This is a genomic window from Apolloniradiicaulis salifontis, assembly GCF_053756655.1.
The window spans coordinates 2,986,199-3,093,324 of the sequence record NZ_CM132387.1 but is presented as its reverse complement, the minus strand read 5'-3'; the positions used below and the strand labels follow the sequence as shown (position 1 = coordinate 3,093,324).

The following is a 107,126-nucleotide window of genomic DNA, read 5'->3' as shown; positions in this document are numbered from 1 at the left end:
AAACCGCTGGCGGCGCAAGCGCCTGCCGGAAGGCCTGCGCGAGGAAGTGACGCCGAAGAACATTCTGATGATCGGCCCCACCGGCGTCGGCAAGACCGAGATCAGCCGCCGGCTGGCGAAGCTCGCCGGCGCGCCTTTCCTGAAAGTGGAGGCCACCAAGTTCACAGAAGTCGGCTATGTGGGCCGCGACGTGGACCAGATCGCCCGCGACCTTGTTGAGGTGGCGCTGGGAATCGTGCGCGAGAAAAAGCGTGAGGACGTGAAGGCCAAGGCCCACGCGGCGGCTGAAAGCCGCGTGCTGGACGCCCTGGTGGGCCCCGGCGCGGGACCGTCCACCCGGGAAAGTTTCCGCAAGAAGCTGCTGAACGGCGAGCTGGACGACAAGGAGATCGAGATCCAGGTCGCCGATGACTCCTCGCCGCTGGGCGGGCTGGATATTCCCGGCATGCCGGGCGGCGTCGGGATGATCAATCTCTCCGATCTTCTGGGCAAGGGGATGGGCGGCAAGACCAAGACGCTGCGCACCAGCGTGAAGGCCGCCTATGAGCCGTTGATCGCCGAGGAGGCCGACAAGCTTCTGGACGAAAGTCAGATCCAGGCCGACGCGGTGACGCTGGCCCAGGAAGAAGGCATCGTCTTCCTTGATGAGATCGACAAGGTGTGCGCGCGCGCCGATGCGCGCGGCGCCGATGTCAGCCGCGAGGGCGTTCAGCGCGATCTGTTGCCGCTCATCGAAGGCGCGGTGGTGGCCACCAAGTACGGCCCGGTGAAGACCGACCATGTGTTGTTCATCGCGTCGGGCGCGTTCCACGTGAACAAGCCCAGCGACCTTCTGCCCGAGCTGCAGGGCCGTCTGCCCATCCGGGTGGAGCTGCAGGCGCTCACCCGCGATGATTTCCGGGCGATCCTGACCGAGCCGGAAGCCAGTCTCGTCACCCAGTACGAAGCGCTGATGAAGACCGAAGGCTTTGATCTGAAGTTTGACGACAGCGCCATCGACGCGGTGGCTGATTTCGCGGCCGAAGTGAACGCCAGCGTGGAGAATATCGGCGCGCGGCGCCTACAGACCATCATGGAGCGCGTGGTGGAGGAGGTGAGCTATACCGCCTCGGATCGCGAGGGCGAGAGCCTCGTGATCGACGCGGCCTATGTGAAGGACAAGGTGGAGAGCCTGGCGAAGAACGCCGATCTGTCGAAATTCATTCTTTAGGCGGGCCAGGTTTCAACAGGACGGGGGCCGCGGCGTGCGCGGCCCCCGTTTCGGTTTCAGCCCCTACCTGAAGGCCTAGAAGGGGCGCCCGATGGAGAACACGATCTGCTCCTCGGAAATGTTGGTGTCTTCGGTGGTGTCGATATAGGCGACGCCGAAATCAAGCCCGATGCTGCTGGCGTAGGTCAGGCCCACCGTCCAGTCCCATTTGTCGTCGCCGTCCCCGTCCAGATCGCCGAAGGCGCCGGTCTCGTATCCGAAGCCGAAGCCGAGGGAGAGACCCTCGACGCCCGTGATGGCGGTTTCACCGGCATAGTAGAGATACAGATTATCGTCGCCGCCGATATTGTCCTGCTCCGGCGCCCAGGCGACGCCAACCGTGTTGGCCACCACACCGAAGGTCTGTGACAGGGAGCCGTAGAGCTCAAGGTAATGGGCGTCGCTCTGGTCGGGATAGGTGTAGACCAGAGCGCCCACGTCATAGCCGAGCCCCGAGGCGGTCTCGCCGCCATAGCCGGCGTAGAGGTCAAGCTCCAGCTCCGACGAGCCCACGGGCTCGATGCTGGAGCCCCACAGACCGACATAGAAGCCGCTCTCCCAGCCCAGATCCAGACCGCCCTGCAGAGCGATGGACTGATCGCTCAGGGACACCCCGCGGAAGCGGTAATCACTGACCACGGCGACATTGCCTTCGACGGTGGGCGTCTGGGCGTGCGCCATGACCGGCGTATAGACGAGAGCCGCGAAATTCGCACAAAGAGCGATTTTGAGCACATTTTTCATGATAGTCTCCATTATGGGTTGTATATCAGGTGAAAACCCTGGCTCGGTGCGGACGCTCTCCCCGCGAAGAGCGTCCGCGCCGGCCGGTGGTCAGCTGGCCGGGGCCGAGCTTTTGCCGCCCCCGGTCTCGGGCACGAATTCGGGATAGGCGGGGTGTCCCAGCTCGCTGAGATCACCGCCCGCGGCTTCGGATTCAGGATCCAGCCGGATGCCCATGACGATCTTGAGCACAAGCCAGACCACGAAGCTCGCCGCGAAGACGAACGCCCCGATGGACAGGACGCCCACCGCCTGGCCGAAGAAGGTGGCGTCCGAATTGGTCAGGGGAACAGCCATGGTGCCCCAGATTCCGGCGAACAAATGGACCGGGATCGCGCCCACCACGTCGTCCAGACGGATCTTCTCCAGCAGCACCGTGCCGAAGGTGGCGATCACGGCGCCGGCCGAGCCGATGAGGATCGCTTCAAAGATCGACGGCGTCAGGGGTTCGGCGGTGATGGAGACCAGCCCGGCCAGGGCGCCGTTCAGGGCCACCACCAGATTGGGCTTGCCCTTGTTGATCACCATGGACAGCAGGTACGCCACGATGACGCCGGCGGCGGCGGCCATATTGGTGTTGGCGAAGATCTGCGACACCGCCACCGCGTCCGCGGCAGAGCCCAGAGCCAGCTGGGAGGCGCCGTTGAAGCCGAACCATCCAAACCACAGGATGAACACGCCCAGCGTGGCCAGCGGCAGGCTGGAGCCGTGCATCACCACCGGCTTGCCGTTCACGAACCGCCCGCTGCGCGCGCCCAGAAGGATGATCCCGGCCAGCGCCGCCCACCCGCCGGTGGAGTGCACCAGCGTCGATCCGGCGAAGTCGGAGAAGCCGAACTGGGAATCAAGCCAGCCCGCGCCCCACTCCCAGCTGCCCTGGATGGGGTAGATCACCGCGGTGAGCACGGCGACGAAGATGAAGAAGGGCCCGATCTTGACCCGCTCGGCCACGGCGCCCGACACGATGGAGGCTGCGGTGGCCACGAACACCATCTGGAAGAACCAGTCAGACGCGGCCGAATATCCGGTCGACAGGTCGATGGTTTCGTCAGAGGCGAGCTCCGACGGCGACCAGGGGACCGGCGTGCCGAACCAGCCGGTGACGTCGACATTCATGTACATGAGGTTATACCCCACAGCGTAGAACATCAGCCCGGCGATGGAGTAGAGCCCGATATTTTTCAGGCAGATGGTTGCGGCGTGCTTGGAGCGGACAAGGCCCGCCTCCAGCATGGAGAAGCCCGCCGCCATGAGCATGACGAGAAACCCGCCGATCAGGAAGAGCAGCGTGTTGAAGACGAAGGCCGTCTCTTCGGCCACCTGGGCGGCGGCCGGCGCCGCGCCAAGGCCGGCCATGGCCGCAGCGGCGATCACTGCGCCAAACGCGCCCCGGACAATATTCGGATTGTGCAAAACTGGTTTCATATCTCTCCCCCTCGTTCGTGCGCGGCGTGTCGCCGACGCTTTCGAACTGTCGATCGTCTTCATCGGGGTCGGCGCCATACGCCGCTCACCGCCGAAGACGGGCTCAATAGCCGGGAGCTGAAACCTTCGCGGACCGCTGTATCGTGGTCTCACACATGAAGGCTGACAAAGTTTCTGCTGCGCCGCAACAAGATTCTTTGATGATCGGCGAGGGTAGAGGATTTCAAGCAACACCTAAAAATTCGGCGGCTCGCAAGCCGCCGAAAAGTTGGGTTTCAGCCGTTAGGCCGTCGACGAGCCTGATTTTTGCTGCGCTCGCTAACAAGCCCTATTGCAATCGCGAGCCCGGATTTCTTGCTCGGTGTACTGAGCAAAATCGGCGCTAAGCCGCGCCATGCGCGTCCGATTTCGGCGCGGGCTGCGACACGCTGTCGCATGGGTCCAAGGCGCTAGATTTTCGCGCTTTTTTGGTAAGAAACCGGCGAGCACTCCGGATCGTCACAGCCGGACCATTACGTAAAACGCGCCGGATCCGCCATGGCGGCGATGGGCCTGCGCATAGCCGGAGACCAGGGGCGCGAAGGCGGGATCGGTCATCCACTGGGTGAAGGAACGCCGCAAGACGCCCGGAAGCGGCGGGGCGTCCGACGCCCAGGGCTCGAATCGTCGCTGATCCTGGGCGCGCGCGCCGGCGCCTTTGCCGGTGATCACCAGAACCTGCCGCATCCCGTTACCTTGGGCGCGCCGCAGAAACCCCAGAAGATCGCTGCGCGCCCGGGCGCTGGTGAGGCCGTGCAGATCGATGCGCGCCTCCACCTCCAGATGGCCGCGGCGGACCTTCTTTTCGGTGGAGCGATCCGCCGGGATCTTCACCCGCTCCGGCTCGCGCCGGGCCAGGCGGTTGATAGGGCCGGTTTTCAGCGGAGAATCAGCGGGTTTCGGACGCGGATCGGAAGACGGCGGCGCGATGTCGTCCAGCCGCTTGGCGCGCGCGGCGTCCAGCGGGTTCACCGCCTTGGCCACGCGCCGCCACAGATCGCGCTCCTCCGGGCTCAGCGGGCGGGAGGGGGACCGCCGGCTCATGGCTCACCGCACGCGGCGCGCCAGGTGGCGAGGCAGAAGCAGGGTCCAGCTTGCGCGGGGATCATTCTGCCGGCCGGCGCGCTCGCCCGCCTCATGGCCCCAGCCGAAGAACAGATCGCCGCGCGCCGGGCCCTGAATGGCGCCGCCGGCGTCCTGGGCGACCACAAGGCCGCGCCAGTCCGGCTCGCCATGGATGGCCGCCTCGACAAAGATCGGCACGCCCCAGGCGTGGTGGGCCGGGTCCACGGCGATCGAGGCCATGGGCGTAAGCGCCGCGCCCTGGCTTCCGATAGGACCCTCATGGGGATTGATGTCGGTGTCCAGCGAGAAGAAGACATAGCGAGGGTTTTCGTCAAACAGGGGCCGCCACGCAAGCGGGCCGCGCGCGCGAAGCCACGCCTCGATGTCTTGCTTGGAAGCGTTGTGGGCCTCCAGCTCGCCTCGGGCGATGAGGATGCGGCCGATGGAGACATAATCCAGCCCGTTATGGGCGGAAAAGCGCGCCCTGGCTTCCGCGCCGCCGGGAAACAGCAAACGCCCGGATCCCTGGATCTGCAGGAAGAAGACGTCGATGGGCCGGCCCCAGGCAAGCGGCACGCCCAGATTCTCACGCTCGATCTCGGCGCGGGGCAGATAGGGCGTGAAGGTCTGATCCTGCGCGCGGCCCACAATGCGCTGACCTTCCAGCCCGGCGATGAATTGTCCGAGATCGGAGGTGAGAAGATCGCCCGGCCTTGCGCGGATCGCCATGGAGAATTCAAGATCGGGCTGGCTGCGCACCTCCACATAGGGCTCGTAATAGCCAGTGAGACGGCCCTGCTCGCGCACCCGGACCGGCGTGAAATTGCGCTCGAAAAAGCTGCGCGCTGAGGCTTCAGTCAGCTGCGGCCCGTCCAGCATCGCCGCCTGCAGGCAGGCGCCGCGCCAGTCGCCGGCCGTGCCGGCATAGGGCGCGCGCGCATTCATGGGCTCGTGGTCGGGACGCGCCTCGATGCGCCGGCAGCTGTTGACGAAAGCGCTGAGCGCCGGGCGCGGATCAATCTGCAGCCAGCCGTCGAGGCTTTCAAAGCGCGACGGCTCGATATGGGGGCGCTGCGCCGCCGGTGACGGCGCCGGCGCGGGCCTTGGCGCGGCGTCGTCCGTGCGGCCCGCCGGCGCCGGGCCGGGACCGGGGGCCCCGGGAGTCCCGGCGCAAGCGGCGAGCAGGAGTGTGAGGCAGGCTGCGAGCCCTGCGAGCGGCTTAAGCCGGTTTGACCGAGGCGAGACGCCAGTTCGGGTTGCCGGAAGTGACATCGCGCTCGAAGCTCCAGATCTCGTCGACCGTTTTCAGCTGGTTCAGATCGCCGGAAACCAGTTCACCGTCACGGTCGCGGGTCTCGCTGGCGATCTCGGCGCTGAAGGCCACGCGCACCTTGGCCCGATTATCGTTAAGAGAAGCTTCAACAATCTCCGCCCGCTTCACCCGCTCGATCTCGGTGGTCACGGTGTGACCGGCTTCCTCGCGCTGGGTGATGGCGCTGTCATAGGCCGCCTTCACCCGTTCAGTGAGGAGCGGCTCCAGCGCATCGCGGTCGCCCTTTGCGTAGGCGGTCACGATCATTTCATAGGCCTGGCGGGCGCCGCCGGCGAAGCCGTCTGGATCAAAGCTGCGGTCGGCGGCTGCGATTTCGGCGAGGCCTTCAGCCGCCGGGCCGGAGAAGGCCGGGCGCGGCTGCGCATCGTCGGAGATCGGGACCGGACCCGGCTGAGACGGAGCGCCCTGAGCGGCGGCGCGCTCGCGCTCTTCGCGCATGTGCTCTTCATGGGTGCGGCCCTGGGGTTTTCCCAGCGCGGAGTAGAGCCGCACGGCCAGAAACACCGCGAGTCCGGCGAAGAAGAGGATCTGCAGAATATCCATGGTGGTCGCGCGGCCCTTCAGGTCTTGCGTCGTGTGGGGTCAGATATAGGCGCTGTACGGCGCGCCGTCACCCATGGGCGCGCTTGCCGCTCAGCCGGTCCCATGCTAACCGCGCCCACCCACATGAAACATCGGCGTTCGGCGCGCACCTTCGCGCCCCGCGTCCCAGTTCAGAGATCACATCATGACCGATGCGCCCGTTCCGCCGCAGGGCGGCGACCAGCCTCAAGTGCCGTCCATCCGCGTGATGGGCCAGTATGTGAAGGATCTGTCCTTCGAAAACCCCAACGCGCCGGACTCCCTGCGCCAGGGCGCCCAGCCGCAGATCGATCTTTCGGTGGACGTGCGCGCGCGCGGTCTCGGCGACGACATGTACGAGGTCGAGCTGTTGATGTCGGCCAAGGCCGGCCGCGACGACAAGGCGATGTTCATCACCGAGCTTAGCTATGCCGGCCTGTTCCAGATCCAGAACCTGGACGATCAGGCCCGCGAGCCCTTCCTGCTGATCGAATGCCCGCGCATCATCTTCCCGTTCGCGCGCCGCATCCTGGCCGACGCCACGCGCGATGGCGGCTTCCCGCCGCTGATGCTGGAGCCGGTGGATTTCGCCGCTCTGTATCGCCGACAGCTGGCCCAGCGCGACGGCGCCGCAGGTGGTGGTGACGGCTCTAACGGCGGCGAAGGCGGGCAGCCGGTGGGTAACGCCTAGGCGGCGCCGGCCCGTCAGGCCTCGCCCGACGCCTTGAGCGTCAAGAGACCCAGAGACGACCAGAGCGGGCCGTCCATTTCGCCGACCAGGGCGGCGTGGGCGGCCCGTTCTTCGTCGGTGACCCGGCTTTTCAGCGCGGCGGGACGGGCGGGCCGCGGCTTGTACACCACGCTCTGGCTGTCGCCGCCGCCGGAGATGAAGCCCAGACCCTGCTCGCGCCCGCCATTGAGCTCGAGATAAACCTCGGCCAGAAGATAGGCGTCGATAAGCGCGCCGTGCTTGGTGCGGCTGTCCAGCGAGATGTCGAAGCGCTTGCACAGCGCGTCCAGGCTCGCCGGAGCGCCGGGAAACTTGCGCCGCGCCATGGCGGCGGTGTCGATGAAGCGCGCGGGCTCGATGGCGGCGCGCTTGCAGCGTTTCAGCTCCATATTGATGAAGCTCATATCAAACCCGGCATTGTGCGCCACCAGCTCGGATTCGCCGACAAACTCCAGGAACTCATCCGCCACTTCGGCGAATTTCGGCTTGTCTTTGAGCGCCTCCCAGGTGTGCCCGGTGAGTTTGGTGACCTCGGCGGGGATGTCGCGCTCAGGGTTGACGAGGATGCGCAGCTCCTTGCCGGTGGGGATGAAGTCGATCACCTCCACGCAGCCGAGCTCGGTGATCCGGTCGTCGATATCGTGATTGAAGCCGGTGGTCTCGGTGTCGAAAATGATCTGGCGACCGCTCATGACGGACCTTTCAGGGCGGCTATGACGTCCCGGACCTGGGCGCGGGCGGTCTCGAGCCCTTTGGAGGTGTCGATGACGTAGTGAGCCTGGGCGCGCTTGTCCGAATCAGGAATTTGCCGGGCCATTATGGCCTCAAGCTTGGCTTCGCTCATCCCCGGCCGCTGCAGGACGCGCTGCTTTTGCACAGATTCCGGGGCGCTGACGACCACCACTGCGTCCACCGTGTCAGCCTGACCCGTTTCAAGCAGAAGCGGGACGTCCAGCACCACGATTCCACGGCCTTCAGCGCGTGCGCCGTCAAAAAACGCCTGGCGCGCGGCGCCCACAAGCGGATGCACCATGGCTTCAAGGCGCGCAAAGCCGGAAGGATCCGCCTGGAGGGCCGCCGACAGCGCGGCGCGGTCAACGCCATGCTCCAGGCTGGCGCATCCGGGAAAGGCCTCTGCGATCAGGGCGCTCGCCTCTCCGCCGGGACCGTAAAGCGCGGCCACCGCCGCGTCGGCGTCAAACACCGCCGCGCCTTCCTCGGCGAACAGGGCCGCGGTGGTGGATTTGCCCATGCCGATGGAGCCGGTGAGGCCAATGACGATCATCGCCGCGCCTCCAGACGGGCTTCAAGCAGGGCGCGCACGCCGCAGCCTTCAGGCGGGGGCGCGCCGAAGAAGGCCTCAAAGCTTGGCCGGGCCTGACCGATCAGCATGGATAGTCCGTCCGCCGTCTTCAGCCCGGCCAGGCGCGCGGCCGCAAGGAACGGCGTCTGAAGCGGCGTATAGACCATGTCGAAGGCCAGCGCATCCGGCGCGCAAGACGTAAAGTCCGGCGCAAGCGCCGGCTTGCCCGCCATGCCCAGAGAGGTGGCGTTGATCACCAGCGCCGCGCCGTTAAGCGCGCGAGGCTCAGGCGTCTCATATACCGACGCCTCAAGCCCGAATTCCGCAGCCAGGCGCGCGGCGGCGGCGCGGGTGCGGTTCACGATGCGGATCTCGCGGCTTTGCCCTGCAAGGTGAAACAGCGCCGCGCGCGCCGCCCCGCCCGCGCCGATCAGCACGGCCGGCCCGGCGCCCGCGTCTTCGCTCAGGGCGGCGGCGACTCCCACAATGTCGGTATTGTCGGCGCGGATGCGCCCATCGCCCTGAAAGGTCAGCAGATTGGCCGCGCCGACACGGCGCGCCGCGTCGCTCACCTCATCGGCCAGGATGAGCGCCGCGGTCTTGTGGGGCAGCGTGACATTGAGCCCGGCCATCCCCATGGCGCGCGCAGCATGGACGGCGCGGGCGAACCGCTCAGGCGGAATCTCCAGAACGCCATAGCGGCCCTCGCGCCCTGAAGCCGACAGCCAGCAGGCCATCATGGCCGGCGAAAGCGAATGGGCGGCGGGCCAACCGGCGACCGCGGCGAACGGCGCCTCACGATCGATGGGTTGGTGGTCCGGCGCCTCGCGGCTCATTTGGCGAGCGCGCCCCGGCGGCGCAGTTCAGCCAGAACCGGCAGAAGATCGAGGCCCAGCACCGCGAAGAAGCCGCCCTCCACATGCTCGAAAAGCTGCGCGCCCAGGCCTTCAAACGCGTAGGCGCCCACGCCCTTGGTGAGGATGTCGCCGGCGCGCGCCATGTAATCATCCAGAAATTCGTCCGTGACCTGGCGCATCACCATGCGGCACGCGCTTTTGTGGCGCCAGACGATCTCGCCGTCTTCAGCAAAGGCGACGGCGCCCTTGAGCCAGTGGGTCCGGCCGCGCAGCATCGCCAGGCGCTTGCGCGCCTCATCGGCGTCCTTCGCCTTGTCAAAAGTCTTGCCGTCGAATTCCAGCACCTGATCGGCCCCGATCACCAGGCCCTGACGTCGCTTCGACACGGCCAGCGCCTTGGCCTCGGCCAGGTGAAGCGCCAGATCACCGGGATCGCCGTCGAACGCGGCTTTCAGGGCGGACTCGTCCACATCGGCCGGATCGACCAGGAAGGACACGCCGGCGTTATTCAAGAGAGCCCGGCGGGACGCCGAGCCGGAGGCGAGCACGATATCAGTCATGGTGAGCGTCTGGTCCGATGTTCGTTCAGCAGGTTGATGATCTTGGCTGCGGTTTCCTCGATGGATCGCCGCGTCACCTCTATACTGGGCCAGCCATGCCGGGCGAACAGCCGCTTGGCGAACACGACCTCCTCACGCACGGCGTCCTCCTCCACATAGCCGGTGTCGCGCTCTTCATTGAGGTTCAAGAGCCGGTTGCGCCGGATCTGGACGATGCGTTCAGGCGTGGCCGTCAGTCCCACGATGAGCGGCTTTTTCAGAGTGAAGATCACTTCCGGGATCACGGCGCCCGGCACGATGGGAATATTCGCCGTGCGAATGCCGCGATGGCCGAGATAAATGCTTGTGGGCGTCTTGGACGTGCGCGAAATCCCCAGAAGGATCACATCGGCGCTGGCGTAATCGTCTCCGGCCCCGTCATCATGGGCCATCGAATAATTCATCGCCTCGATGCGCCGGTAGTAATCTGCGTCCAGGACACGCTGCGCGCCGGCCTTGCCGCGGATCGAGGCGCCGAGATAGCCCGACAACGTCGCCTGGATCGGATCAAGCACCGCGATGGCCGGCATGTTCAGGCGCGCGCAGCAATCTTCCAGCTGGCGGCGCAGCTCCTCGTTGACCAGCGTGTACATGACGATGCCGGGATAATCCTCGATATGCGCCAGCGCCCGCTCCATCTGGCGCGGCGAGCGTACAAGAGCGAACAGGTGCTCGATGGGAACCACCTGCTCGAACTGGGCCACCGAGGCGTGCATCACCTGCATCAGCGTCTCGCCGGTGGAGTCCGAGATCATGTGAACGTGGAAATGAATGGCGGCCGAATGTGTATCGGACATGGGGCGGGTGCGGTCCTTCGGGCCCGGTTCGGGGTCGCTCAGCCTGTGAATAAACGCCCGATTTGTCCACGTCGTCCACGGCGGCGGCGCACTTTGAGGATGATATCGCTCAGCGGCGCCCGGCGGCGCCCGGATGTCCCCGGTTCATTGCTGAACGCGGTGTGCATAACCGAGCGCTGTTCAAAACCGGTCACGTGAATGCGCCTAGTTGCGCTTTCCAGTCCCGGCGATCCCCCGTTAACGCTCGATTAATTATAGTAAATAAAGAGTTAATCATGGACTTTCCACACGCCTGAAACCCGGCGGACAACCGCTTCCAACAGGCTGTGGGAATCCGGCGCCGCTGTGGACGGGGCGTGGTTTTCCCCGCAAACCGGCCCTCTACTCCATACCCCTTCCTTTTTATTGAATGAAAAGACGGCTAAGAGGCTGGAAAGCGGGTGTGCGTAACTCGCCAGGACCAAAGCTCGCCACCGGGCTGAACAAGACATGTCGGAAGGACCATCATGCGTTCCAACAAACCCTTCCTCGCCGCGCTCGCCGGCGAAACCCTGACCCCGCCGCCGGTCTGGCTGATGCGCCAGGCAGGGCGCTATCTGCCCGAATATCGTGAGGTCAGGGCCAAGCAGCCCGATTTCATCAATTTCTGTCTGAACCCGGAAGCGGCCGCCGAAGTGACCCTGCAGCCGATCCGGCGCTACGGGTTCGACGCGGCCATCGTATTCGCCGACATTCTGCTCATTCCCTACGGGCTTGGCCAGAAGACCTGGTTTGAAAAGGGCGAGGGCCCCAAGCTCACCCCGCTGACGCGCGCCATGCAGGATTCGCTCGATGTGGATCGCGCCCGTGAAGTCCTGAAGCCGGTGAGCGAGACCCTCGCCCGGGTAAAGGCGGACCTTCCCGACGAAACCGCGCTGATCGGGTTCTGCGGCTCGCCCTGGACGGTGGCCACCTACATGATCGAGGGGGGCGGTTCGAAGGACCGGTTTGAAACCCGCGCGCTGGCCTGGTCGGACCCTGAGCGTTTTGATGCGCTGATGGACATCCTTGTGGAATCCAGCGCGCTCTATCTCGCCGATCAGGCCGCCGCCGGCGCCGATGCGCTCAAAGTGTTTGATTCCTGGGCTGACGGGCTTCCAGATCCGCTGTTTGACCGGGTGGTGATCGAGCCCACCCGCAAAATCGTAGCGCGCCTGCGTGAGCTGGGCGTAACTGCGCCGGTCATCGGCTTTCCCCGCGGCGCCGGGCCGCAGGCGGTGCGCTATGCGCAGAAGACAGGCGTCACGGCGCTGGCTCTGGATCACGGCGTGGACACAGGCTGGGCCATGGAGGCCTTCCCCAAGGACCTGCCGCTTCAAGGCCAGCTTGACCCGGCGGTGCTGCGCGCGGGCGGGGCGGTGCTTGACGCCGAGGTGGACCGTCTGCTTTCCACATGGGGGGGTCGGCCCTATGTCTTCAATCTGGGTCACGGGATTCATCTCAATACCCCGCCGGAAAACGTGGCGCAGCTTCTGCGCCGGATTCGCGGCGCTTGAGGGAAGGGAAGATCATGGCGCGGCGCGTTGCGGTGGTGCTGTTCAATCTGGGCGGACCGGACAAGCCGGACAGCGTGCGGCCGTTTCTGCGCAACCTGTTCCGCGATCCGGCGATCATCGCCGCCCCGGCGCCGGTGCGTGAATTTCTCGCCTGGCTGATCTCCACCACCCGCGCAAAAGGGGCCACGGAAAACTACGAGAAGATGGGCGGAGGTTCGCCTCTGGTCCCGGAAACGCTCAAACAGGCCGACGCCTTGACCGCGGCGCTCAAAGACGCCTCGCCGGGCGACGAGTTTCGTTGCTTTCTGGCCATGCGCTACTGGCATCCCTTCGTGAAGGAGGCCGTAGCCGAGGTGAAGGCGTGGGCGCCCGACGAGGTGGTGCTGCTGCCGCTCTATCCGCAGTTTTCCACCACGACGACGGCGAGCTCGCTGAAGGCCTGGAAAGACGCCGGCGGACCGGAGGCGCGTAAAATCTGCTGCTATCCCACGCAGCGCGATTTCATCACCGCCCACGCCAAGCTGGTGGAAGAGACCTGGATCAAGGCCGGACGGCCGGAAAACCCTCGCGTGCTGTTTTCCGCCCACGGGCTGCCCGAGATCACCGTGGCCAAGGGCGACAGCTATCAGTGGCAGGTGGAGCAGACCGTGGCCGCGGTGGTGAAGCGCCTGCCCGAGCCGTTGAAAACCCATGAAATCTGCTATCAGTCGCGCGTCGGTCCGCTGAAATGGATCGGCCCGGCCACCGAAGACGCCATCGAGCGCGCCTGTGAGGAAGACAAGCACATCATTCTTTCGCCCATCGCCTTTGTCTCCGAACATATCGAGACGCTGGTGGAGCTGGACGAGGAGTATGGCGAGCTCGCCGAGGAATGGGGCGCGCGCGGCTATGACCGGGTGCCGGCGCTTGGAACGCAGCCTGATTTCATCTCTGGTCTGAAGACGTTGACGCTGGACGCGCTCGCCGGCGACGCCGGGCTCAAACCGCCGAACGGCGCGCTGATCTGTCCGGCCGAGTTTGGCCGTTGCCCCTGCCGTGAGGCCGGGCTTGTCATGGCCGCCGAGGCGAGCGACAAAGCGGCATGATCGAGTTTCTCACTCCCGGTTCCTACGGCTACCTCACCATCAAGGCGCTGCACATCATTGCGGTGATCTTCTGGATGGCGGGCATGCTCTATCTGCCCCGCCTGTTCGTGTATCATCACCAGGCGAGCGCCGGCGGCGAGCTGGAAACCGCGCTTCTGACCCAGGAACGCAATCTTCTTCGCATCATCCTGAACCCGGCGCTGATCGCGGTTTGGGTGTTCGCCATCGTGATGATCGTGGCCAATCCGAGCCTGTTTTCCCAAGGCTGGTTTCACGTGAAACTGCTCCTGGTGCTGGCTTTGTCCGGTATTCACGGCTTTTACGCCGCCAGCGCCAAAAAATTCGCCGGCGGCGGTCGGCCGCGCACGGAAAAGTTCTGGCGCCTGATCAATGAAGCGCCCGCCATCGCGGTTATCGTGATCGTGCTTCTGGCCATCGTGAAGCCGTTCTAGCCTCGCGCGCGACTTGACGCGTGAACCCGGCTGTGTCACGGATTTGGTCAAGTCCTGAACGGATCCCTTCCTTTCACGCCCGGTTTGACCTTCGGCCCCTTTGCGGCCGGACAGGCTGCCGGACGTCCCACACAACCCATAGCCGCCCGTAAAGTCTTCAGACAGCGGCGCGGCCCCGCATGGCCCGGCCGGGCCGGCGCCGTTCATCGGGCGCCGGTCTCTGGTGGGCGAGGCGGCCAGTTAATCGGACACCCACGCGTGGTTGATACCTATATGAACGACGATCAGTACGACTCCGACGACACTCAGGACGACGGTGACGAGGGCCCGCGCACCGGCGCCCGGATCGATCAGCGCATGTCGCTTCAGGAACTCAAAGAGAAAAGCCCTGCCGAGCTGGTTCAGCTCGCGGAGGAGCTGGATATTGAAAACGCGGCCTCTCTGCGAAAGCAGGGCATGATGTTCGCAATCCTGAAAGCGCTTGCCGACGAGGGCGCGGAGATTTATGGCGGCGGAACGCTGGAAGTGCTGCAGGACGGGTTCGGGTTCCTGCGCGCGCCGGAATCCAATTATCTGCCTGGTCCTGACGACATCTATGTCTCGCCCAACCAGATCCGCAAGCTGGGCCTTCGCACCGGCGATACGGTGGAAGGCGAGATCCGGTCCCCCAATGACAGCGAGCGGTATTTCGCGCTTCTCAAGGTCAGCTCGATCAATTTCGAGAGCCCCGATCAGGTGCGCCACAAGGTGCACTTCGACAATCTCACGCCGCTCTATCCTGACGATCGTTTCCATATGGAGCTGCCCGATCCCACCAAGAAGGATCGCTCGGGCCGTGTGATCGACATCGTGGCGCCGCTGGGCAAGGGTCAGCGCGCGCTCATTGTTGCGCCGCCCCGCACCGGCAAGACGGTGCTGATGCAGAATATCGCCCACGCCATCGAGGTGAATCACCCCGACAGCTATCTCATGGTGCTGCTCATCGACGAGCGCCCGGAGGAAGTCACCGACATGCAGCGCACGGTGAAGGGCGAGGTCGTCGCCTCCACCTTCGACGAGCCGGCGACGCGCCACGTTCAGGTGGCTGAAATGGTGATCGAGAAGGCCAAGCGCCTGGTGGAGCACAAGCGCGACGTGGTGATCCTTCTGGACTCCATCACGCGCCTGGGCCGGGCCTACAACACGGTCGTGCCGAGCTCCGGCAAGGTGCTCACCGGGGGTGTGGACGCCAACGCCCTGCAGCGCCCCAAGCGCTTCTTCGGCGCCGCCCGCAATATCGAGGAGGGCGGCTCGCTGACCATCATCGCCACCGCGCTGATCGACACGGGGTCGCGCATGGACGAGGTGATCTTCGAGGAATTCAAGGGCACCGGTAACAGTGAAATCGTGCTGGACCGAAAGGTCGCCGACAAGCGCGTCTTCCCGGCCATCGACATCCTCAAGTCCGGCACCCGCAAAGAAGAACTTCTGGTTCCGCGCGTGGATCTGCAGAAGACCTATGTCCTGCGCCGGATCCTCAATCCCATGGGCACCCAGGACGCGATCGAGTTCCTGCTGGGCAAACTCAAGGAAACCAAGGCCAACTCCGAATTCTTCGACTCCATGAATACGTAGACGGCGCTTTTACGCGCCCATGGAAAAGCCGGCTCCCTAAGGGGGCCGGCTTTTTTGTTTGCGCTCTGTCTCATCCGTCCCGCCCCTGCCGGTTTCAGCCCGGTGCGGCCGCCAGGACGGGCTCGCTCAACTGCGTGATGATGCGGTCGATCTCGCTGCGGAAATACATCGCGATCCTCTGCTGCTCGTCGATCACGGCGGGATCTGTGGCGTAGAAATCGCCGATGATCAGCAGATTCTCGTCGTTCAGCCGGTTGGCCGGGTCGGTGTAATTGAAGCTGCCGGCGATCACGACCGTATCGTCCAGGGTCATCAGCTTGTGGTGCAGCTTGCCCACATGGTTGTTCGGCGGATCGATGTCGCGATTGGCCTTGATCATGAAGGCACGGGGCCGGCGCTCCGGCGGAGCCGCGGCTCCGGCCTCGGCGATGAGCCGTGTCGCCGCCCATTTCTGGTTCCCCTGACCGCGATCGAACACGCCGGTGAGCTTCACCCCGGCGTCGGCGGCGCGGATGAAGGCGTCGTCGACACCCGATGATTGGGCGAAGGTGAAGATGGCGAAGTCGATCCGGTCACGGGCTTTGAGGATCTGCTTCATGATCTCCAGCTCGGGCGTGTGATCGGGCGCGAAGATCGCGCGCACCTGGACCCCGCCCACCGAGCAATTGCGCGGCGACGGATCGTGGCGGTCGCGGGCCGGTCCGAAGGTGCCGTCCCACATCTCCTCAAACTCGGCGAGGAATTCGCGCGCGAGCCAGCCGTCCTCCACGATGACGATATGGTTCAGATTGCCCTTGCGCGCCGGGCCCTCTTCGGTGACGCCCACCCCGGTCCAGGTGAAGTTCGTGGACCCGGTGAGAACGCCGCGGGTCCGCTCGCCGGGATCGCGGACGATGAATTTCTGGTGGAAAATGTGGGGGTTGTAGTCGGCGCGCACATCGATGCCGGCGCGCAGAAGCGCCGCGACGAGCATGCGGTTTTCCTCGTCCTCCACCGCTTCGTTGAGATCGAACGGGTCGGCGGCCGGCTTCCCGGCCCGCAGGTAATCCTGTTCCAGCACCATGCGCACCCGCACGCCGCGGCTCCGGGCCCGGACGATCGCGCGGGCGATGGGCCGCGATTCGAGCTCCTGCACCGCAATGGCCAGGGTGTCGCGGGCGCCGTCGATGAAATCGACAATGGCTTCAAGAAGATCGTCCGGACCGCCGCAGATGGGCGGCCCGCAGAAAATCCGGATGCGTCCGCCTGCGAATGACGCCATGCTCGCCTCCACTGTCCTTGCACGTCAGCTTGAGTGAAACAGGCAGGCGGATGCAAATCAAAATTGAATGACGGAGCCTTCCATGGTCGCTGAACCGCGCTACACCCTCTTCCACGCCCCCATGTCCCGGTCGGTCCGAGTGCGCTGGGCGCTGGAGGAGATGGGGCTGCCCTATACGCTGGAGCGAGTGGAGTTCACCCGCGGGGATGTGGGCGGTGCGGCGTTCAAAGCCGTCAATCCGCTTCAGAAAGTCCCGGCGTTCAGAGATGGCGAGACGGTGATTCTCGAAAGCCTGGCGATCGTCGAATACCTGCTGGCTAAAAATGCGCCGAGCCCGCTGGCGCTGACGCCGGACGAGGCGGAGTTCGGCCGCTATCTGGAATGGATGCATTTTGGCGAGGCGACCATGTCCATGTCGGTCAATCTCACCCTGGCCCACGGCGCGCTGCTGCCGGAGGCGCACCGCAATCCGGGCGTTCTCAAATGGGCGCGCGATGCGGTGGACAAGCAGCTCACCATGCTCGCCGAGCGCGGCCTCGCCGACGGGCGCGACTTTCTCGCCGGCGGCCGGCTCACCGCCGCCGACATGAGCGTCGGCTACATGCTCTATCTTCTAAAGATCGTGAAGCAGTTCGATGGAGCGCCCGAATCCGTGCGAGCCTATTTTGACCGCCTGCGCGAGATCGACAGCTGGAAGCGGGCGAGCGCGGATTAGCCGGAAAAAAGGCGGCGCCATGTGTGGCGCCGCCTTTGATCAGGTCGGTTTTTATCAAACCTGGTGGATCAAGGCCGCGCCGCCTCACACCCGTCCAGCACGCTGCGCGCCGTCTCGCGTGCGTTCAGCGCCGCCGCCGCAGCCGGGACGTCGTCGACGCTGATCACTTCGGCGCCGTTGGAGGCCAGCAGGGCGTAATCGACGCTGCCGTCGCGCTCGCCGCCGAAATCGCCGTAGCTGGTTTCCAGGCCTGCGTCCGCCAAAAGGGCGTCCAGGTCCGGGTTACCGGTTCCCACGCCCAGCCAGGCGGTGAAGCGGGACAGATCTGCGCCCGCTTCGCGCAGAGCGGCGAGATCTGCGAGATCATTGATACCGACACTGATCATCACCGCCGGCAGGCGCTCGTGCAGGGCCAGGGCGTCGTCCATGGAATAGGTGATCACCACCGAGCGATCCACCGCGTCGGCGGCCTCCAGAGCCGCAGCGATCTCCTCGAACTCCGGATTCTTCAGGTCCACCTGTGCGATGCCGCGCCCGTCAAGATAGGCGAGCGCCGCCTCGAAGCTGGGCACGCGCTCGCCGGTGGGGGCGCCGTCAACATCCACCAGCTCCAGGGCGGAAACCTCCGCATACGTCATTTCTGCGATGTTTCCGGTTCCGGTGGTGGTGCGGTCGACGGTGCGGTCATGCATCAGGACCAGCGCGCCGTCGGCGGTGCGGAACACGTCCATCTCGGCGAACACCGCCCCGTCGGCGAGGCTCGCCTCGATGGCGCGCAGCGAGTTCTCCGCCGCGCCCGGTCGGTCGCCGGCCCGGTGGGCCTGAAGGAAGGTCGCCCCGTTCTCGCGGGCGCAGTCGAGATAGGCGGCGAGATCGACGCCGGCGAGCCAGGCGTCCGCCCCGGCTTGCGCGGCGGGCGCAGCGTTCTCGGCGCCGGCAAGGTTCGCAGGCGCGGCCTCGGCCGCTGCATCGGACGCCGACTCAGAGCCCGCCTCGGGCTGACAGGCGGAAAGGGCGAAGACGCTGGCAGCGAGGAAAAGCGGCGTGGCGAAGCGAAGCATGAGGCGGTGTCCTATTTCAGATTTTGCTGCAGGAAGGCGCGGGTGCGGGTGTTGGCGAGATCGGCGTCCTCGGCGTGGAAATGCTCCCCGCCCTGTCGCGCGAAGGCGTGATCCCGCTCCGGATAACGGTGAATCGTGACATGCCCGTTACCGGCCAGCCCGTTCATGATCTGGCTCTGCGCCTCCGTGGGCACGAACCCGTCCTCACCGGCCATGTGCAGCATGAGGGGCTTCTGGATGTCTTTCGCTTCATCCAGGCGCTCCTGGATGTTCACCCCGTAAAAGCCGACGCAGGCGTCCGCGTCGGTGCGGCAGGCGGTGAGATAGGCCAGAAGCCCGCCCAGGCAGTAGCCCACGGCGCCCGCCTTGCCGTTGCCTGCACGCCGCGCGTAGTCGAGGGTCGCGGCGATGTCTTTCACTCCGAGGCCCGGGTCGAACTTGCCGAACAGGTCGAACGCCTTGTCCCATTCCGCCTTGGTCTTGTCGGTGATGTTGACGCCGGGCTCGATGCGCCAGAACAGGTCCGGGCAGATGGCGCGGTACCCCTGATCGGCGTAATCGTCCACCAGATCGCGCATGACCTGGTTCACCCCGAAAATCTCCTGGATGACGATGAGGGCCGGACCGTCGCCGTTTTCATAGGCCATGAAGCCGCCGTCGGGGCCGTTGATCGTGATGTCCTTGCCGGGCATTTGAAACCTCCAGAGAGCTGTGTGCTTTTGCTTGGCGCCTGTGGGGCCTATGGTGAAGCCGGGCGCTCCAGGCGCGCCCAAGGAAGGCGGAGGCCGCTATGAAGGTCAACATCAATATCGAGTGCACGCCGCAGGAGGCCCGCGCCTTTTTCGGCTTGCCCGACGTGACGCCTCTCAATGAGGCGCTGGTGGGCGAGATGCAGAAGCGCATGGGCGAGAACATGGACGCCATGGAGCCCGAAGCGCTGATGCGCTCCTGGATGAGCTATGGCGGTGAATGGCAGAAGCAGTTCATGGGGCTGATGGCTCAGGCCGCCGGCGGGGCGGGCGGTCCCAAGGGCGATAAAGACCGCTAACCCCCTATGCAGGATACCATATTTGCTCTCGCCAGCGCGCCCGGGCGTTCCGGGGTGGCTGTGATCCGCGTGTCCGGTCCCCTGGCCGGGCCGGCGCTGGATGCCGTGGCCGGCGCGCCGCGCCCGGCGCCGCGGGCGGCTGCGTTGCGCCGCTTCATCGCCGCCGACGGGTCCGAGATCGATCGTGGACTGGTGCTGTGGTTTCCCGGGCCGGCGAGCTTCACCGGGGAGGATTGCGCCGAGTTTCAGGGCCATGGCGGCCCGGCGGTGATCTCGGCGCTTGCCGAGGCGCTGACCGCGCTGGGCCTGCGGCCGGCCGGAGCCGGCGAGTTCACGCGCCGGGCGTTCGAAAACGCGAAGATGGATCTCACCGAAGCCGAGGGCTTGGCTGATCTCATCGACGCGGAAACGCAAGGCCAGCGCGAACAGGCGCTCGCACAGATGACCGGCGCCCTGCGCCAGCTCTATGAGGTCTGGCGCGAGGCGCTGATCTCGGTGCTGGCGGCGCTGGAGGGCGAGATCGATTTTCCCGACGAGGACGATGTCCCCGAACATCTCTCCGCCACCGCGGGCGAGCCGCTGGACGATCTCATCGCGGCGCTGACCGCCCATCTTGATGATGACCGGCGGGGGGAGCGGGTGCGTGACGGGTTTGTCGTCGCTCTCATCGGCGCCCCGAACGCCGGCAAGTCCTCACTTCTGAACGCCCTGGCGCGCCGCGACGCGGCCATCGTCACCGATATTCCCGGCACCACGCGTGACATTCTTGAGGTGCGACTTGTCCTGGGCGGCTTCCCGGTGATCCTCGCCGATACGGCCGGCCTGCGCGAAGCCGCCGACAGCATCGAGGCCGAGGGCGTACGTCGCGCGCTGGCCCGGGCGGAGGACGCCGATCTGCGCCTGGGCGTGGTGGATGTTTCACGTGAAACATCGCCTCCGATCCTGTCGCGCCTGAGGCCGGGGGATGCGCTCATCCTGAACAAGACTGATCTCGCCGGGGCGGGTTCGATCCCGACGCCGGACGGCGCGGAGCGGTTTGAGTTGGCGGCGAAGACCGGCGCCGGTGTCGAGGCTCTAGAGGTCTGGCTCAGCGAGACCGTCAGAGCGCGCCTGTCACGCCGTGAATCCCCGGCACTGTCACGGGCGCGCCACCGCCAGGCGGTGGGTCGCGCGCTGGAGCATCTGCAGACGGCTCGTGTGCGCCTTCTGGACGCGCCGGAGCTGGCGTCGGCTGAGGTTCATCTGGGCTTGCGGGCCCTGGAGAGCCTGACAGGCCGCATTGACGTGGAGGACGTGCTGGACCGGGTATTCAGCCAGTTCTGCATCGGAAAATAGGACGGGTTTCGGATCACGCAATCAGGGCGGCGCCTCGACTCCGCCTTCATCCTCGCTTATCTAACCGGCAACTGATCGAGCCGGCGTGCGCCGGACCCTCGGCTGCAGGATCCTTGTCATGATCGACACCCTCAAACAGCCCGGCGCGGCGCGCTGGGACGTCATCGTCATCGGCGGCGGCCATGCCGGCTGCGAAGCCGCCAGCGCCGCCGCGCGCCTTGGCGCCAGAACGCTGCTCATGACCCACCGCGCCGCCACCATCGGCGAGATGAGCTGCAATCCGGCGATCGGCGGCCTCGGCAAGGGCCATCTGGTGCGCGAGGTGGACGCGCTGGATGGTCTCATGGGCCGGATCGCCGATGTTTCGGGCATTCAGTTCCGGCTGCTCAATCGTTCCAAGGGCCCGGCGGTGCGCGGCCCGCGCACCCAGTCTGATCGCCGCCTCTATCGCGAGGCGATGCAGGCCGAGCTTGCCGGGCACGCCAATCTGGAAATTGCGGAAGCGGCTGCTGAAGACCTCATCGTGGTCGGCGGCGCCTGCGCCGGCGTCATCGACGCCCATGGGCGCGAGTGGCCGGCGGGCGCCGTCGTGCTCACCACCGGCACCTTTCTCAAGGGCGTCATCCATCGTGGCGCGGAGCGTATTCCGGCGGGGCGGCATGGCGAGCAGCCGGCGGTGGGGCTCTCGGATCGTCTTTACGGGCTGGGCCTTCAAATGGGCCGTCTGAAAACCGGCACGCCGGCTCGCCTTGACGGCTCCACCATCGACTGGGCCAGCCTGGAGATGCAGCAGGCGGACGCGGAGCCCGTGCCGTTCTCCTTCATGAACGACGCGATCCACGTGAAACAGATCGCGTGCGGGATCACCCGCACCACGGAAGCGACCCATCAGATCATCGCCGATAATCTGGGTCAGTCGGCGGTTTATGGCGGGGCGATTTCGGGCAAGGGCCCGCGCTATTGTCCCTCCATCGAGGACAAGGTGGTCCGTTTCGCCGACCGCACCAGCCACCAGGTTTTCCTGGAGCCGGAGGGGCTGGACGACGACACGGTTTATCCCAACGGGATCTCCACCTCGCTTCCGCCTGATGTCCAGGATGCCTTTCTGAGGACCATGCCCGGCCTCGAGCGCGCGCAGGTGCGCCGCTATGGCTACGCCATCGAGTATGATTATGTGGATCCGCGCGAGCTGTCGGCGACGCTCCAGGTGCGCCGCCTGCCGGGCCTGTATCTGGCCGGGCAGATCAACGGCACCACAGGCTATGAAGAAGCCGCCGCCCAAGGTTTGATGGCGGGCCTGAATGCGGCGCTGGCCGTGGGCGGTTCCGGGCCGTTCGTGCTGGACCGGTCCCAGGCCTATATCGGCGTGCTGGTCGATGACCTGATCACCCGCGGCGTCACCGAGCCCTATCGCATGTTCACCTCGCGGGCCGAATACCGGCTGACCCTGCGCGCCGACAACGCCGATCAGCGCCTGACCGATGTGGGTCTGGCGCTGGGGGCGGTGGGTGTTTCACGTGAAACACGCTGGCGCGCCAAGGCCGAAGCGCTGGCGGCGGCGCGCACTCGCGCCCATGAGCTGACGTTGACACCGGCCGAAGCATCGCGCCACGGCCTCAAGGTCAATCAGGACGGCAAACGCCGGAACCTGCTGGAGCTCCTGTCCTATCCCGCCATCGTCTGGAGTGACATGGCTGCGATCTTCCCGGAGCTGAACGCCCTGTCGAAGGACGTGGCCGAGCAGATCGAGATCGATGCGGTCTATCACGGCTATATCGACCGCCAGCAGGCCGACATCGTCGCCTTCCGCAAGGATGAAGGCGTGCGCATTCCAGTCGGCTTCGATTACGCCTCGGTGGGTGGGCTCTCCAATGAGGTTCGCGAAAAGCTGGAGCGGGCGGAGCCCGCGACGCTGGGGCAGGCGGCCCGCATCGAGGGCGTCACCCCGGGCGCGCTCACTGCGGTGCTGGCCCGGCTGAAACGGCTCGAGCGCGAACGGAAAACGGCGTGAGCGGCGCGCAGAGCGGAACGTGGCGGGGGTCTGCGTCTGAGCATGGCGCAGCGTTCGACGCCGAAGCCTTCGCCGCCGAAACCGGTGTTTCACGTGAAACACTGGCGCGGTTCGAGACCTGGCGACGTCTGCTGGAAGAGACGAATGCGCACACCAATCTGGTGGGCCGTTCAACTACCTCCGAGTTCTGGCATCGCCATGCCCTTGATAGCTGGCAGATCTATGAACGGGGTTGTGAGCTGAGGCCGGGCGCGACGCGCTGGGCGGATCTTGGCTCCGGCGCGGGCTTTCCCGGTTTCGCTGTCGCCTTCGGCCTGTTGCAGGCGGGGGCGGCCGGCGCGCGCGTTCATCTGGTGGAGTCCGTCGCCAAGAAGACGGCCTTTCTGAACGCCGTCGCCCAGGAGACCGGGGCGCCGGTGACTGTGCTCTGCGACCGGGCCGAATCTCTTCATCCTGTCCCTGAAGTGGATATCGTAACCGCCCGCGCCATGGCGCCTCTGGGCAGATTGCTCGGATATGTGCAGCCATTTGTGGATAAGGGGGCGCTGGCCCTCCTTCCCAAAGGCGGGCGGTATAAAGAGGAATTGACCGAGGCCCGCAAAAGCTGGACCTTCGAGGTCGAGGTCATACCGAGCCGGACGAGCCCGGACGCCGCCATTCTCAAAATCGAGGGCCTGACCCGTGTCTGACACCCCCCGGAATGCTCCGCCCAAGGTTATCGCCATCGCCAACCAGAAGGGCGGGGTGGGCAAGACCACCACGGCGATCAATCTCGCCACGGCGCTTGCGGCCATCGGCCAGAAGGTCGTGGTGCTCGATCTTGATCCTCAAGGCAACGCGTCCACCGGGCTGGGCGTCGGGCGCGCCGAGCGCAAGGCCACCAGCTATGATGTTCTGGTCAACGAGCAGCCCATGGAAGAGGCGCTCATCGACACCAGCGTGCCCGGCCTCTCCATCATCCCTTCAGATGTGGATCTGTCGGGCGCCGAGCTGGAGATCTCCAGCGCGCCGCGCCGCTCGTACCGGCTGCGCCACGCCATCGACCGCTTCCGCCGGGCGCTGGCCGCCAAGGGCGAGCAATGCGACTACGTGCTCATCGACTGCCCGCCGTCTTTGAACCTTCTCACCGTCAACGCCATGACGGCGGCGGATTCGGTGATGGTGCCGCTGCAGTGCGAGTTTTTTGCGCTGGAGGGTCTGACCCAGCTCATGCGGACCATTGAGCTGGTGCGGGCGAACCTCAACAAGACGCTTATTATTCAGGGCGTTGTGCTGACAATGTATGACAAGCGCAATAATCTTTCCGCCCAGGTGGCCGCCGATGTGCGCGAGCATTTCGGCGACAAGGTGTATGACACGGTCATACCGCGCAATGTGCGCGTCTCCGAGGCGCCGAGCTTTGGCAAGCCGGTGATCCTGTACGATCTGGCGTGCTCGGGCTCCCAAGCCTATCTGAAACTCGCCAAGGAAGTCGTGCGCCAGGAGCGTAAGGGCGCGCCGGCGTTGACCCCGGCATGAGCGGCGACGACGACAAGCCCCGCAGCCGCGGCCTCGGCCGGGGCCTCTCTGCGCTTCTGGGCGAAGGCGAAGCCGCCGATGCGGTGCGCGACGCCGAGACCGCGTCGGCGCGCGCGGGCGGCGGCGGCGTCAAGATCATCCCCATCGAGCTGCTGGAGCCCAATCCAGATCAGCCGCGCAAGACCTTTGTAGAGGCCGAGCTCGCTGAGCTCGCCGAGAGCATCGCCGACAAGGGCCTGCTGCAGCCGCTGCTGGTGCGGCCCATGCGGGGACCGGATGAGCGCTACCAGATCGTCGCCGGCGAGCGCCGCTGGCGCGCAGCCCAGCGCGCCCACCTGCATGAAGCGCCGTGTATCGTGCGCGAGCTCACCGATCGCGAGACGCTGGAAATCGCGATTGTCGAAAATGTTCAACGCTCTGACCTTAATCCAGTTGATGAAGCGCGGGCCCTGAAACAGCTGGTGGAGACCTTCGGTCATACCCAGGAAGACGTGGCGCGCGCTGTCGGTAAGTCCCGCGCCCATGTGGCCAACATGCTGCGCCTCCTGGCGCTGCCGCGCGGCGTTCTTGAAAAGCTGGAAAGCGGCGCGCTGAGCGCCGGCCATGCCCGCGCCGTCGCCACGGCGCCGGATCCTGACGCGCTGGCGGACCGCATCGTCGCGGAGGGCCTGTCGGTGCGCGCCACGGAGAAGCTGGCGCGGGATGTTTCCAGCCGGCCCGAGCGCAAGCGTGTCCAGGGCGCCCCGGAAACCAAGGACGCCGACACCCGCGCGCTTGAAGCTGACCTCGCCGCGCGCCTCGGCCTCGACGTGGAGATCCACCACACCGGCGAGAAGGGCGAGGTGCGCGTGCGCTTCGCGTCTCTGGAGCAGCTCGATGAAGTTTGCCGCCGACTCTCGCAAGGCGGGCAGTCTGGCGCATACTAACCTGAAACGTGTGCGTCTCAGAGCCGCTGAAATCCGGCGCACCCTACCCCAGTACTACTACAGACGCCCACAGCGCGATCGATGCGAATTCCGCAATGAAATCAATGATGATTGAGGGCGAAATCTAGCGCCGAGGCGCACCCGCCCGCGCCAGCCGCAAGATCAGCTCGCCGACGATCGCCTCGGCCGGGGCGCCGGAGCGCTTCACCGCGCGCTCGGCGTCAAAGGCCAGGCGCCGGGCATGGTCGAGCCGCCGGCCGGAGAAGTTTTTCGCGGCGCGCTTGAAGGCGTCCGCCGGCGGGCCGAATCGCGGCGCCCCGGCGCGCATCAGCGCGCCTGCGTCCCCGCCGCCCGCATGGAACATGTCCAGCTGGTCGATGCGCCGCTGCAGAGCCCTGAGGACCGCCACCGGGCTGGTTCCGGCGCCCACGGCGCGGGCATAGGCCGAATCAGCGCGCGCGGGTTCGCCGCCGAGCGCAGGCTCCAGGATCTGATCCAGCGCCGCTTCGGCGCCCACGGCGCTGATGGCGCCGATGTCGGCGCGCTCTATGCGGGCGGGCTCACCGCCGCGTTGCGATGCGAGGCCCTTATAGAGGATGAGTTTTTCAACCTCGCTGCGGGCCAGCGCCCGGTCGCCCTCCAGATAGGGCGCCAGCACCGCCCTGGCGTCGGGTGCGAGGGTGAGGCCTTCCTCGGCGAGTTGCGCTTCGGCGAGGGCCAGAAGGTCGCGCGTCTCGTCGGCGTAACACGGCACCGCCAGGCACGACGCGCCGTCCTCGGCGGCTTTTCGCAGCTTTGACGTTTTCTTCAGGTCGCCGGCCTCGATGACGAGCCGGGCTTCAATGGGTAGATCACCCGCCTCCACCTCGCTGATGAGCGTACCCAGCGCCGCCATGTCGCCGCCGATGCGCACCCGCACCAGCCGGTCGGCGCCGGTGAGCGACAGGGCCGCCAGAGCGTCCGCGAGCGCAGCTGGATCGGATTTGAGGTCGTCGTCGGTGAGGCGCGTGACGGCGAAGGGATCGTCCGGATCGGGGACCAGCGCTTTTGCGAGGGTTTGGGCGCGCTCGCGCACCAGCCCGCCATCGGGCCCGTAAATCAGATAGATGCGGGTGTCAGGCGAAGGCCGGCTCAGCGCCCGCTCGGCGTCACGGGTCTTGACCTTCACCTTTGGGTCAAGCCGGCCTCGCGCCGGCGCAGCTCCACGGAAATGTCCTGAAGCAGCTCTTCGGCCAGTCTCACCGCCAGCCGCTCTTCCGCTTCGCTCAGGGACGCGATCTGGGCGTACGGGTCGCCGGGCTGATCGTATGAGATGGACACCCGGGTCGTCCCGGATATCGGCATGCCGACACCCTCCACCGAATAGACCGCCTGACCGGTGAGGCCGACGCGCGAGGCGATCCCGCTGGGCGAGATGCCGGCGACGAGCCGCGTGACCCGCGTATTCACACGCATGGTGTAGGGGCTGTCGCCGGGCCCGGCGAAATCGCGCACCGCATTCTGGAGCAGATAGTCGAACCGCTCCTGTCCGGCTTCCACCGAGATCCCGCCGAGGCGCTGATACCCGGCGGTGGAGTAGAGCGGGGAGAAGCCGCACCCGCCAAGCACAAGGCCGATCCCTGCGATGAAGCCGGCGAGGGCGTGGCGATGCATGCGCATGGTCCGGCTCTCCCTTAAGCGCGGTCTAGTCTTCGATCTGGGAAATGCGGAGCTGGCGCGCGCGGGTCAGGATCGCGTTCTCGACCTGGATGCGGGTGGCGGGATCGACCGACGCGTCCACCCAGTCGCCGCCGTCACCACGAACCTGCTTGAAAAGCTGCACCGAAAGGGCGTCGGCGCGAAGGCGGGTGTCCAGAATGAAGACCGTGGACTTGAAGCGCTCGCCGGGCAGCTCGGGATTGGCGTACCAGTCGGTTATGATGACGCCGCCGAAGGGATCCACTTCCGCGAGGGGCATGAAGGAGAGCACGTCGAGGCTGGCGCGCCAGAGAAAGCTGTTCACGCCGATGCCCGCTTCAGGCCGATCGGAGGTCTGCGAGGAGCCGCCTCCAAAGACGCCGCCAAGGAAGCCGCGATCGGACTCCGCGTCGCCGCCGCGCGATGCGCAGCCGGTTAGAAGAGCCGCGGTCGCGGCGAGCATGACCAGGCGGGAGGAAGGGATGAGCATTGAATGCGTCTCCTGAAGACAGGAAGTTTGACGGGCGCGGGGGAAAACCGCTTTACGCCTCTATACCACGCACTGGGCGTGAGGCCAGAGCTTGTGGCGCATACAAAGCCTGAAACGGAACGTGACATTAATGACACGAAGTTCGCCGCACTGGCTCGTGACTCAGGTCGCCCGGCTTGCCATCCGGGGCCAATCCTTTGATGAATACAAAGCGCGTCCGGGGGGACGGGGCGAACCGGCGAGACTGCGGCGCATGAAACACGGCCTTCCCTTTCTGGCGGGGCTTGTTTTGTCCGGCGCCGCGGTCTCACCGGCTTTGTGCCAAACGCCTGCGGCGTCCGAACCGGGGCTGTCCCTCTCTCCTTCATACAGTCAGACCGAAGAGCCCGTCCGGAGCGCCGCTGCGCCGGACGGCGGGTTTCTCTCCGCCTTCGAGTTCGACCAGGAATTTGACGCCGATCTCCTTTGGGCGGCCGGTGATGTCCACGCGCCGCGGGACGGCCCTTACACCGACATGCGTTATCGGCTGGAAGCCGAGGCCGTGGGTGCGCAGGGCCTGCGCTGGGGCGCACGCCTGACCCTGGGCGCGGTGAGCCCGGATGGCGGGCGCGGCGTCGGCGGCCCGGTGGCCTGCGCCGCCGCCTGTCCCGATCAGGGCCTGGTGACGGGGCTGTACGCCGAGCCCGGCTTTGACGCCGCGCAGGCGCGCGCAGGCCTTCACCGGGCCGAGCTGTTTGTTCGCCATCCCTTTGTGGAGGTGCGCGCCGGCGTCACCGAGACCGCCGCCGGGCTGGAGCGTCCGGCCCGGCTGCGCGCGTTCCGTCTGGCGGGCGCCGACGGCGCGCTCGCCGATCCGTCCGGGCGCGGCCTTACGGACACCGGCCTGTCACTGACCCAGCCCGCGCCGGGGATTTCGCTTCAGTCACGCCGCCTTGCGGGCTTGCGCGCCGCCGTGTCCTACACGCCCGACACCGACGTCTGCGGCCTCGATCATTGCCGCCCCGGCGCCGCAGCGGGTGAGATCGGCGAGATCTGGTCGGCCGGCTTGAGCTTTGATCGGCGGGTCCGGTCGTCCGGCGTGCGCTGGGCGGCCTATGCCGGCGCCGAAGCGGGCGCACTGGAGGGCCCTGCCGGGGGTGTAGGCGCCGGGGTCGGGCCGCAAGCCGACTCGCCCTGGACGGCGGGCCTGACCGTGCTGCGCGAGGCTGATTCGCTCACGCTCTCGGCGCGTTGGCTGGCCAGTAATGACGGGCTTTCCGGCGGCGGCTACGAGGCGGTCTCGATCTTGGCTGCGCTGGAGGCGGGAGACTGGCTCTACAGCCTTGAGGCCGGACTGGGGAAGAGCGACGCATTCAGCGTTTCAAGCACCAGTGTCGTCGCCGGAGCGTCGCGCTTTATCGGGCGGAACGCCCTTGTGGGCGCGGGCGTTCAACTGACGCACCACACGCCTGCGGCGGGTCCGGAGACGACCGGGGCCGCGCTGCTGGTGGAGACAGGGTTGCGTTTTTGACACGCTGCGCCGGCGATACGCGAAGGCGCCTTACGCGGGCGTGAAGTCCAGACTATATTGACGGGTCTGAATGGGGATCACAATGGCTATGCTGCCGAAAATTCAAGGCTTTATCTGCGTCAGCGCGCTCGCGCTGGCCGCGGCTGCGGCCATGCCGGCGGTCGCTTCGGCCCAGGCGGGCGACGTTCAGCCGGCCGAGGCGCAATCCAGCGACAGCATGCGTTTGAGCGGCGGCGTCCGCCTGTCGGCGGCCTATGATCCCATTGAAATTGAAGTTCCCGAGCTCATCGCCGCGCCCGGCTTCGGCGAGGGGGCGGACACCGTCTCCGGCCCGGCCGGCGCCTCCTCGGGCTCTGCGGGCGTCACCGCCGCCGCGAACACCGCCGCCAATTCGGGGGACGCCCGCGCACTGCTTTCGCCGGATTCTGAAGGGTCGGCCAGCGCATTGCCCTGGTTCCAGCGCTTCACCGTGGCGCCGACCGAGCCGCAGATCCTGTGGACCAACTCTGAAAATTTCGAAATGCAGGCCGGTGATCGCTGGGGCGTGACCCTGGGCTACAGCCAGGGTGAGCGCAGTGCGCAGACCTTTGAGCTGGAAGATTTCCGCGCCGGCGCCTTCTTTGAGCTCACCGAGCGGGTGCGCCTGGGCGGCCAGCTGCGTTTCACCTCGCCCGAAGAAGAGATCTTCGGTGAAGAGAGCGAGGACCGCGCCCCCGAAGTGCGCTTTGAGTCCGCGTTCAAGTTCTAAAGCCGCGTTTCGCCGGATCGCATCAATCCGCGCCTCGCTGACCGGCGGGTGCGGATTCTTTGTGTTCCGGACCCTGCGCCGTCGCAGCGCCAAGGGGTCTTGGGTCTGTCAGGGCTCCGGCGCCCCGATCGCCGCGCACCCCGCCGCCCCGACCACGGCGACCCCGCTGATCGCCAGACCCCTCAGGCGCCGAATCGTGGCGTCGTTCACCCCGCCCAGCCCGTAGACCGGCGCCGCCGAGCGGCGCGCCCAGGCGGCGAGCCGGAAGGCGCCCATGGGCCGGCCGGCGCTGGGGCTTTGTGAGGGGAACACGGTGGAGACCAGCACGGCGTCGGCGAAAGTCTGGGCGCGGCGCAGGGCGTGGGGATCGTGGGCGCTGGCGGTGACCAGAGCGCCGGGCCACGGCCGGTGCGCCTGCGACAGGCTCCACTGGGGCCAGTGCACGCCGTGCGCGCCGGCGCGCAAGGCCAGCTGCGGATCCGCCGAAATCAGCAGGGCGAAACCGCGCGCGCGCGCGACTTCGGCCAGGGGAAACGCCGCGGCCTCGATGGACGCGCGTCCATAGGTGCGCAGGATCAGTCCGCAGCCTTCAGGGACACGCTCGGCCAGGCTGATCGAATCCCGCGTTCGCGCTGGATCGGTGAGGATGAACAGGGCCGGCGCAGCCGCGCTGTCCGGGCGCAGCGTCTGCGCCCGCCTTGCCAGACGCGCCAACCCGTCATAGGTCCTCACCACCATGGAAACACCCGACACTCCTTTAGACATTTCCGCCGCGCGCGCCGGGATACTGGAACGCCTGAGCGCCGCCGCCAAGCAGGGCGGGCGTTCAGCAGACGCCGTCACCCTGGTGGCGGTGTCGAAAAAGCAGCCCGATGAGCGAATCGACGCGATGCTCGCCACGGGCCAGCGCGTGTTTGGTGAAAACCGCGTGCAGGAGGCCCAAAGCCGCTGGGCTGAGCGCCGCGCGGCGTTTCCTGATCTGGAGCTGCGCCTTGTGGGCCCGCTGCAGACCAACAAGGCTGACGACGCTTGCGCCCTGTTCGACGTCATCGAGACGCTGGACCGGGACAAGCTGGCGCGCGCGCTGGTGAACGCCATGGAGAAGACCGGCCGCCGGCCGCGCCTTTATGTGCAGGTGAACACCGGCGACGAAGCGCAGAAGGCCGGCGTTTCCGCCGCCGAAGCGCCGGACTTTGTAGCGCGCTGCAGAGACGAGCACGGGCTTCAGATCGAGGGACTGATGTGCATACCGCCGGTGGACGAGCCGGCGAGCCTGCATTTTGCACTGCTGGCCAAGCTCGCCGCCAAATGCGGCGTGGAGAAGCTTTCCATGGGCATGAGCGCCGATTTCGAGCTCGCCGCCCGCCTGGGCGCCACGTCGGTGCGCGTGGGCTCGGCCCTGTTCGGGGAACGGCCTGCGCCTCAGGGCTAGCTTCTGGGCCAGGCGCCAACTGTTAAAGCGCGATCTCGATCGCGTCGGCCGGGGTCAATCGGCCCAGCAGATCCACCAGACGCTCGCGCGGCGTCGCCACACAGCCCAGCGTCGGCTTCAAACCCCCGTCATCGCCGGGCAGCGCGCAGTGCAGGAAAATCGCCGAGCCGAGCCCGGCTGCGGGCGGATCGTCGTTATGGCCCAGCGCCACCACGATGTCGTAAAGCCCGTCCTCGCGCCACAGGGTCTCGTGGGAGGCGCCATAGGGGCGCAGGACGGCGCGGTTATAGGCGGGATCGCCGGGGTCGTCGCACCAGCCGTCGGCCTCGCTCAGCGCGTCCATCACCAGGGCTGTAGAGGGCATGGCGAGCCGGTCGGCGCGCCACCAGGCCTTGCGCACGCGCCAGACGCCCAGCGGGCTTTTCGCGTCGCCCTCGCGCTTGTCGGCGGCTGCGATCACGCCGGCCTTGCCCAGCACGCACGGCGCGTCGAAATCGGGGCCGGCGAGGCGGCCGGCGGACAGGCTGGCGCGATAGACGGCGATGGCGGCACTCTCCTGCGGATCAGCTTGTACGGGCCCCTGCCGGTTCCTGCCGGTTCCTGGCGCGTTCGTGGCGGGGTCGGCGCCGGGAGAGCGTGCGGCGTTGGCCGCCGCCTCACCCTTCCGGTCGCCTCCCCCACCACGGCGATGGGCTTCACGGAATAATTGCGTGAAGCTCACGGCTTTGTCAGCAAGCGGCGTGCCGCTTTGGTGTAGGAGGAGCACGCCTTGCCCGCAGGGGAAAGGCTTGCGCCTTGACCCGGTTCGGGCAAGGCTTGCCGGGCGAAATTTCCCCGTCGGCGGGTTTCGGCCTGGCTGTCTGGAAGGGCTGAGCATATGGCGAAGAAGACCCTCTTGCTGGTCGATGACGACGATCTGCTGCGCGATGCGCTGAGCGAACAATTCACCTATGACGGCAAGTTCGAGGTGGTCACCGCCAGCGCCGCACGGCCGGGCATGGAGCGGGCGAGGAACGACGGCGTCGATCTCATCATTTTCGATGTGGGTCTGCCGGACCTGGACGGGCGCGAGGCCTGCCGGCTCCTGCGTGAAGAGGGGGTGACGACGCCGATCATCCTTCTCACCGCCCAGTCCGGCGACGCCGACCATGTGCTGGGTCTGCGCTCGGGCGCGGATGATTTTCTCGCCAAGCCGATCAGCTTCATGGTGCTGCTGGAGCATGTGCAGACCCATCTGCGCCGCCACCAGCAGAGCGAGGACGCGGTGCTGCAAATCGGTCCCTACCGGTTCAAGCCGTCCATGAAGCTCCTTCTCGACGAGGCCGAGAAGAAAATCCGCCTCACTGAAAAAGAGACCAATATCCTCAAATATCTCTACCGCGCAGGCGGCAAGCCGGTGGCGCGCGAGGAATTGCTGGACCAGGTCTGGGGCTATCACGCCGAAGCCAACACCCACACGCTGGAAACCCATATCTACCGGCTGCGCCAGAAGATCGAGGCGCATGGACACGGCAAGATCCTGATCACCGAAAGCGGCGGCTACCGGCTCCAGCTCTGACAAAAAGCCCCCGGACGCTGGGCGTCCGGGGGGCGGGACCTGTCGATCTCAGGCTTGGTTTAGCAGCTGCGGAACTGGCCGTTCTGCCAATAGGTGCAGCCGTCGCCCTGATTGACATAGTAGGATCGCTGCGCCGACCGGTCATAGCGCAGGTCGGAGTGGGCGTTGTTGTTCTGGCTCCACGGACAGACATTGTCCCGTGTGCAGCCGCGCGCGGCGCCGGCCGCCGCGCCGAGTGCGCCGCCGATCAGGGCGCCCCGTCTGGCGTCGCCGTCGCCGACATTATTGCCGATCGCGGCGCCGGCTGCGGCGCCGACCGCGCCGCCGATGGCGGCGTCGCGGGCGGTGCCTTCATAGCCCGCACAGCCGGCGAGAAGCGCCGAGGCGGACAAGGCGGCGAGGGTGAATTTCATGATCATGAGAACCTCCATCTGTATGGCTCTCGTGAGGAACGCCCCCGGAGCCGCGCCGTTCCGCCCCGGGGCTGATTCTTGCGCTCCGCCCCGCTCAGCCGGTTTCAGCCGGCCAGCGCAGGACGGGAATCAGCGCCGGGTGGAACTTGAAGGTCACCGTGTGCCCGCAGGTGCGCGGCTCCCCGTCCAGCATGCAGGAAATCGCGTGACGGGAGTCAAGGCGAACCTCGCTCGCCTCGCGCACCAGCAGCTGGTCATCGGTCCGCAGCTCCGCGTTCAGCGCGCTCAGGGCCAAACCGGGAAGCTCGCCGAGATTATGGACATTGACGGCGGTGAACTCGAAACACTCGGCTCCGTCCTCCACCCACAGCATCAGGCCGCTGGCTTTCGACAACGTCTCGCCCTGTTCCCCGTCCGCGGCGTAGCGAAGCCGGCTGGAGAACATCTGTGAAAATCCGAGCGATGCGCGGCGCAGCGCCGTCTTCAGCCGGTGCTTGCGATCGGGATCGCGGGCGGTCTCGCGGGCGCGGGCGAACGTGGTGGGAAATCCCGCCGCCGCCGCGATCAGGAACACATCCCCGCCGGTGACGCCGCCGGGCAGGGTGTCTGGCGTCAGTTCGCACAGGGCGGAGAGGATGTCGTCGCTGGACCGGGTGGCGTAAAGCCGGCGGGGCAGAAGATTGGCCGTGCCCATGGGCAGGGGGACCAGGCGGGTCTCGCCATCTGCGTCGTGGATCGCCTGGGCGGCGGCCTGGGCGGTGCCGTCCCCGCCCAGCGTGATCAGCGTGTCGGCGCCCTGATCAAGGGCCTCTCGCGCCGCCTTGCAGGGGTCGGGATCGCAAAACACGCCCACGAGGTCCACCGGACATAGCCCGCGCAGGCGCGAGACTTCGTCCTCGCCGTCGCCGCCATGCAGCGCGCGGCTGGAGGGATTCACGATGAACGCCGGTGCAGTCACGGCCAAAGGCGGCCTCCTTCCTTGGGTCTTATTCCTGGGTTTCACGGGCGGCCCGCCAAGGCGCGCATGGGCGGTATAACCAGTCGCCGCAGATTTAGCTCCCACGACAATGCCGATGACGTCGCGCGCGCATCAAATGCTGCGCCGGCCTGGGTGGATGTGGAACCGGGCGAAGCGGGCGGGCGTTCCTTAGCCTGAATTTGATTTTTAACTGCGTCCAGCTCCCGTGTTCGGACCAAGGACGCCTGAAAGGAGTATGTCATGCTTCGTCTGGCCATCGCATTTTTCATTATTGCGCTGCTCGCGGCCCTGTTCGGCTTCGGCGGCATCGCGTCGGCGTCCGCCGGCATCGCACAGATCCTGTTCTTCATTTTCCTGGTTCTGTTCGTCCTGGCCCTGGTCGTCGGCCTGTTCCGTGGCCGCACGCCGCGCATCTGACCGGTCCTGACGCACACGACTAACAACACACGACTGAAGGAGATATCACCATGAGCTTCAGACTTTTGCTGATCCTGTCCGCCGCCGCCGCCCTCGGCGCCTGCGAAGCTGAAGAAGACGAGCCGATGGAAGAGTTCGGCGAGAACATGCAGGAGGCTGGCGAGGATATTCAGGACGCCGCCGACGACGCGGCCGACGATATGGAAGACGCCGCCGACGATGTTCAAGACGAGATGGACGATCCCTCGTAACGCGGCCTGCAACCCGATAGCCGGGCGGCGTCCGCCGCCCGGCTCCCCCTATTGAAGGACATCCACCATGGCCCAGAACTCAACAAATACAGGCGATACGAAGGAAGACCTCGCCGCCCTTCGAAAAGATGTCGACAAGCTGCTGGCCGATATCGGATCGCTGGCCGAACACGGCGCAAGCGACGCCAGGGGCGGCTTCAAAAACGCCGCGCGCAAGGCCCGGTCCAGCGCCGGCAAGGCGATGCACAAGGCTGAAGACGAGCTTCATGAGATCGATGACGAGGTTCGCGACTATATCCGCGAACATCCGCTGGCCGCATGCGGCGCCGCCGTCGGCGTAGGCTTTCTCGGCGCGCTGCTGCTGCGTCGCTAGGCCATGCAGATCCTGCTCATCTTGATCGCCTGCCTGGGCCCCGTGATCGCCGTCATTTTCGGCTGTCACGGGCTCTGGCGCTGGATGGCGGACCTGTACTCCGCCCCCGTGGCCAGCGCCATACTGGCGGGAGTGTGGCTTGGGATCGCATCGCTGGCGGCGATCACGACGCTGATCCTGCGGGCGCGCAGCGAGCGCCGCAAGGCGGCGATCAATGCGGCCGCCGCCGCCCGGGCCCCGACCACGTCCGGTCTTGGCGCAGTTCTGTCGGGCCTGCCGGGAGATCTGGGGGAAGGCCTGCCCCTGGCGCTCGCCACGCTTGAACTCGCCATGAAGAAGAAGCCGATCCAGACGACCGCCATACTGATCGGTTTCGGGGCTATTCTGGGCCGCCAGCCAGGCTCGATCCTGCGCATGGCGCGCATGGCGGCGGCGCAGTAATATTTTTTTGAGAATGGATCCGGGGCTGGAACCGCTCGTCGGGTGGAGCGTTTTTCAGAAGCTTCCGGCCATGTCGGAAGTTCGAGACTTGCGCCGCGCCGCCGCTCTCCGTCAGCCCCGCCCCCGGACGGTGGTGCGGCGCAGTCTCCCCAACCTCTCCAAGCAGAACCAATAAGGCCTTTGAAGCGCCGCTCCGGCAGGGGCGCTATCTTGTCGAATGAGGGGTAAGGCGAGGCCACACGTCATCGCGCGCCAAGCCATTAAAAAACCCCCGTCCGGAAAGACCAGACGGGGGTTCCTGAACTTTGCACTTGAAGACCGCCTAAACCGGCGGCCGGCCCTTGAAGGCGTTGATCACCGCCGCAAGCATGGCAAGCGCCAGGGCGATGAAGAACAGCCATTTGGCGATCATGGCGGCTGCGCCGGCCAGAACGCCGAATCCCAGCACGGCGGCGATGACGGCGATGATGGCGAAAGCGAAAGCCCAACCGAACATGGCTTAACCCGCCGCCGCCGCAGCGGGTTCGTCCTCACAGAAGAACAGCGCCTGGCTGATCGTCGCGGAGACGGTTTCGGGCATGAAGGGCTTGGTGATCAGATAGGTGGGCTCGGGACGTTCGCCGGTGAGCAGACGCTCTGGATAGGCGGTGATGAAGATCACCGGGACCGACTGATCCTTGAGAATATCCTTCACCGCGTCGATGCCCGAGCTGTCGTCGGCGAGCTGGATGTCGGCCAGGATCAGACCCGGCCGGGTCTCTTCGGCCAGCTTCACCGCCTCGTCGCGGGTGCGCGCCACGCCGGTGACCTCATGCTTCATGCCTTCCACGATCGCCTGAATGTCCAGCGCGATGATGGGCTCGTCCTCGATGATCATGACGCGCGTGGTCAGACCGCCTTCAAGGTCCTGCTGCGCCTTGACCAGAAGCGATTGCGCCTCCTGATCGTCAATGCGCAGGATCTTCGCCGCCTCGGGCAGGGAAAATCCCTCCACCGCGGTGAGCAGCATGACCTGGCGGGCTTTGGGCGTGATTCGCGATAGGCGCGCGGCGACATTCCCGGCGTCGCTGGGGGCCTCCTCGCTCATCAGGTCCGGCGTCCATGCCGAATGGAAGAGTTTGTAGATCGCCACGCTGGGCGACAGATCCGTGTCGAAGCTTTCCTCACCGGCGATGACCGCCTCAAGACAGGCGCGCACCCGCGCGTCACCGCTCTCCTGGGAGCCGGTCAAAATTCGCGCATAGCGCCGCAGATAGGGAATATGCGGCCGAATGGCGTCGGAAAAACTCATGAATGCATCCCTCCCGGACATTGATCATATGGGGTGTGAACGCGCATGACCTTGAGCGGGTTCCCGCGCACGCGCACGCGTGCTTACAGTTGGGGAACCTAATTATGGAGCCCGCGTTTAAAACCCCTGAAAGCTGATAGTCCCGTGGGCGGGGCCAGGCGTTCTCTGCGAGCAGACGGGTCAGGTTATGGATGGAATGAACAAGAAGTCGGACAAATCCCAGCCGAAATTACAAGACACAGCGGCGGCGCGCGAGCGCCAGCGACTGATCGGCCGCAGGCTGCAGACCTATTTTGAGGACACGATCCAGGAAGGCGTGCCTGACGAATTCGCCAGGCTTCTCGACCAGCTTGATGAGGCCGAAAAGCGCGGCCCCGAGCCTTCAGGCGGTGACAGCGAGGCGAATTCGGGCAAGCCGGGAGGATCGCGCTAATGGATGGCGGTGCGAACGATCCCGTGGAAGCTCTGCCGACGGCGGAGTTCCGCCAGGAGCTGACGGCGGCGATCCCCTATATGCGCGCCTTTTCGCGAAGCCTGACCGGCAATGAAGCGGCGGCTGACGACCTCACTCAGGATGCACTGGTGAAAGCCTGGCGCGCGCGCGAACGCTTCCGCGCAGGCACGAATTTTCGCGCCTGGATCTTCACCATCGTCAGAAACCAGTTCTACTCCGACCAGCGCCGGTCCTGGCGCCAGGCGCCCTGGGATGAGGAAAAGGCCAAGCGCACCCTGTCAGGGCCCCAGGGCCTTGATTCCATGATCGCGCTGGACGAGCTGCGCCGGGCGCTGATCGCGCTGCCCGAGGATCAGCGCGAGGCCATCGTTCTGGTGGGCGCGGGCGGATTCGCCTATGAGGAGGCGGCCCAGATCTGCGGCTGCGCGGTGGGCACGATCAAGAGCCGGGTTAGCCGCGCGCGCAAGGCGCTTGCGGCCATGCTTGAAGAGGGCGCCGATCCGCTGCCTGACAGCCGGAAGGGCCAGACCGCGTCCAACGCCGCCGACCTTCTCATGGCAGAGGTCGACGCACTGGCCAATGCCGGACGCAAGGGCTAGACCCGATCGCCGCAGCGTGCGTCGGGGGCGCCGATGGAGTTCAAAGCCAAGCGCGGTTTGCGCGTCCAGCTCGTCGGCGTTCTGGCGCTGGCGCTGAGTCCGCTTTTGATCTTGTCAGCCGTTCAGTCCTTCTTCGAGCTGCGCGACGAGCGCCGCCAGGAGACGGTCGCGCTGTATTCCGCCGCGCTCATCGCCTCGAAAGATCTGGACGCGGCGCTGGAACGCGCCGGCGGTGTCGCCACCACCATCTCCTCGCGCAGCTTCGCCTTCCTGATGGATGCGCGCGGCTGCCGCAACGCCGTGCGCCGCATCGCCGACTCCGACGACGTCGTCTCCAACATTGTGCTCATTGATCCGGAAGGCCGCGTCCTGTGTTCGGCGCTGGACCATGACGGTTCGGCCAACGCCGCCGGCGCGCCCTGGTTTGAGCGGCTGAAGGACGGCGAGGACGGGATTTTTTCATCGGTGAATTACGGGGCCATATCGCGCCGGCCGATCATCATCGCGGGGCGCCGCATGGATGGGCGCGAGGGTGAATTCCTGGGCGCGGTGGGGGTGGCGGTGGATTTGCGCGCCGCGTCCCGCCTGCTGCGCGAGGACTTTCTGCCTGAAGGCTCCACGCTGGCCCTGGTGAACCGGGACGGTGTGGTGCGCCTGTCTGAAGACTCGGTGACCATGCCCGAGTTTGACGAGTCTCTGGCCGAAGGCGTGCTGGACATCGCCGAGCCGGGCCAGCCGGTGCGCGTGCCCGGTGAAGCGTTCGCGCCCGGCTACGCGGTGATCGCCTCGGCGCTGGTGGAGGGCGAGCTGGGCGTGCTTGTGGCCGCGCCCATGGACGCGATCAACGCCTGGGGCGGGATCACGGTCCTGAGCACGCTTCTGATTCCCACCATCATGTGGCTGATGGCGCTGGCCAGCGTCTGGATCGCGGTGGACATCTTCGTGCTGCGCTGGCTGACCTATCTGCGGCGCATGGCGCGGCTTTACGGGGGCGGGCGCTTTGACCTGCCGGCCCGGCGCGCCCGGACCGCGCCCTATGAGGTGCGCGAGCTGGCCGACACCATGGAGCGCATGGCCGCCTCGCTGGAGCGGCAGACCAGGGAGCTGGAGGACGTGGTGGAGCAGCGCGGCGCCCTGCTGCGCGAGATCCACCACCGGGTGAAGAATAATCTGCAGATCATCGTGTCGCTGTTGAACCTGCAGGCCGGCCGGCTGGAGGATGAAGGCGCGCGCGCCGCGCTTTACGAGGCGCGCCGGCGCATCAACGCGCTCGCCCTGGTCCATCGCAGCCTCTACGAGGCCGAGGACCTTCGCTATGTGAACATGCGCCCCTTCCTGGAAGAGCTGGTGCGCAATCTCGCCGACGTGTCGCGCGTCGACGACCGGCCGATCACCGCCGAAGTGCGCTGTGAAGAGCTGTCCTTCCCGCCCGACCAGGCCGCGCCGCTGGCGCTGTTCGTCACCGAGGCGATCACCAACGCCTACAAGCACGCCTTTTCAGACCGGGCCTCCGGGCGCATCGAGATCGTCCTGTCTTGCGATGACGATGAGTGCCATGTGGAGGTGATCGACGACGGAGTCGGCGAGATCGAAAATGCGCGCAGCGGAACCGGATCCTCGCTCATGCGCGCCTTCGCCACCCAGCTGGGCGGAAATGTGGAGAGCGGCCCGGGCGAGAACGGCGGTCACAGGGCGGCGCTGATCTTCCCGCGCTAGCGGCGTATCAACCATACGAGGCCCCAGGCCCGCCGAAACGGCGCGTCGCTTTTCAGGCGCGGCGGAACCCTCTGATCCGGCCCGGCGTTTATTGCTCAGTTCACACCGATGGAGGTTCCTATGAAAGTGCTCATTGCAACGATCTTTTCGCTCGTCTTCCTGACCCTCGGCGGCTGCAACACCGTTGACGGATTTGGCCGTGATGTGGAACGCACCGGCGAAGCCATTGAGGACGCGGCCGATTAAGCGCCCTCGAGGGTCCTTAACCGGACCCGAAAGACAGCTACGCGGAGTGTTCCCCAGTGACACATGACACCGAGAAACACGATGTGCTCGAGGAGCGCCGCAAGCCCAAACCGGGCGAGCGCGGCCTCCTCGACGAGCTTGAAGACGGTCAGAGCACGACCCGGCTCGCCATGGTGCTCGCCGCCGCGGGGCTCGGCGCTGCGGCGCTCGTCGCCATCATCACCGGCTGAAAACCGGGCGCGTGGGTCGTGCTACACGCCCGAGGCGGTCAGCATCGCCAGCGCCGTCAAAGCGGTCGCCGCCACCGCCCTCAGCCAGGCCGACCGGGCGAGCGCGGGCAACATCCCCGCGCCGGCGCCTAGCGCGATCAGCGCCGGCGCCGTGCCCAGGCCGAAGCCTGCCATGACAAGAGCGCCCTGCGCCGCAGAGCCCGAAAGCCCGGCGTAGAAAGTGGCCAGATACACCATGGCGCACGGCGTCAGCCCCCAGGCGAGTCCCAGCCCCGCCGCGCCGAAGCGATGCAGATGGTGAACGCGGCGCGTCAGAGGCGCGCTGGCGCGCGCCGTAAGCGCACCCAGACGACCCCCGAAAAGCGGAATCTCCAGCACGGTCAGCGCCGCCGCGACCAGAACCAGTGCGGAGAGATAGCGCGCCAGCGTGCGCAGGGCCGGCCCCGGACCGGCCTCCGACAGCCCCCATCCCAGCGCCCCGGCGACGGCGCCCAGAACGATATAGACAAGGATGCGCGCTGCGCTCGCTTCGCTGATCACGCGTGCGCGCCCGAGCGCCGCACGCCACGGCGAAGCGCCGCGCTTGCCGGTGCGCAGGGCGATCGCCGCGGCGATTCCGCCGCACATGGACAGGCAATGGGCCGAGCTGGCCAGACCCGCGATCAGGCCCGCCAGGAAGTCCAGCTCCATGCGTCCGCCGAACGTCGCAGCGATGTCCAGCCCCGGGTGTGTCAACGTGTCGCCTGATCCCGAATTGAAACGTGCCGGGCGCTGTCAAACGCGCCGAATTCCTTTAAGCCAGGCCATACCATGGAGCCGGCGGGCGGCCTTCCTGGCGGGGTGAAATCCGGCATGAGGCATATTGACCTACTTCCCATGGGAGTATTTACCCGCAAAGAGAGTATGGAATTTCATACGGCACGCTCATGGAGGGGCGAATGACCGCGCTGGCGGCAGACAAGAGAACCGGTTTCGACGCCAGCGCAATGGTGGTGACGGGCCTTTGCGCCGTGGGGGCTCTGTGGGCGCTGATATCCGCCGCCGACGGCGCCGATGCGGCCATGCGCACTCACGCCTGGGTGATCGGGCTGGGCTTTGTCGCCGGCCTGATCGGCATGGTGGGGGTGTATTCCTCCAACGGCGTGCTGAACGACAAGACCCAGTATGCCGAAAACGTCATCAAGTACGGCGTCATCGCCTCCATGTTCTGGGCGATCGCCGGCTTGCTCGTGGGGGTGGTCATCGCGACCCAGCTCGCCTTCCCGGCGCTGATGTCCTGGGACGGGCTGCCGCAGTTCAATTTCGGCCGCCTGCGCCCGGTGCACACCAGCGCGGTGATCTTTGCGTTCGGCGGCAACGTGCTCATCGCCACCAGCTTTTACGTGGTCCAGCGCACCTGCCGCACGCGGCTGGCCGGCGGGATCTGGCCCTGGTTCGTGTTCTGGGGCTATCAGCTCTTCATCGTGGTGGCGGCCACCGGCTATCTTCTGGGCATCACTCAAGGCCGCGAATACGCCGAGCCTGAATGGTACGCCGATCTTTGGCTGACGCTGGTGTGGGTCGCCTATCTGGTGATCTTCCTGGCGACGCTGATGCGGCGCAAGGAACCCCACATCTATGTGGCCAACTGGTTCTATCTCGCCTTCATCGTGACCATCGCGATGCTGCACGTGATCAATAATCTGGCGATGCCGGTCTCGATGTTCGGATCGCGCAGCTTCTCCCTCTTCGCCGGGGTGCAGGACGCCCTGACCCAGTGGTGGTACGGCCACAACGCGGTGGGCTTCTTCCTCACCGCCGGCTTTCTGGGGATCATGTACTACTTCATCCCCAAGCGGGCCGAGCGGCCTGTGTTCTCCTACCGGCTCTCGATCATCCACTTCTGGGCGCTGATCTTCATCTATATCTGGGCGGGGCCCCACCACCTGCACTACACCGCGCTGCCCGAATGGGCGCAGACGCTGGGCATGACCTTCTCGGTGATCCTGTGGATGCCCAGCTGGGGCGGCATGATCAACGGCCTGATGACGCTATCGGGCGCCTGGGACAAGCTGCGCACCGATCCGGTGATCCGCATGCTGGTGGTGTCGGTGGCGTTCTACGGCATGTCCACCTTCGAAGGCCCGGTCATGGCCGTGCGGGCGGTGAACTCGCTCTCCCACTACACCGACTGGACCATCGGCCACGTGCACTCCGGCGCGCTGGGCTGGGTCGGCTTCATCAGCTTCGGCGCGCTCTACTGCCTGGTGCCGTGGCTGTGGAAGCGCAGGGGCATGTATTCGCGCGCCCTGATCGAGTGGCACTTCTGGATCGCGACGCTGGGCATCCTTCTCTACATCACCTCCATGTGGGTTTCCGGCATCATGCAGGGCCTCATGTGGCGGGCCTATAACGAGCTCGGCTTCCTGGAATACTCCTTCGTGGAGACCGTGGAGGCGATGCATCCCTACTATGTGATCCGCGCGCTTGGCGGGCTGATGTATCTGGCCGGAGCCCTGCTCATGGCGTGGAACGTCTACAAGACCATCAAGGGCGATGTGCACGAAACCCAGGACGAGGTTCAGCCCCAGTCCGCCGCCATCTCGCCGGCCGAGTAAGGGGAGAGACACGCATGGCCCATAATCCCGACCCGAAACCCAATCCGAAACCCAATCCGATCTGGGGCTGGCACAAGAAAGTGCTGGAGAAGAACTCCATCATGCTCACCGCCGGCGTCCTCGTGGTCGTCTCCATCGGCGGGCTGGTGGAGATCGCCCCCCTCTTCTATCTCGACGAGACCATCGAGGAGGTGGAGGGCGTGCGCCCCTACGCCCCGCTCGCGCTCATGGGCCGCGACATCTATATCCGCGAGGGCTGCTACACCTGCCACTCGCAGATGATCCGCCCCTTGCGCGACGAGGTGGAGCGCTACGGCCACTACTCGCTGGCGGCCGAGAGCATGTACGACCACCCCTTCCAGTGGGGCTCCAAGCGCACCGGGCCGGATCTGGCGCGGGTCGGCGGCAAGTATTCCGATGAATGGCACCGCGACCACATGCGCGATCCGCGCTCTGTGGTGCCCGAATCCATCATGCCGCCCTACGCCTTCCTGGAGACGACGCCTCTGGAGATCGACACCGTGGAGGGCCGCATGCGCGCGCTTCTGCGGGTGGGGGTGCCCTATGACGAGCAGGACCGGATGGCGCATGCGGTGAGCGACGTCTACGCCCAGCTTGATCCGTTCTCTGCAGACTATGACGCCTTCCTGGCGCGCTATCCCGGCGCGCCGATCCGCGATTTCGACGGCAATCCGGACAGGGTCAGCGAGCTTGATGCGCTCATCGCCTATCTGCAGGTGCTCGGCACCATGGTGGATTTCTCCACCTATGAAGCCGAGGCGGACGAGAATCTGAGATAGCCATGTACGACTCGCTCTCCAATTTCGCCCAGACCTGGGGGATGATGATCTTCATCGTCCTGTTCGCGGCCGCCGCCGTGTACGCCTTCTGGCCGAAAAACCAGGACAAGTTCGACGAGGCCGCGCGCGTCCCGCTGGAGGACGCCGATCGCCCCGCCGCTGCTGAAGAGCGCGCCGCTGAAGCTCGCGCTTCGGGCGGAGACAAGGACCGCAGCCATGACTGATGAAACCGGCAAGACGCCCGGGTCGAACCCCCCTCGGTCCGAAACCCGCGACGTCGATCTGTATTCCGGCGTCGAGACCACCGGCCATGAATGGGACGGGATCAAGGAGCTGGACAATCCGCTGCCGCGCTGGTGGCTGTGGATCTTCTACGCCACCATCGTGTGGGCGGTGATCTACATGATCTTCATGCCCGCCATCCCCGCCCTGCCGGGCTTTGACGGGCACACGCGCGGCCTGCGCAATCACTCCGAACGGGCAAACGTGGTCCAGGCGCTCGGCGATCTGCAGGAGTCGCGCGGACCCATGTTCGAGCGCCTGCAGTCAGCCGCCGACCGGGGCGGGATCGCCGCCATCGAGGCCGATCCGGAGCTTTTGACCTTCGCCCTGGCCGCCGGGGAAAGCGCGTTCGGCGATAATTGCTCCACCTGCCATGGCCGCGGCGCGCAAGGCTTTGTCGGCTATCCCAACCTGAACGACGATGTCTGGCTGTGGGACGGCACGTTCGAAGGCATTCAGGTGACGCTGCAGCACGGCATACGCTGGGAGGCCGATCCCGATACGCGCTTCTCCCAGATGCCCGCCTACGGCCAGGACGGCATTCTGTCGCGCAATGAAATCGCGGCTGTGGCCAATTACGTCATGACCCTGTCTGACATGGTGGAGCCCACTGAAGACGGCCGCACCATCGGCGCGGAGATCTTCAACCAGCAATGCTCCAGCTGCCACGGGCCGGAGGGCCTGGGCGACCGCACCATCGGCGCGCCCAATCTCGCCGACAGGGACTGGCTCTACGGGTCCAGCGAAGAGGCCGTGCGCGCCTCGATCCATCGAGGCCCCTACGGCGTGATGCCGGCCTGGAGCGACCGGCTGGAGCCTGAACAGATCACGGCGCTGGCCGCCTATGTCTATCTTCTGGGCGGCGGAGAGCCCGACGCCTTCACCGAAGCCGCCCTGGACGTGAACGACGTCAACGACATCAACGGCGCCGCCGGCCGGTAGCGCCGGCGCGTGGAGCCGGTCGCCCCGGTGGACGGTCTCCTTCTCCCTCCCCATGGGAGGGGCCGGGGCTGCGCCGCCGATACGCGATCAAACCACCTCCTGGAGAGGTAAGAACGGACCATGGAGCTCATCAGGAACCGGCCGGCCCCGGCGGGCGAATCCGCCCCGGGCGTGGAGCGTCACGACGCCGAGGCGGTGAACTCGCCCAGCCGGCGCGAGCTCTATCAAAAGCGTGAGCCGATCTATCCAAAGCTGGTGACGGGCAAGTTCCGCTCGGCCAAATGGGTCTTCATGATCCTGGCGCTGGGCGCGTATTATCTGATCCCGTTCATCCGCTGGGACCGGGGGCCGGGCGCGCCGGACCAGGCGGTGCTGGTGGATTTCGCCAACACCCGCTTCTATTTCTTCTTCATCGAGCTGTGGCCTCAGGAGGTGTTCTACATCACCGGGCTATTGATCCTGGCCGCACTCATCCTGTTTCTTGTGACCGCCCTGTTCGGCCGGGTGTGGTGCGGCTACGCCTGCCCCCAGACGGTGTGGACCGACCTCTTCATCGCTGTGGAGCGCCTGTTTGAGGGCGACCGCAACAAGCGCATCAAGCTGGATCGCGCGCCGTGGAGCGCCGACAAGGCCTGGCGCAAGATCGGCAAGCACTCGGTCTGGCTCCTCATCGCGGCGGCCACGGGCGGCGCCTGGATTTTGTATTTCCACGACGCGTTTGATCTGCTGCACGATTTCTTCACCTTCCAGGCGCCGCTCACCAGCTACATCTTCTTTGGCGTCCTCACCTTCACCACCTACACGCTGGCGGGGACCATGCGCGAGCAGGTGTGCACCTATATGTGCCCCTGGCCGCGCATTCAGGCCGCCCTCACCGATGAAGAAGCGCTCAACGTCACCTACCGGGTCGATCGCGGCGAGCCGCGCGGGCCGCACAAGAAAAACGAAAGCTGGGAGGGGCGCGGCGACTGCATCGATTGCAAGGCGTGCGTGGCGGCCTGCCCCATGGGTATCGACATCCGCGAGGGCGCGCAGCTGGAATGCATCGGCTGCGCTCTGTGCATCGACGCCTGCGACGAGATCATGGTGAAGGTGGACCGGCCCAAGGGGTTGATCGCCTATGACACCGATCTCAACATCCAGCGCCGGATGAAGGGTGAAAAGCCTCGCTTCAACTTCCTGCGCCCGCGCGTGGTGCTCTACGCCGCATTGATCGTCGGCGTGGCCGGGCTCATGGTGTTCGGACTGGCGAGCCGGGCCGAGCTGGAGCTCAATACAGGCCGGGACCGCAATCCCAATTATGTCACCCTCTCGGACGGCACGGTGCGCAACGGCTACACCATCACGGTCCTCAACAAGGCCGGCGAGCCGCGCACCCTCGAAGTCGCGGCCCAGAGCGATCCGCTGATGACCATGCGCATCATCGGGGCCCGCGAAGAGACGCCGACCCGCGTCACCGTGGGGCCTGACATGACGCAGGATTTCCGCATCTTCCTGTCCCTGCCCGAAGCCGGCGTGGACGGACCCAGCGAGGCGGTGAGGTTCACCGTCACCGATATTGAAACGGGAGAGACCGCCGAGTCCCAGTCGGTCTTCCAGACCGGAGCATCGCGATGAGCCCGAAAGCCTCCAGGGGCGACTGGAACGACGTGTACGAAGGCCCGGCGCGGTTCACCATCAAGGGCTGGCACGTGCTGACCGGCATGATCGCCTTCTTCGCGCTGATCATCGCGGTCAATGTGGTCTTCATCACCCTGGCTTTGCGCAGCTTTCCCGGCGAGGAGACGCGGCGCTCCTATGTGCAGGGGCTGGCCTATAACGACGTCATCGCCGAGCGCGAAGCTCAGGCCGCGCTGGGCTGGACGGCCGGCGCGAACCTGACCCAGACCCAGGTGCTGGTGCGCGTCACCGATGCAGACGGCGCCCCGGTCTCCGCGCTTCGCCTCACCGGCGTCCTGCAGCACCCCGCCGACATGGATCTTGATCGCGCCCTCGCCTTTGAAGAGCTGCGCCCCGGCGTTTACGCCGCCGACGCTCAAGGGGTGGCCGAGGGCCAGTGGCGCCTCACCGCAGAGGCGCAAGGCGATACGCCCTTCGTCCTGGAGCGCGAGCTGTGGCGGCGTTAGAGGGTGATCAGGCGAAGTGGGACCCGGTTCGCCGGTCCGATCACCCGGCCACCGAAGACCAGGGTGATCAGGCGAAGTGGGACCCGGTTCGCCGGTCCGACCACCCGGCCGCGACAGGTGATGCCGGATATTCCGCGCGCGAAGAGGCGGGCGCCCATGTGCGCCTCACCGACGCCGCACGCGATCTCAAATCCCTTGATCTCGCCGTGGAGGGCGCGCGCTGCGCCGCCTGCATCCAGAAGATCGAGGGCGCCTTGACCCGGATGGATGGGGTGAAGCAGGCCCGCCTGAACCTCTCCACCGGACGCCTGGCCGTGCGGTTTTCCGGCGCGGACGAGCGGGCGGGTGATTTCATCGCGGCGCTGGACCGGATCGGCTATCCTGCAAGGCCCTATGCGGCTGAAACCGTGAAGGACGCCCAGTCGCGTGAGGAAAAGCGCCTCCTGCGTGCGCTGGGCGTCGCCGGCTTCGCCATGATGAACGTCATGCTCCTGTCCATCTCGGTATGGGCGGGCGAGGGCGAGATGGATCTCGCCACCAAGACGCTGATGCACTGGATCTCCGGGCTCATCGCCCTTCCGGCCGTGGCCTATTCCGGCGCGCCCTTCTTCAAAAGCGCCTGGAAGAGCTTATCGGCGCGCCAGGTCAATATGGACGTGCCGATCTCGCTGGCGGTGCTGCTGGCGTGCGGCCTTTCGGTCTATGAAACCGCCATGGGCCATGGCGCGGCGTATTTCGACGCCGCGGTCATGCTGCTGTTCTTCCTTCTGATCGGGCGCTGGCTGGATGTGCGCCTGCGCGCCCGCGCCGGACAGGCGGCGCGCGATCTCGCCGCGCTGCAGGCGCGAATCGCCCATCGCATCGGCGCGGACGGCCATGTGAAGGCCGTGCCCGCCGCCGATATCCGCCCCGGCGACCGCCTGCTGGTTCAGCCGGGCGAGCGCTTTGCGGTGGACGGGATCATCGTCTCCGGGCAAGGCCCGGTGGATTCAAGCCTCGTCACCGGCGAAACCGCGCCGCTGGATCTCAAGCCCGGCGGCGAAGCCTGGTCCGGCATGGTCAATCTCTCCCGGCCGCTGACCCTTGAGGCCACCGCCGCCAGCGCGGACTCGCTGCTGGCGGAAATCGCGCGGCTGGTGGAGGCCGGCGAGCAGTCGCGTTCAAAATATGTGCGCTACGCCGATCTGGCCGCGCGCGCCTACGTGCCGGCCGTCTTCGCCATGGCCGGGCTGACGCTTCTCGGCTGGCTGGCGGTGGGCGGCTCGCCCCACGACGCGGTGATGAACGCCATCGCGGTGCTGATCATCACCTGCCCCTGCGCCATGGCGCTGGTGGCGCCGGCGGTGCAGGTGGTGGCGTGCGGGCGCCTGTTTCAGGCGGGCGTGCTGGTGAAATCCGGCGACGCGCTGGAGCGCCTGGCCGACGCCGATTACGCCCTGTTCGACAAGACCGGCACGCTCAGCGAAGGAAAGCCGGTGCTGGTCAACGCCGGCGATGTTTCCACAGCGGATCTCGCCCTCGCCGCGCAGCTCGCCCGCGCCTCGCGCCATCCTCTGTCGAGAGCCGTGGTCGCCGCCGCCGAGCAAGCGTCGGGCCCTGGCGCCGTCGCCGAGGATGTGCGCGAGGAAGCCGGCGGCGGTCTTAGCGCCGTGATTGACGGGCGCCCTGTGCGCTTTGGATCGGCGGACTTCACCGGCGCGGACACCACAACCGAACCCGACGCAGCGCTGGAAGCCTGGCTCGCCGTAGACGGCCGTGCGCCGGTCCGCTTCATCTTCGCCGACCGCCTGCGCCAGGGCGCGGCGGAGGCTGTGGCGGCGCTGCAGGCGCGCGGCCTGCCCGGGGAAATGCTCTCCGGCGACCGGGCTGCGCCTGTGGCCGAAGCCGCCGCGGCGCTGGGTCTTGCGCGGTTCAGCGCCGGGCTGAAACCCCAGGACAAGATCGCCCGCATCGAGGCGCTCAAAGCCCAGGGCTTCAAGCCGCTCATGGTGGGCGACGGGATCAATGACGCGCCGGCCTTGAGCGCCGCCCATGTCTCCATCTCAATGGGGTCGGCGGCGGATATCTCCCGCTCGGCGGCCGATCTGGTGATTCAGGGCGACCGGCTGGAGTCGCTGGTGCGCGCCCGCGACGTCGCCCGGGCGTCCAGATCGCGGATGATGGAGAATTTCGCACTGGCCAATATCTATAACGCCATCGCCGTACCGCTGGCCGTGTTCGGCCTGGTGAACCCGCTGGTGGCGGCGCTGGCCATGTCCAGCTCCTCCATCGTGGTGATGCTCAACGCATTGAGGCTCGCCCGCGCATGACCGCGATGCTCTGGCTCATCCCCGCCGCCCTGGTCCTCGGCGCCCTCGGCCTCGCCGCCTTTCTCTGGTCCACCCGGTCGGGGCAGTATGACGATCTGGAAGGCGCGGCCGAGCGCATCCTCATGGACGATGACGGCCCCATCGTGGATGAGGATGAGGACGAAAACCCCTAGTAAGCCGTGGCGCTGGCGTGAGCGCTGGCCCATGCCCACTGGAAATTATAGCCGCCCAGCCAGCCGGTGACGTCGACGCACTCGCCGATGAAGTAGAGGCCCGGCGCGTGGCGACTCTCCATCGTCCGAGAGCTGAGACCCTCGGTGTTGATCCCGCCGCGCGTCACCTCGGCGGTGCGCCAGCCCTCGGTGCCCGCCGGCGTCAGGACCCAGCGCGACAGCGCCGCCGCGGTCTCCTCCAGCACAGCGTTGGAGGCATCGGCCATGCGCTGCACGACCGGCAGGCGCCCGGTCTCGCCGAGCATTTCCACCAACCGGCGCGGCCAGACGGTTTCAAGAGCGGACGCCAGCGACTTCATCGGGTGACCGGCTTTCAGGCCCTTTAGAAGCCCCGCCCCGTCCTCGCCGGCGAAGAGATCCACGCTCACCGGCGCGCCTTGCGTCCAGTAGCTCGACACCTGAAGCACCGCCGGGCCGGAGAGGCCGCGATGGGTGAACAGCAGAGCCTCGTCGAACACCGCCCCGCCGGCCTCAGCCCGCACCGGGCACGCGACGCCGGAAATACTGGCGAAGCGGTCCTTCGTCTCGCCTTCGAAGATGAACGGAACCAGCGCTGCAGCGGGCGTTTCCACGACATGGCCGAAGCGCCGGGCGAGGTCGTAGGCGAACCCGGTGGCGCCCATTTTCGGGATCGAAAGCCCCCCGGTCGCCACGATCACCCGCTCGCAGCTCACCGGCCCCGCCGATGTCGTGACGCGCCAGCCTTCGCCATCCTGCGCCACATCCTCGATTGTCGTATTCATGCGGATTTCGCCAGCGCCGTCATGGACTTCGGCGATGAGCATCTCGATGATCGCGCCCGATTTCTGGTCGCAGAACAGCTGGCCCAGCGTCTTTTCATGCCAGGTCAGGCCATGGCGCGTCATCAGCTCGCAAAAATCCGCCGGCGTATAGCGAGCGAGCGCCGATTTCGCGAAGTGCCTGTTTGCGCTGATGAACCGGTCCGGCACGGTGTGGATGTTTGTGAAATTGCACCGTCCCCCGCCGGAAATGCGCACCTTCTCGGCGGGCTTTCTGGCGTGGTCCAGCACCAGCACCCGCCGGCCCGTCTTGCCGGCGAGCCCGGCATGGAACAGGCCCGCCGCCCCGGCGCCGATCACCACATCATCAAAGGTCTTGTCAGAGGCAGCCATAGGCCGCTTCAATCAGCGCCTGGGCGCGCGCATCGCCCACCAGCACGTCCATCTGGCGGTTCATCACATAGGCGCCCGACAGTCCGGCTTCGGGATCGGCGAACCCGCAACTGCCGCCAAACCCGTAATGACCCACCGTCTCAGGCTGCGGTCCGAAGGACCGGCTGGCGCGATTGATCATCACGCCGGCGCCGAAAGCCAGATCAAAGGGCAGGACCCGGTCCTCGCCCGCAACCCGCTGTTTCATCGCCTCTTTCATCACGCCCGCCGACACAAACGCCTCGCCGTCAAGAAGGCCGCCCGTGGCGAAGGGCGCCATCAGCCGGGCGACGGCCCGCGCCGTGCCGTGGCCGTTGGCCGCCGGCAGCTCGGCCGAGCGCCAGGCCGCGGCGCCGCGCCGGCCCGGCGAAGACCAGGGCTTCATGAAGGCGAGCTCTTTGGCCGGATTGATCTTTCCAAGATCCGGCGCGCGCGGCGGCAGGACATGGTCGGCGGCGCGGGCGTGATCGCTCTCGGCCACTCCGATGTGAAAATCGATCCCGCGCGGCCCGCAGATCACATCGCGCAGGATTCCGCCCACGGTGCGGCCCTTCTCATCGGCGCGGCGCACCACCGCATCGGCGATAACGCCAAAGCTGATGGGGTGATAGCCCGAGCCCTCGCCCAGCGGCCAGACCGGCGCCATGGCCGCAAAGCGCTCTTCCATCAGATCGCGGTCAAACCAGTCGGACGGGTCCATCTCCTGGTCATACCCCGGCAGGCCCGCCTGATGGGACAGGGCCTGGGCCAGCGTCACATCGCCTTTGCCCGCTTGAGCAAACTCCGGCCAGATCCCGGCCACCGGCGCGTCATACTCAAGGCGTCCCTGGTCCACCAGCCAGGCCACCACCAGCGCGGTCACCGCCTTGCCGGTGGAGAAGACCGGCACGATCGTGTCCTCGCCCCAGACGCGCTCTTTCTTGCGGTCGGCGTATCCGCCGCGCAGATCGACGAGGATTTCGCCGTCGCGGATCAGGGTGAAGGCTGCGCCAAGCTCGCCGCGCTCGGCGAAATTGGCGTCGAAGGCCTCGCGCACCGGGTCAAAACCGGGGGCGACATGGCCGGAAACGGGGATGGTCGTGCTCATGGCCTCGCGGGATACGCGCTTGCGGCGGCGGGTTCAAGCGCCCCCGGTGGTGATGCGGCGTCAGGCGAAGATCGCCATGCGCAGGCCGCGCCCGTCCCGTGGCGGCTCAGCGGGCAGCTGCAGGTTTACCCCAGCTGCAATGCGCCGCGCGGTGAGGGCGCACAGCCCGGCGTCCACCAGATCATCGGGGGCGCAGGTCTTGCGCGCGAACGGATGCGGCTCGAACACGGCGCGCGGCAGGCCGTGAGCCTCCAGCAGCGCCAGACGCTCGGCGCGGCCCTCGGGCGTGCGCTTGGGGTGGACGGCCGGCGCGCCGCTTACGGCCGCGAAGATCAGCTCTGGATGGCTTTCAAACACCACGCCTTCAAGATCGGAGTGCATGACCGCATCCACCTCGCGCAGCTTGGGGAACAGATTCCACGCCTGTTTCGACAGGCCCGGCCCGCCCGCGGCCCGGTTCGCGGCCATGGCGTCCGCATAGGTTTGGGTAAAAAGCGCCGCCCGCAGCGGGCTGGAAAACACGCTGGAGCGGCGCGGCCCCAGAAGCGCGCGCGCTTGCCGCTCGCAGGCCCGGCCTCCGCTGGCCGAAGGCGTGTCTTCAAAGCCGATGGGCATGTCCACGGCGAAGATCTGGGCGCCAGTGGCCAGTATGTCTTCAAACCGTTCAAACACCTGCGCGCGGGGTGGTTCCACCCCGTAAAGATCAACCCTCACCGTCGCCCAGCCGCCCGGCGCGCCGTCCACGCCGGTCACCCAGACCGGCTGTATATCGCCCACCGGCGTGCGGCGGATATGGGCCTCGGGTGCGGCTAAAGTCGCGTGGGCGTGAGGGCCGCCTTGCGGCAGGATCAGCTCGCCTGCGCCCGCCCGCCGCGCCGCGTCCAGCGCCAGCCAGACCCGCGCTGCGGCGCCGTGGGCGGCTTCCGGCCAGGGCGCGCCGGTGAGATGGCGCGACAAGGCGGTGGCTGCAAACAGATCGCCGGTGCCGTTGGGCGCGGGATCGATGCGATCCGCGCTTACCCGCCAGATCTGGCTTTGGGTGATCGCCAGAGCGCCGATGCGGGCTTTCGTATCGTGGGCCGAGGTCACCAGCGCCGCCGGCGCCAGGGCGCGCGCCGCCTCGGCGATCGCAGTGTCGCCGCTAAGCGCGCGTCCTGTAAGCCAGGACAGCTCGAACAGGTTCGGGGTGATGATGTCGGCCAGCGGGATCAGGCGGTCGCGGATCGCCGCCGCGGTCTCCTGCGGGATGTAAAGCCGCCCATTTTCGCCGCTCCCGTCGCCCAGAATCGGATCCACCATGATGAGGATGTGGGGGTTTCTCCGCCGGGCCTCGGCCAGAAAGGCGGCCGCGGCCTCCACCTGGTCCGGCTCGCGAAAATAGCCGGTGAGGATCGCGCTGGCGGCCTCCACCCGTCCCTGATCGGCCATGGCGGCGAGCGTCGTGCTGAGCATGGGCGCGCTCACCGGTCCGCCGCCCGGCGCGCCCTGGCCTGGATGGCGGCCCATGATCACGGTTGGGACAAGCTCGGTGCGAAAGCCGTCGCGCTCCAGGGCGGCGGCGGTCAAACCCCCGCCCACCCGCGCGCCGGACACGAGGGAGCTGAGGATGATGACGGAGCGTTCGCGCATGCTGGTCAAGGCCATGACCGTCTTGTAAGCCTTCAGGCCATGACTGACGAGACCGCTCCGCCGCGCCTTTTGCGCTCGGCCCTGTTTGTACCGGGCGACAAGCTGCGCGCCCTTGAAAAAGCGCCCGGCCTGCCCGCCGACGCGCTGATGCTGGATCTGGAAGACGCCGTGGCGCCGGAAAAAAAGCCCGGCGCGCGGCTCGCGGCGCCTGAAGGGATCGCGGCGTTCAAGGCGGCGGGCCGTTTCGCGGTGCTGCGCATCTCCGCGCCGGATGCGCCTGAACTGGCCGAAGACGTGGCCGCCGCGGCGAAGGCGAACCCCGATGCGGTGCTGATCGCCAAGCTGGAGAGTGTCGAAGGCCTCGCCGAGGTTCGCGGACTGCTCACCGAGGCCGGCTGGTCCGGCCCGCTCTGGGCGATGATCGAGACGCCGCGCGGGATTCTGGCGCTGGAGCGCCTGGCCGCGCGCTCGGACGCGCTGGGGCTTCAGGCGGTGATCGCGGGCACGAATGATCTGGCTGAAACCCTGCGCCTGCCGGAAGGACCGGGCCAGCGCGCGGGCCTTGAGCCGCATCTGGCGCGCCTGGTTCTGGCGGCGCGCGCGCTGGGCGTCTCGGTGCTGGACGGGGTCTATAACGCCTACACCGATCCAGAGGGCTTCACCGCCGAGGCTGAAGCCGGGCGGGCGCTGGGGTTTGACGGCAAGAGCCTCATCCATCCAGGCCAGGTGGCGCCGGCCAACGCCGCCTTCGCGCCGTCGCCCGCTGAAATCGCCTGGGCTCAAAAGATCGTGGCCGCGTTTGAAAATCCTGAGAACGCAGGCCTGGGCGCCGTCCCGCTGGACGGGCGCATGGTCGAGCACATGCATCTTAAATCCGCGCGCGCCGTACTGGCCGCGGCGGGCTCTGATGCGCGTTAGAACAAGAGGTAAGCTGATGGAATTCTGGCATAATCCGCGGTGCACCAAATCACGTCAGGCGCTGGCGCTGCTGCGTGAAAAGGGGATCGAGCCAAAGGTGCGCGAGTATCTGAAAAACCCTCCCTCGACCGGCGAGCTGGAAGAGGTCGCGAAAAAGCTGCGCCTGGCCTCGCCCCGCGATATGATGCGCACCAGGGAAGCCGCCTACACGCAGGCCGGCCTGAAGGATGTGGAGAACCACGCCGCATTGATTCAAGCCATGGCCGATGAGCCCAAGCTCATCGAGCGTCCGATCCTGGTGAACGGCCCCAAGGCCGCCATCGGCCGGCCGACGGAGGCGATCCTGAACGCGGTATAGAGCGATTTCGGCCGAGTCTGATCGACCAGTATCGCTCTGAATCTTTTAACTTGTCGCCTTTTCGAAGCGCGAAACCGGTATCCGCTTTCGCTAAAAAAGGCTCCGGCGCCGCTGGTCTGGGGGGAGCGCATGAACGAGCTCGGTGTGATTGCCGGCCTGTCGCTGCTGGGCGCGCTGGCGCTGGGCGTGCCGCTGCGCCTGTTCGGCTGGCGCGCGGTGTGGGGCGGCTTTCGCGCTTTCCTCGGATTTCTCAGGCGCAATCGCTGGCGTGCGCTTCTGATCCTGCTGATCGGCGCGATCGCGGGGCTGTGGACCTTTGATGCGGCCCGCCAGCTCCTGTTGGGGCTGTTCTTTCGTTAGTGTTCGGGCGCCAGGGGTGCGGCGTCAGTCCAGCCTTGCCGCCGCCAGAATGCGGCCGCCCGGACCGTCCTGGATCAGGATCGCGCAGGCTTCACCTTCGGCGGGCGGGTCCAGGCTCACTGTCATGGCGCCGCCGGTCCAGTCGCCGATCGCCGTGACCGCGGACGCCATGTTGAAATGCTCCATCTCGCGGCCTGAATTGGCGCCGCCGCCGATCTCGCGGGTCACCGCGCCGGGGGCGTAGTCCACGCGCCAGATCTGCGCCGGGGTTTCTCGCGGCGCACCGTCAAGGCGCACCGCACCGCCCTCGATGGCGATCACCGGGGGGAGAGGCTCGGCGGCGGAGAGGGCGCCGCGCACGGTGTCGGCGGAAAAGCGCATCTTCTCCGGCGCCCCGTTGATCACGAAATGGGGGGTGTAGACCCGCATCGCCTCGCCCGCGTCCACATAGGCCTGCTGGCGCGCCATGAATTCAGGGCGCGCGAACTCGTCCGCCCAGCCATACATGTCCCAATAGCCGACCCCGTAGGCGATGGCGATCACGGCGTCATCGCCGCCGATCTCCTCCAGCAGCGCATTGGCCTCCGGGCACATGGGACAGCCCTGGCTGGTGAACAGCTCCACCACCACCGGCCCGCGCGCAGGCGCAGCCGGCGTCTCCGCCGGCGCAGGCTGGACATGGGCGAACAGGGCGGCGAGCAGGGACAGGAACTGGATCATGGACAGGACATAGCCGCTTGTGGGCGTCCCGTGAAATCACAGGCGCGTTAGAACCGGCCCGTCGAAGCAGATGGAAGGCGCGCTCAGGCTTTCGCCGCCTCGCCGTCTTTGGCTTCCCCGGCCTTGGCCTCGCCGTCAGCCGCCTCAGAACCGCCGTCCCCGTCGTCGCCGTCCTTTCCAGGCTCAGAGGCGTATTTCATTGTAAGGGGCAGGTTGGCGAGCACGAACACGAAGAAGAGCGGATAGACGCCGAAGAACCGGAAATTCACCCAGAAGCCTTCGGTCAGCTCCAGCCATTCAAACCAGCGCGCATCGGGGGTGACCACCGAGTCGGTGATGTGGCGCCACAGGACCTCGTTGATCAGCGCCAGAACCGCGAAGAACAGCGCCCAGCGCACGCCCAGCATGAACCAGATCCGCTCCGGCATGGCGAAGATGGTCCCGAACAGATATTTCCAGACATTGAAGCCGAACGCGAAACAGAACAGAATTGTAAATGAGAACAGCAGGTTGATGATCGTCGGCTTGATGTAGACGAAGATTGGGTCCTGCAGATAGATCGTCATGGCGCCAAAGGCGGTGACGATCACGAAGGTCACGATGAGCATGGGCGGGAAGCGCTTTTGCACCACCATGGCCCAGAGCACCGCCAGCGCGGTGGCGGCCATGAAAAGCCCGGTGGCCCAGTAGATGGCGGAATCGCCGCCCATGCCTCTGGCCACATTGTAGCTGACCATGAAGACCGCGGCCGGACCGATATCCACCAGCAGCTTCGAGCCCTGTCCGAGGGTGTTGCGTTTTTCGCTCATCGAAGGGCTCCGGCAAAGGGTCGGTTTCAGGGCGGGCGGGCGAGGGCGAGACTTTAAAGCGCGTCAGCCTTATCTCCTATTACGCACCCTAGGCAAAGGCGGATCGATCACGCGAGCTGGAGCAGAGCCAGGGCGCACGCCAGCATGAGCGCCAGAACACCGCGCTTCAGCCCGAACGGCTCCTTGAGCACGAAGGCGGCGAGGAGCGCGCCGAACACGATGGAGGTCTCGCGCAGGGCCGCCATGGGCGCCACCGGCGCGTTTGCATAGGCCCATAGCGCCAGCCCGTAGGTGGCGATGTTGAAGAAGGAGCTCATGAAGGCGGGTTTGAACTCGCGCTTCGCCGCCGGCCAGAACGCCCGGCCTCGCCGGACCAGCGCGGTGGCGGCGATGGTGAGCGTCGAGATCGCGAAGAACCAGGCGAGATATTGCAGCGTGGAGTCCGCCGCGCGCACGCCGGCGGCGTCGGTGACGGTGTAGCTGGCCGTCATCACCGCCGCGGCCAGCGCAAAGCCCAGCGCGCCCAGCTTCGGCGCGCCGCCGCGCTCCGGCCAGGCGAAGGCGATGAGCGTCGCACTGGCGAGCGCGAGCCCGGCCGCGCTCAGCGGGTTCAGCGCTTCATCCAGAAGCGCGAAGGCCAGGAGCCCCGCCAGCGCCGGCGCCGCGCCGCGCATCACCGGATAGACCAGATTCATGTCGCCGCGCTGAAACGCTGCGATCATCAGCATGTTGAACGCCCAGATCAGCGCCGCGCCTAAAAGCAGGAAGCGCCACACCTCGAAGGCCGGAAACGGCGTCAGGACCAGCAGCGGGCTGAGCCATAGCGCCGAAAGGCCCAGCGAGACCGAGCGGTAGACAAGCGTGTCGCCGGCGCGCTTGGTGAACAACGCCATCACCGCGTGGGCGGCGGCCGATCCCAGGGCGGCGAGCGCGGCGATATCCTCCATGGCCGGGCGTATAAACCGCTCCCGCGCCGCTGTCTGCAGGCGCTTTTCGCGCCCCCTGCCCAGAGCGGCGCGAATGCAGTACAGCTAGGCCCATGAGACCCTCCTCGCTTCCCGCCGCCCTTGACGGCTTGCGCCTGCGCGCCGAGCTGGCCGCGTCCACCCGCGTGGGCTGGGACAAGCCGGCGGCGCGCTCGGCGGCGCTGGCCAAGCTGAAAGCCTATCTGGAGAAGGGCCGGCGTCTGGCCGAGAGCCGGCTGGGCGACTCCACGGGCGGGCTGGAGGCGGCGCGCACCCTTTCCAGCGTCATGAACGCGGCGCTGCGGGCCCTGTTTGATTCGGTGGCCATGGATCTTGTCGATGAAGGCGCGCGCGCACCGGGCCTCGCCTTGTGCGCGCTGGGCGGTTTCGGCGCCGGCGAGCTGGCGCCGAAATCCGATATCGATCTGGTGTTTCTGGTCAGCGATCCGGCGCCGGACTGGGCGCCGCTGGTCATTGAGCGCACGCTCTACGCCCTCTGGGACTCCGGCCTGACCATCGGCGGCGGCGCCGTGCGCACCGTGGACGAGGCGATCGCCCTGGCCACTGACGATGTGAGCGAGCGGACCGCTTTGCTGGACATGCGCTCGATCACCGGCGACCTCACCTTGGTGCGCGAGCTTCTGGCCCGCTTCGACACCGAGCTTTTACGCCCCAACGCCGCCGCGTTCGCCGCCGAGAAGCTGGCTGAGCGCGACGCCCGCGTCGTGCGCCAGGGCGACAGCCGATATCAGGTCGAACCCAATGTGAAGGACGGCAAGGGCGCGTTGCGCGATCTGCAGACCCTGCGCTGGCTGGCTCAGGTGCTCTATGGCGACGACGCGCTGGAGCGCTGGGTGGGCGACGGGTTGTTTTCGGTCTCCGACGTGGAGCGCTATCTCTCTGCGGCCGATTTCTTCTGGACCGTGCGCTTTCACATCCACGATCTGGTGGGCGGCAAGGATGACCGGCTCACCTTCGACATCCAGCCGGAAACCGCCGCGCGCATGGGCTTCGCCGACACCGCCGACCAGCTCGGGGTGGAGATGTTCATGCGCACCTATTTCAAGAAGGCGATCGATGTGGGCGCGCTCACCCGCCTTGTCTGCGCCAAGCTGGAGGCGGACCATCTCAAGGACCTGCCTGGTGGAACGGGCCGCTTCATGCCGTCGGATGGGGACGCCGAGGACACCGGCCTGGCCGAGGCCGGTTTTCGCCTTCACGCCGGGCGGCTGGATTTTGCCGACACCGCCAATCTGGAGCGCGATCCGGGCCTGATGCTGCGCCTGTTCGAGACGGCGGCCTCGCGCCATTTTGATCTGCATCCGGACGCGGTGGCCGACATCGCCCATTCGCTGCGCCAGGTGGATGAAAGCTTCCGCACCGATCCGCGGGCGGCGCGCAGCTTCTTTGCGGTGCTGCTGGACGCCGATGATCCGCGCATGACCTTGCGCGCCATGACCGAGGCGGGCCTTCTGGGCGCCTATATCCCGGAATTCGGCGACATCGTCGCGCGCACCCAGTTCAACATGTATCACCGCTTCACGGTGGACGAGCACACGCTCAACGCGCTGGGAATCCTGCGCGATATCGAGAGCGGCCGGCTTCTTTCCGACCACCCGCTCGCCTCCCGGCTGGTGCACCAGATCACCCATCGCCGCGCGCTGCATCTGGCCGTGCTGCTGCACGACACCGGCAAGGGCAAGGGCGATCAGTGCGTGGAAGGCGCCGCAAATGCGCGGATCGCCTGCGCCCGCCTCGGTCTGGACGATGACGAGACGGAACTGGTCGCCTGGCTGATCGCCAATCATCTGGAGATGAGCGACACCGCCCAGCGCCGAGACATCTCCGACCCACGCACGGTTCTGGATTTCGCCCAGACCTGCGGCACGCTGGAGCGCCTGCGCCTGCTCACGGTCCTGACCGTGGTGGATATCCGCGCGGTGGGTCCCGGCGTGTGGAACGGCTGGAAGGCGCAGCTCCTGCGCGATCTGCACGCGGCGACCACGGAAGTGCTGAAGGACGGCGGCCATAAGGGTGATGAAAGCGCCGCGCGGGCGCGTCTGGCCCAGCGCGCCGACCAGTCCCGCGACAGGTTCCGCGCCGCCATGGAGCGCCTGGATCCCGCCTTTGCGCAAGACTGGGCCGATCAGCTGGAAGCGTCTTACTGGCTCGCCTTCTCCGAAACCGACCGATTGCGCCACGCGGCGTTTGCGCGCGCCGCCAAGGCCCGAGGCGCAAATGTCGCCGCCGGGGTGCGCGTGGACCGGCGGCGCTCGGCCACCGAGGTGATGGTGATCGCGCCCGACCGCGACGCCCTTTTCGCCGACATCGCCGGCGCGCTGGCGCTGGAGGGCGCAAACGTGGTGGGCGCCCAGGTCACGACCACAAGCGACGGGCGCGCCTTCGACGTATTCTTCGTGCAGGAAACCGGCGGAAAGCCCCATAGCTGGGCCGATCCCTTCGCCCGCGATCGCCTCAAAGCCGCGGTGGAGCGTGCCGCCCGCGACGGCCTGCCCGACGCCTGCGCCATCGCCGAGCGGCCCATTCGCCGGCGCGAGGCCGCCTTCACCGTCACACCCTATCTGAAGATCGACGAGGAGGCGGCCGACAACGCCCTGGTGATCGAGGCCTCCGGCCGCGACCGTCCGGGGCTTCTGCACGCCCTGGCGCGAACCCTGGCCGAGAACGGCCTCAGCGTGGAGGGCGCGCGCATTGACGGCTATGGCGAGCGCGCGGTGGACACGTTCTACGTCACCGAAAAGGGCGCAAAGCCCACAGACCCTGCGCGCCTCGCTGCGGTCAGCGACGCGCTGGAGCAGGTGCTCGCCGACGCCGAGGAAGCCGCCAGCGCCACCCGCGCCGCCGCCGGCCTCGCCCAGGCCCCCGCCAGCGTGGGGCGGTAGAGCGCCATGCGCCTGTTAAGAAATCTCGGCGTCGTCAGCGGTATGACGCTTCTGTCCCGGATCGCCGGCTTCGTGCGGGAGATCCTCACGGCGGCGTTTCTGGGCGCCGGGCCGGTGGCCGATACCTTCTTTCAGGCGCTGACCATTCCCAACACTTTCCGACGGGTGCTGGCCGAGGGCGCGTTCAACGCCGCCTTCGTGCCGCTCTACGCCCGCGAGCTGGAGGGCGCGGAGCCAGAGGAGGCCGACCGTTTCGCCACCGAGGCGCTGTCGGCGCTGGTGACGGCCACGGCGGTGATCGTTCTGGCGTTCCAGGTGGGCGCGCCCTGGCTCGCCTATGTGTTCTTTCCCGGCATGGCGGACGATCCCGGCGGCCTCGCCTTCGCGGCGATGCTCATGCAGATCACCATGCCCTACCTTCTGACCATGGCGGTGCTGGCGCTGATCACCGGGGCGCTGAACTCCCACGGCCGGTTTGCGGCGAGCGCTTTCGCGCCGGTTCTGTTCAATCTGGTGCTCATCGCGATCCTGGCGCTCGACTTCGCCGAGGGCGAGCGGCTGGCGGTGTGGCTCTCCATCGGGGTGACGGTGTCCGGCGTGCTGCAGGCGGGCATGCTTTATGTGGCCGCGCGCCGGCGGGGCCTGAAGATCAGCTTCCGGCCGCCCAGGCTGACCCCGCGCGTGAAGCGCCTTTTGGCGCTGGGCGTACCCGGCGCGCTGGCGGCCGGGGCGACGCAGATCAATGTGCTGGTCACCTCTTCCATCGCCACGCTGGAGGAAGGCGCGCGCAGCTGGATCAATTATTCAGAGCGCCTCTACCAGCTGCCGCTGGGCGTGATCGGCATCGCCATGGGCGTGGCGCTGCTTCCGAACCTCGCTCGCCGGGTGCGCGCAGGCGACCATGAAGGCGGGCGGTTCACCATGAACCGGGCGATCGAGCTGTCCATGGCCCTGACGCTGCCGGCGGCGGCGGCGTTCATGATCATCCCGGACTTTCTGGTGCGCGGGCTCTATGAGCGCATGAATTTCACAGCCGCGGATACACAGATGACGGCGCTGGCGCTGGCGGTGTTCGCCGCCGGCCTTCCCGCCTTCGTGCTGATCAAGGTGCTGCAGCCGGGCTTTTTCGCCCGCGAGGACACGCGCACGCCGATGATGTTCTCGCTGGTGTCGGTGTTGGTGAATTTCATTCTCGCGCTGACGCTGTTCTTTGGACCCCTGGGCTTTGTCGGGCTTGCGGCGGCCACCAGCGTGGCCGGGTGGACCAATTGCCTTTTGCTGGCGGTCACGCTTCGAAAGCGCGGCCTGTTGCAAGCCGACAAGCGCCTGACGCGGTCGCTGCCGCGTATTGTGCTGGCGAGCGCTCTGATGGCGCTTGGGGTGTCGGCCTTGGTGGCGCTCCAGGATGTCTGGCTGGCGCCGATGGCCGGGCGCATCGGCGCCGGCTGGGCCATGGTGGCCGGGCTTTTGGCGGTGAGTGCGGCGGGCGCGGTGATCTATGCCGGCGCGTGCCTTGTCACCGGGGCGATCCGCCCGCGCGAGATCGGCGAGGCCCTGCGCCCGCGCGCCGTGCCGGCGCCGAAAATCGGGGACGATTCCGGTGTGTGAGGTTTCCCGGCTTGAGCGGGCGCGGCTGCGCGGCTAAACCCGGCGCTCCCACTTAACCGATCCACGGGATTTTCAACGCCATGAGCGAAGTCCAGACCTATTGCGGCCAGAAGCGTATTCTTTCCGGCATGCAGCCCACCGGCGGCCTGCATCTGGGCAATTATCTCGGCGCGCTGAAATGGTGGGTGGAGCTGCAGAATTCCGGCGCGGAATGCTTTTATTGCGTCGTCGACATGCACGCCATGACCATGGCCCATGATCCGAAGCTTTTGCCCGGCCGCGTGCGCGCGGCGGCTGCTGCCTATATGGCGGCCGGCGTCGATCCGGACAAATCGGCCGTGTTCGCCCAGTCGGCGGTGCCCGCCCACGCCGAGCTCGCCTGGATCTTCCAGTGCGTGGCGCGCCTGGGCTGGCTGGAGCGCATGACCCAGTTCAAGGACAAGGCCGGCAAGGACGCCGAGCGCGCATCCGTCGGCCTGTTCACCTATCCGGTGCTGCAGGCCGCCGACATCCTTGTGTACAAGGCGACCCACGTGCCGGTGGGCGAGGACCAGAAGCAGCATCTGGAGCTGTCGCGCGATATCGCCGCGCGCTTCAACCGCGATTTCGGCGCCGGCGAGGCGGTTCTGCCCCTGCCGGAGCCTGTGATCCAGAAGCACGGCGCGCGGATCATGAGTCTGAAGGACGGCACGGCGAAAATGTCCAAATCCGATGCCAGCGACAATGCGCGGATCAATCTGGAGGACGACGCCGACACGATCGCCAAAAAGATCAAGAAGGCCAAGACCGATCCCGAGCCTTTGCCCGATACGCTGGAGGCGCTGAACGCCCGGCCCGAAGCGCGCAATCTGGTGGGCATCTACGCCGCGCTCACCGGGTCCACCAGCGAGGCGGTGCTGGGCGAGTTTTCAGGCCAGGGTTTCGGCGCGTTCAAACCACGGCTCGCCGAAGCCGCCGTGGAGTTTCTTGCGCCGATCAGCGAGGAATACGCGCGCCTCATGGGCGACCCTGCTGAGATCGACCGCAAGCTCAGCCGCGGCGCAGAGCGGGCCAACGAGGCCGCCGCGCCGGTGATCGCCGAGGTGCGCGATCTGGTGGGCTACTGGAAGGCGTAAACGCCGCAGCCTGCCGGGCTTGGCGCGGGGGCGCCTTCTGGGTAAGAGCGTGACGATGACCCGCTTCGCCCGCCTTCCGCTTCTGTTGCTCGCGCTCATCGCGATGCTGGCGCCGCCGCCTGCGGCGGCGGACGGATTTGATCCGGGCTCCCTTTTGTGCCGGCCGGGCGGCGGCCCTCTCCCCGCTGAAGCGGTCGCCGATCTGCGCTATCTGGCGGAGCTCGCCGGCGAGCCGGCGAACGAGGCGCCGGGCCACACTTTTTGTGATTTTGCGTGCGCGGCGGCCCAGTCCACCGCGGCCCCGACCGCGCCGGCGGAGCCGCTGCGGCGCGTCGCCATCCTTCCCGCCCCGCGCCCGCAATCTGCGCCGGCGCCGGCGGGCCGTCCGGAAACCGCTCTTCGCGGCCCGCGCGCGCCACCGGTCCTCGTCTGACGCTCGACTGTTTCCGTCAGACCGCGGCCCGTGCGCCGCCTTTGAACACACTGGACCAAACCATGAAACTTCTCGCAAACGGCGCCGCATGCGCCGCGCTTCTGGCGTGCGCCGCGCCCGCCTTCGCCCACGAACCCGGCTCGGTACGCGCCGATTCCCACGCCCCCATCGGGGTGATGGCCGACCACACCCACGAAAAGGGCGAGTGGATGGTCTCCTACCGCTTCATGCGCATGGAGATGGACGGTTCGCGCGACGGAACAAACTCCCTTTCGCCTGAAGCGATCACCGGCTTCGCCAACCCCTATGCGCCGCCGCCGGGCCTTCGCGTGGCGCCGACCCGCATGACCATGGACATGCACATGGTCGGCGCCATGTACGCGCCAAGCGACCGTGTCACGCTCATGGTCATGACCCATTATCTCGAAAACGAGATGGACCACGTCACCTTCCAGGGGATGATGGGCACGACCCGCCTGGGCGAGTTCACCACACGGTCCTCGGGGCTCGGCGACACCAGGCTCGCCGCTTTGATCGGCCTGCAGGAGAGCGAGGCCGCGCGCACCCATGTGACCCTCGGCGTATCGCTGCCCACCGGCTCCATTGACGAGACGGCGCAGGTGCTCACCCCCATGAACACCACTCCGGTCCTGACCATGCCCTACGCCATGCAGCTGGGCTCGGGGACGGCCGACCCCACAGCCTCCATCACCCATGTGCGCAGCCCCTCCATGCACTGGCGCGTCGGCGGCCAGGCCGGGGCGGTGTGGCGACTCTACGACAACGACGCCGGCTACCAGCTTGGCGACGATTATCAGGCGACGGCCTGGGCGAGCTGGTCGCCGGTGGCGGCCTGGGCGTTTTCGGCGCGCGCAAAAGCGCGGGTGTGGGGCGAGATCGAGGGCCGGGACGTGCGGATCGGCGCGCCGGTGCAGACCGCCGACCCGGCCAATTACGGCGGCGAAACGCTGGAGGCCGGACTGGGTTTGAACTGGGCCGGGCAGACCGGCGCTTTACGGGGACACCGGTTTGCGGCCGAAGCGCTCCTGCCCTTGCATCGCGACCTGAACGGACCCCAGATGGAGACTGACTGGTCGCTGAGCCTGGGCTGGCAATACGCTTTCGGCGGATAGAGTCTTCATGGCCCGGGCGGGCTCCGACCCGCCTGGGCCGCTCTCAAGGAGAACACTCATGACTATTCGATTGCTTCTGATCCTCGTCCCGGCCCTGGCGCTGGCCGCCTGTGGTGAGACCGGCGCACCGGGCGAACAGGGCGCAGGCTCCGGCGAATCCTACGCTGGCGGCGGCCTCGCCGTCACCGAAGGCTGGGTGCGCAATCCCATCGCCGGGCGCGACGTGACGGCGGGCTTCCTCACCATCGAGGGCGGCGGCGAGGCCGGGCGTCTGACGGGCGTCGAGAGCGACGAGGCCGAGCGCATCGAGCTCCACACCATGGCCATGGAGGGCGATGTCATGCGCATGCGCCAGGTCGAAGCCATGGACGTGCCCGCCGACGGCGCGCTGACCCTGTCATCGGGCGGCGATCATCTGATGATCTTCGGCGTCTCCGCCGACGCCGCCGCGGACGGCATGCTGGACGTGGTGCTGCAGTTTGAGGGCGGGCGCAGCGTGGAAGCGCAGCTGCCCTTCGCCGACACCGCTCCGGCGTCTTCGTCCACCGGCGATATGAGCGGAATGCAGGGCGGCTAGGCGCAAGATCCGGGTTTCACGCCGGCGCGTTCGGGTCTAAGCGGGGCGGATGACAGACCGCCCCGACCCTTCTTCCGCGCCGGCTCCGGACCCCGCGCCTGCGCCCGGACAGGCGACGCCCGCCACGCCGGCGCCGAAAACCAGCGCCGACTCCCAGCGCCTCGGCCCGGGGCGGGCGGCGGCGGCGCTTTTGTCCGGCTATGTGATCTGGGGCCTGTCGCCTTTATTCTACAAGCTTCTGGCGTTCGCCAGCCCCGCCGAGATCGTACTTCACCGCGCCATCTGGTCGGTGCCCTTGCTGGCGATCCTGCTGGTGAGCGCGCGGCGCTGGAACGCGGCGGTGAGCGTGCTCGGCGACACGCGCATGCTCGGCCTTCTGGCGGTGACTGCGGTGCTCATCGGCGCCAATTGGTGGACCTTCATCTTCGCGGTGAATTCCGGCCAGGTGCTGGAAATCTCGCTTGGGTATTACATCAATCCTTTGATGAACGTGGCCGTGGGCGTGTTCATTGCGTCTGAGCGCTTCGGGCGCCTGCGCGCCGTGGCGGTGGGGCTGGCCGGGCTGGGCGTGGTGAACCAGATCGTCACCGTGGGCGAGCTTCCCGTCATCGCGCTTTTCCTCGCGGTGAGCTTCACCGGCTATGGCTACTTGCGAAAGACCATGGCGGTGGACGGGCGCATCGGCCTGTTCTGGGAGACCGCCATCATCGCCCTGCCGTCCCTGGCGATTCTCGGGTTTGTGGAGTTTGGCGGCGGCGGTCACTTCCGCGAGGGCTGGAGCCAGGCGGCGCTGCTGGTCCTCTCCGGCGCCATGACGGTGGGTCCGCTCTTGCTTTTCCTCACCGGCGCGCGCGGCCTGTCCTTCGCGGTCATCGGCGCGGCGCAATTCATTGCGCCGACCCTGCAGTTCTGCCTGGGATTATTCTATGGCGAGGTGTTCACGCCCGCCCACGCCGTCACCTTCGCCTTGATCTGGGCGGGGCTGGCGGTGTTCGTGGCGGATCTTCTACTGTTCGAGCGCAAGAAACGACAAAAGGCCCGATCATGACCCATCCGCCCATGCCGCCCGCCCGCCGTATTGATGTGGGCGAGGTGACGCTGTCGGTTCACGAGGCCGGACCGGCGGACGGCCTGCCCGTGCTGCTGCTCCATGGCTGGCCGGAGCTGGCGTTGTCCTGGGCGCAACAGATCCAGGACCTTTCCGAGGCCGGCTACCGGGTGATCGCGCCGGACAATCGCGGCTTCGGCGCCTCGGACATCCCCCATGAGGTCGAGGCCTATCATGTGGACCGTCTGTGCGCGGATCTGGAAGGCCTGCTGGATGCGCTGGGGGTCGAGAAGGCGGTGATCGTCGGCCATGACTGGGGCGGCATCTTCATGTGGCACGCCGCCTGCCTCATCCCCCATCGCTTCATCGCCGCGGTGGGCGTGAACACGCCGCACCTGCCGCGCGGCGCCGTTCCGCCCACAGAGGTCTTTCGTGAGCGCGGCGGCGAGGAGCATTATATCGTGCGCTTCCAGGACGAGGCCGCCGACACGCTGTTTGAGGGCCAGGAAGAGGATTTCTTCGCCTTCAGCTTCGGCGCGCCCATCGCCCCGGCCGATGTCGACGCGCTGCCGGCCTCAATCACCCATCTGCCCAAGCGCTTTGAAAAATTCGTCGCCCGCGGCGGTCTCAAGAGCGAGGACGAGTGTGTCGTTCCGCCAGAGATCCGCACGCAATACGCTGAGGTTTACGCCCGCTCCGGGTTTCGCGGCGGGATGAACTGGTACCGTAATTTCGACGCCAACTGGGAGCGGCTGGGCGGTGTCGATCACCGCCTCGCCATGCCCTGCCTGATGATCGCAGCCGAGTGCGATTTCATGCTGCCGCCCAAGCTCGCCGGATGGATGCCCGCCCTGTGCAAGGATTTCACCCTGCACATCATCGAAGGCTGCGGGCACTGGACCCAGTACGAGGCGCCGCAGGAGCTGTCAGCGGTGCTGCTGGCCTGGCTCGAGCAGCGCTTCGGTCAGTCACCTGCGGGCTGAGGGCAGGCCAGCGGCGCGCCCAGCTCGGTGACGCTGGCGCGCCAGGTGGTCAGCCGCTCGAAGATGAAGCAGCGCTGTTCGGCCGTGAGCCGTGCGTCCTCGCTCAGGTCTTCAGCAATGGCCTCCAGCGTCTCGCGCCCTTCGATCACCTCGACGCCGCCGTCAGACGGCGTGTCGAAGCGCATGAGCCGCCCCGTGTTCTCCCAGGCCGGCCAGTCGGGACCGCCGGCGCTGGCTGGATCGCCGGTGCGCGCAAAATTCGCCCAGTAGGCGCCCATGCTCTCGGCCACCGCCTGGCGGCCTTGCGCGTTCTCGTCATTGAACAGCGCGGAATCGAGGCGGCCGAAAAACTCGAAATGGTTGAAGACGAAAGGGATCTCCATGGCGTGGGCGGCGCCCAGAAGGCGGCTTAAGTCCATGAAGGCGAGGCTTCCGCCTTCGTCCCAGTCAAAGCGGTAGGCGAACACCGGCTCATGGCCGCCTTCGGTCAGGGTCTGGGCGACTTCATCCACGGCCAGCGCCCGCCACAGCCGGGACTGGTATTCGCTCGCGGCCTCAAAGAAGTCCGGGTCAGGGGTGCGGATGATCACGCCGAACCAGCGGGCCGACAGCGCCGGGTCGAAGACGTTGAACAGCTTCATCTCGTCCTTGTTGGTCCCGGTGATGATCGGCACGGCGTTGAAGGTGGCCGGGCTTGAAAGCGCGGCGATCAGGCCGTCTTCCGGGATCGTGACCCCGTCGGCGATCATGCGCGGCATGTCGCGCAAGCCGTCATCGCCGGCATAGGCGTCATAAACCGCCTGCAGCGGCGCGGCCCGCAAATCATCCGCACCCGGATTATCGATCCCGGTGAAGCGGCGCGAGGCGGGCACGGCCGCCACGTCCGAGCCGTCTCGCGCGTCGGCCAGCGACACAACGTCGGTGAGCCCCGACTGGATGATGGCGCGGTGGAACAGGCCGGCAGCCAACGGACTCGCCAGAAGCCCGGCGACGTTATGGCCGCCTGCGCTCTCCCCGAAAATCGTCACGGTCTCCGGGTCGCCTCCAAACGCGGCGGCGTTGTCACGCACCCATTCCAGCGCCGCGATCTGGTCCAGCAGGGCGAAATTGGCCGCGCCGGACAGGTCCGATGCGCCGTCCTCCAGCGCCGGGTGGGAGAAGAAGCCCAGCGGGCCGAGCCGATATTGCACCACCACCACGACCACGCCCTGGTCGACCGCCAGCTGCGCGCCGTCATACTGACTGGCCGAACCCCAGACATTGGCGCCGCCATGAATCCACAGCATCACCGGACGCGGGCCGCCGGACTCCTGCGGCGCGGGTGCGTAGACATCCAGATACAGGCAGTCTTCAGACCCTGTGAGCTGACCCGGCTCGGTTCCGGTCGCTTCTGCGTTCAGCGCATTGGTGATCTGCGGGCAGGCGGCGGAATGGGTCAGGGTTTCGCGGGCGCCGGTCCAGGGCTCCACAGGCTGCGGGCCGCGCCAGCGATTATCGCCGCCCGCCGACGCCGCAAACGGCGTTCCGAGCCACACATGGGCGCCGGTGTCCCCGTCCACATAGCCGACGATCTCCCCGCCCGTCACCGCGCGCGTCAGCGCCGGATCGGCCGTGGGCGGCGGCGCGGCGGGCTCGCTCTCGCAAGCGGTCAAAGCCAGCGCGCCCAGCGCAGCGGCCAGTGTGAAACGACGGATCATGGCGGGCCCTCCCCCTTGTTGTCACTCAAGCTAGCGGGCTCTCGCGCCGGCGCAAGGCGCCGTGTGGGGGTGATTTTTAGGCAGCGCCGGTTCCCGGTTTCATCCCCGGACAAAGGTCCGGGGGAAAGACCGGGATCTACAGCGCTTAAAAGATCAAGCGCTGAGCAGGACGAACCGATTGCTCAACGCCGGACCTTTAAAACGCAGTGGATCCCGGTCTCGCCCCCGGCTTGAAGCCGGGGATCGAACCGGGAGCCGATCTCTTACTGCATGGTCGGGATGATGAAGCTCTGGTCGGAGATGTCGCCCGAGGGCCAGCGCTGGGTGACGGTCTTGATCTTGGTGTAGAAGCGCACGCCTTCCATGCCGTGCTGGTTGGTGTCGCCGAAGGAGGAGCGCTTCCAGCCGCCGAAGGTGTGATAGGCCACCGGCACCGGGATCGGCACATTGACGCCCACCATGCCCACATTGACCTTGCTGGCGAATTCGCGCGCCGCCAGGCCGTTGCGGGTGAAGATCGCCACGCCGTTGCCGTACTGGTGCTCCGAGGCGAGGCGTGCGGCCTCCTCCATGTCGTGGGCGCGCACGATCTGCAGGACCGGGCCGAAGATCTCTTCCTTGTAGCTCTCCATCTGCGGGGTCACGTGGTCGAACAGGGACGGGCCGATGAAGAAGCCGTTCTCGTGGCCCTGCAGCGTGAAGCCGCGCCCGTCCATTATCAGCTCGGCGCCCTCGTCGACGCCCTTCTGGATCCAGGCCTCGATTTTCTCCTTGTGGGCCTGGCTCACCACCGGGCCGTAGGCGGCGTCGGGGTCGGAGGAGACGCCGGGCACGAGGTTTTCGATCTCCGGCATCAGCTTCTTGATCAGGCGCTCTGCGGTGTCCTCGCCCACGGGCACCACGATGGGCAGCGCCATGCAGCGCTCGCCCGCCGATCCGTAGGCCGAGCCCACCAGATCCTTGACCACCTGGTCGAGATCCGCGTCCGGCATGACGATCCCGTGGTTCTTCGCCCCGCCCATGGCCTGCACGCGCTTGGCGTTGGCGGTCCCTCGCGAGTAGATGTACTGGGCGATGTCGGAACTGCCCACAAAGCTCACCGCCTTGATGTCTGGATGATCGAGGATCGCGTCCACAGCCTCCTTGTCGCCGTTGACGACGTTAAGAATACCGTCCGGCAGGCCGGCTTCCAGCATCAGCTCGGCCAGGCGCACGGGCACGCTGGGGTCTTTTTCGCTGGGCTTGAGGATGAAGGCGTTGCCGCAGGCGATGGCCACGCCGAACATCCACATGGGGATCATGGCGGGAAAGTTGAACGGGGTGATGCCCGCCACCACGCCCAGAGGCTGGCGCATGGAATAGACGTCGATGCCCGGCCCGGCCCCTTCAGTGTATTCGCCCTTTAGAAGATGCGGCACGCCGCAGGCGAACTCGATCACCTCCAGCCCGCGCTGCAGATCGCCACGAGCGTCCGCGACGACCTTGCCGTGCTCTGAAGAGAGCAGGCGGGCCAGCTCGTCCATATTGGCTTCAAGCAGATCCTTGAACTTGAACAGCACGCGGGCGCGGCGCTGGGGGTTCATGGCGGCCCAGGCCGGCTGCGCGGCCTTGGCGCGCTCCACCGCCTCGCCCAGCTCGGATTTGCTGGCGAGGGCCACTTTGGCCTGAACCTCGCCGGTATTGGGGTCGAACACGTCGCCGAAGCGGCCGGATGTTCCGGGAACCGCCTTGCCGTTGATGAAGTGATGGATGTCGCGCTGCGCCATGAAAGGCTCCTCCGTTCGCGCCTCCGCAAAGACGGGGCGCGTCTCTTGTTTGAGCGAGGGTGTAGCGGAGGGGCGGCGCGCTTGTCGAGCCGAGGCGCAGGTGCGGCTCAGGCTGGATTCAGCGTCAGCGTCTCTCCAGCCGCCGTTTCCCCGCTCCAGCTGCGATTCTCGCCGGGCGTCGCCTCGAAAACAACAGCGCCGGCGCCGTCGATGAGGCGCAGGCTCTCCCCGTCAGCCGCCGCCCGCCAGAGCAATGCATCGCCCAGCCCGCCCGGACAGCCGGGAAAAGCCAGGACAAGGCCGGAGACGGTGTCCGCGACGATCAGGCTGTCTTCAGGCGCCCGCGCCGGCGGATCAAGGCGCACCCGGCAGGCGGCGCCGCCGGCTTCGGCCCGATAGGTCCCCGGCAGGCGGGAGATATCGGCCATGGCGGCCGCCGCCAGGGCGCCGGACAGCGCGCCGGAGAGGGCGAAGGCGGTGCAGAAGGGTCGCAGAACAGTCATGGCGGTCTCCGTCAGCTGCCGCTCAGTGAAGCGGGCGCGGCGCACGGAGTCGAGCCGTTCGCTCATGTCGGCGCTCAGATCGAGTGCTGGTTCACCCGCGCGGAGAGTTGCTCGGCGTTTTCCTTGCGCTCTGAATACCGGTCCACCAGATAGCCGGCGCTGCCCCTTGTGAGCAGGGTGAACTTCACCAGCTCCTCCATCACATCCACCACCCGGTCATAGAGCGCGGACGGCTTCATCCGCCCGTCCTCGTCGAACTCCAGGAAGGCTTTCGGGATCGAGGACTGGTTGGGGATGGTGATCATGCGCATCCAGCGGCCCAGAACGCGAAGCTGGTTGACCGCATTGAAGCTCTGGGAACCGCCGGAAACCTGCATCACGGCCAGGGTTTTGCCCTGGCTCGGGCGCACGGCCCCCAATGAGAGCGGAATCCAGTCGATCTGGCTCTTCATCACGCCGGTCATGGCGCCGTGGCGCTCCGGGCTGCACCAGACCATCCCCTCGCTCCAGGTCACCAGCTCGCGAAGTTCGGCCACCTTGGGATGCTCCGCGCCAGCCGTGTTCGCAGGATCGTCCGGCAGAGGCAGGCCGGACGGGTTGAACGTGCGGGTCTCCGCCCCAAGCCGCTGCAGAATGCGCGCGGCTTCTTCGCTGGCGAGCCGGCTGAAGGAGCGCTCGCGCAGCGAGCCGTAAAGCAGCGCGATGCGTGGCGGATGAGCGGCGCGCTCCGGATCGAGCAGACGGGCCTCGTCGATCTCAAGAAAGCTCGCCTCGTCGAGGGCGGGAAAGGTGTCGGAACTCACGGATCATCCCTTCGGAAACAGGCTTTGGGTGCGGTTCGCCAGCGCCACCAGGGAGAGCATGACCGGCACCTCCACCAGCACGCCCACCACGGTGGCCAGCGCCGCGCCGGAATTCAGGCCGAACAGGCTGATCGCCACGGCGACCGCCAGCTCGAAGAAGTTCGACGTGCCGATGAGCGCGCAGGGCGCCGCGATTGAGAACGGCGTGCGCCAGAGCCAGGCTGCGCCGTAGGCGATGAGGAAGATGCCGTAGGACTGGATCAGCAGCGGGACCGCGATCATGGCGATCACGGCGGGGCGCTGCAGGATCACCTCGCCCTGAAACCCGAACAGGATGACCACCGTGACGATGAGCCCGATCACCGAGACCGGCTTGATGGCCGCCGTGAAGGCGTCGACCTTCGCCGCCGCCGCCTCGCCGGAAAGGCCTTGAGACAGGCGTGCGCGGGTGGCAAGCCCCGCGAGAAGCGGGATCAGCACGTAGAGGCCCACCGACAGAAGCAGGGTCTCCCACGGCACGGCGATGTCGGTGACGCCCAGCAGCACCGCCACGATGGGCGCGAAGGCGAACACCATGATGACGTCATTGGCCGCCACCTGCACCAGCGTATAGTTGGCGTCGCCCCTGGTGAGCTGGGACCAGACGAAGACCATGGCGGTGCACGGCGCCGCGCCCAGGATGATCAGGCCGGCGATGTACTGGGCGGCGTCTTCGGGCTGGATGAACGGCGCGAAGACGAATTCGAAGAATCCCACGGCCAGCGCCGCCATGGTGAAGGGCTTGATCAGCCAGTTCACCACCAGCGTGATCACCAGACCTTTGGGCTGAGCCCCGACGCGGCCGAGGCTTGAAAAATCGATGCTCACCATCATCGGATAGACCATCGCCCAGATCAGCACCGCCACGGCGAGATTGACCGAGGCGATTTCAAACCGGGCGAGAACCTCAAACAGGCCGGGGACGAGCGCGCCCAGCCCCACGCCGGCCAGGATCGCCAGCCCTACCCAGACCGACAGCCATTTTTCGAAAAAGCCGATGCCGCCGGGCGCCTTGGACAGGCTGGGTGAGCCTTCGCGATTCATGGCGCCGCCTCGTCGTGGGCGCGCTGCAGGATGGCGCTGCGCTTCGCGGGGTCGGCTTTGACCAGGCCCGCCTCAAGGGCGAAACGCACCCGGGCGTCCAGCGCCTCGAACGCGGCGTCGAAGGCGGCGCGGATCGCAGGCTCGCCTTGCGCGCCGGCCGGATCGGACAGGCCCCAATGGGCGCGCGCCGGCGCGCCGGGCCAGACCGGGCAGGGCTCGGCGGCGGCGTTATCGCAGACGGTGATCACGGCGTCCATGACCGGCGCGCCGTCCGCCTCGAACTCCAGCCAGCTTTTTGAGCGCAGGCCTTTGGTGGAGAGGTCGTGGCGCTCCAGCACGGCGATCGCGCCGGGATGGGGCGCGCCCTTGGGGCTTGAGCCGGCCGAATAGGCTGTCACGCCGCCGCCGCTGCGCGCATTGAACAGCGCCTCGCCCAGGATTGAGCGCGCGGAATTGCCGGTGCACAAAATCAGAATGTTCATCGCGCTAGGGCCTCTGGCGGTCTGGAGGCGTCACCTTTAGACTGCACACTCTCTCATTTCAATGTTTCATGAAATAGAAAAGCATGATCGCCATGGACCAGACCGCAGCCATTGAAAGCTTCGCCGCGCTCGCCCATCCGACGCGGCTGAGCGTGTTCAAGGCGTTGATCACCGCCGGGCCTCAAGGGCTTGCGGCGGGGCGTCTGGCGGACCTGGTGGGCGTGTCGCCCAGCAATCTGTCGCCCCACTTGAGCGCGCTCAGCCAGGCGGGGCTGGTGCAGGTGAGCGTGGAGGGCCGCTCGCGGATCTACACGGCGCGGATCGATCAGGTCGCCGCGTTGGTGGATTTTCTGGTGGCCGATTGCTGCGCGGGTCATCCTGAAGTGTGCGGCCCGGCGCTGGCGTCCATGGGCCGCTCCTGCTGAGCAGAAGCGGCGCGCCCCTTGCGGGCCGCCGCGCATTGTTTCTCAATGCCGCAGATGACATCGGACACCGCCCCCTCACCCCATATCGTCGATTCGCTGATCGAGGAGCGCGCCCTGCGCCTGCGCGCCAGCGCGATCTGGCCGGCGGTGAAGGCGGTGTTCTATCCGCTGCTGGGCTATGGCCGGGCGGTCCAGATCGCCGACGCCATCGCCCCTATGGGCGGGGCGCAGGCCATGGACTGGTCGGAGAAATTTCTGGACATGCGGGTCGCCGCCGACGGCCTGACCCATGTGCCTGAAACCGGGCCTTGCGTCATCACCGCCAACCATCCCGGCGGAATCGCGGACGGCATCGCGGTGTGGCAGGCGCTCAAGGCGCGCCGTCCTGATCTCGTGTTCTTCGCCAATCGCGACGCGATCCGGGTGTGCGAGGGGCTGGGCGAGGTGGTGATTCCGGTGGAATGGCGCGGCCAGGAGCGCTCTCGCGACAAGACCCGCGATACGCTGCGCCAGGCCATCGAGGCGTTCAGGCAGGGCCGGTGCGTGGTGGTGTTTCCCGCCGGGCGCATGGCGAAATGGGACTGGCGCAGCTTGCGGCTGGTGGAGGAGTCCTGGCAGGTGACTGCGGTCAGCCTGGCGCGTAAATTCTCCGCGCCGATCATTCCGCTGGGCCTGAAGCAGCGTATGAGCGTGTTGTTTTACGCGCTGGGCCAGATCCATGAAGAACTCAAACACATGACGGTCTTCCACGAGCTGCTGGCCAAGCGCGGCGCCCGCTACGCCCTGAAATTCGGGGCCGTGGTGGAGCCCCATGACCTGCCCGACGGCGAGGGTCCGGCCACCAGGGCCTTGCGCGCCATGAGTGAAACCCTCGCGCGGGAGGCAAGGTGAGTCTTTCGCCGCACGACGAGCCCAGCCCCGCGCCAGACGCCCGCGCGCTGGTGGAGGCCTTGCTTGAAGAGCGTGCGCCGCGCCTGCGCGAGCAACCGCTCGCCTGGCGCGCCTTACGCGGGATCGCCGATCCGCTTTTGGGGTTCGCCAAGGCGGTCCAGCTGGTGGACGCGGTCAAGGATCTCGACGCTGAAGCCTGCTTCGCCTGGGGCGATCGGTTTCTCGGCCTCACCGTCACCGCTGAGGACGTGGAGCGGGTGCCGTCCATCGGCCCGGTTCTGCTCATCGCCAACCATCCCGGCGGCATCGCCGACGGCAACGCCATCTGGAGCGCGCTGAAAGGAAGGCGCGATGATCTTGTGTTCTTCGCGAATCGCGACGCGCTGCGCATCTGTCCGGGGCTAAAATCCCGCATCATTCCGGTGGAGTGGCGCACCGGTCCGCTGGCGCGCACCCGCGCAAGGGAGACCCTGCGCGCGGCCATGGAGGCGTTCAATGGCGGGCGCTGCGTGGTGATCTTCCCCGCCGGGCGAATGGCCGACTGGAACTGGCGCGAGCGCCGGCTGGTGGAGCCCAGCTGGGCGGGCGCGGGCGTGTCGCTGGCCCGGCGGTTTGGCGCGCCCATCGTGCCGGTGGGCGTGGTGCAACGCATGCCGCTGGCCTATTACGCCCTGTCGCAGATTAATGAAGAGCTGCGCGACATCACCCTGTTTCACGGCCTGTTGCGCCAGCGCGGCGCCCGCTACCGCCTGCGCTTCGGCGAGCCTGTCGATCCGCGCGTCCTGCCGGGCGCCGACGGCGACGCCGCCGAAACCCTGCGCCAGATCTGCGAAGCGCTGGCCTGGACCCGGCGGCGGTGATCGGTCAAGGTCTCGGGCCGGCCGGCGCAGGCGAGCCGGGTTCGGACTCCGGTGTGCTCAAACCGTACCAGTCCACATGGCGCGTCACCAGCATGGTCACGCTCACCGCCGCGAAGGCGAGTCCGGCCCCGATCAGCAGCGCATAATCCTCCATCAGGATCAGCAGATACTGCAGCGCATAGGTCATCACCAGCGCAGCGAAGACCAACAAGCCGCGCGCCGCGCTGCGGAACGCCGCGCCGGCGTAGAGCGCGGTGACGAGAATGGTTGCGCCCGAGCCGCCGGCGTAGGCCGTCATCAGGGCGGCATGCTCACTTAGGGCCAGCATCATGAGATAGAAGATCACCTGCGCCAGTCCGATCAGCACATATTGCGCGGCGTGCACCCGCATCGCGCCGGTCGCCTCTATGAGGAACACCATGAGCAAGGTGAAGCCCACGAAGAAGAACGCGTATTTCAAGGACCGGCTGACCCGGACATAGCCGTCGGTCGGGCTTGTCAGATTGACGATGAAGGCTGTCTCGTCGGCGGTCGCCATGGCGTAGCCCGACCCCTCCAGCCAGCGCGCCGGAATCCCGCGGGCGAGATAGGGCACGCGCCATTCCGCCTCGAAGCCGGTCTCCGCGATGGTGCGCTCGGCAGGCAGATAGGCGCCGTCAAAGCCGGGATGGGGCCAGTCGCCGGCGAGCGTCGCACGGGTTTCGCGGCCCGAGGCGACAAGGCCGAGCGATTGCGCGCCCGATAGTGTGAAGGCGGCCTGCATGGTGAAGGCCGCGCCGGGCTCCAGGCCGTTGAGCGGCGCGCTCACGCCGCGCCAGGTCCGGCCGGACCGGCCGCCGTCGGCTTGACGATCGAAAGGCGAGCCCGGCTCGAACCGCGTCGGGGACGGGGCCCCGTTGAAGGTGAAGGCGATATCCGAGCCCATCCCGCGCAGATCCTGGACCCCGGCCACCAGCCGCGCCTGATCCCAGCGGATCGCGCCGTTTCGCGGCGTCAGGGTCTCTACCCCGGCGGTCGCGAAGACGGCGTCCAGAGTGAGGTCGGCGGTATAAACCGGCACCTCATAGATCGCACGCCGGCGCAGCTCCACATTCAGTGCGGCGCCGATGTCGAGGGTTTCGGGAGAGACGATGATCGTCTCGCGCCGTATGCGCTGCTCCTGCACGGTCTCGCCGTCCCGCTCGACGCTCACCGTCTCAGTGACGTCCACGGGCAGCAACAGGAACGGCCCGCGCAGGGTCTGGCGTCCGCCATAGGCCTCCCCGACGCTGCGCGCGACCTCGTCGGCGCGCCCGGCCCGCTCCCAGGCCAGCAGATTGACGAAAAACAGCGGCACGCCGAGCAGGAACACCAGCGCGCCCACCATGATGATCTTCAGTCCCAGCGCCCGTGAGCGAGTCTGCGTGCGGTCCATGGACCGTCCTCCCATTGTCTGCCTGCCTGCCTGTCGCACAACAGCGTGGCAATGGGGAGAAAGCAGGGCGAAGCGGGGGCCATCCCGGGATAAGAAAAAAGCCCCGGCCGCAACCGGACGGGGCTTATTCTCCGGACCAGGCCGCGCCTACGCCTGGCGCTCCACCATCAATTCCTTGATCTTGCCGATGGCCTTGGCGGGGTTCAGACCCTTGGGGCAGACATTGGCGCAGTTCATGATGGTGTGGCAGCGATACAGCTTGAACGGATCTTCCAGATCGTCCAGGCGCTCGCCGGTCGCTTCGTCGCGGCTGTCGGCGATCCAGCGATAGGCCTGAAGAAGCGCGGCCGGGCCCAGAAACTTGTCCGAATTCCACCAGTAGGACGGGCAGGCGGTGGAGCATGAGGCGCACAGAATGCACTCATAGAGGCCGTCGAGCTCTTCGCGCTCTTCCGGGCTCTGCTTCCACTCGCGCTGGGGCGTCGGGCTGTCGGTCTTCAGGAAGGGCTGGATCGACTGAAGCTGGGCGTAGAAATTGGTCAGGTCGGGGATCAGGTCCTTGACCACCGGCTGGTGGGGCAGGGGCGCGATCGTGACCGCGCCCTTCACCTCGTCGATGCCGTAGGTGCAGGCGATCGTGTTGCGCCCGCCGATATTCATGGCGCAGGAGCCGCAAATGCCTTCGCGGCAGGAGCGCCGGAAAGCCAGCGTCGTGTCGATCTCGTTCTTGATGTAGAACAGGGCGTCCAGAACCATGGGGCCGCAGTTGGCGGTGTCCACGTAATACGTGTCCCAGTGCGGATTCTCGCCGCTCTCGGGATCATAGCGGTAGACCTTGAACTCGCGCAGATCCTTGTCCTCGGCCCCTTCAGGCTTCGGCCAGACCTTGCCTTTTTTGACTTGCGAATTTTTCGGCAGCGTCAGCTGGACCATGGGTGTCTTCCCACCTTGCTCGTCTGGGGTACGGGCGCGCGGCGCGCGTTTCTAGTAAACCCGCGCCTTCGGCTCGATATATCCGATATCGTTGGACAGCGTGTAGTTATGGGTCGGGCGATCATCAAGCGTGACCTTGCCGGTCGTCGCGTCGAGGAAGGCCAGGGTGTGCTTCATCCAGTTCTGGTCGTCCCGGTCGGGGTGATCCTCGCGGGCGTGGGCGCCGCGGCTCTCGGTCCGCGCGGCGGCCGAGTTCACGGTCACGGCGGCCTGCTGGATCAAATTGTCGAACTCCAGCGTCTCCACCAGATCGGTGTTCCAGATCATGGAGCGGTCATTGATGCGGATGTCCGACGCGCCGTCGAACACCTTGGCGATGCGCTCAACGCCCTCGTCCAGCACGTCCTGGGTGCGGAAGACCGCGCAGTTTTCTTGCATGGCCCGCTGCATGTCCAGGCGCAGCTTGGCGGTGGGCGTGGCGCCGTCGGCGTGGCGCAGGCGGTCAAAGCGATTGAGGCTGTCCTCGCCGGCGTTTTTCGGAAGGTCCGACTGGCTGGCGCCGCTTTCGGTGGTCTCGGCGCAGCGAAGGCCCGCAGCCCGGCCGAACACCACAAGGTCGATCAGAGAGTTGGAGCCCAGGCGGTTGGCGCCGTGCACCGACACGCAGGCCGCCTCGCCCACGGCCATCAGGCCGGGCACCACGGTGTCGGGATCGCCGTTCACCTTGGTCAGAACCTCGCCGTGATAATTGGTGGGGATGCCGCCCATATTATAGTGCACCGTCGGCAGAACCGGGATCGGCTCCTTGGTGACGTCCACGCCGGCGAAGATCTTCGCGCTTTCCGAAATGCCGGGCAGGCGCTCGTGCAGCACGGCCGGATCCAGATGATCCAGGTGCAGATGGATGTGATCCTTGCCCGCACCCACGCCGCGACCCTCGCGGATCTCCATGGTCATGGCGCGCGAGACCACGTCGCGGCTCGCCAGATCCTTGGCGTTGGGGGCGTAGCGCTCCATGAAGCGCTCGTTTTCCGAGTTCGTCAGATAGCCGCCCTCGCCGCGCGCCCCTTCCGTGATCAGGCAGCCCGCGCCGTAAATGCCGGTGGGGTGGAACTGCACGAACTCCATGTCCTGCAGCGGCAGGCCGGCGCGCAGCACCATGGCGTTGCCGTCGCCGGTGCAGGTGTGCGCGCTGGTGGCGGAGAAATAGGCGCGGCCATAGCCGCCGGTGGCCAGGATGGTCTTCTGGGCGCGGAAGCGGTGCAGCGTCCCGTCGTCCAGCTTCCAGGCGGTGACGCCCCGGCAGACCCCGTCATCATCCATGATGAGATCCATCACGAAATACTCGATGAAGAACTCCGTCGAGTGACGCAGCGACTGACCGTAAAGCGTGTGCAGGATGGCGTGGCCGGTGCGGTCGGCGGCCGCGCAGGTGCGCTGGACCGGACCTTCACCGAAATTCTTCGTCATGCCGCCGAAGGCGCGCTGATAGATCTTGCCGTCTTCGGTGCGCGAGAACGGCACGCCCCAGTGCTCCAGCTCGTACACGGCTTCCGGCGCATTGCGGCAGAGATACTCGATCGCGTCCTGATCGCCGAGCCAGTCCGACCCCTTCACGGTGTCGTACATGTGCCAGCGCCAGTCGTCCTCGCCCATATTACCCAGCGACGCCGAGATGCCGCCCTGCGCCGCGACAGTGTGCGATCGGGTGGGGAAAACCTTCGAGATGCACGCGGTGCGAAGGCCCGCCTGGGCCGCGCCCAGTGCGGCGCGCAGGCCTGACCCGCCTGCGCCGACGACCACGACGTCAAAGGTGTGATCAATCCATTCGTATGAAGCCATGTGTCGTCTCCTAGGTCGCGATCGCGAGCACGGAATATAGGGCGGCGATCCAGAGACCGGCTGCGATCAGCGTATTCGCGATCAGCAGAACCGATTTCAGCGCCGCTTTGTGAATGTAGTCCTCGATCACGGTCTGGAGACCGAGGCGCATGTGATAAAACGCCGCGGTCAGGGTCAGAAGCGTCACGATCGCGCCCCAGGGCGAGCTGAGCCAGGCCTGCGCGCTGGCGTAATCCCCGGCCGGAAGCGCAGCCACAGACCAGATGAAGACCGGTATCAGCACAAGGAGCGCAATCGCGGACACGCGCTGGCTGATAAAGTGGCCGACGCCGGATTTCGCCGAGCCCAGGCCGCGCGCCCTGGACAGCGGAGTGCGGTAAGTGCGGTAATCGCTCATAAGACAAGACCTCCGGCGAAGATCCAGATCAGGGCGGTCACCACGATCGACCCTGCGAAGATGAGGATGGAGCGCTGGTTGGAGCCCTTGGGGTCGAACCCGGCGCCGGCGTCCCAGCCCAGATGGCGCAGACCGTTGAGAAGGTGATAGCTCAGCGACAGGGTGAAGGCGATCAGCGCCAGGGTGACGAGAATCCCCGCCGGCCCGCTGCGCAGGGCTTCCCATGCGGCGTAGGCGTCAGGGCCGGACGCGACCATCACCAGCCAGAGCGTGAACAGGATCGCGCCGATATAATTGGCGACCCCGCTGACCCGGTGGAAGATCGAGCTCGCCATGGTGGCGTGCCAGCGCCATACCCCGAGGTGCGGCGATAAAGGTTTGTAGCTGACGCCCGGACGCTTGGTGTCGGCGGCCTTGGCTGTGGTCTTGGCGGTCATGCGCGCCCCCGATTTGACGGAAGTTTCGCCCGGACGGGCGAGAGTGGCGCAGACAATAATCCGGAGCGCCCTCAGGTCAACGCGCTGAGCCCTCCCGCGCTGCGCCTGGCTTGCGAGTGAAACGCAATGTCCCGCTTTCAGGCGACGGACCCAGGCGGGCCGGCGTGCGTTATCAGCGTGAACGGGCCGCAAAACAGGATCTCGCCATCGCTCTCTTTGACAGCCCTGGAGCCTTGATCGGGCCGAAATCGCTCTGGAACCGCATCACCGCCCATATGGAGCCGCCGGTCTTTTTCGGATCAGCGCTTCTTGTGGTGGCCTTCGTCATCGGAGGCGCGGTGTTCACCGATCAGGCCGCCAGCGTCTTCAGCGCGCTTCAATCCCGGATCATCGCGGCGTTTGGCTGGTGGTACATGTTCGCCGCCACGGGGTTTCTGGTCCTGGCCGGCGCGATTTTGCTGAGCCCGCTGCGTAAGGTGCGCCTGGGCGGACCGGACGCGAAGCCGGAATTCTCCTTCCTGTCCTGGACGGCGATGCTGTTCGCCGCCGGCATGGGGACCGGCTTGGTGTTTTTTTCGGTGGCCGAGCCGTTCACCCACTATATCGACCCGCCGCCCGGCCTTGATCCGCGCACCCCGGAGGCCGCGCGCGAGGCCATGCGGATCACCTATTTCCACTGGGGCCTGAACGCCTGGGGGATCTATCTGATCCTGGCGCTGGCGGTGGCCTATCTGCACTTCAACAAGGACCTGCCCCTGGCGCCGCGCAGCGTGCTGGAGCCCCTGTTCGGCCGCCAGGTGATGGAGGGCTGGGCCGGTCACCTCGTGGACATCCTGTGCACAGTGGGCACGCTACTGGGCGTCTCCACCTCGCTGGGCCTTGGCGCCATGCAGATCAACACCGGCCTGAACGAACTGGCCGGGATCGAGCGGTCTGCATTGATTCAGATTTTCCTGATCGCCGCCATCACCGGCCTGGCGACGATTTCGGTGGTGATCGGGGTGAAGGGCGGAGTCCGGCGCTTGAGCCAGATGAATCTGGTCCTGGCGGGTCTGTTGTTCGCCTTCGTGCTGATCGTGGGACCGACGCTTCTGATCCTGGAGACGTTCACAACTTCGCTGGGGGCCTATCTGCAGGACCTGCCGCCGGCCACCGTGTTCGTGGACTTCACCGGCGACAGCGAGTGGCGGGCGAGCTGGACGCTGTTCTATTGGGGCTGGTGGATCAGCTGGGCGCCTTTCGTGGCGATCTTCCTGGCGCGGGTCTCGAGAGGCCGCACCATCGGGGCGACCATCGTCACCGCGCTTCTGGTCCCGACGCTGGCGACCTTCGCGTGGCTCGCTGTGTTCGGCGGAGCCGGGTTGCAGATCGAGCGCGCGGGCGCCGGCCTGCCCGACGAGATCGTGCAGGAGCCGGCCATCGCCCTGCACGCCCTGCTGGACACCCTGCCCTTCGCGCCGGTGACCATGGGGCTCGCCACGCTGGTGATCCTTTTGTTCTTCGTCTCCAGCTCCGATTCCGGCTCGCTGGTGGACGACATGGTCACCTCCGGCGGCGATCCCCATCCGCCGCGCATTCAGCGCGTGTTCTGGGCGGTGAGCGAAGGCGCGGTGGCCGCCACCCTGCTCCTGGCCGGCGGGCTCACGGCCATCCGCAACGCCGCCATCAGTCTGGGGCTTCCCATGTCCATCGTACTGGCGCTGGCGGCCGCGGCGATCATCAAGATCATGATCGTGGAAACGCAGACGGCGAAATCCGGCGGGGGCTAGCCGAGATTGACCCCCCGCCCGGCCCTTGCGACCTTGCGTGGGAACACGAGGGCGCCGGGAAGGCGATCATGACCGAAGACGAGAGCGCGGTGGTCACCGGCGCGTCCACCGGCATCGGGTACGCCACGGCGCAGTATCTCACGGCGCGCGGCTGGCGGGTGTTCGCCGGAGTGCGCAAGGAGGCCGACGCCGAACGCCTGCTGGCCGATCTCGGCCCGCTGGTCACGCCGCTGATCATCGACGTCACCGATGCGGACACCTGCCGCACCGCCGCCGACGAAGCCCGGGCGAGTCTGGATGGCCGCACGCTCTCCGGCCTCGTGAACAATGCGGGCATAGCCGTGGCCGGGCCGCTGCTTCACCTGCCCGTGGAGGAGATGACGCGCCAGCTCGACATCAACGTCACCGGCCAGCTGCGCGTCACCCAGGCCTTCGCGCCCTTGCTGGGCGCCGAGGACGGCCGCACCGGCCCGCCGGGACGCATCGTCAACATGTCTTCGGTGGCGGGGCTCAACACGACACCGATCCTGACGCCCTACGCCTGCTCGAAATTCGCCCTGGAAGCCTTCACCCAGGGGCTGCGCCGGGAGCTGATGATGTATGGAATCGACGTGGTGGCGGTGAATCCCACCCTCACCGCCAGCTTCCTTCCATATCTTATTTATCAGTCGTTTGAGCGTCGTGAAGCGAGCCATGTGTGACACATGGTGTATGACTTGTGTGACGTGAATTTCACGAACATCGCCCGAACCGGTATCAACCGCCCTGGGGTTCCCGGAGGCTGTTTAGTCAGCCGCAAATGCTACGCTGCCAATAGCCTTTGTTAGCGTCACTTACTCAGCCTTTTGGACATCGCCACACCAAGGAAAACTGCTGCGATGACGATGATCAACGCGTAAGCAGTATCGACCTCAAAAATGCCCGTCTCATTCAAAAGAATGACTGCCGCTAGCACGACGCCGACGACGACTGCTGGGATCAAGATGTGCTTCAAGGCAAGAACTCCGTTTGAGTGATGATAACCGGAACTCGCGTTTTATCCGGTCGAAGAGAGAACCCGAGCGTGATTTGAACCTTAGCTGATCGTTGTGGCAAGAGGCCGGGACGCGGAGCTTGGGCTACGCGCCGCGCCGCCCCTCGCGCTGGGGGAGCTGTCAGAAGAAACGGCTCGTTTGCTGGCACCGGGTGACCCTGCCCGGATGAGCAATCCGTTCCGATATTTCAAGACCTCACCCGAAATCACCCGTCTTGCGGTGACGATGTAAATCGGATCACCGTAGCCGTGGCAGCGAGCTGGACAGCGAAGCTTGAAGAGAAACTAGAAACCTCCGGCAATTGAGTGCCAGACCCGCGCCCGTTTATTCCAATTAAGTGTTCCAATTAATTTGCATTATCTGCATCAAAGTATAATACAATCAACAACTTAAAGGGAGTGCTAGCGATTTGATTCAAATCCCGGCCCCGTCGCCACGCCTATCTGGTCCAAGGCCGAGGAGATGGATCCCGAGCAGTATCGCGGCACCGATTTCTACGCCGCCATCAAGCGGATCATGGCCTACATGCTTGCGCGGGGCGGGAACGGCCTGGCGCCGGAAACCATCGCCGCGGCGGTGCACAAGGCGCTCACGGTGAAAACCCCGCCGCTCAATCAGGTCCTCACCCCGGAGCCCTTCCAGCAATGGCTGCTGAACGCCTTGCCGTGAGCTTGACCCCGTTTTCGGGCCACGGGGAGTTGGAAGATCCCCGTGTCTGAGCTTGACCCCGTTTTCGGGCCACGGGGAGTTGGAAGATCCCCGTGTTGAGCTTGACCCCGTTTTCGGGCCACGGGGAGTTGGAAGATCCCCGTGTCTGAGCTTGACCCCGTTTTCGGGCCACGGGGAGTTGGAAGATCCCCGTGTCATGGCGCCAGGGCGGGCTGCGTGAGCCCTGACGCTTTTCGTGCCTCCGCAGGCGTTCGGTAGCCGATGGCGCTGTGCGGACGCTCGGTGTTGTAGTCTCTACGCCATCGCTCGCATTTTCCGCGGGCGTCGGCAAGATTCATGAACCAGTGGGCATTAAGGCATTCCGCGCGAAACTTGCCGTTCAGGCTCTCGATGAACGCGTTATCCGTAGGCTTGCCGGGCCGGGAGAAGTCGAGCTCCACCCCATTCGCATAAGCCCATAGATCCAGATCGCGCGAGATGAACTCGGGACCCTGATCGACGCGGATGGACTTGGGATGCCCGTGGCTGGCGCAGATGCGCTCGAGCACGCCGACGACGTCCGCGCCGGTGAACCGCTCGCGAGGTTCGATCGCCGGGACATACCGGGTATACGCATCGATCACGGTGAGGATCCGCAGCCGGCGGCCGTCGTAGAGTTGGTCATGAACGAAGTCCATCGCCCAGACCTCGTTGGCCGTCACCGGATCCGATCGCCCCTCTCGGAGCTTCGCCTTCACCTTCCGCTTCGGCGTCTTATTCCTCAGCTGCAGTCCCATCTCGCGATAAAGGCGATAGACCCGCTTGGCGTTCACCGCCCAGCCTTCCCGCTGAAGCAGGACGTGGATACGCCGGTAGCCGTAGCGAACCCGGGTCTCAGCGATCTCCCGGATGCGCTGGCGAAGCTCTTCCTGGGAGCCGCGCTGGGACTTGTACTGGTAGGTCGAACGATCGGCCCTGAGAACCTGGCAGGCGCGTCGAACGCTGACCCGCCAGGCCGCACGCAGATGATCCACCAGCTCTCGCCGGCGCGCGGGCCTCAGAGCTTTCGGCGCAGAACATCCTGAAGCATCTCCTTGTCCAGCGAGAGATCCGCCACGATCCGCTTCAGGCGACCGTTCTCTTCCTCAAGCTGCTTCAAGCGCTTCATCTCCGACGGCATCAGACCGCCATACTTCTTTTTCCAGTTGTAGAAAGTGGCTTGGCTGATCCCCGCTTTGCGGCAGACCTCTTCCACACGCGTGCCTTCTTCGGCTTGGCGCAGAATGAACGCGATCTGCGCCTCAGTGAATTTTGACCGTTTCATCGGCCTTCTCCTCGTACCAGCAGCCCAAGCCGCTAAACGAGAATTTTCCACTTTTCCGTGGCCGAGAAAACGGGAAGCAGGTCAGCCGGGCCGCTTGGCCGACCGGCTGATCGCCAAGCGTCTGGGACTGACGGCGCAGGACCTGGCCGCCGCGAAAGATTGACCGCTTCCCTTCGCCCGGTCACGCTTGGCCGGTGATGTGAGAAGGATCGATCCATGTTCATTCGTTCGTTCGTGGCTGCGGCCGCACTGGGCGCGGCGGCGCTCATCGCGCCGCCGGCCACCGCACCCGCCTTCGCCGACCCGGCGGAGGAGTTCGACGCGCTTGTGGCCGATTACGAGGCGTTCAACGAAGCGCGCGACGTCATCGGCAGGGCGAGGCGCGGCGATCTTGAGGCCGCGGCGCGCTGGCCGGACGCCGGCTTTGACGCCGTCGCCGAAGAGGACGCGGCCATGGCCGGGTTTGACGCGCGCCTGGACGCCATCGATCCGGGCGCTTTGCCGGCCAGCGATCAGGCCAGCTACGCCGTGCTCGCCTATCTTCTGGACAGCGCCACGTCGATTTCCGGCGAGATGAGCGCGATGATCCCGTTCACCAATGATAGCGGCTTTCACACAGCCGCGAACTTCACCGCGCTGGGCACGCGCCTGCGCACCAGCGAGGAGGCCGAGGCCTGGATCGCGCGCATCGAGGCGCTGCCGGGCTATCTGGGCCAGCATCAGGCCTGGCTGGAGCGAGGCCTTGAGCAAGGGGTGACACAGCCGCGCGAAATCCTTGCCGGCGTCGCCGACCAGATCGAGGCCCAGATCGTCGCGCCCGAGGACTCCACCCTTTTTGCGCCCCTGCGCGGGCTGCCCGACACGATGAGCGCCCAGGAGCGCGAGCGTCTGGAATCGCTGGCGCTCGCCGCCATCGAGACCGAGGCGCTGCCGGCCCTGCGTGATCTCCATCGCTTCTTTGTAAACGACTATATCCCGAACGCCCGCGAGAGCCTGGGCGCCCGCGCGCTGCCGGGCGGCGAAGAGTTTTATCGCCAGCTGGTGCGCCGCCACACCACGCTGGACGTCACGCCGGAGGAGATTCACCAGATCGGTCAGCAAGAAGTGGCGCGCATCCGCACCCTCATGGAGGCGGTGATCGAAGAGGCTGACTTTGAGGGCTCGTTCGCCGAGTTTCTGGCCTTCCTGCGCACCGACCCGCAATTCTACGCCGACAGCGAGATGGAGCTGATGCGCTACGCCTCGTATTTCGCCAAGAAGGCGGACGACGAGATGCCCCGCTTCTTCCACCGCCTGCCGCGCCTTCCCTATGGGGTGCGCCCTGTGCCGGCCTCCATCGCGCCCAACTATACCACGGCGCGTTACTGGCCCGGCGATCCGGACACCGGCCAGGCGGGCGGATATATGGTCAACACCTACCGGCTTGATCAGCGCCCGCTCTATGAGCTTCCGGCCCTCACCGTGCACGAGGCGGTGCCCGGCCACCACCACCAGATCGCCATCGCCCAGGAGATCGAGGACGTGCCGCAGTTTCGCCGCGACGGCTATATCACCGCTTTCGGCGAAGGCTGGGCGCTCTATACCGAGTTTTTAGGGACCGACATGGGCATGTATGAAACGCCCTATGACCGGTTCGGGCAGCTCACCTATGAGATGTGGCGCGCCTGCCGCCTGGTCGCCGACACCGGCATCCACTGGTATGGCTGGAACCGGCAAGAGGCTGAAGCCTGTTTTCTGGAGAACTCCGCGCTCAGCCCCTTGAACGTCACCAATGAGGTGAGCCGCTACATCTCCTGGCCCGGTCAGGCGTTGGCCTACAAGACCGGCGAGCTCCTGATCCGTCGCCTGCGTGAGCGGGGCGAGGCCGAACTCGGGCCGGAGTTTGATCTGGCCGCCTTCCACGACACGATTCTGGAAGAGGGCGGCGTGCCGCTGGCCTATCTGGAAGACAAGATGACCGCCTGGATCGATGCGCAGGCGGCCGAGTAGGGTATAACCCTGTCATCGCGACGCTTCAGCCCATGGGGTCCCGGATAGCGCTATCGCGCTTCCGGGATGACAGAATTTGAGGGGGTGAAGAAGAGCGGCAAACCCTGTCATCCCGGCCGAAGCGTAGCGTAGAGCCGGGACCCCAGGGGGGCGATCAAAGCCCCAGCCGTTTCGCCAGTCCGCCGAGCCGGGCCTGTTGCAGGGCGCGGGCGAACTGGGCGGGGGAGAGTTTCAGGCGCACCGCCGCCCGCATCAGGGCGGCCGCGGCGCCCGGGTCCGCGCCGATCCGGCTGGCGAAATACTCCGCCGGGGTGCGGGCATAGAGGCCATGGGCTTCCAGCACCTTGCGCGGGAAATCCTTGATGTTGTCGGTGAGAATGAGCGAGGCGCCGCAGGCGATCGCGCTTTCCATGACATGGCGATCGCCTTCATCGGGCAGGCGCTCTGCGATTTCGACCCCGTGATCTTCGGGCACGCTGGCTTCGGGCCAGGCCTGCTCCAGCGCCACGACCAGGCGCGCCGCCTCCCCCGCCCCGTCGCGTCCCGGCTTGGCCTCGACGATTTTGGCGTGGGCGTGCCCGGTCTCGAACAGCACTTTGGGCGACCAGCGCGGCTGCAGCAGTCCGGCCTCGGCGAACGCCAGCACCAGATGACGGCGCACGGCGCCGGCCAGCACGCAGGCGTCGATGAAGATGGACGGCGCCTGCGTGTCGGGCGCGGCGATGTCGCCGGCCGGGTCAGGCGCGCTTGGCGTGCCCGGCCAGGACGGCGCCAGGTGCGGCCCGTCCAGCTTGACGAGCTCGTCCAGCGCGGCGGCGCGCCGCCGGACTCGCATGTCACGCAGGGCGTTCAGCGTCGCTGCGTCCAGAGTGTCCGTAGACGGAATATCGCCAAGCTCAACCAGCCGCCCGGCGCCCCATAGATCAAGGCCCAGCGCATCGGCGGCGATTTCAAGACTCATGCGTCCAGCGCCGCAGGGGCGGGGTCGCAGAAGCTTTTCACCTCGAACAGGCGCGGATCGGTGATGATGTCGGTGGGGCGCATGCGGTGGGACAGCTCAAGCCCCTCCAGCGTGCGCGCCCGCGACAGCGCCACATAGGCCTGCCCGTGCGCGAACAGGCGCCGGGAGACGTCCATGAACACCTTGTCCAGGGTCAGGCCCTGGCTCTTGTGGATGGTCATGGCCCAGGCGAGCCTCAGCGGATACTGGGCGTAGGAGCCGACCGTCTCGCGCTTCAGCTTGCCCGAATTTCCGTCCGCGGCGTAGCGCATGCGCTCCCAGGTGACTTTTTCGACAGTCACCGTCTCGCCGTTCACATGGACCTTCACCCCGTCTTGCGTGAAGCCGATCACCTCGCCGATGGAGCCGTTCACATAGCGCCCGCCCGGATCGTTGCGGATCATCATGACGCGCGCCCCGGTCTTCAAAACTAGCGGGTCGTCGGTGGGAAAGAGCCGCGGATCAAACTCGCCCTCCACCTTGCCGGAAAACCCGCGCGGTTCGCCCAGCAGAGCGTCCAGGCGCGCCTGATTGATGCCGGAGGCGGCCTGATTGGTGGCGGTGAGCACCACATGGGTGGTGCTGGCCTCAAGCCCGGAGCGCCCGGTCACGCGCTCATTGAGCCGCTCGGCGAGATCGTCGGTGAGCTCGCCTTCGCGCACGGCGTTGAGAATCTCGACAAAGTCCGGATCCGCCTGGCGGTGAACCTTGTGCAGCTCCACCATGGTGAAGCCCGCATCGCGAAAGCACGGGGCGTGGAAGAAGAACGGCCCGCCGAAATGATCCTCCAGGAACGCGCCCTCCTCGCCCTGGGCGATGGGCGGCAGCTGGGCGAGATCGCCCACCAGGATGAGCCGCACCCCGCCAAAGGGCTCGGCGCTGTCGCGGTTGAGGCGCAGGGAGAAATCCACCGCCTGCATCAGGTCGGACCGCACCATGGAGATCTCGTCGATCACCAGCGTGGTCAGCGCCTGCACCGTGCGGGCGTTGCGCAAGCGCCGGATATCGCCCGGCGTGATCAGGCGCGGCGGCAGGCGGAAAAAGCTGTGCAGGGTCTGGCCGCCGGCGTTCATGGCCGCGACGCCGGTGGGCGCCAGAACGGCGGCTTTCGAGCCCAGCCGGCGCAGAATCGCGCGCGTCACCGTGGTCTTGCCGGTGCCGGCCCGTCCGGTGAGGAAGAGATGGGCGCCGCCCTCGGCGGCGAAATCCACCACGGCCTGTTGTTGGGGCGACAGCGTCGGGGCGGGCGGTCCAGCAAGCACAGGGGCGGCCTTTCGTGTCAGAACACCGGCCAAACTGCCCCTGTTTCCCCATTGGCGCCAGAGCGCCGGCCAGCCCCGTCCAGTCCTGGCGCTAGTAGATCTCGTCGGCGACGCAGCCGTTTCCGGCGAAGCGGAAATCGGTGACGCGGTTATCCGGGGCGATCACGAAGCGGGTTTCGCACTCCACCCACCACTCCCGGGGCGGCTCGTAGATGGTTTCGTCATAACGCTCCACGCGCACCTGCTCATTGCCGCGATTGTCGCGATAGGTGATGCGGCGCTCGCGCGGGACCGAGCGGTAGCCGCCGGGATCATACCGGCGCTCTTCGTTCAGATAGACCCAGATCTGCGACCCGTCGGTGAGCGTGTCGGAACGCACAGGCGGGCCCCATTCCACCAAGATGGTGTCGGAATGCGCGCCGACGAACTGCGCCACCTGCTGGCGATAGCCCTCGGCGGTGGCGCACCCGGCCAGAACGGCGGCGGCTGCGGCGATCAGTGCGAGATGTTTCATCGTTTCAGAGGTCCTGAAATAATGTTTTCTGGGCTGGCCGCGAGCAGCGCCGCGGTCGACGGTAGCGTTCACTCTAGCCTACACCGCTGAACCCAAGCTGACAGAAAAAAGGCCGGCGCGTGGCGATGTCTTCGTCTTTCACGTGTTCGCCGCGCATCGAAGGGAGTGTTTCATGGCCGTCGATATCGAGCGCCATGCGCGCCATATCATCCTCAAGGAAATCGGCGGACCGGGCCAGCAGCGCCTCTCAAAGACGTGCGTCGCCATTATCGGCGCAGGCGGGCTGGGCGCTCCGGCGGCGCTGTACCTGGCGGCGGCGGGGTTCGGCGCGATCCGCCTCATCGATGATGACGAGGTCAGCCTGGATAATCTGCAGCGCCAGATTCTTTATCGCACCGGCGATGTGGGCCGGGTGAAGGTGGAGGCGGCGCGCCAGGCGCTGGCTGATCTCGATCCGGGCGTCAAAGTCGAGCCCGTGCGCGCCCGCGCCGACGCTGATAGCCTGCCCGCGCTTCTGGACGGCGCCGATCTGGTGCTGGACGGCTGTGATGATTTCGACACGCGTTTTGCGGTGAACGACGCAGCGATCGCGGCGCGCCTGCCTCTGGTGTCCGGCGCGGTGGGGCGCTGGGACGGGCAGGTCTCGGTGTTTGCGCCTCATCTGGGCGCGCCCTGCTATCGCTGCTTCGTGCCGGCCGCGCCCCCGGATGCGGAGACCTGCGCCGAGGCGGGCGTTGTGGGCGCCCTGACCGGGGTGATCGGATCGATGATGGCGCTGGAGGCGATCAAGCTTTCTGCGCGGGCGGGCGCGCCCCTGCTTGGCCGGATCCTGCTGTTTGACGGGCTGGGCGGTCAGGCGCGGACGGTCAGGCTGGCCCGCGACCCGGATTGTCCCGCGTGCGCTCGCGCCTGAACAGGCCGCCGCGCCGCAGCCGCAGAAACGCCAGCGCGCCCAGCACAAGACCCGGCGCCAGGCCATAGAGCAGGCCGAGCTTCATATTTCCGCTGAGCAGAGACACCACGGCCCATACGATGACCCCGACCGCCAGGAAGGCGCAGAAGGCGATGCCGGCCTGGAGGGGCGGCGATGCGGGGGCTGGGGGCATGATTGATATGGACTCAGTGACCGTGATTCAGCGTTGGGCAACGCTATCAACGCCCGCAAACGTCCACAAGCGAAACCGGTTCAGCGGCGGCGCTTTTTGAATTTGCGCCGGGCGTCCACAACAATCAGAAAATAGATCGCCGCCGCCAGGGCCAGCCCCACGAGGCCGCCGCCGATGAAGTCACCAAGAATCGCCGTGAAGATCGCCCCGGTGATCAGAGCGAGCATCACGATCATGGCGATGACGTTGTTGGGCGGAATGAAGGGCGAGTTACGGCGTTTCACCAGTGAGATCCCGATAATGCGTCCAGATCATGCGTTCGGTGGTGATGAAACCCCAGTTCCAGTCTTCATGCCAGTCCGCCAGCGGCTCACGCTGCAGGATGTCCTCATAGGAGAGGCCTTCCTCCACCAGACCGGCGACAACCGCGCGGGTGGCTTCCAGCATGTCCGCGCTCGCGACAACGTCCGCTCTGGTCGAGAGCGGGCCGTGGCCTGGAATGATCTGCGTCTCGGGGCCGGCGGCCTCGGCGACCTGGCGCAGGCCGGCGATCATGCCTTCCACCGTGCCGCCATTGTCGAGGTCGATATAGGGAAACATGCCCGAGAACAAAAGATCGCCGGCGTGGATGACGTCCGCGCCCTCGAACACCACGAAGAGATCACCGCCGGTGTGGGCGTTGGGGGCGTGGTGAAAGCGCGCGGTCTCGCCGTTCAGGGTCGCTGCGTCGCCTTCAGACACCGATACGGTGGGAAGGAACGCGCCCGAAAGCGGCTCCGGCGTGGCGCCGGTAAGCTGGGCCGTCACCGGGTTGATCAGCGCCTCGCGCACGCTTTCATGGGCCATGATGGTGGCCCCCGCGTTGGCGAAATAGGCGTTGCCCAGCACATGATCGCCGTGGAGATGGGTGTTCAGCACCAGATCCACCGCCCGGTCGCCCGACACCGCGCGCTGGGCGCGATCGATGGCCGGGGCGAGGTTTTCCATCTGGGTGTCGATCATGAATACGCCGTCCTCGCCGACGCTCACCCCTACATTGCCGGCCCGGTTGGTGGCCAGCATGTAGATCCCGGCCCCCAGATCGAGGGTCTCCACATAGACCTGCTCGCCGTCCTCCTGCGCCGAAACGGGCGCAAGGCTCAGCGCGGCGAGGGCGGCGGCGGCCATGAGCGCGGTCATCGCGGCGGTCATTCTGGCGGACAGAGGCGCGCCCATCGTGGCGATCCGGGCGTCGGCGACGGCGTGTGTTCGGCGGGTCATGAACGGTCTCTCCTTCAGCGGACATGACCCGAAGATGGGAGATCGCCCGGAATAAATCAAAGCCGGCGCTGGCTTTCACACATGACAACGGCGCGCCGGACCCTGGGGCGGGGCTGCGGCGCGCCGTTGAGGCCGGCGGAACGAGCGGCGGGAGGCAAGCGGTCAGAGGGCGGACCGCAAGGCCCGCCGCGTTCGGCCTAGCGGCCTTTGCCCGGCTTGCCGACCGGCTTCTGGGCCGGTTTGGCGGAGGCGGGTTTGCTGGCTGGTTTCTGGCCGGGTTTGGCGGGAGCGCCCATGGGCGTGATCTTTCGTGCTGGTCGCGTCGAACATCGTCACGACACGAGATATTTGCGCCTGTCCGCGGCGGTTCACAAGGGGTCCGGCGAACGCTGCAAACATTTGATATTTGTTACAAAATCAGGCTGAGCGCGGGTTTGGGCGCGCTCAGATGCGCCGCTGTGGTTTAACTCCGCGTTCACCCAGCTGAGCGTTGATTGGGCCCATGCATATACGGCTGCTAATCCTCGCCCTGACCGGCGCGCTTCTCATCCCTGGATCCGCTTTCGGGCAGGAGGCGGCGCCGGCTGACGCCGTGGCGACTGTCGCGTCGGCCGACGCAGAGGCGTGCATGGGGTTTTCCGGCTTGCGGGTCCCGCGCTTTGTTTCCTTGCGCTATGACGAGGCGGTGGGTCGGTCCGGTCCGTCCGGCGACCATCCGCGGCTCTGGGTCTATCAACGCGCCGGGCTGCCGGTGGAGGTGATCCAGGAGACGCCGGACTGGCGCAAGGTGCGCGATCCCGGCGGGGTGGAGGTGTGGATGCATCGCCGCCTTCTGACGGGGCGGCGCTCGGTCTGGGCGCTGGAGGCGACGGATATGCTGGCGCGCCCGGATGCGGAGTCCAGCCTGATTGCGCGCATCGAGCCGGATGCGCGGCTCTGGCTGGAGCGTTGCAGGCCGGGCTGGTGCCGGCTGGAGGCGGGCGGCCGGCGCGGCTGGGCGCGAGCCGACGCGTTCTGGGGCCTCTCGCCCGGCGACCGGCAAGCGGACGGCGCGCTTGAGGGGGCGCTTGCCCCGTGCTACCGCTCCGATCCGGATATCACCGGGCCTGCAGCTGCGGATTAGCAGCCCACGGCCCTGCTCTCGAGGAAACCGCGCCGCTCCGGCGTCGTTATCGATCTTATTGTGCGAAAAGGCCGAACCGTCGGCGGGTCCGCAACGGTTCGACGAACTCCATGACCGAGCGACAAAACAGCTATGATTACGACGCCCTGATCGCCTGCGGCAAAGGCGAGCTTTTCGGGCCGGGCAACGCCCAGCTTCCGCTGCCGCCGATGCTGATGTTCGACCGCATCACGCGGATCGACGAGGATGGCGGCGAGTATGGCAAGGGCTGCATGGTGGCCGAGCTCGATGTGAACCCGGATCTGTGGTTCTTCGCCTGCCACTTTGAAGGCGATCCGGTGATGCCGGGCTGCCTGGGCCTGGACGCCATGTGGCAGCTGGTGGGGTTCTATCTCGGCTGGACCGGTTCGCCGGGCAAGGGCCGCGCTCTTGGCGTGGGCGAGGTGAAATTCACCGGCCAGATCCCGCCCACCGTGAAAAACGTGCGCTACATCATCGACATCAAGCGGGTGATTCGCCGCAAGCTGGTGCTCGGTATCGCCGACGGCCATGTGGAGGCGGACGGTCAGCGCATCTACACCGCCAAGGACATGCGCGTCGGTTTGTTTCAGCCTGAAGAGCTGAAGAAGAGCGAGGCCTGAATGAGACGGGTTGTCGTTACCGGAATCGGGATTGTCTCGGCCATCGGCGATAACGCCGACGAGGTGGCCGCCAGCCTGAAGGCCGGCCGCAGCGGTGTCACCTCCGCACCGGAATACGCCGAGCTTGGCTTCAAGTGCCAGGTCCACGCACGACCCAAGGCCGATCCGGCGGAACACGTGGACAAGCGCGCTTACCGCTTCATGGGTGAGGGCGCAGGCTGGGCCTACATGTCCATGCAGCAGGCCATTGCCGACGCCGGGCTTGAGGAGAGCGACATCTCCAACCCGCGCACCGGCCTGATCGTCGGCACCGGCGGTCCCAGCGTCGAGGCGATCGTGAAGGCCGCCGACATCACGCGCGAAAAGGGACCCAAGCGTATCGGGCCGTTCGCCGTGCCCAAGGCCATGGCGTCCACAGGCTCGGCGACGCTGGCCACCCCGTTCAAGATCAAGGGCGTGAACTATTCCATCAGTTCGGCCTGCGCGACCTCGGTGCATTGCATCGGCGCCGCCGCCGAACAGATCGCCTGGGGCAAGCAGGACGTGATGTTCGCCGGCGGCGGCGAAGAGCTGCACTGGGCGCTGTCCAACCTGTTCGACGCCATGGGCGCCATGAGCTCCAATTTTAACGACACCCCGGAAAAAGCCTCGCGCGCCTTCGACAAGAATCGCGACGGCTTCGTCATCGCCGGCGGCGCCGGCATCCTGGTGCTTGAAGAGTATGAGCGCGCCAAGGCGCGCGGCGCCACGATCTGGGCCGAGGTGCTCGGCTATGGCGCCACCAGCGACGGCCACGACATGGTCGCGCCCAATGGTGAAGGCGCCAGGCGGTGCATGGAGCAGGCGCTGGAGCCGCTGAAGGGCCGCCGGATCGATTATGTGAACCCGCACGCCACCTCCACGCCCGTGGGCGACATCCGCGAGGCCCAGGCCATGCGCGACGTGTTCGGCCAATCCAAAGTGCCGCCCCTGTCGGCCACCAAATCCATGACCGGCCATTCGCTGGGCGCCGCCGGCGTTCAGGAGGCGATCTATTCGCTTTTGATGATGCGCGGCGGCTTCATCGCGCCCTCGCTCAATATCGACACAATTGATCCCGAAGTGGGCGAGCTTCCTGTGGTGACGCAGACGCGCGATGCGGAGCTGAATACGGTTCTGTCCAACAGCTTCGGGTTTGGCGGCACCAACGGCACGCTGGTCCTGGGCACGCCGGACTAGATCAGCACGGGCCGGGTAGCGGGTCTGTTCAGACTCGAGCCACCAGGCCTTCGCAGCCTTTTTCGATGAGATCCAGCGCGCGCTCGAAGTCTGCAGCCTCGCCGTAATAGGGGTCGGGCACGTCCCGGCCGGCCAGTCCCACCGACCAGTCCATGAGCCGCGACATGGGTTTTTCCGGCAGGCGCAGAGCCGCCCGGCGCGCCAACAACCATTTAAGATGGCTTTGATCCAGCGCCACCAGATACTGAAAGCGTGTGAAGTCCTCGTCCTCCACCGCGCGCGCCACGATCCCTGACAGATCATAGCCTCGCGCCTTTCCGGTGGCGATCGCGCGCGGATCTGCGGTCTGGCCGGCGTGCCAGTCGCCGGTGCCGGCGCTGTCGAACTCAAGCGCCTTGCCGCGATCCCCGGCGAGCTTGCGCGCCACCGCCTCGGCCAGCGGGGAGCGGCAGATATTTCCCGTGCAGACGAACAGGATGGAGATCGTGCGGCGTGTCATGAATCGTCCTCGGGGCGCGGCTGATCCAAGCCTGCCGCCCCAGGAGATAACGCCCGTTTAACTGCGCTGGTGAATGCGCGGTTTAAATCGCCTATTCGGCCGGCGATGCAACGGCCTTCGCGGCGGCGAATTGCGGCGCGATCTTCAGATCGCGCGCCCAGTGCAGCTTTTCAAACACCAGAAGGGCGGTGCCGTTATAATCCACCAGCCGGTTCAAAAGACCCCGCCGGGGCAGGTGGAGCGCGCTGGACGGCTCGTCATGGTGGTGATCGTGAAACGCCTCGCCGCCGGTGAGCAGCGCCAGAATCCAGTCCGCCCAGGCCGGTGTCTTCAGGTGCCCGAACACGTTCACGCCCAGAATGGTGGCGTGGAACTGCACGCCGCGCGCCGTCACGGCGGCTGCGTGCAGGATGAAGGTGAGCAGAAGCGATCCGCCCAGCGCCCAGACGGCGAGGTAGATCAGCGCCGGCGCGATCAGGTGCACCAGGATCGTGAACAGCGAATAGTGCTTGTCCATGATGCGCACGGACGGGTTGTCGCGCAGCCACAGGGCCAGCGGACGCTCCATATCGTTGGCGTCGCGCCACAAAAGCCAGCCCATCCAGGCCCAGAGCTTGCCCTCATGGGGATTGTGCGGATCGCCGGCGCGGTCGGTCAGGCGATGGTGTTGGGAGTGATAATTCACCCAGTCCTTCATCTTGCCCTGCATGGCGATGACGCAGTTGAAGGCGGTGATCATCTGGGCCGGCCAGTGCAGCTCGCCGGCCTTGTGCTGCCAGACCCGGTGCAGGACGCCGATGCCCATATTGCAGATCACCAGGGTGATCGCAGCTACGGCGAGCGCCAGCGGCGCATACCACCAGGCAAGAGCGAGGCTTTCCAGAGCAAGGCCCAGCGTGAAGGCGGCGACGAGGCCGCACACGCCCAGGGCGGGGTAGATGATGGCGGCGAAGACGCTGGCCCAGTCAAGGGTCTTCCAGCTCTTCGAGATCGCGACGGACCGCGGGAGCGGTGCTGCTTTCATATGGGCCTCTTAGCGTCTCATGATGTGCGCCGAGCATCACCCCGCGCGCCTTCCCCAAAACTAAACGCGAGTTTGGCACGACCGGCTTCATCGCAATAGTGACCAAGCGACGCATTGCGCCCCCGATTTCAGAGCGCTCGACGCAGGCGCCGTGCTGGGCTATTGCGAGGTCAAAGACATAGCCGCGCTCTGCGGCGCAATTGAGACTTAAAGGGAGGCGCTTCATGTCCGACACCCCGTTCCCCAAGGGCGATCTGATGAAAGGCAAGCGGGGGCTTGTCATGGGCGTGGCGAACAAGAACTCCATCGCCTGGGGCATCGCCCAGCAGCTGCATGCGCAAGGCGCCGAGTTGGCCTTTTCCTATCAGGATGAAGCGCTGGAAAAACGCGTGCGTCCGCTGGTGGAGAGCCTGGGCGAGGAGCCCTTCATGGTCACCGCCGATGTGGGCGACGACGCGAGCATGGATGCCTGCTTTCAAGCCCTGAAGGACAAATGGGGCGGGCTGGATTTCCTGGTCCACGCCATCGCCTTCGCCGGCAAGGACGAGCTGCAGGGCAGCTTCACCCACAACACGACGCGTGACGGCTTCAAGCGCGCCATGGACATCTCGGCGTTCAGCTTCGTGGATGCGGCGCGCCGGGCCAGCGATCTGATGCCCTCCAAGGAAGACGGCGGCGGCACGATGATCTCCATGACCTATCTGGGGTCCGAGCGCGTGGTGCCCAATTACAACGTGATGGGCGTGGCCAAGGCGGCGCTGGAGGCGTGCACGCGCTATATCGCCCGCGATCTGGGTCCGCTGGGCATCCGGGTGAATGCGATCTCGGCCGGGCCCATGCGCACGCTGGCGATGGCCGGCATTTCCGGCGGCCGCACCCTGATGAAGACCGGCAAGGAGTGGTCGATGCTGAAAGAGGACACCACGATGGAAGGCGTCGCGGGCGCCGCCCTCTATCTCCTGTCCGATCTCGGCAAGTCCTGCACCGGCGAAGTCCTCCACGTGGACGCCGGTTTCCACGCCGTGGCGGTGCCGGATATTGAGGACTAGGGGCTGCCTCCCGGCCCCGCCTTGTCTCGACACGATCCCCCGGGGCCGCCCTCGGGGGATTTTTTGTGCCTTGGGGACGCAGATTCCGGTTAAGGATTAAAGCGAAAGAAAAATTTCGGGCCACACCTATGAATTGATATTGTATAGCTGCGCGCGATTATATAACCTTAATCTACTACCTCTAATGGCGCTACCTTGGAGGACAAGATGACACTTTTCATGCTGAACCATCATGATCGCTCGCGTGAGGCGATCCGTGATTTGGCCCCGGCGGAGCTGGACGCGATCTTCGGCGGCGATGGCAGTTTCGCCACCATCGGCGACGATCCGGGAGGCTGCGATCAAACGACGTGTGAGACGATGAGGGTTACCCCAAATGGCGATGGCGGCGACATCTCGACCGACTGCGACGCCGGCTGAGACAGCCCGATGGGGCCTGACGGCTCAGTGCCAGGCCCGGCGGGCGTTTCCGCCGGGCCTGGATATCACGGGTGCGCCATGCGCAATTCCCGCACATGATTACTACCTGCGCTACGATAACGCTGCGCTTAACTTCTCCCTGGAGGAGAAAATGAACTTATTCATGCTCACCCAACACGATTTGGACCGTACGCGGACCTGCGAACTGTTGGAGGCGGAGATCGACGCCGTGACCGGCGGGGACGGTCAGAGCGCCACGTTCGGCGAGCTGCCCGACTGCGAAAGCACGATGTGCAACTGCATGGTGGTCACGCCAGGCGGAGACGGCGAGCCTATGATGGATTGTGACGGTGGCTGACGACCAGACAGTGGTGAGGTCCCGCGCCGCCGCGAGCCGGGGCCGGCCGGGCGAGTCTGGCCGCGATCTGCTGGTGCTCGGGCAGGGTCGCGATCCCCAGATCGGCGCCGTGCTGGACCGATTGTCATGGCTTGGCGTGAACGCCCATGTTCTCGACTATTACGCGCCGGCGCCGTTCGCACTCGATTTCAGCGCGCCCGGCGAACCGGCGATTTGCATCGGCGGCGCTAGGCTGGGTTCGCAGCTTCTGGTCTGGGACCGTTCGAAGTTCTTCTCGAACACGGCGTATTATTTCGACGACGCCGCCGCCGGGGAGACTCCGGAGGAGACCCGCCGGCGCCATCAGCTTCAGGAAGTCGAGTGGCGGGGCGCCTATCAGCTTCTGGCGACTCTGCCCCATGTGGCGTTCTTGAACCATCCGGTGCAGCGCAACGCCATGCTCAAGCCGGTTCAGCAAATGGTCGCGCAGGAGCTCGGCCTGAACACGCCGCCGAGTCTGGTGTCCAACGACAAGACCGCGATCGAGGCGTTTCTCGGGACGCACCCCAGGGCGGTTTTGAAATCACTGTCGGGGGGAAGGTTCGCTCGCGCGGACGATCCTTCTGCGCGCACCGACATGCTCATGACCATGGAGGTCACCGCCGAGGATGTCGCCGGAGCGGATGCGACCGCCTTCATCCGGGCGCCGCACTTCTTCCAGCAGAACATACCCAAAGCCTATGAGGTGCGGCTCTTCGCCTATCGCGGCGGAGCCCATCCCTTCAGCGTGAATTCTCAGAAGGCCCGCTTCACCAGCACCGACTGGCGACATGGCGCATCGGTTCTGGAATGGGCCCCGTGCGCAGCGCCTGCAGGCGTATTGGACGCAGTTCAGGCGTTCCTGGAGCAGTTCGAGCTGTTCTACGGAAGCTTCGATTTCATCGTCACCCCCGATGAGGAGTGGGTGTTCCTCGAATGCAATCGCGACGGCCAGTGGGCCTGGCTTGACCGGCTGGTCGACCACGCTTTGTCGAACGGGCTGGCGGACGCGATCTACGAAACCTGGTTTGACGACATCCAGCCATAGGAGTGCATCGACATGATAGCGTTCGCCGCCGCCCTCACGGCCCTGGCATTGGGACAGTCCGCCGCCGGAACCCCGGTATGGAGTTCGGTCCAGACCTGCCTCGAGCATCAGGCCTCCTGCGCGGACGGGCGATGCGCTCCGGCGCTGGAGCGCGCATGCCGCTATGATGCGCTGGACGAGCGTGCGGCCGCCGTGGTGCGCGCCGAGACCCGCGCCCTCGCGGCAGTCGCCGGCCGCGCCCGGACCAGCTGCGCCGCCGCGTTCCCCGATCGGACCAACGCGGCCGCTCGGGCGATCGGGCAGGACGGGCCCCTGACGCTGAGCGAGCCCTACGCGCCCACCCCCGGCGCGGGTGAGCTGGACAGCGCGGTGGACCGGGAGCTGTTTTGGCGCGCGCAGCTGGACGAGCGGTTGACCGGCCTTGCGTCTGCGGGCGTGGCCACGGGCGGCGAAAACGGCTGCGGTCTCTCTCCGTTCGCCGAGGTCGTGCAGTTGCGGGCCCAGAACCTGGCCTACGCTGAAAGCGTGGGCGCGTTGGAGCTGGCGCGTCGGGGCCAGCTGTCGGCGCCGGCCCTCTGGGGCGTCTGGTTCATCTATAATCACGCCGATCTGTGGCAGGACGAGCAGGCCGAGGCCGCCACGGTGTTCACCGATCTCGCCCGCGACGGTGTGTTTGCGCCGGCGCTCGCCCAGCGTCTGCAGGCACGCGTCGCCGATCACGGCCCGCTATACACCGTCGAGCAGCTCGATGGCGGTTGGCCGGACGGACGCGGCGACTAACCGGCGGCTTCGGCCCTGTGACCGGGCTCAGCAGCGCGATCCGGCGGGACGATCAGCGCTTCGGATGCGCGCTCACACGCGGTTGCCATGCCGACCGTCAAGGTTTCGCCGCTCCTACTTGCCTCAACCCGTCGGTTGAGTGAAACTCCTCACAGGCGATCACCCTTGGGGGAGTTCATGTCCCGCGTGCAGAGCTTCAAGTCCGTGCGTCTGGCGTTGAGCGCTTTCGCACTTGCATCGTGCGGGCCGTCCGATGGCGGCTTCGAACTGACCCCCCCTCGTGAGCGCAGCTCGCCCTACGCCGAGGACGGGGCGCGGTGTCAGGACCGGTACGCGTTCGGCGAGCTGATGGAGCGCGAGGACGCCGCCGATCCGGCGGCGCTGCGCTGCCTGCTTTCGATACGCGACCGGGAGCCGGACTCGTTCGATCTGCGCTATCGGCTCTATCGGCTCTATCGGATCGAAGGCGTCGAGCCCGAGGGACTGGACGCGCTGGTGCGTGACCGGACGCGGGAGAGCCTCTCGCTTAAGTTGGCTACTGTTCATACTCTCTATCCCGCGCTTGAAACGGTCGAATTCGCGCGCGGATCAGCATGCCGGGTGACCTGCTTCCCGTTTTCTCGGCCACGGAAAAGTGGAAAATTCTCGTTTAGCGGCTTGGGCTGCTGGTACGAGGAGAAGGCCGATGAAACGGTCAAAATTCACTGAGGCGCAGATCGCGTTCATTCTGCGCCAAGCCGAAGAAGGCACGCGTGTGGAAGAGGTCTGCCGCAAAGCGGGGATCAGCCAAGCCACTTTCTACAACTGGAAAAAGAAGTATGGCGGTCTGATGCCGTCGGAGATGAAGCGCTTGAAGCAGCTTGAGGAAGAGAACGGTCGCCTGAAGCGGATCGTGGCGGATCTCTCGCTGGACAAGGAGATGCTTCAGGATGTTCTGCGCCGAAAGCTCTGAGGCCCGCGCGCCGGCGAGAGCTGGTGGATCATCTGCGTGCGGCCTGGCGGGTCAGCGTTCGACGCGCCTGCCAGGTTCTCAGGGCCGATCGTTCGACCTACCAGTACAAGTCCCAGCGCGGCTCCCAGGAAGAGCTTCGCCAGCGCATCCGGGAGATCGCTGAGACCCGGGTTCGCTACGGCTACCGGCGTATCCACGTCCTGCTTCAGCGGGAAGGCTGGGCGGTGAACGCCAAGCGGGTCTATCGCCTTTATCGCGAGATGGGACTGCAGCTGAGGAATAAGACGCCGAAGCGGAAGGTGAAGGCGAAGCTCCGAGAGGGGCGATCGGATCCGGTGACGGCCAACGAGGTCTGGGCGATGGACTTCGTTCATGACCAACTCTACGACGGCCGCCGGCTGCGGATCCTCACCGTGATCGATGCGTATACCCGGTATGTCCCGGCGATCGAACCTCGCGAGCGGTTCACCGGCGCGGACGTCGTCGGCGTGCTCGAGCGCATCTGCGCCAGCCACGGGCATCCCAAGTCCATCCGCGTCGATCAGGGTCCCGAGTTCATCTCGCGCGATCTGGATCTATGGGCTTATGCGAATGGGGTGGAGCTCGACTTCTCCCGGCCCGGCAAGCCTACGGATAACGCGTTCATCGAGAGCCTGAACGGCAAGTTTCGCGCGGAATGCCTTAATGCCCACTGGTTCATGAATCTTGCCGACGCCCGCGGAAAATGCGAGCGATGGCGTAGAGACTACAACACCGAGCGTCCGCACAGCGCCATCGGCTACCGAACGCCTGCGGAGGCACGAAAAGCGTCAGGGCTCACGCAGCCCGCCCTGGCGCCATGACACGGGGATCTTCCAACTCCCCGTGGCCCGAAAACGGGGTCAAGCTCACGCGCTCGAATACCGCCTTAACCACTCCTACGACTTCATGCTTTTTGACGACCGTTCTGGTCTTTGGTGTGTCCTCAAGAATGCGGCGTGGAGGCGAGGCTAGCCGGCCAAATTCAGACCTAGGAATTTCAATCGGCGGCGGGTTTTTTATGTCGTCGCTTATGCCAAATGATTGGACCTGCTCATCCTCCTGAATAGTGCCGACAAACTTTGTGATCGCTTCGTCAGTTGCTTCGGTTTCGGTTGTCTCATTGTATCGATCGTAGACATCCCTAGGCAGGACGACACGGTCATCGCCGTTTTCAATAACGGCGAAACCATCAGTCAAAGTGACATTCTCGGCGTCGAAATACCGGTCGTGGATTTGGGCGGCCAACAGGCTAATCGCAAGCGGGCCCACACTCGCGAAAAGAGCCGTTTTGCCCTTCTCCCTAATCCATGCGCGGAAAGAACCGGGGCCGACCGCCTCAATCACCAGTTCGAATTCGTATTCTAGTGAGTGAGCAGTCGCGACGCTCTGCGCTGCGGCCTCGAACGCAAGAAGCGCGTTCGCAAAAGTGCTAGTCGAGATTGATGCATCTTTGGTTCCAAAGTGCAGGACCAAACCGCGCTCCGCGACGAAGCTTAAATCTAAAGTAGCCATGATTGAATTCTACTCAAGCCGTCTTAGCACGCAACAAAAAACCCCCGCCGGATCACTCCGGCGGGGGCTCTTGTTTCGCCGTTGAAGGCGAGGGGTGAAGACCCTAGTCTTCGTCGCCCTCGGCGATTTCTTCGCCGGTTTCCTGGTCGACGATCTTCATGGACAGGCGCACCTTGCCGCGGTCGTCAAAGCCCAGGAGTTTCACCCAGACTTCCTGGCCCTCGGACACCACGTCCTTGGGATGGCCGACGCGCTCGTTCTTCATCTGCGACACGTGGACGAGGCCGTCCTTGGCGCCGAAGAAGTTCACGAAGGCGCCGAAATCGACGACTTTCACGACCTTGCCCTTGTAGACCTTGCCCACTTCGGCCTCGGCGGTGAGGGAGTGGATCCAGTCATAGGCCTTGCGGATCGAGGCTTCATCTACGGCGGCGAGCTTGATCAGCCCGTCATCATTGACGTCCACCTTGCACCCGGTCTCTTCGACGATCTGGCGGATCACCTTGCCGCCGGTGCCGATCACGTCCCGGATCTTGTCGGTGGGGATCTGCATGGTCTCGATCTTCGGCGCATGGGCCGCCAGGGCGCCGCGCGTGGTGTCGAGCGCCTTGTTCATCTCCTCGAGAATGTGCATCCGGCCGCCTTTGGCCTGATCCAGGGCGGTCTTCATGATGTCCTGGGTGATGCCGGCGATCTTGATGTCCATCTGCAGCGAGGTGATGCCCCGCTCCGTGCCGGCCACCTTGAAGTCCATGTCGCCCAGATGATCCTCGTCGCCGAGAATGTCGGACAGCACGGCGATGCCTTCAGGATCCTTGATCAGGCCCATGGCGATGCCGGAGACCGGGCGCGCGATCGGCACGCCGGCGTCCATCATGGCCAGCGAACCGCCGCACACGGTCGCCATGGAGGACGAGCCGTTGGATTCGGTGATCTCGGAGACCAGGCGGATCGTGTAGGGGAATTCCTCCGCGCTCGGCATGACCGCGTGCAGGGCGCGCCAGGCGAGCTTGCCGTGGCCGATCTCGCGGCGGCCCGGCGCCAGGCGGAAGCTGGTTTCGCCCACGGAATACGGCGGGAAGTTATAGTGGAGCATGAAGCGCTCCTTGTACGTCCCCGTCAGCGCGTCGATGAACTGCTCGTCCTCGCCGGTGCCCAGCGTGGTGACGCACAGCGCCTGGGTCTCGCCGCGGGTGAACAGGGCCGAGCCGTGGGTGCGCGGCAGAATGCCGGCTTCAGCCACGATGGGACGGACCTGATCGAGCTTGCGGCCGTCAATGCGTTCGCCGGTCTTGATGATGCCGCCGCGCACGACGCTGGATTCAACGCCCTTGAGCACGTCCTTCAGCTTGCTGACCGGGTGACCGTCGGGATTGTCCTCGGACTCGCCGAGTTTCGCGATCGCCTTGTCCTTGGCGGCGTTCACCGCTGCGGTGCGTTCGGTCTTCTCACGGATCGTGTAGGCCTTGGCGATGTCGTCGCCGACGAGGTCGCGAACCGTCTTGGCCAGCGCCGAATTGTCTTCCGGCTGGAAGTCCCACGGCTCCTTGGCCGCTTTTTCGGCCAGGCGGATGATCATGTCGATCACCGGCTGGAACGCCTCATGGCCGGCCATGACGGCGCCCAGCATGATGTCTTCGGACAGCTCGCTGGCTTCGGATTCCACCATCATCACCGCGTCGGCGGTGCCGGCGACGACCAGATCAAGCTCGCTCTCGTCCAGCTCGTGGACGGTCGGGTTGATGGAGTATTCGCCATCCTTGTAGCCCACGCGCGCAGCGCCGATGGGGCCGAGGAAGGGCAGGCCGGACAGCACCAGCGCGGCGGACGCGCCGACCATCGCAACAATATCGGGATCGTTTTCAAGGTCGTGGCTCAGCACGGTGAGCATGACCTGGGTGTCGTTCTTGAAGCCCTTGGGGAAAAGCGGGCGGATCGGCCGGTCGATGAGGCGCGAGGTCAGCGTCTCCTTGTCGGTGGGGCGGCCTTCGCGCTTGAAAAACCCGCCGGGAATCTTGCCCGCGGCGAAGTATTTTTCCTGGTAATTCACGGTCAGCGGGAAAAAGTCCATTCCCGGCTTGACCTCCTTCATCGCGACCGCGGTCGCGAGGACGGTGGTTTCGCCATAAGTGGCGAGCACTGCGCCGCCGGCCTGGCGCGCCATGCGCCCGGTCTCAAGGGTCAGCGTGCGGCCGGCCCATTCAATCGTCTCGGTTTGGATATCGAACATTCGTCTCTCGATCGTACGTCTCGTTCGGCGCCGCCGGATTGCGGATCGCCGGATATGAAAACGCCGGCGCGCCCCGTGGCGGCCGGCGTTTCCTCGGTCGCGCTAGCGGCGCAGGCCGAGTTTCTGGACCACGTCCTTGTAGCGTTCCTCTTTCACCTTCTTGAGGTAATCGAGGAGGCGACGGCGCTGGGACACCATTTTGAGAAGGCCCCGGCGGGAGTGGTTGTCTTTTTTGTGTGTCTTGAAGTGCTCGGTGAGATTGGCGATGCGCTCGGTGAGCACCGCAATCTGCACTTCGGCCGACCCGGTGTCGTTGTCACCCCGGGCGTGTTCCTTGATCAGTTCGGCTTTGCGTTCGGCCGTGATCGACATCGTCTATTCGGGCTCCTGATCCCATTGAAATACGCGGACGGGACTGAATTTGCCGGCCCGCGCTTCGCCGATCGCAACCGCCCGGTCGTTCTCAAGAGCAAGCACGGCCTTCGAATAGTCCTTCCCCGCGATGGAGCGGGGCTTTCGAAGATCGCGAAGCTCAGAAGCTCGCCGGGGAGGCAGAACGATCGGCCGTCCTTGCCTCAACTGAAACGCTTCTCCGTCGGTCACGGCCAGGGCCGGGATGTCGTCCAGCGCGGTCTCGACCGGGAGAAGGGCGTCCAGCGCGCACGCCTTATGGACCAAATCCTCAAGCGCGTCCAGCGTCAGCGCGTCATCCAGGGTGAACGGTCCCACCCGCGTCCGGCGCAGCGCGGCCACATGGCCTTCAACGCCCAGAACCGCGGCGAGATCGCGCGCCAGGGAGCGCACATAGGCGCCCTTGCCGCACTTCATTTCAAAGACGGCGAGATCGGCGCTGGGCATGTCCACCAGAGTCACGGCGTCGATGCGCACCGGCCGGCTTTCAAGCTCCACGTCTTCGCCGGCGCGGGCCAGATCATAGGCGCGCTCGCCGTCGATCTTGATGGCGGAGAATTTCGGCGGCGCCTGCTGGACCAGGCCGATGAAGCCGGGCAGCGCGTCCAGGATCGCCTGGCGCTCCGGGCGCGCATCGCTTTCAGCAATCGTATCGCCTTCGGCGTCCTGGGTGGCGGTGGAGACGCCCCAGCGGATCGTGAACAAATAGGCCTTCTCGCCCTCCTGGGCGAAGGGCACGGTCTTGGTCGCCTCGCCAAACGCGATGGGCAGAACGCCGGAGGCCAGCGGGTCCAGCGTGCCGGCGTGGCCGGCCTTCTGGGCGTTGAACAGCCAGCGGGTCTTTCCCACCGCCTGGGTCGAGGTCATCTCCAGCGGCTTGTCGAGCACCAGCCAGCCATGGATCGGATCGCCCTTCTTGCGCCGGCGGCCCATCAGGTCTCGTCCCCGTCCGACCCGCCCTTGAGATCGCGCTTCACGCCGGGCCGGTCGAGCACCTCGTCCACATGCAGCGCCTCGTCGAAGCGGTCATCGGCTTCAAAGCGAAGCTTGGGCGTGTATTTCATGTCGACATGGCGCACGAGCTCCTTCTGGATGAAGCCGGACGCCCGGTTCAGAGCCTCGGCGATGCGGCCGGGCTCCACCATGCTC

General features: G+C 66.4%; 118 protein-coding genes (2 of these 118 running past the window's edge). 63 read left to right on the top strand and 55 right to left on the bottom strand.

The genetic code is table 11. From position 1 onward, the window contains the following. On the top strand, positions 1 to 1,210 hold the 3' portion of the coding sequence (gene hslU, locus ACWCOP_RS14735; RefSeq protein WP_478249078.1) for an ATP-dependent protease ATPase subunit HslU. It extends 95 nt beyond the left edge of the window; 1,210 of the gene's 1,305 nt are visible here — the last part of the coding sequence; its start codon lies beyond the left edge, outside the window; its stop codon occupies positions 1,208 to 1,210. Positions 1,211 to 1,285: 75 nt separating this feature from the next. On the opposite strand, the gene ACWCOP_RS14730 is transcribed toward hslU, so the two are convergent. From ACWCOP_RS14730 to ACWCOP_RS14710, 5 genes are all read right to left on the bottom strand, one after another. Next, positions 1,286 to 1,993, bottom strand: coding sequence for a TorF family putative porin (locus ACWCOP_RS14730; protein ID WP_478249077.1), 708 nt, complete (start codon positions 1,991 to 1,993; stop codon positions 1,286 to 1,288). Positions 1,994 to 2,083: 90 nt separating this feature from the next. After that, positions 2,084 to 3,457 carry an ammonium transporter family protein gene (locus tag ACWCOP_RS14725; RefSeq protein WP_478249075.1) on the bottom strand — a complete coding sequence of 458 codons (1,374 nt, stop codon included), beginning with the start codon at positions 3,455 to 3,457 and terminating at the stop codon, positions 2,084 to 2,086. A gap of 498 nt (positions 3,458 to 3,955) precedes the next feature. After that, entirely contained in the window at positions 3,956 to 4,540 is a 585-nt protein-coding gene (locus ACWCOP_RS14720; protein ID WP_478249074.1) for a Smr/MutS family protein, read from the bottom strand. 3 nt (positions 4,541 to 4,543) lie between these two features. Continuing rightward, a complete protein-coding gene (gene mltA, locus ACWCOP_RS14715) occupies positions 4,544 to 5,833 on the bottom strand; it encodes a murein transglycosylase A (protein ID WP_478249073.1) in 1,290 nt (429 codons plus the stop codon). Further along, positions 5,781 to 6,437, bottom strand: coding sequence for a Tim44/TimA family putative adaptor protein (locus tag ACWCOP_RS14710; protein WP_478249072.1), 657 nt, complete (start codon positions 6,435 to 6,437; stop codon positions 5,781 to 5,783). Before ACWCOP_RS14710 ends, mltA begins: the two co-directional genes overlap by 53 nt. Before the next feature lie 184 nt (positions 6,438 to 6,621). Here ACWCOP_RS14710 and secB point away from each other — a divergent pair, with 184 nt between their 5' ends. Beyond that, positions 6,622 to 7,146, top strand: coding sequence for a protein-export chaperone SecB (secB, locus tag ACWCOP_RS14705; RefSeq protein ID WP_478249071.1), 525 nt, complete (start codon positions 6,622 to 6,624; stop codon positions 7,144 to 7,146). A gap of 14 nt (positions 7,147 to 7,160) precedes the next feature. Here the strand turns inward: secB and dnaQ are convergent, their stop codons facing one another. Genes dnaQ through ACWCOP_RS14680 form a run of 5 tightly spaced genes read right to left on the bottom strand, consistent with a single transcriptional unit; the run spans position 7,161 to position 10,741 of the window. Beyond that, positions 7,161 to 7,877, bottom strand: coding sequence for a DNA polymerase III subunit epsilon (dnaQ, locus tag ACWCOP_RS14700; protein WP_478249069.1), 717 nt, complete (start codon positions 7,875 to 7,877; stop codon positions 7,161 to 7,163). Then, entirely contained in the window at positions 7,874 to 8,470 is a 597-nt protein-coding gene (coaE, locus tag ACWCOP_RS14695; RefSeq protein ID WP_478249068.1) for a dephospho-CoA kinase, read from the bottom strand. Before coaE ends, dnaQ begins: the two co-directional genes overlap by 4 nt. Further along, on the bottom strand, positions 8,467 to 9,324 hold the full coding sequence (locus tag ACWCOP_RS14690; RefSeq protein WP_478249066.1) for a shikimate dehydrogenase family protein: 858 nt from the start codon (positions 9,322 to 9,324) through the stop codon (positions 8,467 to 8,469). The genes coaE and ACWCOP_RS14690 overlap by 4 nt, the downstream gene beginning before the upstream one ends. Next, positions 9,321 to 9,905: a Maf family protein gene (locus tag ACWCOP_RS14685; RefSeq protein WP_478249064.1), complete on the bottom strand. Its 585-nt coding sequence runs from the start codon at positions 9,903 to 9,905 to the stop codon at positions 9,321 to 9,323. Before ACWCOP_RS14685 ends, ACWCOP_RS14690 begins: the two co-directional genes overlap by 4 nt. Continuing rightward, positions 9,902 to 10,741 carry a pyruvate, water dikinase regulatory protein gene (locus ACWCOP_RS14680; protein WP_478249062.1) on the bottom strand — a complete coding sequence of 280 codons (840 nt, stop codon included), beginning with the start codon at positions 10,739 to 10,741 and terminating at the stop codon, positions 9,902 to 9,904. Before ACWCOP_RS14680 ends, ACWCOP_RS14685 begins: the two co-directional genes overlap by 4 nt. 506 nt (positions 10,742 to 11,247) lie before the next feature. Here ACWCOP_RS14680 and hemE point away from each other — a divergent pair. From hemE to rho, 4 genes are all read left to right on the top strand, one after another. Further along, on the top strand, positions 11,248 to 12,276 hold the full coding sequence (gene hemE, locus ACWCOP_RS14675) for a uroporphyrinogen decarboxylase (protein WP_478249060.1): 1,029 nt from the start codon (positions 11,248 to 11,250) through the stop codon (positions 12,274 to 12,276). Positions 12,277 to 12,290: 14 nt separating this feature from the next. Continuing rightward, entirely contained in the window at positions 12,291 to 13,361 is a 1,071-nt protein-coding gene (gene hemH, locus ACWCOP_RS14670; RefSeq protein ID WP_478249059.1) for a ferrochelatase, read from the top strand. Then, positions 13,358 to 13,813 carry a protoporphyrinogen oxidase HemJ gene (gene hemJ, locus ACWCOP_RS14665; RefSeq protein ID WP_478249058.1) on the top strand — a complete coding sequence of 152 codons (456 nt, stop codon included), beginning with the start codon at positions 13,358 to 13,360 and terminating at the stop codon, positions 13,811 to 13,813. The genes hemH and hemJ overlap by 4 nt, the downstream gene beginning before the upstream one ends. A 357-nt stretch (positions 13,814 to 14,170) precedes the next feature. Continuing rightward, on the top strand, positions 14,171 to 15,427 hold the full coding sequence (gene rho, locus ACWCOP_RS14660; protein WP_478250697.1) for a transcription termination factor Rho: 1,257 nt from the start codon (positions 14,171 to 14,173) through the stop codon (positions 15,425 to 15,427). 94 nt (positions 15,428 to 15,521) lie between these two features. Here rho and ACWCOP_RS14655 read toward each other — a convergent pair whose 3' ends face one another. Further along, positions 15,522 to 16,688 carry a phospholipase D-like domain-containing protein gene (locus tag ACWCOP_RS14655; RefSeq protein ID WP_478249057.1) on the bottom strand — a complete coding sequence of 389 codons (1,167 nt, stop codon included), beginning with the start codon at positions 16,686 to 16,688 and terminating at the stop codon, positions 15,522 to 15,524. Between the two features lie 82 nt (positions 16,689 to 16,770). On the opposite strand from ACWCOP_RS14655, the gene ACWCOP_RS14650 reads away from it, so the two are divergent. Then, positions 16,771 to 17,403 carry a glutathione S-transferase family protein gene (locus ACWCOP_RS14650; protein ID WP_478249056.1) on the top strand — a complete coding sequence of 211 codons (633 nt, stop codon included), beginning with the start codon at positions 16,771 to 16,773 and terminating at the stop codon, positions 17,401 to 17,403. 68 nt (positions 17,404 to 17,471) lie between these two features. On the opposite strand, the gene ACWCOP_RS14645 is transcribed toward ACWCOP_RS14650, so the two are convergent. After that, positions 17,472 to 18,464: a glycerophosphodiester phosphodiesterase family protein gene (locus ACWCOP_RS14645; RefSeq protein ID WP_478249055.1), complete on the bottom strand. Its 993-nt coding sequence runs from the start codon at positions 18,462 to 18,464 to the stop codon at positions 17,472 to 17,474. A gap of 11 nt (positions 18,465 to 18,475) precedes the next feature. Continuing rightward, positions 18,476 to 19,156, bottom strand: a complete 681-nt coding sequence (locus tag ACWCOP_RS14640; protein WP_478249054.1) for a dienelactone hydrolase family protein — start codon at positions 19,154 to 19,156, stop codon at positions 18,476 to 18,478. A gap of 98 nt (positions 19,157 to 19,254) precedes the next feature. Here ACWCOP_RS14640 and ACWCOP_RS14635 point away from each other — a divergent pair, with 98 nt between their 5' ends. From ACWCOP_RS14635 to ACWCOP_RS14610, 6 genes are all read left to right on the top strand, one after another. After that, positions 19,255 to 19,512 carry a DUF6489 family protein gene (locus tag ACWCOP_RS14635; RefSeq protein ID WP_478249053.1) on the top strand — a complete coding sequence of 86 codons (258 nt, stop codon included), beginning with the start codon at positions 19,255 to 19,257 and terminating at the stop codon, positions 19,510 to 19,512. Between the two features lie 6 nt (positions 19,513 to 19,518). After that, positions 19,519 to 20,847, top strand: a complete 1,329-nt coding sequence (gene mnmE / locus ACWCOP_RS14630) for a tRNA uridine-5-carboxymethylaminomethyl(34) synthesis GTPase MnmE (RefSeq protein WP_478249052.1) — start codon at positions 19,519 to 19,521, stop codon at positions 20,845 to 20,847. A gap of 118 nt (positions 20,848 to 20,965) precedes the next feature. Then, positions 20,966 to 22,858: a tRNA uridine-5-carboxymethylaminomethyl(34) synthesis enzyme MnmG gene (gene mnmG, locus ACWCOP_RS14625; protein ID WP_478249051.1), complete on the top strand. Its 1,893-nt coding sequence runs from the start codon at positions 20,966 to 20,968 to the stop codon at positions 22,856 to 22,858. Next, positions 22,855 to 23,547, top strand: a complete 693-nt coding sequence (gene rsmG, locus ACWCOP_RS14620) for a 16S rRNA (guanine(527)-N(7))-methyltransferase RsmG (RefSeq protein WP_478249050.1) — start codon at positions 22,855 to 22,857, stop codon at positions 23,545 to 23,547. The genes mnmG and rsmG overlap by 4 nt, the downstream gene beginning before the upstream one ends. Continuing rightward, a complete protein-coding gene (locus ACWCOP_RS14615) occupies positions 23,540 to 24,376 on the top strand; it encodes a ParA family protein (RefSeq protein WP_478249049.1) in 837 nt (278 codons plus the stop codon). Before rsmG ends, ACWCOP_RS14615 begins: the two co-directional genes overlap by 8 nt. After that, positions 24,373 to 25,302, top strand: a complete 930-nt coding sequence (locus tag ACWCOP_RS14610) for a ParB/RepB/Spo0J family partition protein (protein ID WP_478249047.1) — start codon at positions 24,373 to 24,375, stop codon at positions 25,300 to 25,302. The genes ACWCOP_RS14615 and ACWCOP_RS14610 overlap by 4 nt, the downstream gene beginning before the upstream one ends. Positions 25,303 to 25,426: 124 nt before the next feature. On the opposite strand, the gene holA is transcribed toward ACWCOP_RS14610, so the two are convergent. From holA to ACWCOP_RS14595, 3 genes are read right to left on the bottom strand one after another with little or no spacing between them, the layout of a single operon-like run. Further along, on the bottom strand, positions 25,427 to 26,470 hold the full coding sequence (gene holA / locus ACWCOP_RS14605; protein ID WP_478249046.1) for a DNA polymerase III subunit delta: 1,044 nt from the start codon (positions 26,468 to 26,470) through the stop codon (positions 25,427 to 25,429). Continuing rightward, positions 26,467 to 26,961 (bottom strand): hypothetical protein, encoded by a 495-nt coding sequence (locus ACWCOP_RS14600; protein ID WP_478249045.1) that lies wholly within the window; start codon positions 26,959 to 26,961, stop codon positions 26,467 to 26,469. Before ACWCOP_RS14600 ends, holA begins: the two co-directional genes overlap by 4 nt. A gap of 25 nt (positions 26,962 to 26,986) precedes the next feature. Further along, positions 26,987 to 27,469, bottom strand: a complete 483-nt coding sequence (locus ACWCOP_RS14595; RefSeq protein WP_478249044.1) for a DUF3576 domain-containing protein — start codon at positions 27,467 to 27,469, stop codon at positions 26,987 to 26,989. A gap of 253 nt (positions 27,470 to 27,722) precedes the next feature. On the opposite strand from ACWCOP_RS14595, the gene ACWCOP_RS14590 reads away from it, so the two are divergent. Both ACWCOP_RS14590 and ACWCOP_RS14585 read left to right on the top strand, forming a co-directional pair. Further along, a complete protein-coding gene (locus ACWCOP_RS14590; RefSeq protein ID WP_478249043.1) occupies positions 27,723 to 28,979 on the top strand; it encodes a hypothetical protein in 1,257 nt (418 codons plus the stop codon). Positions 28,980 to 29,061: 82 nt separating this feature from the next. Further along, entirely contained in the window at positions 29,062 to 29,727 is a 666-nt protein-coding gene (locus tag ACWCOP_RS14585; protein ID WP_478249042.1) for an NtrZ family periplasmic regulatory protein, read from the top strand. Between the two features lie 108 nt (positions 29,728 to 29,835). Here ACWCOP_RS14585 and ACWCOP_RS14580 read toward each other — a convergent pair whose 3' ends face one another. Continuing rightward, positions 29,836 to 30,465, bottom strand: coding sequence for a thiamine phosphate synthase (locus tag ACWCOP_RS14580; RefSeq protein ID WP_478249040.1), 630 nt, complete (start codon positions 30,463 to 30,465; stop codon positions 29,836 to 29,838). On the opposite strand from ACWCOP_RS14580, the gene ACWCOP_RS14575 reads away from it, so the two are divergent. Further along, positions 30,464 to 31,159: a YggS family pyridoxal phosphate-dependent enzyme gene (locus ACWCOP_RS14575; RefSeq protein ID WP_478249039.1), complete on the top strand. Its 696-nt coding sequence runs from the start codon at positions 30,464 to 30,466 to the stop codon at positions 31,157 to 31,159. The two genes, ACWCOP_RS14580 and ACWCOP_RS14575, sit on opposite strands and share 2 nt — an antisense overlap. A gap of 22 nt (positions 31,160 to 31,181) precedes the next feature. On the opposite strand, the gene ACWCOP_RS14570 is transcribed toward ACWCOP_RS14575, so the two are convergent. Beyond that, positions 31,182 to 31,880: a L,D-transpeptidase family protein gene (locus tag ACWCOP_RS14570; RefSeq protein WP_478249037.1), complete on the bottom strand. Its 699-nt coding sequence runs from the start codon at positions 31,878 to 31,880 to the stop codon at positions 31,182 to 31,184. Positions 31,881 to 32,036: 156 nt separating this feature from the next. Between ACWCOP_RS14570 and ACWCOP_RS14565 the strand changes: the two genes are divergently transcribed. Then, complete coding sequence (locus ACWCOP_RS14565) at positions 32,037 to 32,717, top strand: response regulator transcription factor (RefSeq protein ID WP_478249035.1); 681 nt, start codon at positions 32,037 to 32,039, stop codon at positions 32,715 to 32,717. Between the two features lie 59 nt (positions 32,718 to 32,776). On the opposite strand, the gene ACWCOP_RS14560 is transcribed toward ACWCOP_RS14565, so the two are convergent. Then, on the bottom strand, positions 32,777 to 33,136 hold the full coding sequence (locus tag ACWCOP_RS14560) for a glycine zipper domain-containing protein (RefSeq protein ID WP_478249033.1): 360 nt from the start codon (positions 33,134 to 33,136) through the stop codon (positions 32,777 to 32,779). An 88-nt stretch (positions 33,137 to 33,224) separates the two neighbouring features. Beyond that, entirely contained in the window at positions 33,225 to 34,088 is an 864-nt protein-coding gene (locus ACWCOP_RS14555) for a diacylglycerol/lipid kinase family protein (protein ID WP_478249031.1), read from the bottom strand. Between the two features lie 261 nt (positions 34,089 to 34,349). Here ACWCOP_RS14555 and ACWCOP_RS14550 point away from each other — a divergent pair, with 261 nt between their 5' ends. From ACWCOP_RS14550 to ACWCOP_RS14535, 4 genes are all read left to right on the top strand, one after another. Next, entirely contained in the window at positions 34,350 to 34,526 is a 177-nt protein-coding gene (locus ACWCOP_RS14550) for a DUF1328 domain-containing protein (RefSeq protein WP_478249030.1), read from the top strand. Between the two features lie 50 nt (positions 34,527 to 34,576). Beyond that, positions 34,577 to 34,777, top strand: a complete 201-nt coding sequence (locus tag ACWCOP_RS14545) for a hypothetical protein (RefSeq protein ID WP_478249028.1) — start codon at positions 34,577 to 34,579, stop codon at positions 34,775 to 34,777. 67 nt (positions 34,778 to 34,844) lie between these two features. Next, the gene (locus tag ACWCOP_RS14540) at positions 34,845 to 35,150 is read left to right on the top strand and encodes an ElaB/YgaM/YqjD family protein (RefSeq protein ID WP_478249027.1); all 306 of its coding nucleotides are present in this window, start codon (positions 34,845 to 34,847) and stop codon (positions 35,148 to 35,150) included. Positions 35,151 to 35,153: 3 nt separating this feature from the next. After that, positions 35,154 to 35,591, top strand: a complete 438-nt coding sequence (locus tag ACWCOP_RS14535; RefSeq protein ID WP_478249025.1) for a hypothetical protein — start codon at positions 35,154 to 35,156, stop codon at positions 35,589 to 35,591. Between the two features lie 322 nt (positions 35,592 to 35,913). On the opposite strand, the gene ACWCOP_RS14530 is transcribed toward ACWCOP_RS14535, so the two are convergent. Both ACWCOP_RS14530 and ACWCOP_RS14525 read right to left on the bottom strand, forming a co-directional pair. Continuing rightward, complete coding sequence (locus tag ACWCOP_RS14530; protein ID WP_478249024.1) at positions 35,914 to 36,087, bottom strand: DUF1328 family protein; 174 nt, start codon at positions 36,085 to 36,087, stop codon at positions 35,914 to 35,916. 3 nt (positions 36,088 to 36,090) lie between these two features. After that, positions 36,091 to 36,882, bottom strand: a complete 792-nt coding sequence (locus ACWCOP_RS14525) for a response regulator (protein WP_478249022.1) — start codon at positions 36,880 to 36,882, stop codon at positions 36,091 to 36,093. Between the two features lie 196 nt (positions 36,883 to 37,078). On the opposite strand from ACWCOP_RS14525, the gene ACWCOP_RS14520 reads away from it, so the two are divergent. The 5 genes from ACWCOP_RS14520 to ACWCOP_RS14500 all read left to right on the top strand — a co-directional run bounded on the left by ACWCOP_RS14520 (position 37,079) and on the right by ACWCOP_RS14500 (position 40,127). Then, entirely contained in the window at positions 37,079 to 37,315 is a 237-nt protein-coding gene (locus ACWCOP_RS14520) for a NepR family anti-sigma factor (protein ID WP_478249021.1), read from the top strand. Beyond that, positions 37,315 to 37,935, top strand: a complete 621-nt coding sequence (locus tag ACWCOP_RS14515; protein ID WP_478249020.1) for a sigma-70 family RNA polymerase sigma factor — start codon at positions 37,315 to 37,317, stop codon at positions 37,933 to 37,935. Before ACWCOP_RS14520 ends, ACWCOP_RS14515 begins: the two co-directional genes overlap by 1 nt. Positions 37,936 to 37,968: 33 nt before the next feature. Beyond that, positions 37,969 to 39,651 (top strand): sensor histidine kinase, encoded by a 1,683-nt coding sequence (locus ACWCOP_RS14510; protein ID WP_478249019.1) that lies wholly within the window; start codon positions 37,969 to 37,971, stop codon positions 39,649 to 39,651. Between the two features lie 120 nt (positions 39,652 to 39,771). Continuing rightward, entirely contained in the window at positions 39,772 to 39,897 is a 126-nt protein-coding gene (locus tag ACWCOP_RS14505) for an entericidin A/B family lipoprotein (RefSeq protein WP_478249018.1), read from the top strand. Positions 39,898 to 39,953: 56 nt separating this feature from the next. Next, positions 39,954 to 40,127 carry a hypothetical protein gene (locus tag ACWCOP_RS14500; protein ID WP_478249017.1) on the top strand — a complete coding sequence of 58 codons (174 nt, stop codon included), beginning with the start codon at positions 39,954 to 39,956 and terminating at the stop codon, positions 40,125 to 40,127. Between the two features lie 21 nt (positions 40,128 to 40,148). Here ACWCOP_RS14500 and ACWCOP_RS14495 read toward each other — a convergent pair whose 3' ends face one another. Further along, entirely contained in the window at positions 40,149 to 40,862 is a 714-nt protein-coding gene (locus ACWCOP_RS14495; protein ID WP_478249016.1) for a sulfite exporter TauE/SafE family protein, read from the bottom strand. A gap of 203 nt (positions 40,863 to 41,065) precedes the next feature. Between ACWCOP_RS14495 and ccoN the strand changes: the two genes are divergently transcribed. From ccoN to ccoS, 8 genes are all read left to right on the top strand, one after another. Next, complete coding sequence (ccoN, locus tag ACWCOP_RS14490) at positions 41,066 to 42,724, top strand: cytochrome-c oxidase, cbb3-type subunit I (protein WP_478249015.1); 1,659 nt, start codon at positions 41,066 to 41,068, stop codon at positions 42,722 to 42,724. Positions 42,725 to 42,738: 14 nt separating this feature from the next. Next, a complete protein-coding gene (ccoO, locus tag ACWCOP_RS14485) occupies positions 42,739 to 43,524 on the top strand; it encodes a cytochrome-c oxidase, cbb3-type subunit II (protein WP_478249014.1) in 786 nt (261 codons plus the stop codon). Positions 43,525 to 43,526: 2 nt separating this feature from the next. After that, on the top strand, positions 43,527 to 43,748 hold the full coding sequence (locus ACWCOP_RS14480; protein ID WP_478249012.1) for a cbb3-type cytochrome c oxidase subunit 3: 222 nt from the start codon (positions 43,527 to 43,529) through the stop codon (positions 43,746 to 43,748). Next, positions 43,741 to 44,748 carry a cytochrome-c oxidase, cbb3-type subunit III gene (ccoP, locus tag ACWCOP_RS14475; RefSeq protein ID WP_478249011.1) on the top strand — a complete coding sequence of 336 codons (1,008 nt, stop codon included), beginning with the start codon at positions 43,741 to 43,743 and terminating at the stop codon, positions 44,746 to 44,748. The genes ACWCOP_RS14480 and ccoP overlap by 8 nt, the downstream gene beginning before the upstream one ends. Before the next feature lie 120 nt (positions 44,749 to 44,868). Continuing rightward, entirely contained in the window at positions 44,869 to 46,365 is a 1,497-nt protein-coding gene (gene ccoG, locus ACWCOP_RS14470) for a cytochrome c oxidase accessory protein CcoG (protein WP_478249010.1), read from the top strand. Beyond that, positions 46,362 to 46,874, top strand: a complete 513-nt coding sequence (locus ACWCOP_RS14465; RefSeq protein WP_478249009.1) for a FixH family protein — start codon at positions 46,362 to 46,364, stop codon at positions 46,872 to 46,874. The genes ccoG and ACWCOP_RS14465 overlap by 4 nt, the downstream gene beginning before the upstream one ends. Beyond that, positions 46,862 to 49,183, top strand: a complete 2,322-nt coding sequence (locus ACWCOP_RS14460) for a heavy metal translocating P-type ATPase (protein ID WP_478249008.1) — start codon at positions 46,862 to 46,864, stop codon at positions 49,181 to 49,183. The genes ACWCOP_RS14465 and ACWCOP_RS14460 overlap by 13 nt, the downstream gene beginning before the upstream one ends. Further along, positions 49,180 to 49,356 (top strand): cbb3-type cytochrome oxidase assembly protein CcoS, encoded by a 177-nt coding sequence (ccoS, locus tag ACWCOP_RS14455; RefSeq protein WP_478249006.1) that lies wholly within the window; start codon positions 49,180 to 49,182, stop codon positions 49,354 to 49,356. Before ACWCOP_RS14460 ends, ccoS begins: the two co-directional genes overlap by 4 nt. On the opposite strand, the gene ACWCOP_RS14450 is transcribed toward ccoS, so the two are convergent. Genes ACWCOP_RS14450 through ACWCOP_RS14440 form a run of 3 tightly spaced genes read right to left on the bottom strand, consistent with a single transcriptional unit; the run spans position 49,353 to position 53,319 of the window. Continuing rightward, complete coding sequence (locus tag ACWCOP_RS14450; RefSeq protein ID WP_478249004.1) at positions 49,353 to 50,549, bottom strand: BaiN/RdsA family NAD(P)/FAD-dependent oxidoreductase; 1,197 nt, start codon at positions 50,547 to 50,549, stop codon at positions 49,353 to 49,355. The two genes, ccoS and ACWCOP_RS14450, sit on opposite strands and share 4 nt — an antisense overlap. Next, positions 50,536 to 51,675 carry a serine hydrolase domain-containing protein gene (locus tag ACWCOP_RS14445; protein WP_478249003.1) on the bottom strand — a complete coding sequence of 380 codons (1,140 nt, stop codon included), beginning with the start codon at positions 51,673 to 51,675 and terminating at the stop codon, positions 50,536 to 50,538. Before ACWCOP_RS14445 ends, ACWCOP_RS14450 begins: the two co-directional genes overlap by 14 nt. 60 nt (positions 51,676 to 51,735) lie before the next feature. Next, positions 51,736 to 53,319 carry a PfkB family carbohydrate kinase gene (locus tag ACWCOP_RS14440; RefSeq protein ID WP_478249001.1) on the bottom strand — a complete coding sequence of 528 codons (1,584 nt, stop codon included), beginning with the start codon at positions 53,317 to 53,319 and terminating at the stop codon, positions 51,736 to 51,738. Between the two features lie 24 nt (positions 53,320 to 53,343). On the opposite strand from ACWCOP_RS14440, the gene ACWCOP_RS14435 reads away from it, so the two are divergent. The 3 genes from ACWCOP_RS14435 to ACWCOP_RS14425 all read left to right on the top strand — a co-directional run bounded on the left by ACWCOP_RS14435 (position 53,344) and on the right by ACWCOP_RS14425 (position 54,940). Then, entirely contained in the window at positions 53,344 to 54,222 is an 879-nt protein-coding gene (locus ACWCOP_RS14435; RefSeq protein WP_478249000.1) for an HpcH/HpaI aldolase/citrate lyase family protein, read from the top strand. A 16-nt stretch (positions 54,223 to 54,238) separates the two neighbouring features. After that, entirely contained in the window at positions 54,239 to 54,580 is a 342-nt protein-coding gene (gene arsC / locus ACWCOP_RS14430; protein WP_478248999.1) for an arsenate reductase (glutaredoxin), read from the top strand. Between the two features lie 129 nt (positions 54,581 to 54,709). Next, positions 54,710 to 54,940, top strand: a complete 231-nt coding sequence (locus ACWCOP_RS14425) for a hypothetical protein (protein WP_478248998.1) — start codon at positions 54,710 to 54,712, stop codon at positions 54,938 to 54,940. A gap of 24 nt (positions 54,941 to 54,964) precedes the next feature. On the opposite strand, the gene ACWCOP_RS14420 is transcribed toward ACWCOP_RS14425, so the two are convergent. The 3 genes from ACWCOP_RS14420 to ACWCOP_RS14410 form a co-directional block, all read right to left on the bottom strand. Next, a complete protein-coding gene (locus ACWCOP_RS14420) occupies positions 54,965 to 55,660 on the bottom strand; it encodes a DUF1223 domain-containing protein (RefSeq protein WP_478248996.1) in 696 nt (231 codons plus the stop codon). Positions 55,661 to 55,743: 83 nt separating this feature from the next. After that, positions 55,744 to 56,469 carry an inner membrane-spanning protein YciB gene (locus ACWCOP_RS14415; RefSeq protein ID WP_478248994.1) on the bottom strand — a complete coding sequence of 242 codons (726 nt, stop codon included), beginning with the start codon at positions 56,467 to 56,469 and terminating at the stop codon, positions 55,744 to 55,746. 107 nt (positions 56,470 to 56,576) lie between these two features. Then, positions 56,577 to 57,416: an EamA family transporter gene (locus ACWCOP_RS14410; protein ID WP_478248993.1), complete on the bottom strand. Its 840-nt coding sequence runs from the start codon at positions 57,414 to 57,416 to the stop codon at positions 56,577 to 56,579. A gap of 92 nt (positions 57,417 to 57,508) precedes the next feature. Here ACWCOP_RS14410 and ACWCOP_RS14405 point away from each other — a divergent pair, with 92 nt between their 5' ends. The 8 genes from ACWCOP_RS14405 to ACWCOP_RS14370 all read left to right on the top strand — a co-directional run bounded on the left by ACWCOP_RS14405 (position 57,509) and on the right by ACWCOP_RS14370 (position 67,234). Then, positions 57,509 to 60,337: a [protein-PII] uridylyltransferase gene (locus ACWCOP_RS14405; protein ID WP_478248991.1), complete on the top strand. Its 2,829-nt coding sequence runs from the start codon at positions 57,509 to 57,511 to the stop codon at positions 60,335 to 60,337. Positions 60,338 to 60,343: 6 nt separating this feature from the next. Continuing rightward, positions 60,344 to 61,945, top strand: coding sequence for a murein biosynthesis integral membrane protein MurJ (gene murJ / locus ACWCOP_RS14400; protein ID WP_478248990.1), 1,602 nt, complete (start codon positions 60,344 to 60,346; stop codon positions 61,943 to 61,945). A gap of 80 nt (positions 61,946 to 62,025) precedes the next feature. Then, positions 62,026 to 63,060, top strand: coding sequence for a tryptophan--tRNA ligase (gene trpS, locus ACWCOP_RS14395; protein ID WP_478248989.1), 1,035 nt, complete (start codon positions 62,026 to 62,028; stop codon positions 63,058 to 63,060). A gap of 55 nt (positions 63,061 to 63,115) precedes the next feature. After that, positions 63,116 to 63,493 carry a hypothetical protein gene (locus ACWCOP_RS14390; RefSeq protein ID WP_478248987.1) on the top strand — a complete coding sequence of 126 codons (378 nt, stop codon included), beginning with the start codon at positions 63,116 to 63,118 and terminating at the stop codon, positions 63,491 to 63,493. Positions 63,494 to 63,555: 62 nt separating this feature from the next. Further along, positions 63,556 to 64,626 carry a transporter gene (locus ACWCOP_RS14385; RefSeq protein ID WP_478248986.1) on the top strand — a complete coding sequence of 357 codons (1,071 nt, stop codon included), beginning with the start codon at positions 63,556 to 63,558 and terminating at the stop codon, positions 64,624 to 64,626. A gap of 58 nt (positions 64,627 to 64,684) precedes the next feature. Then, positions 64,685 to 65,203: a copper chaperone PCu(A)C gene (locus ACWCOP_RS14380; protein WP_478248985.1), complete on the top strand. Its 519-nt coding sequence runs from the start codon at positions 64,685 to 64,687 to the stop codon at positions 65,201 to 65,203. Between the two features lie 49 nt (positions 65,204 to 65,252). Then, positions 65,253 to 66,251 carry an EamA family transporter RarD gene (rarD, locus tag ACWCOP_RS14375; RefSeq protein ID WP_478248983.1) on the top strand — a complete coding sequence of 333 codons (999 nt, stop codon included), beginning with the start codon at positions 65,253 to 65,255 and terminating at the stop codon, positions 66,249 to 66,251. Next, positions 66,248 to 67,234, top strand: coding sequence for an alpha/beta fold hydrolase (locus ACWCOP_RS14370; protein WP_478248981.1), 987 nt, complete (start codon positions 66,248 to 66,250; stop codon positions 67,232 to 67,234). The genes rarD and ACWCOP_RS14370 overlap by 4 nt, the downstream gene beginning before the upstream one ends. On the opposite strand, the gene ACWCOP_RS14365 is transcribed toward ACWCOP_RS14370, so the two are convergent. The 6 genes from ACWCOP_RS14365 to ACWCOP_RS14340 all read right to left on the bottom strand — a co-directional run bounded on the left by ACWCOP_RS14365 (position 67,216) and on the right by ACWCOP_RS14340 (position 73,568). Beyond that, positions 67,216 to 68,931 carry a carboxylesterase/lipase family protein gene (locus ACWCOP_RS14365; protein ID WP_478248979.1) on the bottom strand — a complete coding sequence of 572 codons (1,716 nt, stop codon included), beginning with the start codon at positions 68,929 to 68,931 and terminating at the stop codon, positions 67,216 to 67,218. The two genes, ACWCOP_RS14370 and ACWCOP_RS14365, sit on opposite strands and share 19 nt — an antisense overlap. Positions 68,932 to 69,194: 263 nt before the next feature. Beyond that, entirely contained in the window at positions 69,195 to 70,697 is a 1,503-nt protein-coding gene (locus ACWCOP_RS14360; RefSeq protein ID WP_478248977.1) for a CoA-acylating methylmalonate-semialdehyde dehydrogenase, read from the bottom strand. A 107-nt stretch (positions 70,698 to 70,804) separates the two neighbouring features. Further along, positions 70,805 to 71,200, bottom strand: coding sequence for a hypothetical protein (locus tag ACWCOP_RS14355; protein ID WP_478248976.1), 396 nt, complete (start codon positions 71,198 to 71,200; stop codon positions 70,805 to 70,807). Between the two features lie 74 nt (positions 71,201 to 71,274). Then, positions 71,275 to 72,003 (bottom strand): arsenical resistance protein ArsH, encoded by a 729-nt coding sequence (gene arsH / locus ACWCOP_RS14350; protein WP_478248975.1) that lies wholly within the window; start codon positions 72,001 to 72,003, stop codon positions 71,275 to 71,277. A gap of 3 nt (positions 72,004 to 72,006) precedes the next feature. Beyond that, entirely contained in the window at positions 72,007 to 73,086 is a 1,080-nt protein-coding gene (gene arsB, locus ACWCOP_RS14345; RefSeq protein ID WP_478248973.1) for an ACR3 family arsenite efflux transporter, read from the bottom strand. Next, complete coding sequence (locus ACWCOP_RS14340; RefSeq protein ID WP_478248971.1) at positions 73,083 to 73,568, bottom strand: arsenate reductase ArsC; 486 nt, start codon at positions 73,566 to 73,568, stop codon at positions 73,083 to 73,085. The genes arsB and ACWCOP_RS14340 overlap by 4 nt, the downstream gene beginning before the upstream one ends. A gap of 83 nt (positions 73,569 to 73,651) precedes the next feature. Between ACWCOP_RS14340 and ACWCOP_RS14335 the strand changes: the two genes are divergently transcribed. From ACWCOP_RS14335 to ACWCOP_RS14325, 3 genes are read left to right on the top strand one after another with little or no spacing between them, the layout of a single operon-like run. Beyond that, a complete protein-coding gene (locus tag ACWCOP_RS14335; protein WP_478248970.1) occupies positions 73,652 to 73,993 on the top strand; it encodes an ArsR/SmtB family transcription factor in 342 nt (113 codons plus the stop codon). A 54-nt stretch (positions 73,994 to 74,047) separates the two neighbouring features. Further along, entirely contained in the window at positions 74,048 to 74,884 is an 837-nt protein-coding gene (locus ACWCOP_RS14330; RefSeq protein ID WP_478248969.1) for a 1-acyl-sn-glycerol-3-phosphate acyltransferase, read from the top strand. Beyond that, positions 74,881 to 75,744, top strand: coding sequence for a 1-acyl-sn-glycerol-3-phosphate acyltransferase (locus ACWCOP_RS14325; RefSeq protein WP_478248968.1), 864 nt, complete (start codon positions 74,881 to 74,883; stop codon positions 75,742 to 75,744). The genes ACWCOP_RS14330 and ACWCOP_RS14325 overlap by 4 nt, the downstream gene beginning before the upstream one ends. Positions 75,745 to 75,748: 4 nt before the next feature. Here ACWCOP_RS14325 and creD read toward each other — a convergent pair whose 3' ends face one another. From creD to sdhC, 5 genes are all read right to left on the bottom strand, one after another. Beyond that, positions 75,749 to 77,158: a cell envelope integrity protein CreD gene (creD, locus tag ACWCOP_RS14320; RefSeq protein WP_478248967.1), complete on the bottom strand. Its 1,410-nt coding sequence runs from the start codon at positions 77,156 to 77,158 to the stop codon at positions 75,749 to 75,751. 147 nt (positions 77,159 to 77,305) lie between these two features. Continuing rightward, positions 77,306 to 78,091, bottom strand: coding sequence for a succinate dehydrogenase iron-sulfur subunit (locus ACWCOP_RS14315; protein WP_478248966.1), 786 nt, complete (start codon positions 78,089 to 78,091; stop codon positions 77,306 to 77,308). Between the two features lie 51 nt (positions 78,092 to 78,142). Next, on the bottom strand, positions 78,143 to 79,933 hold the full coding sequence (gene sdhA, locus ACWCOP_RS14310) for a succinate dehydrogenase flavoprotein subunit (RefSeq protein ID WP_478248965.1): 1,791 nt from the start codon (positions 79,931 to 79,933) through the stop codon (positions 78,143 to 78,145). A 10-nt stretch (positions 79,934 to 79,943) separates the two neighbouring features. Then, positions 79,944 to 80,330, bottom strand: a complete 387-nt coding sequence (gene sdhD, locus ACWCOP_RS14305) for a succinate dehydrogenase, hydrophobic membrane anchor protein (protein ID WP_478248964.1) — start codon at positions 80,328 to 80,330, stop codon at positions 79,944 to 79,946. After that, entirely contained in the window at positions 80,327 to 80,767 is a 441-nt protein-coding gene (gene sdhC / locus ACWCOP_RS14300; RefSeq protein ID WP_478248963.1) for a succinate dehydrogenase, cytochrome b556 subunit, read from the bottom strand. The genes sdhD and sdhC overlap by 4 nt, the downstream gene beginning before the upstream one ends. A 164-nt stretch (positions 80,768 to 80,931) precedes the next feature. Between sdhC and ACWCOP_RS14295 the strand changes: the two genes are divergently transcribed. Together ACWCOP_RS14295 and ACWCOP_RS14290 are read left to right on the top strand one after the other, a co-directional pair. Then, positions 80,932 to 82,536, top strand: coding sequence for a BCCT family transporter (locus ACWCOP_RS14295; RefSeq protein WP_478248962.1), 1,605 nt, complete (start codon positions 80,932 to 80,934; stop codon positions 82,534 to 82,536). A 68-nt stretch (positions 82,537 to 82,604) separates the two neighbouring features. Beyond that, positions 82,605 to 83,237 carry an SDR family NAD(P)-dependent oxidoreductase gene (locus ACWCOP_RS14290; RefSeq protein ID WP_478248961.1) on the top strand — a complete coding sequence of 211 codons (633 nt, stop codon included), beginning with the start codon at positions 82,605 to 82,607 and terminating at the stop codon, positions 83,235 to 83,237. Between the two features lie 128 nt (positions 83,238 to 83,365). On the opposite strand, the gene ACWCOP_RS14285 is transcribed toward ACWCOP_RS14290, so the two are convergent. Next, positions 83,366 to 83,530 carry a hypothetical protein gene (locus ACWCOP_RS14285; protein ID WP_478248960.1) on the bottom strand — a complete coding sequence of 55 codons (165 nt, stop codon included), beginning with the start codon at positions 83,528 to 83,530 and terminating at the stop codon, positions 83,366 to 83,368. A gap of 502 nt (positions 83,531 to 84,032) precedes the next feature. Between ACWCOP_RS14285 and ACWCOP_RS14280 the strand changes: the two genes are divergently transcribed. Next, positions 84,033 to 84,239, top strand: coding sequence for a hypothetical protein (locus ACWCOP_RS14280; RefSeq protein ID WP_478248959.1), 207 nt, complete (start codon positions 84,033 to 84,035; stop codon positions 84,237 to 84,239). A gap of 194 nt (positions 84,240 to 84,433) precedes the next feature. Here ACWCOP_RS14280 and ACWCOP_RS14275 read toward each other — a convergent pair. After that, positions 84,434 to 85,542, bottom strand: a protein-coding gene (locus tag ACWCOP_RS14275) for an IS3 family transposase (RefSeq protein ID WP_478247734.1) whose coding sequence is annotated in 2 segments (ribosomal slippage) — positions 84,434 to 85,278 and positions 85,278 to 85,542 — 1,110 coding nt in all. Because the reading frame shifts where the segments join, the coding sequence is not laid out codon by codon here. A gap of 216 nt (positions 85,543 to 85,758) precedes the next feature. On the opposite strand from ACWCOP_RS14275, the gene ACWCOP_RS14270 reads away from it, so the two are divergent. Further along, the gene (locus tag ACWCOP_RS14270; RefSeq protein ID WP_478248958.1) at positions 85,759 to 87,531 is read left to right on the top strand and encodes a DUF885 domain-containing protein; all 1,773 of its coding nucleotides are present in this window, start codon (positions 85,759 to 85,761) and stop codon (positions 87,529 to 87,531) included. Between the two features lie 154 nt (positions 87,532 to 87,685). Here the strand turns inward: ACWCOP_RS14270 and ACWCOP_RS14265 are convergent, their stop codons facing one another. The 3 genes from ACWCOP_RS14265 to ACWCOP_RS14255 all read right to left on the bottom strand — a co-directional run bounded on the left by ACWCOP_RS14265 (position 87,686) and on the right by ACWCOP_RS14255 (position 90,307). Beyond that, the gene (locus ACWCOP_RS14265; RefSeq protein WP_478248957.1) at positions 87,686 to 88,492 is read right to left on the bottom strand and encodes a PIN domain-containing protein; all 807 of its coding nucleotides are present in this window, start codon (positions 88,490 to 88,492) and stop codon (positions 87,686 to 87,688) included. Continuing rightward, on the bottom strand, positions 88,489 to 89,793 hold the full coding sequence (locus tag ACWCOP_RS14260) for an ATP-dependent DNA helicase (protein WP_478248956.1): 1,305 nt from the start codon (positions 89,791 to 89,793) through the stop codon (positions 88,489 to 88,491). Before ACWCOP_RS14260 ends, ACWCOP_RS14265 begins: the two co-directional genes overlap by 4 nt. Positions 89,794 to 89,884: 91 nt before the next feature. Continuing rightward, positions 89,885 to 90,307, bottom strand: a complete 423-nt coding sequence (locus ACWCOP_RS14255) for a hypothetical protein (protein ID WP_478248955.1) — start codon at positions 90,305 to 90,307, stop codon at positions 89,885 to 89,887. Positions 90,308 to 90,479: 172 nt separating this feature from the next. On the opposite strand from ACWCOP_RS14255, the gene ACWCOP_RS14250 reads away from it, so the two are divergent. Then, complete coding sequence (locus tag ACWCOP_RS14250; protein ID WP_478248954.1) at positions 90,480 to 91,220, top strand: HesA/MoeB/ThiF family protein; 741 nt, start codon at positions 90,480 to 90,482, stop codon at positions 91,218 to 91,220. On the opposite strand, the gene ACWCOP_RS14245 is transcribed toward ACWCOP_RS14250, so the two are convergent. The 3 genes from ACWCOP_RS14245 to ACWCOP_RS14235 form a co-directional block, all read right to left on the bottom strand. Beyond that, entirely contained in the window at positions 91,174 to 91,413 is a 240-nt protein-coding gene (locus ACWCOP_RS14245) for a hypothetical protein (RefSeq protein WP_478248953.1), read from the bottom strand. The genes ACWCOP_RS14250 and ACWCOP_RS14245 overlap by 47 nt on opposite strands. Positions 91,414 to 91,493: 80 nt before the next feature. After that, positions 91,494 to 91,697, bottom strand: coding sequence for a hypothetical protein (locus ACWCOP_RS14240; protein WP_478248952.1), 204 nt, complete (start codon positions 91,695 to 91,697; stop codon positions 91,494 to 91,496). Further along, entirely contained in the window at positions 91,684 to 92,673 is a 990-nt protein-coding gene (locus ACWCOP_RS14235; RefSeq protein WP_478248951.1) for an MBL fold metallo-hydrolase, read from the bottom strand. The genes ACWCOP_RS14240 and ACWCOP_RS14235 overlap by 14 nt, the downstream gene beginning before the upstream one ends. A 502-nt stretch (positions 92,674 to 93,175) precedes the next feature. Here ACWCOP_RS14235 and ACWCOP_RS14230 point away from each other — a divergent pair. The 3 genes from ACWCOP_RS14230 to fabB all read left to right on the top strand — a co-directional run bounded on the left by ACWCOP_RS14230 (position 93,176) and on the right by fabB (position 95,655). Then, positions 93,176 to 93,796, top strand: a complete 621-nt coding sequence (locus ACWCOP_RS14230; protein ID WP_478248950.1) for an SH3 domain-containing protein — start codon at positions 93,176 to 93,178, stop codon at positions 93,794 to 93,796. 110 nt (positions 93,797 to 93,906) lie between these two features. After that, entirely contained in the window at positions 93,907 to 94,437 is a 531-nt protein-coding gene (fabA, locus tag ACWCOP_RS14225) for a 3-hydroxyacyl-[acyl-carrier-protein] dehydratase FabA (RefSeq protein WP_478248949.1), read from the top strand. Continuing rightward, entirely contained in the window at positions 94,438 to 95,655 is a 1,218-nt protein-coding gene (gene fabB / locus ACWCOP_RS14220) for a beta-ketoacyl-ACP synthase I (protein ID WP_478248948.1), read from the top strand. It begins immediately after the preceding gene. A 28-nt stretch (positions 95,656 to 95,683) separates the two neighbouring features. On the opposite strand, the gene ACWCOP_RS14215 is transcribed toward fabB, so the two are convergent. Continuing rightward, entirely contained in the window at positions 95,684 to 96,154 is a 471-nt protein-coding gene (locus tag ACWCOP_RS14215; RefSeq protein WP_478248947.1) for a low molecular weight protein-tyrosine-phosphatase, read from the bottom strand. A gap of 91 nt (positions 96,155 to 96,245) precedes the next feature. Further along, complete coding sequence (locus tag ACWCOP_RS14210) at positions 96,246 to 97,178, bottom strand: acyl-CoA desaturase (RefSeq protein WP_478248946.1); 933 nt, start codon at positions 97,176 to 97,178, stop codon at positions 96,246 to 96,248. A gap of 224 nt (positions 97,179 to 97,402) precedes the next feature. Here ACWCOP_RS14210 and ACWCOP_RS14205 point away from each other — a divergent pair, with 224 nt between their 5' ends. The 7 genes from ACWCOP_RS14205 (at position 97,403) to ACWCOP_RS14175 (ending at position 102,645) form a co-directional block, all read left to right on the top strand. Then, positions 97,403 to 98,227, top strand: coding sequence for an enoyl-ACP reductase FabI (locus ACWCOP_RS14205; protein WP_478248945.1), 825 nt, complete (start codon positions 97,403 to 97,405; stop codon positions 98,225 to 98,227). A 207-nt stretch (positions 98,228 to 98,434) separates the two neighbouring features. Then, positions 98,435 to 98,647, top strand: a complete 213-nt coding sequence (locus ACWCOP_RS14200; protein WP_478248944.1) for a hypothetical protein — start codon at positions 98,435 to 98,437, stop codon at positions 98,645 to 98,647. A gap of 151 nt (positions 98,648 to 98,798) precedes the next feature. After that, positions 98,799 to 99,005, top strand: coding sequence for a hypothetical protein (locus ACWCOP_RS14195; protein ID WP_478248943.1), 207 nt, complete (start codon positions 98,799 to 98,801; stop codon positions 99,003 to 99,005). Further along, positions 98,998 to 100,071 carry an MvdC/MvdD family ATP grasp protein gene (locus tag ACWCOP_RS14190; protein WP_478248942.1) on the top strand — a complete coding sequence of 358 codons (1,074 nt, stop codon included), beginning with the start codon at positions 98,998 to 99,000 and terminating at the stop codon, positions 100,069 to 100,071. Before ACWCOP_RS14195 ends, ACWCOP_RS14190 begins: the two co-directional genes overlap by 8 nt. Before the next feature lie 12 nt (positions 100,072 to 100,083). Further along, a complete protein-coding gene (locus tag ACWCOP_RS14185) occupies positions 100,084 to 100,851 on the top strand; it encodes a hypothetical protein (RefSeq protein WP_478248941.1) in 768 nt (255 codons plus the stop codon). A gap of 177 nt (positions 100,852 to 101,028) precedes the next feature. Further along, the gene (locus ACWCOP_RS14180) at positions 101,029 to 101,559 is read left to right on the top strand and encodes a hypothetical protein (RefSeq protein WP_478248940.1); all 531 of its coding nucleotides are present in this window, start codon (positions 101,029 to 101,031) and stop codon (positions 101,557 to 101,559) included. Beyond that, positions 101,537 to 102,645, top strand: a protein-coding gene (locus tag ACWCOP_RS14175; protein ID WP_478247734.1) for an IS3 family transposase whose coding sequence is annotated in 2 segments (ribosomal slippage) — positions 101,537 to 101,801 and positions 101,801 to 102,645 — 1,110 coding nt in all. Because the reading frame shifts where the segments join, the coding sequence is not laid out codon by codon here. Before ACWCOP_RS14180 ends, ACWCOP_RS14175 begins: the two co-directional genes overlap by 23 nt. Here the strand turns inward: ACWCOP_RS14175 and ACWCOP_RS14170 are convergent. The 5 genes from ACWCOP_RS14170 to rbfA form a co-directional block, all read right to left on the bottom strand. Next, entirely contained in the window at positions 102,620 to 103,336 is a 717-nt protein-coding gene (locus ACWCOP_RS14170; RefSeq protein ID WP_478248939.1) for a hypothetical protein, read from the bottom strand. The genes ACWCOP_RS14175 and ACWCOP_RS14170 overlap by 26 nt on opposite strands. A gap of 103 nt (positions 103,337 to 103,439) precedes the next feature. Then, positions 103,440 to 105,566 (bottom strand): polyribonucleotide nucleotidyltransferase, encoded by a 2,127-nt coding sequence (gene pnp / locus ACWCOP_RS14165; protein WP_478248938.1) that lies wholly within the window; start codon positions 105,564 to 105,566, stop codon positions 103,440 to 103,442. A gap of 102 nt (positions 105,567 to 105,668) precedes the next feature. Continuing rightward, on the bottom strand, positions 105,669 to 105,938 hold the full coding sequence (rpsO, locus tag ACWCOP_RS14160) for a 30S ribosomal protein S15 (RefSeq protein ID WP_478248937.1): 270 nt from the start codon (positions 105,936 to 105,938) through the stop codon (positions 105,669 to 105,671). 3 nt (positions 105,939 to 105,941) lie between these two features. Next, a complete protein-coding gene (gene truB / locus ACWCOP_RS14155; protein WP_478248936.1) occupies positions 105,942 to 106,910 on the bottom strand; it encodes a tRNA pseudouridine(55) synthase TruB in 969 nt (322 codons plus the stop codon). Beyond that, positions 106,910 to 107,126, bottom strand: the 3' portion of a protein-coding gene (gene rbfA / locus ACWCOP_RS14150; protein ID WP_478248935.1) for a 30S ribosome-binding factor RbfA. 176 nt of this gene lie beyond the right edge of the window; 217 of the gene's 393 nt are visible here — the last part of the coding sequence; its start codon lies off the right edge, out of view; it ends in the stop codon at positions 106,910 to 106,912. Before rbfA ends, truB begins: the two co-directional genes overlap by 1 nt.

What these genes read in the sequence shown, in the direction of transcription:
- ACWCOP_RS14730 (WP_478249077.1), bottom strand. Translation starts at nt 1,993, where the DNA reads ATGAAAAATGTGCTCAAAATCGCTCTTTGTGCGAATTTCGCGGCTCTC.
- ACWCOP_RS14725 (WP_478249075.1), bottom strand. Translation starts at nt 3,457, where the DNA reads ATGAAACCAGTTTTGCACAATCCGAATATTGTCCGGGGCGCGTTTGGC.
- ACWCOP_RS14720 (WP_478249074.1), bottom strand. Translation starts at nt 4,540, where the DNA reads ATGAGCCGGCGGTCCCCCTCCCGCCCGCTGAGCCCGGAGGAGCGCGAT.
- mltA (WP_478249073.1), bottom strand. Translation starts at nt 5,833, where the DNA reads ATGTCACTTCCGGCAACCCGAACTGGCGTCTCGCCTCGGTCAAACCGG.
- ACWCOP_RS14710 (WP_478249072.1), bottom strand. Translation starts at nt 6,437, where the DNA reads ATGGATATTCTGCAGATCCTCTTCTTCGCCGGACTCGCGGTGTTTCTG.
- secB (WP_478249071.1), top strand. Translation starts at nt 6,622, where the DNA reads ATGACCGATGCGCCCGTTCCGCCGCAGGGCGGCGACCAGCCTCAAGTG.
- dnaQ (WP_478249069.1), bottom strand. Translation starts at nt 7,877, where the DNA reads ATGAGCGGTCGCCAGATCATTTTCGACACCGAGACCACCGGCTTCAAT.
- coaE (WP_478249068.1), bottom strand. Translation starts at nt 8,470, where the DNA reads ATGATCGTCATTGGCCTCACCGGCTCCATCGGCATGGGCAAATCCACC.
- ACWCOP_RS14690 (WP_478249066.1), bottom strand. Translation starts at nt 9,324, where the DNA reads ATGAGCCGCGAGGCGCCGGACCACCAACCCATCGATCGTGAGGCGCCG.
- ACWCOP_RS14685 (WP_478249064.1), bottom strand. Translation starts at nt 9,905, where the DNA reads ATGACTGATATCGTGCTCGCCTCCGGCTCGGCGTCCCGCCGGGCTCTC.
- ACWCOP_RS14680 (WP_478249062.1), bottom strand. Translation starts at nt 10,741, where the DNA reads ATGTCCGATACACATTCGGCCGCCATTCATTTCCACGTTCACATGATC.
- hemE (WP_478249060.1), top strand. Translation starts at nt 11,248, where the DNA reads ATGCGTTCCAACAAACCCTTCCTCGCCGCGCTCGCCGGCGAAACCCTG.
- hemH (WP_478249059.1), top strand. Translation starts at nt 12,291, where the DNA reads ATGGCGCGGCGCGTTGCGGTGGTGCTGTTCAATCTGGGCGGACCGGAC.
- hemJ (WP_478249058.1), top strand. Translation starts at nt 13,358, where the DNA reads ATGATCGAGTTTCTCACTCCCGGTTCCTACGGCTACCTCACCATCAAG.
- rho (WP_478250697.1), top strand. Translation starts at nt 14,171, where the DNA reads ATGTCGCTTCAGGAACTCAAAGAGAAAAGCCCTGCCGAGCTGGTTCAG.
- ACWCOP_RS14655 (WP_478249057.1), bottom strand. Translation starts at nt 16,688, where the DNA reads ATGGCGTCATTCGCAGGCGGACGCATCCGGATTTTCTGCGGGCCGCCC.
- ACWCOP_RS14650 (WP_478249056.1), top strand. Translation starts at nt 16,771, where the DNA reads ATGGTCGCTGAACCGCGCTACACCCTCTTCCACGCCCCCATGTCCCGG.
- ACWCOP_RS14645 (WP_478249055.1), bottom strand. Translation starts at nt 18,464, where the DNA reads ATGCTTCGCTTCGCCACGCCGCTTTTCCTCGCTGCCAGCGTCTTCGCC.
- ACWCOP_RS14640 (WP_478249054.1), bottom strand. Translation starts at nt 19,156, where the DNA reads ATGCCCGGCAAGGACATCACGATCAACGGCCCCGACGGCGGCTTCATG.
- ACWCOP_RS14635 (WP_478249053.1), top strand. Translation starts at nt 19,255, where the DNA reads ATGAAGGTCAACATCAATATCGAGTGCACGCCGCAGGAGGCCCGCGCC.
- mnmE (WP_478249052.1), top strand. Translation starts at nt 19,519, where the DNA reads ATGCAGGATACCATATTTGCTCTCGCCAGCGCGCCCGGGCGTTCCGGG.
- mnmG (WP_478249051.1), top strand. Translation starts at nt 20,966, where the DNA reads ATGATCGACACCCTCAAACAGCCCGGCGCGGCGCGCTGGGACGTCATC.
- ACWCOP_RS14610 (WP_478249047.1), top strand. Translation starts at nt 24,373, where the DNA reads ATGAGCGGCGACGACGACAAGCCCCGCAGCCGCGGCCTCGGCCGGGGC.
- ACWCOP_RS14600 (WP_478249045.1), bottom strand. Translation starts at nt 26,961, where the DNA reads ATGCGCATGCATCGCCACGCCCTCGCCGGCTTCATCGCAGGGATCGGC.
- ACWCOP_RS14595 (WP_478249044.1), bottom strand. Translation starts at nt 27,469, where the DNA reads ATGCTCATCCCTTCCTCCCGCCTGGTCATGCTCGCCGCGACCGCGGCT.
- ACWCOP_RS14590 (WP_478249043.1), top strand. Translation starts at nt 27,723, where the DNA reads ATGAAACACGGCCTTCCCTTTCTGGCGGGGCTTGTTTTGTCCGGCGCC.
- ACWCOP_RS14585 (WP_478249042.1), top strand. Translation starts at nt 29,062, where the DNA reads ATGGCTATGCTGCCGAAAATTCAAGGCTTTATCTGCGTCAGCGCGCTC.
- ACWCOP_RS14575 (WP_478249039.1), top strand. Translation starts at nt 30,464, where the DNA reads ATGGAAACACCCGACACTCCTTTAGACATTTCCGCCGCGCGCGCCGGG.
- ACWCOP_RS14580 (WP_478249040.1), bottom strand. Translation starts at nt 30,465, where the DNA reads ATGGTGGTGAGGACCTATGACGGGTTGGCGCGTCTGGCAAGGCGGGCG.
- ACWCOP_RS14565 (WP_478249035.1), top strand. Translation starts at nt 32,037, where the DNA reads ATGGCGAAGAAGACCCTCTTGCTGGTCGATGACGACGATCTGCTGCGC.
- ACWCOP_RS14560 (WP_478249033.1), bottom strand. Translation starts at nt 33,136, where the DNA reads ATGATCATGAAATTCACCCTCGCCGCCTTGTCCGCCTCGGCGCTTCTC.
- ACWCOP_RS14550 (WP_478249030.1), top strand. Translation starts at nt 34,350, where the DNA reads ATGCTTCGTCTGGCCATCGCATTTTTCATTATTGCGCTGCTCGCGGCC.
- ACWCOP_RS14545 (WP_478249028.1), top strand. Translation starts at nt 34,577, where the DNA reads ATGAGCTTCAGACTTTTGCTGATCCTGTCCGCCGCCGCCGCCCTCGGC.
- ACWCOP_RS14540 (WP_478249027.1), top strand. Translation starts at nt 34,845, where the DNA reads ATGGCCCAGAACTCAACAAATACAGGCGATACGAAGGAAGACCTCGCC.
- ACWCOP_RS14535 (WP_478249025.1), top strand. Translation starts at nt 35,154, where the DNA reads ATGCAGATCCTGCTCATCTTGATCGCCTGCCTGGGCCCCGTGATCGCC.
- ACWCOP_RS14530 (WP_478249024.1), bottom strand. Translation starts at nt 36,087, where the DNA reads ATGTTCGGTTGGGCTTTCGCTTTCGCCATCATCGCCGTCATCGCCGCC.
- ACWCOP_RS14525 (WP_478249022.1), bottom strand. Translation starts at nt 36,882, where the DNA reads ATGAGTTTTTCCGACGCCATTCGGCCGCATATTCCCTATCTGCGGCGC.
- ACWCOP_RS14520 (WP_478249021.1), top strand. Translation starts at nt 37,079, where the DNA reads ATGAACAAGAAGTCGGACAAATCCCAGCCGAAATTACAAGACACAGCG.
- ACWCOP_RS14515 (WP_478249020.1), top strand. Translation starts at nt 37,315, where the DNA reads ATGGATGGCGGTGCGAACGATCCCGTGGAAGCTCTGCCGACGGCGGAG.
- ACWCOP_RS14510 (WP_478249019.1), top strand. Translation starts at nt 37,969, where the DNA reads ATGGAGTTCAAAGCCAAGCGCGGTTTGCGCGTCCAGCTCGTCGGCGTT.
- ACWCOP_RS14505 (WP_478249018.1), top strand. Translation starts at nt 39,772, where the DNA reads ATGAAAGTGCTCATTGCAACGATCTTTTCGCTCGTCTTCCTGACCCTC.
- ccoN (WP_478249015.1), top strand. Translation starts at nt 41,066, where the DNA reads ATGACCGCGCTGGCGGCAGACAAGAGAACCGGTTTCGACGCCAGCGCA.
- ccoO (WP_478249014.1), top strand. Translation starts at nt 42,739, where the DNA reads ATGGCCCATAATCCCGACCCGAAACCCAATCCGAAACCCAATCCGATC.
- ACWCOP_RS14480 (WP_478249012.1), top strand. Translation starts at nt 43,527, where the DNA reads ATGTACGACTCGCTCTCCAATTTCGCCCAGACCTGGGGGATGATGATC.
- ccoP (WP_478249011.1), top strand. Translation starts at nt 43,741, where the DNA reads ATGACTGATGAAACCGGCAAGACGCCCGGGTCGAACCCCCCTCGGTCC.
- ccoG (WP_478249010.1), top strand. Translation starts at nt 44,869, where the DNA reads ATGGAGCTCATCAGGAACCGGCCGGCCCCGGCGGGCGAATCCGCCCCG.
- ACWCOP_RS14465 (WP_478249009.1), top strand. Translation starts at nt 46,362, where the DNA reads ATGAGCCCGAAAGCCTCCAGGGGCGACTGGAACGACGTGTACGAAGGC.
- ccoS (WP_478249006.1), top strand. Translation starts at nt 49,180, where the DNA reads ATGACCGCGATGCTCTGGCTCATCCCCGCCGCCCTGGTCCTCGGCGCC.
- ACWCOP_RS14450 (WP_478249004.1), bottom strand. Translation starts at nt 50,549, where the DNA reads ATGGCTGCCTCTGACAAGACCTTTGATGATGTGGTGATCGGCGCCGGG.
- ACWCOP_RS14445 (WP_478249003.1), bottom strand. Translation starts at nt 51,675, where the DNA reads ATGAGCACGACCATCCCCGTTTCCGGCCATGTCGCCCCCGGTTTTGAC.
- ACWCOP_RS14440 (WP_478249001.1), bottom strand. Translation starts at nt 53,319, where the DNA reads ATGGCCTTGACCAGCATGCGCGAACGCTCCGTCATCATCCTCAGCTCC.
- ACWCOP_RS14435 (WP_478249000.1), top strand. Translation starts at nt 53,344, where the DNA reads ATGACTGACGAGACCGCTCCGCCGCGCCTTTTGCGCTCGGCCCTGTTT.
- arsC (WP_478248999.1), top strand. Translation starts at nt 54,239, where the DNA reads ATGGAATTCTGGCATAATCCGCGGTGCACCAAATCACGTCAGGCGCTG.
- ACWCOP_RS14425 (WP_478248998.1), top strand. Translation starts at nt 54,710, where the DNA reads ATGAACGAGCTCGGTGTGATTGCCGGCCTGTCGCTGCTGGGCGCGCTG.
- ACWCOP_RS14420 (WP_478248996.1), bottom strand. Translation starts at nt 55,660, where the DNA reads ATGATCCAGTTCCTGTCCCTGCTCGCCGCCCTGTTCGCCCATGTCCAG.
- ACWCOP_RS14415 (WP_478248994.1), bottom strand. Translation starts at nt 56,469, where the DNA reads ATGAGCGAAAAACGCAACACCCTCGGACAGGGCTCGAAGCTGCTGGTG.
- ACWCOP_RS14410 (WP_478248993.1), bottom strand. Translation starts at nt 57,416, where the DNA reads ATGGAGGATATCGCCGCGCTCGCCGCCCTGGGATCGGCCGCCGCCCAC.
- ACWCOP_RS14405 (WP_478248991.1), top strand. Translation starts at nt 57,509, where the DNA reads ATGAGACCCTCCTCGCTTCCCGCCGCCCTTGACGGCTTGCGCCTGCGC.
- murJ (WP_478248990.1), top strand. Translation starts at nt 60,344, where the DNA reads ATGCGCCTGTTAAGAAATCTCGGCGTCGTCAGCGGTATGACGCTTCTG.
- trpS (WP_478248989.1), top strand. Translation starts at nt 62,026, where the DNA reads ATGAGCGAAGTCCAGACCTATTGCGGCCAGAAGCGTATTCTTTCCGGC.
- ACWCOP_RS14390 (WP_478248987.1), top strand. Translation starts at nt 63,116, where the DNA reads ATGACCCGCTTCGCCCGCCTTCCGCTTCTGTTGCTCGCGCTCATCGCG.
- ACWCOP_RS14385 (WP_478248986.1), top strand. Translation starts at nt 63,556, where the DNA reads ATGAAACTTCTCGCAAACGGCGCCGCATGCGCCGCGCTTCTGGCGTGC.
- ACWCOP_RS14380 (WP_478248985.1), top strand. Translation starts at nt 64,685, where the DNA reads ATGACTATTCGATTGCTTCTGATCCTCGTCCCGGCCCTGGCGCTGGCC.
- rarD (WP_478248983.1), top strand. Translation starts at nt 65,253, where the DNA reads ATGACAGACCGCCCCGACCCTTCTTCCGCGCCGGCTCCGGACCCCGCG.
- ACWCOP_RS14370 (WP_478248981.1), top strand. Translation starts at nt 66,248, where the DNA reads ATGACCCATCCGCCCATGCCGCCCGCCCGCCGTATTGATGTGGGCGAG.
- ACWCOP_RS14365 (WP_478248979.1), bottom strand. Translation starts at nt 68,931, where the DNA reads ATGATCCGTCGTTTCACACTGGCCGCTGCGCTGGGCGCGCTGGCTTTG.
- ACWCOP_RS14360 (WP_478248977.1), bottom strand. Translation starts at nt 70,697, where the DNA reads ATGGCGCAGCGCGACATCCATCACTTCATCAACGGCAAGGCGGTTCCC.
- ACWCOP_RS14355 (WP_478248976.1), bottom strand. Translation starts at nt 71,200, where the DNA reads ATGACTGTTCTGCGACCCTTCTGCACCGCCTTCGCCCTCTCCGGCGCG.
- arsB (WP_478248973.1), bottom strand. Translation starts at nt 73,086, where the DNA reads ATGAATCGCGAAGGCTCACCCAGCCTGTCCAAGGCGCCCGGCGGCATC.
- ACWCOP_RS14340 (WP_478248971.1), bottom strand. Translation starts at nt 73,568, where the DNA reads ATGAACATTCTGATTTTGTGCACCGGCAATTCCGCGCGCTCAATCCTG.
- ACWCOP_RS14335 (WP_478248970.1), top strand. Translation starts at nt 73,652, where the DNA reads ATGATCGCCATGGACCAGACCGCAGCCATTGAAAGCTTCGCCGCGCTC.
- ACWCOP_RS14330 (WP_478248969.1), top strand. Translation starts at nt 74,048, where the DNA reads ATGACATCGGACACCGCCCCCTCACCCCATATCGTCGATTCGCTGATC.
- creD (WP_478248967.1), bottom strand. Translation starts at nt 77,158, where the DNA reads ATGGACCGCACGCAGACTCGCTCACGGGCGCTGGGACTGAAGATCATC.
- ACWCOP_RS14315 (WP_478248966.1), bottom strand. Translation starts at nt 78,091, where the DNA reads ATGGTCCAGCTGACGCTGCCGAAAAATTCGCAAGTCAAAAAAGGCAAG.
- sdhA (WP_478248965.1), bottom strand. Translation starts at nt 79,933, where the DNA reads ATGGCTTCATACGAATGGATTGATCACACCTTTGACGTCGTGGTCGTC.
- sdhD (WP_478248964.1), bottom strand. Translation starts at nt 80,330, where the DNA reads ATGAGCGATTACCGCACTTACCGCACTCCGCTGTCCAGGGCGCGCGGC.
- sdhC (WP_478248963.1), bottom strand. Translation starts at nt 80,767, where the DNA reads ATGACCGCCAAGACCACAGCCAAGGCCGCCGACACCAAGCGTCCGGGC.
- ACWCOP_RS14290 (WP_478248961.1), top strand. Translation starts at nt 82,605, where the DNA reads ATGACCGAAGACGAGAGCGCGGTGGTCACCGGCGCGTCCACCGGCATC.
- ACWCOP_RS14280 (WP_478248959.1), top strand. Translation starts at nt 84,033, where the DNA reads ATGGATCCCGAGCAGTATCGCGGCACCGATTTCTACGCCGCCATCAAG.
- ACWCOP_RS14270 (WP_478248958.1), top strand. Translation starts at nt 85,759, where the DNA reads ATGTTCATTCGTTCGTTCGTGGCTGCGGCCGCACTGGGCGCGGCGGCG.
- ACWCOP_RS14265 (WP_478248957.1), bottom strand. Translation starts at nt 88,492, where the DNA reads ATGAGTCTTGAAATCGCCGCCGATGCGCTGGGCCTTGATCTATGGGGC.
- ACWCOP_RS14255 (WP_478248955.1), bottom strand. Translation starts at nt 90,307, where the DNA reads ATGAAACATCTCGCACTGATCGCCGCAGCCGCCGCCGTTCTGGCCGGG.
- ACWCOP_RS14250 (WP_478248954.1), top strand. Translation starts at nt 90,480, where the DNA reads ATGGCCGTCGATATCGAGCGCCATGCGCGCCATATCATCCTCAAGGAA.
- ACWCOP_RS14245 (WP_478248953.1), bottom strand. Translation starts at nt 91,413, where the DNA reads ATGCCCCCAGCCCCCGCATCGCCGCCCCTCCAGGCCGGCATCGCCTTC.
- ACWCOP_RS14235 (WP_478248951.1), bottom strand. Translation starts at nt 92,673, where the DNA reads ATGACCCGCCGAACACACGCCGTCGCCGACGCCCGGATCGCCACGATG.
- ACWCOP_RS14230 (WP_478248950.1), top strand. Translation starts at nt 93,176, where the DNA reads ATGCATATACGGCTGCTAATCCTCGCCCTGACCGGCGCGCTTCTCATC.
- fabA (WP_478248949.1), top strand. Translation starts at nt 93,907, where the DNA reads ATGACCGAGCGACAAAACAGCTATGATTACGACGCCCTGATCGCCTGC.
- fabB (WP_478248948.1), top strand. Translation starts at nt 94,438, where the DNA reads ATGAGACGGGTTGTCGTTACCGGAATCGGGATTGTCTCGGCCATCGGC.
- ACWCOP_RS14215 (WP_478248947.1), bottom strand. Translation starts at nt 96,154, where the DNA reads ATGACACGCCGCACGATCTCCATCCTGTTCGTCTGCACGGGAAATATC.
- ACWCOP_RS14210 (WP_478248946.1), bottom strand. Translation starts at nt 97,178, where the DNA reads ATGAAAGCAGCACCGCTCCCGCGGTCCGTCGCGATCTCGAAGAGCTGG.
- ACWCOP_RS14205 (WP_478248945.1), top strand. Translation starts at nt 97,403, where the DNA reads ATGTCCGACACCCCGTTCCCCAAGGGCGATCTGATGAAAGGCAAGCGG.
- ACWCOP_RS14200 (WP_478248944.1), top strand. Translation starts at nt 98,435, where the DNA reads ATGACACTTTTCATGCTGAACCATCATGATCGCTCGCGTGAGGCGATC.
- ACWCOP_RS14195 (WP_478248943.1), top strand. Translation starts at nt 98,799, where the DNA reads ATGAACTTATTCATGCTCACCCAACACGATTTGGACCGTACGCGGACC.
- ACWCOP_RS14185 (WP_478248941.1), top strand. Translation starts at nt 100,084, where the DNA reads ATGATAGCGTTCGCCGCCGCCCTCACGGCCCTGGCATTGGGACAGTCC.
- ACWCOP_RS14180 (WP_478248940.1), top strand. Translation starts at nt 101,029, where the DNA reads ATGTCCCGCGTGCAGAGCTTCAAGTCCGTGCGTCTGGCGTTGAGCGCT.
- ACWCOP_RS14170 (WP_478248939.1), bottom strand. Translation starts at nt 103,336, where the DNA reads ATGGCTACTTTAGATTTAAGCTTCGTCGCGGAGCGCGGTTTGGTCCTG.
- pnp (WP_478248938.1), bottom strand. Translation starts at nt 105,566, where the DNA reads ATGTTCGATATCCAAACCGAGACGATTGAATGGGCCGGCCGCACGCTG.
- rpsO (WP_478248937.1), bottom strand. Translation starts at nt 105,938, where the DNA reads ATGTCGATCACGGCCGAACGCAAAGCCGAACTGATCAAGGAACACGCC.
- truB (WP_478248936.1), bottom strand. Translation starts at nt 106,910, where the DNA reads ATGGGCCGCCGGCGCAAGAAGGGCGATCCGATCCATGGCTGGCTGGTG.